This is a genomic window from Pseudomonas sp. HN8-3 (genome assembly GCF_020790195.1).
Lineage (GTDB): Bacteria > Pseudomonadota > Gammaproteobacteria > Pseudomonadales > Pseudomonadaceae > Aquipseudomonas > Aquipseudomonas synxantha_A.
Map to the genome: position 1 here is coordinate 2,568,803 of NZ_CP086206.1, position 115,343 is coordinate 2,684,145.

The window sequence follows — 115,343 nt, forward strand, 5'->3', positions numbered from 1 at the left end:
CATAGAAGTGTCCCGGGGTGTAGTTGTTCGGGTCGACGGTACTTTGACCCGATACGTTCAAGGGGCTGTTGGTGGTGCTGTTGACCTTGTACTCAAAACCGCCAGACCAAGTGGTGGAGAGGCCGAACACGCTGGTGTCATGACGCAGTTCAAACTGGTTGCCGTCCTGTTCGCCCTGATGCCGCACCTGATAGGCCGTGGAGCGGTTAACGGCGCTGTTGTCGGCGTTGTACTGGTAGGTCTCCAGGTTGCGGTAATCGCGCTGGCTGTCGAGGTGGTAGAGGGTATTTTTCAGCGTGGTGCTGTCGTTGATCCGATAGTCGATGATCGAGCGGGCCCAGATTGTACGCTGCTCATAACGTCCGTCGGCGACGTTGTAGTTGTTGAAGCGGTTGTGCTTGTCGATCTTCAGTTCGCCGGCCTTGGGATTGAGCACCGGTGTGCCCCAATACGGGCTGTCTTCATGCTCATCCTGATATTCCAGGGCCAGGGTGTGGGAAAGGTTGGGCGTGAGGTCGCTGAGGAGGGAAAACGCCACGCTCCAGGCATCCCGTTGAGCGCGGTCGATGTGGCTGTGGTTGGTGTTGCGGCTCACATCCAGTCGCGCGTAATGCTGCACATCGGCGCCGGGCTCGGTCAGCGCGTGATTAAGGCCGAAGGCCATACCGGCGGTGTCGTAGCTGCCGTAGGTCAGTTGGCCTTCTGCGGCCTGTTCTTCACGGGTGGCCAACTTGCTCACGTAATTGAGCGAGCCGCCCACGGAGCCGGCGCCGTTGATCAGGGAGGAGGGGCCGCCGACCAGTTCCACACGGTCGTAGATCCACGCATCCACCGGCCGCGCCAGGCCTGTGGCGACATTGATGCCGTTGAACATCTGGGTAATCTGGCTGCTGGTAAACCCGCGGTACGAGACAAAACCACCAAACCCGGGCGGCGCGCTGGCGTTGACGCCGGGCAGGGTATTGGCCGCCTCGCGAAAGGTCCTGGCGCCACGGCGCTCGATATCGTTGCGGTTGGCAATGGCCACCGAGGCCGGGGTTTCCCGCACGCTCAGGCCCAGGCGCGAGGCCATGCCGCTGGATTGATCCAGAGCCAGGCCGGGCTCAATGTTTTGATCACCTTCAATGGTGGTCGGCGCCAACTCAAGGGCGCAGGCGCAAACGGGCAGGCAGCCGAACAGGCCCGCCAACAGGGGTAGATGTTTCATGGTTGAATCCTGAAAACTTGGCTTGAAAACAACGCACAGCCACCGGTCCTTCCTCTCGGAAACGGTCGGCAATGCAGATCAGAAAGCGCAGGGATCAGGCGTAGGCAGGTGGCGCACGCGGGTTAGCCGTGGGCCAGGTGAAACGGGCCGGAATATCAGCGGCGAGCACCACCGCAGCAGGTGGCGCATGGGGTTGTGGCAGTACCGCCACATTCAGATGGGAGTTGAGCGCAGGCCCCATGCCGCCGGTAGAACACAGCGGGCAACCAAAGGCCTTCGACAGGGTTGGCAGACTTTCATCCGTGGAGTTGCTGGGCAGGGGCGCCTGGGTGCGCGGGTCCACCGTACAGAACTGGCCGCTGATGCCGTTGAGCTGCATCCCCACCATCTGCCCATGACCAATGCTGCAGGCGAATACATTGAACAGGACGCAGCAGTAGAGCATCCAGGCAATGAGCGAGCGGTCGGCACGGGCGAGTTTCATGGGGCGGCACTTTACCATCAGCCGCCGACGAAATGCCTGCAAAAAATCTCAGGGCGACTATCCTGATTCCCACATTTTTCGGGAGCGTCCGCCATGAGTTTTGTCATTGCGCGATGGATTGTCGGGGTTTTTACCTTTATCAGCATGGTGCATCTTTACTGGGCGGCTGGCGGCAAATTCGGCAGCCTGGCGGCGATTCCGCAACTGCCTGGTGAATTTGCCAGCGGGCCGCGACCGGCGTTCAAGCCGTCGGCGCTGGGCACCTTTCTGGTCGCGATGGGGCTGGTAGCGATTGCCTTGCTCGTTTGCCTGCGCGCCGGGCTGTATTTCTCGCCGGTGTCCCATGGCGCGTTGCAGTGGGGCATCAGTGTGATTGCGGTGCTGATGTTTGCCCGGGCGATTGGCGATTCGGAGCTGGTAGGTTTTTTCAAGAAGGTCGGCAACTCTCGGTTTGCGCGCCTGGATACGTACCTGTACTCGCCGTTGTGCCTTGTGTTGGGTGCCGGGTTGTTGGTGGTGGCCTGGACCTGATGGTCTCGGCGCCATACCTGTGGCTAGGGAGCTTGCTCTCGTGACGGTCGGACAGCCAGCACATATCTACCTGACAAATCGAGATCCAAATGTGGGAGGGGGCTTGCTCCCGATGGCGGCCTCAGGGCCGACCAGGATGCTGGATCAGACCGAGTACATATCCGTTATTCAGGTAACGGCTGCTATTGGTTCCGCCCTTACGGCGGCTCACTTTTGAAAAGCGCAAAAGTAAGCAAAACGCTCTTGCCCCACCACTCGGCACCTCGCTTAGGCTCGGTGTGCCCGTAATCCGCCATGGATTTGGGGGGGCGCCGCCACGCGCCATCCATGGCGCGGGGCGGCTAAACCGGCATCCCTGCCGGTTTACCCCCCAAATCCCTGTCGGATTACGGCCAGCGTGGTTTGACGGGGCGCCTAAGATCAAAAGCAGATCAAGATCAAGAGCGGCTCGCTTCGCATCGTGGTTAGCCACATCAAAGTGGCTATAGCGCCGGTAGCGCTTGACCTGCGCATCCAATCCCCACTCAAAACACCCTCCAGACAAAAACACACCCTCCCGGTTTTATAGCGCTTGACCTTCCCAATGTGGCAAGCCCGATAAAAACCTCCAGTGTCGATTTGTCTTGAAAATTCCAAGGAGGGTGAACGATGTACGCCAAACCAATAAGCCTGATCACCGGGGCAATGGCCGTGGTGTTGACGCTGGGCGGATGCACAGACAACGCGCCGCCGGCCGCTGCCGCCAAGCCGCCCAGCGTGCCGGTGGCCGAAGTGGTGGCGCGAGCGGTGACGCCGTTTGTCGAGTACACCGGTTCGTTGACCGCCATTGAGCAGGTCGAACTGCGCCCGCGTGTCAGTGGTTATCTGCAAAGTGTCAGCGTGCCCGAAGGCCAGTTCGTCACCAAGGGCAGCCCGTTGTTTGTGATTGACCCGCGGGGATTTCAGGCCGCGTTGAACGCTGCCAAGGCGCGTTTGCGCGAGGCCGAGGCCAATGCGTTGCTGGCCCAGGCCGAGCATGGCCGAGCCGAGCAACTGTTCGCCAAGAAGGTGGTGGCGCGTGATCGCCTCGACACCGCCATTGCCTCCTTGAATGCCGGCAGGGCCCAGGTCGAGGCGGCGAAGGCGGCATTGGATACGGCACAGCTGGACCTGAGCTACACACGCGTCACCGCGCCCATCAGCGGCCGCATCGATCGTGCCCTCGTCACCGAAGGCAACTATGTCACCCGAGGGGAGACGCCGTTGACGACGATCGTTTCGGTCGATCCGTTGCATGTGTACTTCGATGTCGACGAGCGCACCTATCTGCACTCGTTGGCAGCGACCCGTGAACACGCCGGATCGAAGGGGGACAAAGCTGCCAAGGTAATGGTGGCGATGCTCAATGATGCGACCTATGCGCGGGCCGGGCTGGTGGACTTTCTGGCCAACGCAGCCGACCGCAAGACCGGCACCGTGCGCGTGCGTGCGGTGGTCGAAAACCCGGACGGGCGCCTGACCCCCGGGCTGTTCGCCAAGGTCAAGCTGGACACCGGCGCGGCACAAACGCGGGTGTTGATTGCCGACCATTCCATCGGCACCGACCAGGGCCGGCGCTATGTGCTGGTGGTCGGTGACGGCGACAAGACCCAATACCGCCCGGTCGAATTGGGCCCGATGGCTGACGGCCTGCGGGTGATTGAACAGGGCCTGCAACCGGGCGAGCGCATTGTCGTCAAAGGGCTGGTGCGCCCGGGCATGACGGTGACGCCGCTGGCCGCCAGCATCGAGGGCAAGCCGCTTGAGGCACCGCTGACTGTGGGAGGCGTGCAATGAGCTTTCCACGGTTCTTTATTGATCGGCCCATCTTCGCCATCGTCCTGTCGGTGTTGATGATGATCGGCGGCCTTGTCGCCTTCTTCCACCTGCCGCTGAGCGAATACCCCGCGGTCACGCCACCCACTGTGCAAGTCACCGCGAATTATCCTGGGGCCAACCCGCAAGTGATTGCCGAGACGGTGGCGGCGCCACTGGAACAGGTGATCACCGGCGTTGAGGGCATGCTCTACATGACCTCGCAGTCGGCCACCGATGGCCGCATGATCCTGACGGCGACCTTCGCCCAGGGCACCAATGCCGACATGGCGCAGATCCAGGTGCAAAACCGCGTCTCGCGTGCGTTGCCGCGTTTGCCCGAAGAGGTGCAGCGTCTCGGTGTGGTCACGCAGAAGACCTCGCCGGACATCCTCATGGTGGTCCACCTGCTGTCTCCCGACCAACGTTATGACCCGCTGTACATCTCCAACTACGCCTACTTGCAGGTGCGCGATGAGCTGTCGCGCATACCGGGGATCAACGACGTGCTGGTGTGGGGCGCCGGTGAATACAGCATGAGGCTGTGGCTCGACCCGGACCTGATCGCTGCCCGTGGCTTGACCGCCGGTGATGTGATCGGCGCCGTACGCGAGCAGAACGTGCAAGTGGCAGCCGGCTCGGTCGGCCAGTCACCTGATTCCAATGCGGCTTTCCAAGTCACGGTCAACACCCTCGGGCGCCTGACGGACGAAGCGCAGTTCGGCGACATCATCATCCGCACCGGCGATAACGGCCAGGTCACGCGCCTGCGCGATGTGGCCCGTATCGAGATGGGCGCCGATGCCTATGCGCTGCGCAGCCTGTTGGATGGCGAGCCGGCCGTGGCTTTGCAGATCATCCAGAGCCCAGGGGCCAATGCGCTCGATGTAGCGCAGGCGGTGCGTGACACCATGCAGCGCCTGCAGGCCAACTTCCCCGAAGGGCTGGTGTCGCGGATAGCCTACGACCCGACCGTGTTTGTGCGCGCTTCGCTGGAGTCAGTCGCCATCACGCTGATGGAAGCGATCCTGCTGGTGGTCATCGTGGTGGTGGTGTTCCTGCGTAACTGGCGCGCATCGCTGATCCCGTTGATGGCTGTGCCGGTATCGATCATTGGCACCTTCGCGGTCATGCATCTGATGGGGTTTTCCCTCAATACCTTGTCGTTGTTCGGGCTGGTGTTGTCGATCGGCATCGTGGTCGACGATGCCATCGTGGTGGTCGAGAACGTCGAGCGGCATATCGAGAACGGCGAGGAGCCCACCGAGGCAGCGCGCAAGGCAATGGGGGAGGTCACCGGCCCGATCATCGCCATTACCTCGGTGCTGGCGGCGGTGTTTATTCCCACAGCGTTTCTCAGTGGTCTGCAGGGTGAGTTCTACCGGCAATTTGCGCTGACCATCGCGATTTCCACGATCCTCTCGGCGGTCAACTCGTTGACCCTGAGTCCGGCGCTGGCCGGCCTGTTGCTGCGCCCGCGCAGCGCCGCCGTGGCGCACGACCCGCGCAGCCTGCGCGGTCGTGCTGCGCATTGGGTGCAGGTGCTGAGCCGACCGTTCCAGCGGGCGCCGCAGGCGTATGGCAACTCGGTGCGCAAGGTCGTCGGCCGCCGCGGGGTGGCGCTGGTCGCCTACAGCGCATTACTGGCGCTGACCTGGTTCGGCTTCAACGCTGTACCGGCGGGCTTTGTGCCGATGCAAGACAAGTACTATCTGGTGGGTATCGCCCAATTGCCCAATTCGGCCTCGCTGGACCGTACCGATGCGGTGGTGCGGCAGATGTCGAAGATCGCCCTGGATGAACCGGGCGTCGAAAGCGTCGTGGCGTTCCCGGGGTTATCGGTCAACGGCTTCGTCAATGTGCCGAATGCTGCGGTGATGTTTGTCATGCTCGATCCATTCAAGGAACGAACCTCGCCCGATATGACCGCGGTCGCCATCGCCGGGCGCCTGCAAGCCAAGTTCGCGAGCATCCCTGACGGATTCCTCGGCGTATTCCCGCCGCCGCCGGTGCCCGGCCTTGGAGTGACCGGTGGCTTTAAGTTACAGGTCGAGGACCGTGGCGGGGTTGGGCTTGAGGCATTGGTGCAGCAGACCCAGGTATTGATGACCAAAGCCACTGAGTCGGGCCAGGTCGCCGGATTGATGACCAGCCTGGACGTCAACGCACCGCAGTTGAACGTCGACATCGATCGCACCCAGGTCAAGAGCCAGGGCGTGCGTCTGGCGGATGTGTTCGAGTCTTTGCAGGTCTATCTCGGGTCGCTGTATGTCAACGACTTCAACCGTTTCGGCCGGACCTACAAGGTGACCGCCCAGGCTGATGCCGATCATCGTATGCAGGCCGAAGCCATCGGCCGCCTGCAAGTGCGCAATGCGGCCGGGAACATGTTGCCGTTGTCGGCGTTTGTCACCGTCACACCGGGTTCCGGCCCGGACCGGGTGATTCACTACAACGGCTACCCTTCGGCGGATATCTCCGGTGGGGCGATGCCTGGGGTCAGCTCGGGGCAAGCTGTTGCGCTGATGGAGCGGCTGGCGCAGGAGGTACTGCCCGAAGGCGTGACCTATGAATGGACGGATTTGACCTACCAGCAAAAACTCGCCGGATCATCGGCGCTGTTTATTTTCCCGCTGTGTGTGTTGCTGGCGTACCTGATCCTCGCCGCGCAGTACAACAGTTGGCTGTTGCCTCTGGCGGTCTTGCTGATCGTGCCCATGTGCTTGCTCAGCGCGATCATCGGCGTGTGGCTGGTGGACGGTGACAACAACGTGTTCGTGCAGATCGGGTTGGTGGTGCTGGTGGGGCTTGCGGCGAAGAACGCCATTCTGATCGTCGAGTTTGCCCGCAGCCTCGAAGCCGAAGGTGCGAGCCCGTTGGAGGCGGTTGTCCACGCGTGCCAACTGCGCTTGCGGCCGATCCTGATGACGTCGCTTGCATTCATCGCCGGCGTGGTACCGCTGGTATTGGCCAGTGGCGCCGGGGCAGAAATGCGTCATGCCATGGGGGTTGCAGTGTTTGCTGGGATGTTGGGGGTGACGCTGTTCGGACTGTTCCTCACGCCGGTGTTCTACGTGGTGATGCGCAGCCTGGCGCTGCGCTTGCAGCGTCAGGGTTCGAGTCCGAAGTTGCAGCTGGAGGAGCGCGCATCATGAAACGGTCTTTTCCACTCTTTATGTTGCCGTTGCTGCTGGTGGCCGGCTGCGCTGCGGTAGGGCCTGACTATTCCGCGCCGGTGCTGCCCGCCCCGCACAGGCCGGCAAGCTTCGGTGCGCCCGTTGCAGGTCTGGGCAGCGGTGAGGTCGAGGTGCAGTGGTGGCAAGTGTTCGACGAGCCGGCACTCAGCCAATTGATTCAGCAGGCGCTGGCGGCCAACCACGACATCGGCATCGCCGCCGTACGCCTGGATGAAGCCAAGGCGATGCTGCGCGAGAGCCGCCAAGGGTTTCTGCCCAGTGGCGGTGCCGCCCTCGGTTATGAGCACCGACGGCGCAGTGAAGTCGAGACGCCGCTGGGCCAGGAACGCTCAATCGAAACCACCCGCGCGGCGCTGGATGCGGCCTGGGAAATCGACCTGTTTGGGCGCGTCCGCCGCTCGGTAGAGGCAGCGCAAGCGCAGGCGGGGTCGCGCCAGGCATTGCTGCGCAGTGTGCAGGCGAGCGTCGCCGCCACCGTCGCGGCCACCTGGTTCGAACTGCAAGGGATCGAAGCTGAACATGCGGTGGTCGCGGATATCAGCCAGAGCCAGCGCGACAGCCTGGGCCTGGTGGAACATCTGGTCAGCGTCGGCGCCGCCACCGAGTTCGACCGGCTGCGCGCCGAGGCCTTGCTGCGCAATGTCGAGGCGGTAGCGCCCGACCTTGAGCGGCGACGCGCAACCTCCAACAACGCGTTGGCGGTGCTGCTGGGGCAGGCGCCGCAGGGGTTCAATCCGCCTGCGGCCAAGCCCGGCCGTGAGGCCTTGAGCCTGCGTACCCTGCAAGTCGGCGACCCGGCCGGCTTGTTGGCCCGGCGCGCCGATATCGCTGCGGCCGAGCGCACGCTGGCAGCCGAGACTGCACAAATAGGCGTGGAAACCGCTGGTTTGTATCCGGATATCCAGGTGCAGGGCTCCATCGGGCTACTGGCCGGAAGCCTCGGTTCGCTGGGGGACGCCGGTATGCAGTCGAACTTTATCGCCCCGGTGATTCGCTGGTCGCTGCTGGACACCGGGCGTGTACGCGCACGGATCGCCGCCAGCGAGGCGCGTACCCAAGCGGCCTTGATCGCCTATGACCAGACCGTATTGCGTGCCCTGCAGGAAACCGACGATGCGTTCCAGGCCAACAGTGCCGCGGGCAGCACCTTGGGCCTGCGGCTGCTGGAGGCGGCGGCCAATCGCGAGGCGGCCAGGTTTGCGCGCACGCGATTTGCCGAAGGCGAGGGCATGTATCTGGATGTGCTTGAGGCCGAACGTGCCGACTTCACCAGCCGCCGTGCGTTAACGGCGGCGCGCACCCAGCAGCGCTTGGCGGTGGTGGGGATCTACAAGGCGCTGGGCGGTGGCTGGCAGATTTGTGAACAGGCGGGGCAGGCTTGCAGTGGGGCTGCGGCGCTGCGTTAGCCACAGCCGAGCAAAAACACAGCACGGCAGTGCAAATGTGGGAGGGGGCTTGCTCCCGATGGCGGCGGGTCAGTCAGTACATCTGGCACTGACCCACTGCCATCGGGAGCAAGCCCCCTCCCACATTTTGCTCTCCACACGCCAGGTAAATGTCCATTGGGAAAAGAAATTTCCTACAGGTATTGACCTTGCCACTAGAGGAACCTTTAGCCTTTTCTTCGAGTACGCCAAATCACAAAAACAAGAATCGAGGGGTTATCAATGGATACTGCTGCCCTGTTACAACGCTCGGATTCCGACCTGTTCACCACGGCCTCGACACTGATGGCCAGTGCCCTGGAACCCGGCGCCCACTACGCCCAGGTCACTCGCGCGCTGGAAGCCCTGCTTGCGCTGACCCGGCAAGGCCTGTCGGGAGATGCCGACGCCTACGCCCATTACCAGTCAGCTCTGCTGCAACTGCACATCCCGGGCGAGCCGCGCACTGAGCCGACCCGCCGCTGGATGGCCAGCGAGGTCTACCGCGTCGAAGACGAGTTCGCCGCCGACCTGCCGGGCTTCACCGCGTTGCCGGTGGATGAGTTCCGCCAGTTGGTCGACGCTGAAATCGCCGCGCGCAGCCGGGTCAACCACCCCATGTCGGTGCACCTGTTCCAGGGTACGCCGCCTGTGCAAGATGTGCGGTTCTTCCTGGCGCATCACTGGACCCGCTCCTACAACTTTTACAGCCTGCTGGCCGAACTGGCCTTTCGCTTTGAAGCGATCGAAGACGCCTCGGTGTTCTACCGCAACCTTTACGGTGAAGCGGGTGCCGAGACGCCGGAGCATTCGCACCCGGCGATGCTGGCCCATCTGATGGAATATTTCGATATTGCGCTGGCGATCGATTTTCCTGCGCTGCATCCGTTGGAAAAGGCCTACCTCAATAATCGCATTCGCTGCGTGCGCCACACCGATGTCGCCTGGGGCCTTGCACTGCTCTATGCGGTGGAGTCAGTCAGTTGCGTCAACCATCGGCGCATCTACGAGCTGTTGCAACGCCTGGATGTTCCACAGCAACCCAGTGAATTCCATCGCCTGCATGGCACCCAGGATGAGATCGATACCGAGGAGATGTGGGCACTGATTGCCAAGTTCGCCGGCGATGAAGGCTTCCAGCGCACGTTCATGCGCGCGTTGAAACGTCACTTCGAAATCAACAAGGCCTACTTCGACAGTTTGTGGCAGCAGATGCAGGCACTGCGCCTGTCTGCCTGAGCCCTGTGATCGCAGAACAACAATAATGGAGCACATGATGAGCCCACGTAATTTCTCGCAGCCGCAGTTGCAGAATATCCACACCGCCGAAGCCCGCTTGTTGGCCGAAGCGCTGAAGCCCGAGGCAACGTTCAATCGCATCGAAATTGCCGCCAATATGCTGAGCGGCCTGTGCGAGTCGGGCTTGCAGGGCGACGCCGCAAACGCGGCGCAGTGCCAGCAATTGCTGTATATCCTTTCGCTCAGCGATGACGTTGCCAGCGCCTCGACCCGTCGCTGGCTGGCCAATGCCATCTATCGCGTGCAAGAGCGCTTCATGCCGTCGGTGGATCTGGCATCGCCCTTGTCCGAAACCGGCTTCCAGCAACGCCTGGAAGAACAAATTGCCGCGCAATCGCGAGAGCATCACCCGATGTCGCAGTATGTGTTTGAGGGCAAGGCTTCCCGCGAACAACTGCAGGTATTTCTGCGCCATCAATGGTTCCGCACCTACCGCCTGTACCGTGATGCCGCCGACCTGTTGGTCAACCTGACCGACGTCGACGAGGCCGCCGCACTCGGCCGTTATCTGTACGGCGAACTGGGCGAAGAGGACGAGCAGCGCTCCCACCCTCGGTTGTTGGCCAAGCTCCTCGCCGCCATTGGCCTGACCGCCGATTTCGAAGCCATCTCGACCATGCCCGAAGAAATCGCCTACCTGAACAACCGCGCGCGGTGTTTCCGTAACCCCGATGTCGGCTGGGGCCTGGCGGTGTTCTATATCACCGAGCTGGTGGTGCCCGGCAATCACGGCAAGCTGTACAACGCTTTGCGCAACGCGGGCTTGAGCCAGGACGACGCGCAGTACTACGAAGTGCATATCAGCCTGGTGCCGCCACGAGCCAAGCGTGAATGGGCGCTGATTTCACGCCGTATTCCGGACCTCGGGTTCCAGAACGCGTTTCTGACGTCGCTGGCCGAGCACTTCCGGCTGGAGCGGGCTTATTACGATGCGGTCTGGGAAGAAATGCAGCGCGTGAAATAGCCCTCCCTGGACAACGCGAGTACCCCGACATGCCAAGTCATATAACTGAATCCCGTATCCACGGGGGCGCTTACTCGTCCCCGGAATTTGCCGCGATCTTCTCTGATGCCAATCAGGTGCAGAAGTGGCTCGATGTTGAAACAGCACTGGCGGCGACCCAGGCGCAGATGGGCATCATCCCCCCTGAGGCCGCGCGGGAAATCGCCCGGATCGCCAGTGTGGAACTGCTGGACCTTGATGCCCTGGGGCGCCAGAGCATGGAAACCGGGCATATCCTGGTGCCGACCCTTCGCGCACTGGAGGCCCTGTGCGCCGATGGCCTGGGTGAATACGTGCACTACGGCGTGACCACCCAGGACATCCTCGACACCGGCCTTATGTTGCAGGTCCGCGATGCCTGGGGCCTGGTGTTGCAGCGTTTGCGCGCTATCCGTGGGCATTTGCTCAAGCTTGCGCTGCGACACAAACACACGGCGATGGTCGCCAGGACCCACGGGCAACAAGCGCTGCCCACCACGTTCGGCTACAAGGTGGCAGTGTGGGTCGATGAGATTGATCGACACCTTGAGCGTTTTGACGAAGCCTATGCCCGGGTCATGGTGGGCAATCTCACCGGCGCCGTGGGCACCCTGGCCGGTCTTGGCCCGCAGGGCCTGGAGGTGCAGCGCCGGACTCTGGAAAGCCTCGGCCTGGCGGCACCGTTGAGCAGTTGGCACAGCGCCCGCGACCGCATTCTGGAGGCGGCGTGGTTGCTGGTGCAGGCATCGGCAACCCTGGGTCGGGTTGCCAATGAGATCTACCACCTGCAACGCACCGAGATTGATGAGGTGCGCGAAGGGCGACGGGCAGGGCAGGTGGGGAGCAGCACCATGCCCCACAAGCAAAACCCGTCGACGGTGGATTTGATCAGCGCGCTGTCGCGCCTGGTGCGTGCGCAGATGCTTGCGCTCACCGACGCGGCATTCCAGCTGCATGAACGAGACGGCACCACCTGGCGGATTGAGTGGGCTGCCTTGCCGGAGCTGTTCATCTATGCCGGGGCCTTGCTCGCCCGTATGGAAGGCGTACTGCTGGCCGGCCTGGACGTGCGCGAAGCACGGATGCGCAGCAACCTGGATATGCTCGGCGGGCTGATCCTGTCGGAACGCATCATGCTCGCGCTGGCGCCGCGTCTGGGCAAGCAGACGGCCCATCACCTGATCCACGACATCGCCCTGCAGGCTCAAGGTTCGGGCGGTTCTTTTCGCGAAGCCTTGCTCAGCGATCAACGTCTGCACGGCTGTTTCACCCGCCAGGCACTCGACGACCTGCTTGACCCGGCCGCCTACACCGGGTTGGCGGCGGAGATGGTCGAGCAGGTGGCCAATAAAACAATCCCCCGCTGTTCAAGCGATGACCTTGAAGCGGTGATGGCAACCCAAGGCAATACCAGTCAGTCCCAGTACGCTATGGAGGGTATGTAATGGATGCGCAAACGTTGGAAACGGTAGCCCGTGCGTCTTGCACCGCACGCACCGAACACCTGGGCCTCGATCATGAAGGCGAGCAATGCCGGCATGAACACAGCCACATTCTCGACTCGAAAACCCACGGTTCAGGCTATGCCGGCCCGCAGAGCCGCAAGATCTTCTGCAGTCACTGTCGCTTGCAACGCTGGCTGGATGTGGAAGCCGCGCTGGCCATGGCTCAGGCCGATGTGAATATCATCCCCCGCGAGGCCGCCCTTGAAATCGAGAAAGCCGCCTTGCTATCGGGCATCAATGTGCGTCAGTTGGCCGACGGCGTGGCTGCCACCGGCCATTCGCTGATGCCGTTGCTGAGCGCCCTGCAAAAAAATTGCAGCCCAAGCGCCCGCGAGTACGTTCACTACGGCGCCACCACCCAGGATATCCAGGACACCGCCCAGTCCCTGGAAATGCGCGACGTCCTCGACGCGATGGACCAGGCTCTGGAGACCTTGCTCGGCAAGTTGTCGACCCTGGCCGATGCGCACCGTGACTCGCTTATGGTGGCCAGGACTCACTCGATCCCGGCATTGCCGACCACCTTCGGGCTGAAGGTCGCCGGCTGGATCGATGAACTGTTGCGGCATCGCCAGCGCCTGGCCGAAGCGCGTCAGCGTGTGCTGGTAGTGCAGCTGTTCGGCGGGGTTGGCACCATGGCGGCGTTCGGCCCGGAAGCGATACCGATGCTGGAACGCTTCGCGCAGCGCCTGTCGCTGCAAGTGCCGCTGACGGGGTGGCACGTGTCCCGTGACCGCGTCGCGGAGTTTGTCAGCACCCTGGCCATGGTCACGGCCTCCTTGGCCCGTGTGGCCGATGAGATCCGCACGCTCAATCGCTGGGAAATCGCTGAAGTGGAAGTGGGCTGGAGCGACCAGCAGATCGGCAGCAGCACCATGCCGCACAAACGCAACCCCGAAGGCTGCGAGCAAGTGGTGGTGTTGGCGCGGCTGGCCAAGGCCCAGGTCATGCTGGCCCTGGACGCGATGATCCTCGAACACGAGCGCGATTATCGCGGCACACGCCTGGAATGGTGTGCGGTGGCGGACGTTTCTCACTATGCGCTGATGGCGCTGTCGATCCTGACCGACACCATCGATGGGCTCACCGTTAACGTCAAAAAGATGGAGGGCACTGCCCATGCCTACGGCGATGCGATCTGCACCGAAGCCGTGGTGTTCGAAATGGCGCGCAAGTTGGGCAAGAGCAGCGCCTACCAGATCATCTTTGAAGTGTCCCAGGCCAGCCAGCGTGATCACGTGTCGATCCGCGCCGCAATCGAAGCCGACGCCCGGGTGCTTGCCGTCATGAATGCAGGCGCTTTGGCGCGACTGTTCGAGCCGAGAACTCACCTGGGCATGTCCGAACACATCGTCGATAACGTGCTGTCCAAACTGGCGGCGCGTTGATCACTGAACAGACTTACACAATCATCAAGGAGCGACAGATGTCCAAACTTATGGAAGTTGATCAAGCCAAGGTTCAACAGTTTTCGGCGCGCATCATGGAGGACTACGGCAACACGCTGCGCGGCGCCATGCTCTACATCGGCGACCAGTTGGGCTTGTTCAAGGCACTGGCCGACGGCGAGGCCGTCACCTTGGAACAATTGGCGCACAAGACCGGCTACAACGCCCGCTACTTGCGTGAATGGCTGGGCAGTATGGTCACCGGAAATTATGTGACCTATGACGCTCAAACTCGCCGCTACCGGATGCCCGCTGAATTTGTGCCGGTACTCGCCGATGAAGACTCGCCGTATTTCGCCGGTGGCATCATCCAGTTGAGCGTGCCGTTCGTAAGCATGGCGCCCAAAGTCATCGAAGCCTTCCGCCATGGCGGTGGCTGCGCCGAAGAAGCGTTCCCGCTGGAAACCTGGAAAGGCATGGAGCGCATGACCATGCCTTGGTACAAGCACTACCTGGTCCAGCACTGGATCCCGTCCCTGGACGGTGTCGAAGAGAAGCTCAAAACCGGCGGCAGTGTGCTGGATTTCGGCTGCGGCGCGGGCTTGGCGGCGATCACTATGGCCAAGGCTTACCCCGAGGCGCGCATCGTCGGCTGCGATTTCCACTTGCCTTCCATCGAGTTGGCCCGCGCCAACGCCGAGGCGGCTGGGGTGGGCGACCGGGTGCAGTTCGAGGTCAACGATTCGGATGCCCTGCGCGGCCAGCAGTTCGACTTCGTGACCACTTTCGTGGTGATCCACGACGCCACTGACCCCCAGCAAATGCTCAAGGATCTGCGCGCCGCCACGGCCAAAGACGGCACCTACCTGATGGTAGAACTCAACCTGTCCGAAGAGCTGCACGAGAACATGAACCTGTTCGGCCGCGTCATGTACCCGCAGAGCACCCTCTATTGCATGACTTGCTCGCTGTCCCATGGCGGGGAAGGGCTGGGAGCGTTCATGGGTGAGAAACGTGCGCGCCAGATGGCGCAGGCGGCCGGTTTCAGCCATTTCCGCAAAGTTCCCTCGGAGTGGCCGCCGATGCCCGCGCTATTCGAACTCAAGCCTTGATGTGAGCTTGCTGTGGCGAAGGCGCTTGCACCCTCGCCACGGTGCGCAGCGTTCCCGAAATATTGCGCAATAAGGCAATTTAATGGCCCCTTTGTAACAAAATCCTCGCCAAAATCACTTTTATTTTCAGGTGGTTAGGCGGGGATGCAAATGCGCACTGTTGGAATGATGCTGATTGCCTGCTCCCTGGCGGGGGGCGCGACCACCGTACAGGCTCGGGAGTTGCGTGAGGGTGACAAGTACATGTGCAGTTGGGGCGCGGGCACAGCTGCCAGGGCTCAGGAGTTGAAGTTGTCCGGAGTGTCGCTGTATGCCGCTCGGCAGAAGATCCAGACCATCAAGTTCAACAAATCCTGGATGCGCATGATGGCCATGGGGATTACCGAGCAAACCTATGACAGCCACTCAAGACTGAAGCCGGAGGCGATCCGCAAAAGTTTTTACCAGGATTGCCTGCGCTACAAAGTCGCACGTAAATAAGCCGAAGCCGTTTAACGACGCTTACAAATCCCCCACAAACCCTGTGTGAGTATTTGCATACAATTGCGCACTTCTTCATGGAGGCTTGTATGCGAGTGCTTATTCGAGCGGCGACAGCCGATGATGTCGATACGCTGTGCGCTATTCGCACCTCGGTGGTGCAAAACCATCTGAGCCTTGAGCAGATGGCCGAACGGGGGATCACGCCGCCGGTACTGGTCGACGCGATACGCCAAGCGCCTTGCGCCTGGGTCGCCGAAGTCAACGGCCAGGCCGCCGGATTTTCCATGGTTGATCTGGATGAAGGTGAAGTGTTCGCGATGTTCGTGTTGCCTACACACGAGAACCTGGGCCTGGGACGGCAACTGATGGCAGTGGCTGAAGCCGCTTTGTTTGAACGCCACAACAGGCTGTACCTGGTCACTGACGGGCGTGATGAAATCCGTGCCAACGGTTTCTATCAACGCCTGGGCTGGTCCAGCGTCGGCCCAGTTGATGGCGACGATGTTCGCTACGAAAAGAGCAGGGCACCCTAAGGTCATGAGTGCCCAAAAACCCCCATCCTCCAACGGCTTGCTGTATCTCGCCGTGGGGGTGCTGTGCCTCGCGGCGCTACTGGGGTTCTATTTCGTTCAACTCAACGCCCAGGTGGACCGCCAGCGTGAAGAGGCCGCTGAGCGCCTGGCGCTTTGTCGGCACATGGAGACCGTCGTGGAGGTGAGCGCTGCCAGGCGCGCTGAACTTCAACAGACGTGCAAGCAATTGAGTGAACAGTGATTGAACAGTGTGCCGTACCTAATCAATAACCCTTTTTTATAAATGGACTTATGGCACGGGTATAACCGTTACTTGCACCAAAAAGTGGCACTAACTGTTCCCGTTACCATAAAAAACATGTGGTTATTGAATGACTTACGGCGCTTTCAATCCGACGAAAGGATTAAAATAATCTTGTTACACGTTTTTACAGTCGCTACTATAGCCGGGCGTTCACCTCCCACGGTTTATGCATTTTTAAATCCCAAGTTTCCATCAGCTACTTGGGATTTTTTTTGCCTGGAATTAAGTACGGGCAATAACGGCAGCGATACGGCCTGTCATTCGAAACGCGCTCGTTGCCGGGCGAAATGAGGCATGGCTAACACTTTTGCATCAATCGTCCGGCCTGCGGCAAAACCTCATCTACGCTGTTTGGATCACAACCATCAGGTAGGCCCGTACAAGGGCGCTTGTCATGATCTCGATCGTCGAATTCAACCGCATCATGGCCTCGGGGTTCCAGCCTCTTTGCTGCGACTGCACCTTGAACAGCGATGGCTCGCTGCGCATCAGCATCTATGAGCCGCAGTCCGGTCGCGTCGATCTTCTGTTGACGTGCGTATCCCCTGAAGGCCTAAACAGCATCCGTTCCATCTCAAACCTGATTGGTGAGTTGCGTGCCGAGATCAAGGCCGGGCGCCGTGGGTTTGCGGCGGTAGGTTAGTGGTTGTGCGCGGCGTCAGAGGCGCCGCAGGAAGGATTTGACGATGTGACGGGTGGCGTCGGTGGTGTCCAGTTCGTCCAGGGCGCTGTAGGCGTACCACTGGCAGGCAACGATTTCGTTGCACGGCCGCGCCTCCTCGATATTCACCACCGAGGCCTCGAACACGTGGTGCAGCGTGTCGCGGGCCTTCAGCTCTTGCAAGTACAGCAAGCCATCGACGCTTAATCCGGTTTCTTCTTCCAGCTCGCGTTCGGCGGCGCCCACCGGGCGTTCGTCGCGTTCTACCTTGCCGCCCGGCAAGGCCCACTTTGATCTGGCCTTGCGCACGAAGAGAATATGCCCTTCATGTTCGCAAATGACGGTTGCCCTAATTTTCATCGTATGTGCCCCCGCGCCGGATGAATGTCACAAAAGTGTAATGCAAATGTCATGCTAAGTGGTTATGGCGTGCCGGGTTCTGTATGTGGATACTGCCCGATTGACGAAGACGAACGAGGGCATTCGATGAAGACCATACGCTGGGGCATGATCGGCTGTGGCAGTGTCACTGAGTTAAAGAGTGGACCCGCTTTCTACAAAGCGCCAGGTTCGGCATTGGTGGCCGTGATGGGGCGGCGTATCGAGGCGGTGCGCGATTATGCGGCGCGGCACGGTATCGCGCGTTTTCATACCGATGCCCAGGCACTGATCAATGACCCTGAGGTGGATGCGGTCTACATCGCCACACCGCCCGACAGTCACCTTGAATACAGCCTGATGGTGGCGGCGGCGGGCAAGCATTGCTGCGTCGAAAAACCCATGTCGCTGAATGCCGAGCAGAGCGCATTGATGCAACGCACCTTCGAGCGCGCCGGGCTGCACCTGTTTGTTTCCTACTATCGGCGCTCGTTGCCGCGCTTTCAGCAAGTGCGCAGCTGGTTGCAGGAAGGGCGTATCGGTGAGTTGCGGCACCTGACCTGGACCCTGTGCAAGCCTGCCGCTGCAACTGATAGCAACGCCGCCAATTGGCGCACCGATCCGGCCATTGCCGGTGGCGGCTATTTCGCCGACCTGGCCAGCCACGGGTTCGACCTGTTCCAGTACCTGGCCGGGGATATTGTCGAGGTCTCAGGCTTTTCCGCGCGTCAGGCCGGGCGCTACGCGGCAGAGGATGCCGTGACGGCCTGCTGGACCTTCGCCAATGGTGCCTTGGGCATGGGCTGCTGGAACTTCGTGGCGGACCGTCGCGAAGACCGTGTCGAATTGATCGGCAGCCGTGGCCGCATTCAGTTTTCAGTGTTCGAGGACCAGCCGTTGCGCCTGGAAGGCGAAACCAGCGAGGTGTTGGAAGTGCCGTGCCATGCACATATCCAGTGGCACCACGTACTGGGCATGAATGCGCATATTCGCGGGGACGCCGAACATCCGTCGCTGGCGATCGAGGCGTTGAAGACCGATATCATCCTGGACAAGGTGTTGCAACGTTACTCCAATCATCCCTAGCTGCCGCGATAGCGTAAGACTTCATTTTTTAAAGGAATACCGGGATGAAATACTGGATGGTGTTGTGGCTCCTGATCGCCACAGTTGCAACTGCGGCGCCGCGTGACCAAGGGCTGCCGGGGGAGTTTGACTTTTATGTGCTGTCGTTGTCGTGGTCACCGACCTTCTGCCTGACGCACCCAGGCAATGAACAGTGCACGGGCAAGGGCTATGGGTTTGTGTTACACGGCTTGTGGCCGCAATACGCGCGGGGAGGGTGGCCGGCCTCCTGTGCGCCACAGTCACGCTTGAATGACGAGGAAATGGACAAGGGTGCGGCAATGTTTCCAACCCGTGCGCTGCTCAAGCACGAGTGGGCCAAGCATGGCACCTGCAGCGGGCTCGAACCGCTGGAATATCTGGACAAGACCGACACGGCACTCGGCGCGGTGGTCATCCCGCCGCAACTGCAGCCATTCAATACACCACCGTCGCTACAGGCGCGTGAGATTGAGGACTTGTTTCGCGAGAGTAACCCGCGCATGGGCAATCACGGCTTGGCAGTGATCTGCAAGGGCAAGGTGCTGTCGGAGGTGCGCGTGTGCCTGACCAAGGAACTGGCATTCACCGGATGCCCGCGCAGTGTAAAAAGCCAATGCCGTAGCGGTGATATTCGCATTCCGACGCAGCGCTGAGCTCGATTGCGGCAGCCAGGTTGTTCTCGTGACGGCCTAAAAGCAACACTGATCTTGTGGGAGGGAGCTTGCTCCCGATGGCGGCCTCAGGGCCGACCACGAGGCTGGATCAGACCGAGTACATGTCCATTCCTGTGGTAACGGCCGCTATTGGTTCCGCTTTTACAGCGGGTCACTTTGGAAAAGAGGATGGCATGAAGGCTCCAGGACAAAGGCGAAACACGGGTTTTACCAGAAGGTCCGCGAGCGCAGGTATTAATACGACGGTCGTGACGGATGAAAGTGTTACAGCATTGAACAACACGGGTGCCGATTGTTAGGGTAGACGGCCAACAGGAGGGTAAGTACATGGATTTCACCGGCAAAACCGCGATCGTCACCGGCGGCGCACGCGGCTTGGGGCTCAGCTATGCACGAGGGTTGGCCCTGGCCGGCGCCCGTGTGGTCATCAGCGATATTGGTGCCGACAAGATGGGTGCAGGCACCGATGCGTCGGTGGTGCAACAGGCCGCCGACACCCTGCGTGACGAAGGGCTGACGGTGGTGGGCCATGGCGGTGACTTGTCCACGGACGAGGGGTGCCGGCAACTGATCGCGTTTGCCCTCGAAATGTTCGGCCGGCTCGACATCCTGATTCACAACGCCGGTTGGGTGGGTTACCAGCCCATCGCAGAACTGGACGCCAGCTTCCTTCAGCGCGCCATGGACATCAATCTCTACGCCCCGCTGTGGCTGTGCAAGCATGCTTGGCCGCACCTGCTGCGCTCTAGCGCGCCGCGCATCATCCTCACCACTTCCGACCGCGCCATGTATGCGCAATACGAGCAAACCGGGCTAGTGGCTTACAGCGCCGGCAAGATGGCACAGTTGGGCATCATGAACGCGCTGAGTCATGAAGGTGCCGAGGCCGGAATCCGCGTCAACGCGATCTCGCCGGTGGCCAAGACACGCATGTGGGGCGTGACCGACGAGCCGGACGAACTCAAGCCGGAGTGGGTGACGCCGGGGGTCTTGTTCCTTGCTTCGTCGCAGTGCACGGATACCGGCTACATACTGCGCGCCAGCAACGGCCAATTCACCGCGACGCGTTTCAGCGAAAATCCCGGTGTGGATTACCCGCGCAATCTCGCCCGTATAAAAGCGGGGAGTGCTGAAGATGTTGCTGCCGCATGGTCGCGCATCAAACAGCCGCCTACCCAGGCCGTCACCTGAATCTGTCTCCCTCTACCAAGGCTTGACCATGAACAATAGCCCCGTGCGCATCACTGGCGAAGAAACCCTTTCGGACAACTGGTACCTGTTGAAGAAATACAGCTTCGACCTGCGCCGTCGCGACGGTAGCTGGCAAGCCCAGACGCGTGAGGTCTACGACCGGGGCAACGGCGCAACGATCCTTTTGTACAACCGCGAGCGCCGCACGGTGCTGCTGATTCGCCAGTTCCGTATGCCGACGTTCGTCAACGATTACTCCGGCTACCTGATTGAAGCAGCGGCCGGCTTGCTCGACAACGCCAGCCCCGAAGAGCGTATACGCCTGGAAGCCGAAGAAGAGACCGGCTACCGCGTGGGGCATGTGGAGAAAATCTATGCAGCGTTTATGAGCCCGGGATCGGTGACTGAACGGATTCACTTTTTTATCGGTGAGTATCAGCCAGGCGATCGAGTTGGGGCGGGCGGTGGCCTGGAAGAAGAGGGCGAGGATATCGAGGTGTTGGAGCTGGGCTTCGAGCAGGCGCTGGCGATGGTGCAGAGTGGGGATATTGTGGATGGAAAAACGATTATGTTATTGCAGCATTTGGAGTTGCGGATACTGAGAGACGGGTGGTGATGGGACCAGGCGTGCAGGCAAAAAAATCCCGCCTGTAAAGACGGGATTGTTTGACCCGGGTTACCGAATCAGGAAGGGAACAGTTCGCTCAACTTCATCGCCAGCATCATGTCGCCTTCGGTGCGCAGCTTGCCGCCCATGAACGCCTGCATGCCGTCGGTGGAACCGTCGACGATGCCTTCCAGGGTCTCGCTGTCCATCACCAGGGTGACCTGGGCGTCAGGGTTTTCACCTTCCTGGAGTTCGCAGGTCTTGTCCTTGACCACCAGCGAAAAATTCTTGGTGTCGTCGATACGGAAACCGAACACCAGGTCCAAGCCTTCGGCAGCGCTTGGGTTGAATTTGGCTTTCATTGCTTCTACAGCTTTGGCTACGTCAGTCATGGTTTCGATCCTTTTATGGTGAGTCCAGTGACCTTGGGGTCACGGTTGGCCGCAGTTCATCGGAAAGTGATGAGCTGCGGCGCCTTCAACAGTTGCAGGTGGGCATGACTGTTGAAGGAAGCCAGTGCCACCTCGCGACCACGGAATTTCAGCTGGTTGAGCGAGGTGTTTACAATTTGCCAGTTCATTTCGAACGCCTGGGCTGCAGGCATTCGGGTAATCAGGTGGAGCAGGGCGGTGATGGTGCCGCCGGACGTGAACACCGCGATTTTGTCGGCGCTCCGGGCGGCCTCAAGGATGCGTTGCAAGCCACCCTGGACCCGCTCGACAAACCCCAGCCAGCTTTCCAGCCCAGGTGGGTCATAGGTGCCGGCCAGCCAGCGCTCGATGATCAGGGCGAAGATGCGCTGGAACTCGCTGCGGTTCTGCGGGCCATTGCGCAGGATATGCACGGCATCGGGCTCGCTGCCGAGTAAATCAGGCAGCAGGCCGCGGATGATGGCTTCGCCGTCGAACTCGTTGAAGGCGCTGTCGGTTTCGAGTATGGGGGCCGGCAGGCCGAGGGCGCGGTATTGATCGAACGTGGCGCTGGCGGTGTGTTGCTGGCGACGCAGGTCGCCGGCGATACAGCGGTCGAACACCAGGCCCAGGTCTGCCAGATGGCGACCGAGCACTTGCGCCTGTTCCACGCCGACGGGCGACAGGACGTCATAGTCGTCTGCACCGAAGGAGGCCTGGCCATGTCGAATCAGATAGATGCTGCCCACGTCCGTTTTCCCGGTACGTTGAAAGTCTGGCGAGGTTATGAGGATGCCTGCGAGCTGTCAATGAAAAAACATACGCTTGTTTTAAAAGCCCGTTGGAGCCCGCCTGCTGGCGGTTTGAGCACTGGCTCCAACGCAGTGGCGTCGGTATGCTGGGGCCATCCGCGCCTGGCGCAGTGCATTTTTTAAGGAGACATATGGATTTTCTGGCCGAATACGCGAGCTTTCTGGCGAAGACCGTCACCCTGGTGGTCGCTATTCTGGTGGTATTGATCAGCTTCGCAGCGCTGCGCAGCAAGGGTCGTCGCAAGTCCGCCGGCCAACTGCAGGTCAGCAAGCTGAATGATTTCTACAAGGGCCTGCGCGAGCGCCTGGAGTCGAGCCTGCTCGACAAAGACCAGCTCAAGGCGCTGCGCAAGTCCGAGAGCAAAGCCGAAAAGAAGAAAGACAAGAACAAGCCCCAGGCCAAGGCACGGGTGTTCGTGCTGGATTTCAATGGCGACATCAAGGCGTCGGCGACCGAAAGCCTGCGCCATGAAATCACCGCGCTGCTGAGCCTGGCCACACCCAAGGATGAAGTGGTGCTGCGCCTGGAAAGCGGCGGCGGCATGGTGCACAGCTATGGCCTGGCGTCGTCGCAACTGGCGCGCATCCGCCAGGCCGGCGTGCCGTTGACCGTGTGCATCGACAAGGTGGCGGCCAGCGGCGGCTACATGATGGCGTGCATCGGCGAGAAGATCATCAGCGCACCGTTCGCCATCCTCGGCTCCATCGGCGTGGTCGCGCAGTTGCCCAACGTCAACCGCCTGCTGAAAAAGCACGACATCGACTTCGAAGTGCTGACCGCCGGTGAATACAAACGCACCCTCACGGTGTTTGGCGAAAATACCGAGAAGGGCCGGGAGAAGTTCCAGGAAGACCTGGACATCACCCACCAGTTGTTCAAGAACTTTGTCTCGCGGTACCGCCCGCAATTGGCGATTGATGATGTAGCGACCGGTGAAGTGTGGTTGGGTGTGGCCGCCCTCGACAAACAGTTGGTCGACGAGCTGCAGACCAGCGATGAATACCTGGCCACCAAGGCCAAGACTGCCGAAGTGTTCCACCTGCACTATGCCGAGCGTAAAAGCCTGCAAGAGCGCGTGGGCCTGGCGGCCAGCGGTTCGGTCGACCGGGTATTGCTAACCTGGTGGAGCCGTTTGACCCAGCAGCGGTTCTGGTAAATCCTCAGGCTGTAGGCGGTCCCCTGTGGGAGGGGGCTTGCCCCCGATGGGCACGGACATCCACACAACCTATTAGCTGCCGACCGTAACCACGATGCGAAGCGAGCCGCTCTTGATCTTGCTTTTGATCTTGGGCGCCCCGTTAAACCACGCTGGCCGGAATTCGACAGGGATTTGGGGGGTAAACCGGCAGGGATGCCGGTTTAGCCGCCCCGCGCCATGGATGGCGCGTGGCGGCGGCCCCCCAAATCCCTGTCGGATTACGGGCACACCGAGCCTAGGCGAGGTGCCGAGTGGTGGGGCAAGAGCGCTTTGGTTACTTTCGCCTGGGCCGGCATTCCGGCTTTTCGAAAGTGACCCGCTGTAAGAGCGGAACCCATAGTGGCCGTCACCTAAATAACGGATATGTACTCGGTCTGATCCAGCATCCCGGTCGGCCCTGAGGCCGCCATCGGGAGCAAGCCCCCTCCCACATTCAGCTGTGTGTGGGTATCGGCTTGCGCATCAGGCTCCCCACCACCAGCGCGCCCAGCAACCCCAATAAACCCGCCACCCACAACACCCCGCTGAACCCACCCACAAACGCCTGCCGCGCCAGCGGTTGCACTGTTACTCGCGCTGCTTCGGGCACCAGGTCCAGCGCCGCGGGCATATCACCGGCTACCACCCGCGAAGCAATACCCGCCACCTGCGCCTGCCACTGCGGGTCGATACTCGCGCTTAGCAACTGTTCGCTGTGGCTGCTCAGCAATGCGCCATACACGCCGATGGCCAACATGATTGCGCTGAAGCGCATGGTGGTGCTCATGCCCGAGGCCATACCTGCGCGATCCCGCGGCACGCAGGCCATGATGTTTTTCTGCGTGTCGCCATTGAGTAACCCCGCGCCTGCACCGGTGACGGCGATCGCCAGGGCAAAGGGCAGATAGCCGCCGGCCTGCACGGCCCACGCGCTCAACAGATTGCCGCAGCCCACCAGGGTCAAGCCACTCGCCATCATGGTCGCCGGTGTGAAGCGTGCCGCCAGACGTACACCGACGCGCGGGCAGATCAGCATGGTCAAGGCAAACGGCAACATGCCCAGGCCCGAGGCAATCGCGGAGAAACCCAGGCCGTTCTGCAGGTAGAACGGCAGCAACGTCATCATCACCTGGGCGCAACCGGCGTAGGCAAACATGCCGAGCAAGGCGCCGATAAAGCGTGGGTGCCGAAACAGCTGCAAGTCCACCATCGATCGCTGCTGCAGGTGCTCGACCAGCACAAACACACCCATCAGCAGCCCACCGCCGAGCAGGCGAGCGTAGGTCAGCGGGCTATCCCAACCGATGCGATTGGCCTCGATCAGCCCCCAGATCAGGCACAGCAAGCTGCCACTGAACGCCAGGCTGCCCCAGGGATCCAGGCGCGCCGATCGGCTGTCGCGGGACTCGGGAATCGCCCGCAGCACCAAGGCCATCAGTACCAGCCCCACCGGCAGATTGAGATAGAAAATCCAGCGCCAGCCCAGGTACTCGGTAATCAAGCCGCCCAGGGTCGGTGCGGCGGTCATCGCCACGCCCATGCAAGCGCCCCAGAACGCCCAGGCCTTGGCGCGTTCTATTTCATCGTGGAAGGTATGCCCGATAGACGCCAGTGCCGAGGTCAGCAGCAGCGCTGCACCCACCCCCTTCACGGCCCGGGCGATGTCCAGCCACAGCGCGGTGGGTGCTGCGCCGCAGCCCAGGGAGGCGAGGATGAAAATACCCAGGCCCCAGACCAGGGTTTTCTTGCGGCCAAAGCGGTCGGCGATACTCCCGGCCGGCAACAACAAGGCGGCGAACGCCAGCATATAAGCGCTGACGACCCACTCGATATCGGCAAAGTTGGCGCCCAGGTCGCGGGCGATGCTCGGCAGCGTGACGGCAACGATGTTGGTATCCAGCACGATCAACGAGCAGACAGCGGAGGCGGTCACCAGCGTCAGGCGTGGACTGACCCGGCTCACAAGCAAATTACCTGGTAGGCAATACGGAAATCTCGGTTGACTTGCATCGCAAGGGCTCTCTAGTGTCCAGGTACTGCGAGCTTATCCCTGGCTAATCACATTTTTGTTAGGCACCAGGAAGTACTTCATTACCTTTGAGCTAATACTGCCATGGAAATCCGCCATTTTCGTTACTTCCTGGCCGTGGCCCGGCAGCGCAATTTCACCCGCGCCGCCGAGCAATTGGGCATTGCGCCGCCGACCCTGAGCCGGCAAATCCAGGACATGGAAACCAGCCTGGGCACGCGCTTGTTTGTCCGCCGGCAGCGCGAAGTCAGCCTCACCGAAGCAGGTGCCGCGCTGCTGAGCGAGGCCGAAGCCGCCGTGCGCCAATTCGAGTTCGCCCAGCGCAATGCCCAGCGCGCCGGGCGTGGCGAGATCGGGCATATTGAGTTGGGCTACGTGGCCTCGGCGCTGTACTGCGGGCTGTTGCAGCGCCAGGTACGGGGGTTCAGCCAGGCGTTTGCCGATGTGAACGTGAACCTGCGCGAATGGGCTATGGCTGCGCTACCGGGCGCGGTGGCAGATGGGCGCTGCGATATCGGTTATATCCGTTCGCCGATGACTCTGCCGGACGGCGTGGAGGCGGTGCGCCTGGACAGCGAAGGCTTTGTGCTGGCGCTGGCCCATGATTCCTGGCTGCTGGGGCTTAAGGCAATCACCTGCGAGCACCTGGAAAACGAGACGTTTATCTTGCCGGAACAAATCAGCGGCACCCTGCATGTCGCCGCCCAGGGCGGCTACGCACCGCGCCTCGGCGCGCAGCCGGGCGGGTTGGTGGCGGTGGTGGCCCTGGTGTCGTTGGGGCAGGGGGTTGCGGTAGTGCCGGCATCGATGGTCGGGCATGTGAGCCTGCCGGGCGTGGTGTATCGCAATATCCAGGGCAATGAGGCTTCGTCGTGGTTGTCGTTGATTTACCGGCGTTTTGAAAAAGCGCCGGCGGTGGCGCGGTATATCCAGCAGGTCAAGCAGTCAGTCGCGGCTGCACCGAGTCGGCCAGGCGCGTAAGAATCAGGCAGCACGACACCGCCCCGGCGTCCAGCACCCCGAGAGAGCGCTCGCCCAGGCGACTGGCGCGGCCGATCTTGGCCACCAGGTCCTTGGTCGAATCGCGCCCCTGGGAGGCGGCGGTTTTCATCGCCTCCAGCGCATCGTTGAAAGACGCCCCGGATGCATGTGCCTGTTCAAACGCCTCTACTGCAGGAATAAGGGTATCCATCAGGCACTTGTCGCCCACGCCCGCCTCGGTGATGTCCTGCAGTGAGGTCAGGCCGCCGCGCAACAGATGGGCGAAGGTCGCGGCGTCGATGTCTTCACAATTGCGCACTTCGTCGGCCATGCCAATAAACAGGCTGCCATACAGCGGGCCCATGGAGCCGCCGATGCCTTCCATCAGGCTCAGGGTCAGTTCATCCAGGGCTTGGGCCAGGCTCAGTTGGCGGCCCTCGATAGTGCGACCGCAGTGGGCGAAGCCCTTGGCCATGTTGATGCCGTGGTCGCCGTCGCCAATGGCGCCGTCGACTTCGCTGAGGTATTCGCGATTGGCCACGATGACGCTGACCAGGTCGGCAACGATGGCGCTGCCGTCACGGGTGGAAAAGTGCTGGCTCATGTTTACTCCGCCTGGGTCATGCCGATGGAACGGCAGGGTTGGTCGATCAGGGTTTTCAGCTCGGCGTCGAGGCCGAGCAGGGTCAGGGTCACACCCATCATTTCCAGGGAGGTGAAGTAGTTGCCGACGTAGCAACGGTGAATCTTCAAGCCCTTGGCCTTGAGTTGTTTTTCCACCTCGGCGTAGAAAATGTACAGCTCCATCACTGGCGTGGCGCCAAGGCCCGAGACCAGCACCACCACACTGTCGTCCTGGCTGAAGTCGCGGTCGGCCAGGATCGGCGCAAGCATGCGCTCGGCCATGGCCGCAGCCGGTTCAATCGGAATGACTTCGATGCCCGGCTCGCCATGATGGCCGATGCCCAGTTCCATCTGGCCGTCAGGGATCTGGAAGTTCGGCTTGCCGACGGCGGCGATGGTGCAGGGCGTGAGGCCGATACCGATCGAGCGGCAGTGGTCGACGGTCTTCTGCGCGACGCGAATCACCCCGTCGAGGTCGTAATGCTGGGCGGCGGCGGCACCGCCGATCTTCCACATGAAGATTTCCCCGGCCACTCCGCGACGCTTGGCGATATCGGCCTTGGGCGCCGAAGCCACGTCGTCGTTGGCCACCACGGTGCGGATGCGCATGTCTTTGCTGGCGGCCATTTTCATCGCCAGCTTGACGTTCATATTGTCGCCGGCGTAGTTGCCATACAGGCAGGCTACGCCCGCGCCATGGTCGGCGGCGCGGAAGGCGTCGAAAAAGCTCTTGGCGGTGGGCGAGGAGAAAATCTCGCCGACGGCCACGGCGTCTACCAGGCCCGGGCCGACATAGCCGAGGAACGCCGGCTCATGCCCGGAGCCGCCGCCGGTGACGATGCCGACCCGACCCTGACCGGAGGGCCGGGCCTTGACGATGACCCGTGGGTTGGTTTCGTACTGGCGTAGTTCGGGGTGCGCGACCAGGATGCCGCGCAGCATGTCTTCGACCACTTGGTCGGGATCGTTGATGACTCGATTCATAACGCGGGTTCCTGTGTTCTTGTTCTAAGGGGTGACACCCCTCCATTGTGGGAGCTGGCTTGCCTGCGATGGCGGTGTGTCAGTTGGGGAATCTTTATCTGATTCACCGCCATCGCAGGCAAGCCAGCTCCCACAGGGTTGTGCGTTGTTGCTGCAATCAGGGTTCGAGGACCACTTTGAGCGATTTATCGCCGCGCTCCATCACCGCAAACGCCTCCTTGAAATCCGCCAGTGCAAACTTGTGGGTCACCACATCGCGCATGTCGATCTTGCGGTTGCCGATAAAGTCGATGGCTCTCGGGTACATATAGGGCCCCAGGTGCGAGCCGAGGATGTCCAGCTCCTTGCGATCGCCAATGATCGACCAATCGACAGTGGCCTCGTCATTGAACACGCTGAACTCGACGAAGCGCCCCAGCTTGCGCAGCATCGCCAGGCCCTGGTTGACCGCCTTGTGGTGCCCGGTGGCTTCGATGTAGATGTCGCAACCGTAGCCGTCGGTGATCTCGCGGATTTTGGCCAGCACATCGACCTCTGCCGGGTTCCAGACTTCGTCGGCGCCCATGCGCAGGGCGAGGGCGGCGCGTTCGGGTTTCATGTCCAGCACGATGAGTTTTTTCGGGTTGCGCAATCGCACCGCGCCGATAATGCCCAGGCCCAAAGTGCCGGCGCCTGCGACCACTACGATGTCGTCATGGTCGACGTTGGCGCGCTCCGCCGCGTGCAGCGAGCAGGCCAGCGGCTCGATCAGGATCGCTTCGTCGGGCGCGATGGATTCCGGCACTTTGTGGATGATGCCTTCCTTGGTGAAAATCATGTACTGGGCCATGGCGCCCTGCACATTATTCTGGAAGCCATACAGGTCATGCTTCTGGCACATCCAGTACTGGCCGTGGTTGCAGAAGCGGCAACCCCAGCACGGCACGATCTGTTCGGAAATCACCCGGTCGCCGACCGCCACGCCGCGCTTTTCGGCGCCTGGGCCAAGGGCGACCACACGGCACACGAACTCATGCCCGGGAATCATCGGCGGTTTTACGTAGCGTGGTTGCTCGGCATCGCCCCAGAACGACGGCGCGCCGCGATAGGTCTTGATATCGCCCATGCAAATGCCGCACAGCTCGACCTTGGTCAGGATCTCGTCGGGGCCGGGGGTGGGTACGTCGACGGTTTCCAGGCGGTAGTCTTCCGGCCCATGGCAGACCACGGCCTGCATGGTTTTGGGGATGCTCGGGGCAAGTTGTTCGGGTGTGCGTTCGGTGACGGTGGACATGACAAGACCTCACGACATAAAGATGAATTACTGAATGCTGTAGCCGCCGTCGATCACCATGTTGGCGCCGGTGATCATCTGCGCGGCATCGCTGAGCAGGTATAGCGCCAGCCCGGCGATTTCTTCCGGCTGGGCAAAACGCCCCGCCGGGATCTGCAATTTGGCCCGCTCACCCACGTCGCCGGCCCAGGCTTTTTTGCCCAGGGCGGTTTCGACGATGGTGGGGGAGATGGCATTGACGTTCACCTGCGGCGCCCACTCCATGGCCAATACCTTGGTCATGCCGACGATGGCGGCTTTGCTGGCGCAGTAGGCGACGTGACGGTCCAGGCCAATCACAGCGGCCTGGGACGCCAGGTTGACGATGCGCCCGCTGCCTTGGGCGAGCATATGTCTGGCGCAGGCCTGGGCCACGAAGAAACTCGCCTTGAGGTTGATGTCCAGGGTAGTGTCCCAGGCGCTTTCGCTGACCTCGATGGCTTTGTCCAGCAACACCACGCCTGCGCTGTTGATCAGGTAATCCAGGCGTTGGAAATGTGTGAATACGCGGTCGATGGCGGGTTGTATCTGGCCGGTCTGGCCGAGGTCGACGGCAATGCCCAGGTGCCCGGCACCCAGGCTGGCGGCCACCTCGACCACGGCCGGGTCGCGGTCCAGCAGCGCCACCCTTGCGCCGCGTTCCGCCAGTAAGTTGGCGCAGGCCAGACCAATGCCGGCGGCGCCACCGGTGATGACAGCGCAACGGCCGCTGAGGTCGAAGGCTTGGTTCCAGAAACCAGACATGAATAACTCCCGTTACAGATCAAAAGGTAGAACGCGGTCCAATGTGGGAGCTGGCTTGCCTGCGATTGCATCGACCCGGTCTACCTGATGCACCCAGGTGCCTGCATCGCAGGCAAGCCAGCTCCCACAGTTGACTGTGTTTCCAGCCACTGACTACTTGCCGCCGCTGACTTGCTTGTACAGCGCATCCGCATTGGCATTGGTCACCGGCACCCACGGCAGGATGTAGTTCCTGGCCGTGCCGTCATCCCATTTCACGTCCTTGGCGTAGCGCTTCCAGATCACCGATTGCGGCTTGTAGTCCTCACCGGCCAGGGCGCGCAGGGCCACGTCCAGTGCGCCTTGGGATTGGGCCTGGGCGTCCTGGAGGAATGTGGTGACTTCGTCTTTTTTTGCCGCCTGGATCGCATCCGGCATACCGTCGATGGAGGTCACGGGTACCTCTTTGGAGGTCAGTCCGTGGGACTTCAGGGCCTGCACAGCGCCGAGGGCCATGTCGTCGTTCTGGGCGATCACGCCGTTGATACCCTTGGGGTGGGCGTTGAGCCAGTCTTCGGTGAGGGTCATGGCCTGGGCGCGGTCCCAGTTGGCGGTTTTCTTCTCGATGATCTTGATATCAGGGTGTTTGCCCAACACTTCCAGCTCGCCTTTTTCCCGGTCGATCTGCGCCGACTGGCCAATCGGGCCCTGGATGATCACCACGTTGCCCTTGCCGTTGAGCTTGTCGACCATGGCCTGGGCTTGCAGGCGACCACCTTCCACGTCGTCGTTACCGACATACGGCACGTTGGCATCGGCTACTTTCGTATTGGAGGCGATGACCACCACGTCGTTGCTCATGGCCGCCTTGACTGTGCCGACGCCGGCCTTGGTATCAATGGGCACGAACAGAATCGCGTCGTAGCGTTGGGTCACCATGTTTTCGATCTGGTTGTTCTGGGTCAGGGCGTCGTAGTTGCCGTCGAATACGGTCAACTGCACGGTGCCATCCTTGACGGCCGGATGTTCCTTGAGCTCACGCACCCAGTTCTGCATGAACTGGCCCTTGAGGCCGTAGACGGCTGCGCCGATCTTGTAGGTCTTGCCATCGGCTGCCATGGCGACACTGCTGGCGAGCAGGGAGAGGGCCGCCGCGGCGGCCAGGGTAGTACCCAGTTTCATAAGTCGAACTCCAGTTATTGTTATCGGTCGTTCTTCAGCGTTTTTTCTTGCGCCACACGTCGATCAGTACTGCGAACACGATGATCAGGCCCTTGGCGACCTGCTGGTAATAGGAGGACACGCCGAGCAGGTTCAGGCCGTTGTTGATCACACCGATCAGCAGCGCCCCGAACAAGGTGCCGACAATGCTACCGGTACCGCCCGACAGGCTGGTGCCGCCGATCACCACCGCGGCAATCGCGTCCAGCTCATAGGAAACCCCGGCCTGGGGCAGGGCAGAGGTGGTACGTGCCGACAACACCACGCCGGCCAATCCGGCGAGCAGGCCCGAAACCACGTACACCGAAAACATCACCTTGCGCACGCCGATGCCGGAGGTGCGTGCGCTTTTTTCATTGCCGCCTACCGCGTACACGTAGCGGCCGTAGGTGGTGTAGCGCAGCACCATCCAGAAGATCAGCGCGACCACAGCGAAGATAATGATCGGCACGCCCACTGGGCCGATCTTGCCGATACCCAGCGCCAGGTAGGCGTCGGGCAGGTCGGTGATCGGGCTGCCGTCGTTGAGGATAAAGGTCATGCCGCGGGCGATGCTGAGCATACCCAGGGTGGCCACGAACGGCGGGATCGACAGGTTGGCGACCATAAAACCGTTGACCACGCCAAGCATCGCCCCGGCAAACATCCCGGCGCTGACTGCCGCCAACAGGCCATAGCCCTGGGTGGCGACCATCGCGCTGCACAATCCGGCAAAGGCCAGGATCGAACCTACCGACAAGTCGATGCCCTTGGTCAGGATCACATAGGTCATGCCCACGGCGAGGATGCCGTTGATGGAGGTCTGGCGCAGGATGTCCATCCAGTTACGCCAGGTCATGAAGTATTCGCTGGAAAACGCCATCACCACGCACAGCAGGATAAACACCAGCGGCAGGCCGAAGCGGTCCAGAGACAGGCGCAAGCGGTTGCGTGGCGCGGTGGTGACAGGGGCGGCAAGGGTTTTGGCATTCATGAGGCAAGACTCAACAAGGCTTCCTGGGAAAGGGCAGTGTCGGTGCTGATGGTCACCAGCCGGCCGCCCTTGAATACGGCAATGCGATCACTCAAGTGCAGCAGTTCCGGAGCTTCGGACGACACCACAATGGCGGCGCCGCCGGCCCGTACGAACTGGTCGAGCAGGTGGTAGATCTCCTGCTTGGCGCCTTCATCGATGCCGCGGGTGGGTTCGTCGCAAAGCAGGCACACCGGCTCGGTGGACAGGCATTTGGCGAGCACGACTTTTTGTTGGTTGCCGCCGCTCATGGACGCCACCGGCAGGTCCAGAGAGCTGGTCTTGATCTGCAGGCGCTTGACCATGTCTTCGGCCAGTTGGGCTTCCTTGCGCGCATTGATCAGCGACCAACTCGACAAACGCTTGTAGGCCGACAGCGCGATGTTCGAGAGGATGCTGCCGGTCAGCACCAGGCCACTGTCCTTGCGGTCTTCGGTGACCAGCGACATACCGGCGTTGATGGTGGCCTTGGGCAGTCCGATGGGCATGGGCTTGCCTTGCAGGGTGACGCTGCCGGAATCGGCTACGGTCAGGCCGTAGATGCAGTTGAGAAACTCACTGCGCCCGGAGCCCATCAGCCCGTAAATGCCAAGAATTTCGCCACGGCGCAATTGCAGGCTGATGTCGTGGAACTCGCCGTTGCGGCTCAGGTTGTCGACTTGCAGGCAGGTGTCGGCGGCGCATTCACGGCCGACCTTGTGGTCGATGCGCGTCAGTTCCTGGCCGACAATACCGCGCACCAGGTGGTCGCGGTCGATATCGGCCATGCGCCCGCTTTCCACAAAGGCACCATCGCGAAAGATGCTGTAGTCATCGGCGATCTGCGCCAGTTCGCTCAAGCGATGGGACACATACACGATACCGGCACCCCGTGCAGTGAGGCGGCGAATGGCCTTGAACAGGGTTTCTGCCTCGCGCTCGCCGATGGCCGAGGTGGGCTCGTCCATGATCATCACCTGGCAGTCATGGCTGAACGCCTTGGCGATTTCCACCAGTTGAATTTGCGCCACGCTCAAGCGGTGCATGGGGCTGGTGGCGTCGACGTCGAACTCCAGGCTTTCCAGCAGCTCGCGGGTGCGGCGATTCAGGGCCTTGCTGTCGACAATGCAACCGGCGCGGCGCGGCTCGCGGCCCAGCCAGATGTTTTCGGCGACGGTCATGTAGGGGATGGGTTCGAGCTCCTGGGTGATCATCGCGATCCCCGAGGCCAAGGCTTCACTCGGGCGATTGAACTGCACCGGTGCGCCGTTGAGCAGAATGCTGCCGGCGTCACGCTGGGTGATGCCCATCAGGATGCCCAGGAAGGTCGACTTGCCGGCACCGTTGCCGCCGCACAGGGCGTGGACGCTGCCGGCGCGTAGAGAGAGGCGTCCGTCACGCAGGGCTGGCACCCCGGCGTAAGCCTTGGCGACGTGTTCAGCCTGGAGCAGTAATGGCTTGGCCATCGGCGTGTCCTCGTGCTGTGAATTCTTATTAGGTCGCACAGTCATGTTTCGCTGTGATCATATGTGTATCAAATGAAATTCTGATCAGTCAATCTCTTTCATTAAAAAGCGTTGATTCTCATCTGGAGTGACTATATCGGCTGTTTAGCCCGCTTTGACTGCAAGGTCAGTTAAATCTCGCTTGACATGAAGGGCATAATGATCGCGAAATGACTGAGCGAAATTTCATTGAGTGATCATATGATCAGTCTTAATCTAGATCAGGGCAGCGGAGCCAGACGCCATGAACACACCTTTTCCGGTGGCTATCGGATGCGATGAAGCGGGTTTTGAGCTTAAAGAGCTGTTGAAGCGCCATATCGAGGCGCTGGGTTACCCGGTCACTGACTTCGGTACCCATTCCATCGCGCCGGTGCTCTATCCGGACATCGCGCTGGCTGTGGCCAACGCTATCAGCGCCGGGCAGCAGCGCCTCGGTGTGCTGGTGTGCGGCACCGGCATCGGCATGGCCATCTCGGCCAACAAGGTGTTGGGTATCCGCGCGGCTCAGGCCCATGACACCTATTCGGCGGAGCGGGCGCGCAAGAGCAACGATGCGCAGATTCTGTCCATCGGTGCGCGGGTGATCGGCGCCGAACTGGCCAAGAGCATTGTCACGGCGTTCCTGGCCTCGGAGTTCGAGGTGGCGCGTTCCGGGGCCAAGGTCGAGCGCATCAACGCAATCGAGCGCGATGGGCATCAGTAGTGGACGGCACGGGGCAAGAGTCGGGAGAATGCGCCTTTGACGCCGAAACGGAAGCCCGTCCCCATGAGTGACAGTACCCAGCGCATGGCCAGCGATATCGATCAAATGACCGAAGTGGCGATGCTCTATTACCTTGAGAACGTCACTCAGGAAGCCATTGCCAAGCGCTTTGACCTGTCGCGGGCCAAAGTCAGCCGCCTGCTCAAGCGTGCGCGAGATGAAGGCATTGTCGAGGTGCGCGTGTTGCAGCACCCGGCGATGAACAACGAACTGGAACGCGCGTTGGTGGAGCGCTTCAAGCTCGACCGCGCCTTGATCGCCGTTGACCATAGCGACCCCGACACCCAGCGCTCGGCAGTCGCTAGCCTGGTCGCCAACTACCTGAACAAAACCTTGGGCGATGGCATGATCGTCGCCGTGGGCATGGGCCGTAACGTCGGCGCGGTGGCCGATAACGTGTTCCTGCCGGTGACGCGCAACTGCACGTTCGTATGTGCTATCGGTGGTTCGCTCAAGGCCGGCGAGTACATGAACCCCGACCATATCTGCCGGCGCCTTGCACTGCGCTTTGGCGGCGAGAGCGAAAGCCTGTACGCCCCGGCGCTGGTGGCCAACCCGGAACTGCGCGGTGTGTTGATCAATAACGACACGGTACGCTCCACCCTCGACCGCGCCCGGCGTGCCGACATTGCCCTGATCGGCATTGGTGATATGAGCGAAAACAGCAACATGGTGCGCATGGGCTGGTTCTCGCCCCAGGAAATCGCCCAGGCGCGGTTGTCCGGCACGGTGGGCGATATGATGGGCTATGACTTTATCGATATTCACGGCCAGCCGGCGGTCAACGCCATTCAAGGCCGAGTGATCGGGTTGACGGTGCAGGAGCTGTTCCGCATCCCGGATGTGGTGGCGATTGCCAGTGAAAACACCAAGGCCGCGGCGACGCTGGGGGCGTTGCGGTCGGGGGTGATCAATACGCTGGCGACGACCGTCACCAATGCCCACACCATCCTGGCGCTGGATGATGCCACCCGAAAGTCTTGATACCACACCGTTCCAAATGTGGAATGGGGGGCTTGTGTGGGAGGGGGCTTGCTCCCGATAGCGGTGTGTCAGCCAGCTTATATATTGACTGACACACCGCCATCGGGAGCAAGCCCCCTCCCACATTGGTTTTGCATCGGCTGGAAGACAGGTTTTGTAATAGTTTTGCTATGTGGGAATTGTGTATTTGGGCTGTAGGATTCAAGTCCTTTTGTTATTTCAGGACTTGCATGAACACCCTCTCGGAGCCTCCCAGTCGTCTTTCCCCAAGACACTTACTGTCGCTGTTCCCCCTGAAGCACCCCGTATTCCGACTGCTAACCTTGTCCCGGTCCACTGACCGCGCATTGCCGTGTCCGGCATTCTGAAAACTTTGAATACAGAGACTCTATAAATGGAATGGTTAGCGGATCCAACGGCCTGGCTGGGCCTGGCGACCTTGATTGTGCTGGAACTGGTGCTGGGTATCGACAACCTGGTGTTTATCGCGATCCTGGCAGACAAGTTGCCGCCGGAGCAGCGTGACCGTGCACGTTTGATCGGTTTGTCCCTGGCGTTGCTGATGCGTCTGGGCCTGTTGGCGAGTATTTCCTGGTTGGTGACCCTCACCCAGCCGTTGTTCGAGGTGTTCGACAAGAGCTTTTCCGGCCGTGACCTGATCATGCTGTTCGGTGGTGTGTTCCTGTTGTTCAAGGCCACCATGGAGCTGCACGAACGCCTGGAAGGCCACGTGGCCCAGCACAAGGGCAATGTGGCTTATGCGATGTTCTGGCCGATCGTGGCGCAGATCGTGGTGCTCGACGCAGTGTTCTCCCTCGATGCGGTGATTACCGCAGTGGGCATGGTCGATGAGTTGGCGGTGATGATGATCGCGGTGATCGTGTCCATCGGTTTGATGATCGTGGCGAGCAAGCCGCTGACCCGTTTCGTCAACGCCCACCCTACGGTCATCATGCTGTGCCTGGGCTTCTTGATGATGATCGGTTTCGCCCTGACCGCCGAAGGCTTGGGCTTCCATATTCCCAAGGGCTACCTGTACGCGGCCATTGGTTTCTCGATTCTGATCGAGGTGTTCAACCAGATTGCCCGCTCGCGTCGCAAGAAATCGGCACAAGGTGTGCTGCCGGTGCGTGAGCGTACGGCCCATGCAGTGATGCGTTTATTGGGTGGCCGCAGCCTGGCGGTGGAAGAGGTGGGTGAAGATGTCGCTGACTTGCTGGGCGAGCCGGATACGGCGCAGGGCCCGCTGTTTGATCGGCGTGAGCGGGTGATGATCAGCGGTGTGCTGCAACTGGCCGAACGGCCGATTCGTACCCTGATGACACCACGGGCCAAGGTTGACTGCATCGACCTGGCGGACGATCCCGACACGATCCGCCTGAAGCTGATGCATTCGTCCTACTCGCGTTTGCCGCTGATCCGCAACGGTGCGGTGGATGAACCCTTGGGCTTTGTGCACAAGAAGGAACTGCTCAAGGAGTACCTGGCCGGTAACGAGCCGAACCTGGAGCACCTGGCGCGCCGGGCGATCAACCTGCTGGAGAGCTTTTCGATCCTCAATGCCCTGGAGCAGATGCGCCAGGAGTCCACCCACATCGCCTTCGTGATCAACGAATTCGGGGACTTCATGGGCGTGTTGAGCATGACCGATATTCTGGAGTCCATCGCCGGTGAATTGCCCGATGCCAGCGAAATCGAAGGGCCGGACATCGTCGAGCAGAACGACGGCTTTCGTGCCAACGGTGCCTTGAACCTCAATCTGGTGCGTCAGCGCACGGGCTTCAAGGCTGCGGCGACCGAGGATTATCAAACCCTGGCGGGGTTGGTGATGAGCCTGCTCGACCGTTTGCCGGTGGTGGGCGATAGCCTGGAACATGAGGGTTGGCGTTTGACGGTAGCTGAAGTGGAGGAGCGTCGAGTGACGCAAGTGCACTTGCGCCCTTGCTCAGGTCATAACGGTTGAAGATGTCTGTTACGCACTGCTCTTGCTCTTCAAGTGGGCCGAAGCCCTTGAGTTTTTCTACCACGATTCCCTCCTGGTAGATCAGTAGCGTCGGGGTGCCTGTCACATCAGGGTGCCTCGGCGTATGGGCGCAATCGAGTACCAAACTGACTAGCCAGGGATGCTTCCAAGCGGCCTGTTCGAATAAGGAGCCTGCTTGCGCACAGGCAGGGCAGTGCTCGGAAACAAACAGAATGAACACCGGGCGCGGGGTGTTCAGTACCTGATTGAACTCTTTGGCGCTGGAAATTCTGCGCGTGGCGACTCCCATGTCGATCCCCTTCCGGCTGTGTTGGTTTTTGCCAACGCTAAGCCGGTGGGGTACCACCGTCTACTGTCAACCTTCACAGGTGTGCGTCGATCCGAGGCGGTCAGTATGGGGGCGCAGTAACACCGTTGTGGGGCGTTGCGTAGCAACACCCGATGCTGGCGGCGCAAAGCCGTTAAGCGCTTCAATACCTATCTTACTGAACCCTAAAGAGTTTCCCGACCGCATATTTTTCCTCCCGTGGCTGTGGCACACTTTCTGCTGTCTATTCCGTTGTTACATACCAAGTTCCGGTATAACGGAATACACAACCCCTGGAGTGCTTGTCATGCATCACCGACCTTCCGTATTCAAAGCGTGTGTTTTTCTTGTTGCCGCATCGGCTTCCTTCACAAGCATGGTGCAGGCGGCGGACAGCAAGCTGGATGATGTGCTCAAGCGCGGGCATCTGATCGTGGGTACAGGCAGTACCAATGCGCCGTGGCACTTCCAGGGAGCGGATGGCAAATTGCAGGGGTTTGATATCGACATCGGCCGCATGGTGGCCAAGGGTTTGTTCAATGACCCGAGCAAGGTCGAGTTTGTGGTGCAGTCATCCGATGCGCGCATTCCCAACCTGCTGACGGACAAGGTTGACATGAGCTGCCAGTTCATCACCGTCACCGCCAGCCGTGCGCAGCAGGTGGCTTTTACTTTGCCGTACTACCGCGAAGGTGTCGGCCTGCTGTTGCCCAACAACAGCAAGTACAAGGAAATCGAAGACCTTCAAGCCGCAGGCGATGACGTGACCGTGGCCGTGCTGCAAAACGTGTACGCCGAAGAGCTGGTGCACCAGGCACTGCCCAAAGCCAAGGTCGACCAGTACGACAGTGTCGACCTGATGTACCAGGCCGTGAACTCCGGTCGCGCCGACGCGGCTGCCACCGATCAGTCCTCGGTCAAATACCTGATGGTGCAGAACCCCGGTCGCTACCGCAGCCCCACTTACGCCTGGAGCCCGCAAACCTACGCGTGTGCGGTCAAGCGTGGCGACCAGGATTGGCTGAATTTCGTCAACACCGCGCTGCATGAAGCCATGACCGGTGTGGAATTTCCCACCTACAAAGCTTCTTTCAAGCAGTGGTTCGGCGTTGACCTGCCAGAACCGGCCATCGGTTTTCCCGTGGAATTCAAATGATCCGGAACAGCCGGGGCGTGCTTGAGCACGCCTCACTCAGGTATTGCCGACCATGAACTATCAGTTGAATTTTGCCGCCGTCTGGCGTGACTTCGACACCTTGCTGGCGGGGCTCGGCCTGGGCCTGCAGTTGGCCCTGCTGTCGATTGCCATCGGCTGCGTGATCGGCCTGCTGATGGCGTTCGCCATGCTGTCCCGGCACCGCGCGTTGCGCATCCTCGCTTCGGTGTACGTGACGGTGGTGCGCAATACGCCGATCCTGGTGTTGATCCTGTTGATCTATTTCGCCTTGCCGTCCCTGGGGATTCGCCTGGACAAAATCCCTTCGTTCATCGTCACCCTGTCGCTGTACGCCGGTGCCTACCTGACCGAAGTATTCCGCGCCGGGCTGTTGAATATTCCCAAGGGCTTGCGTGAAGCGGGGTTGGCGATCGGCCTTGGCGAATGGCGGATTCGCGCCTATATCACCGTGCCGGTGATGCTGCGCAACGTGCTGCCGGCGCTGTCGAACAACTTTATCTCGCTGTTCAAGGACACGTCCCTGGCCGCCGCGATCGCGGTGCCGGAGCTGACCTATTACGCCCGCAAGATCAACGTTGAAAGCTACCGGGTGATTGAAACCTGGCTGGTTACGACCGCGCTCTATGTGGCTGCCTGTTACCTGATTGCCATGCTGCTCCGTTACCTGGAGCAGCGTCTGGCGATCCGTCGTTAAGGAAGGGTTTGCATGTACGAATCCCCCAGTTGGCTGCATGAATTGTGGATCGCCCGCGAGACCCTGTGGGCCGGCTTCCAGGCCAGTGTGTCGGTCTCGGCACTGGCGATTATCTTCGGCACCCTGATCGGTATCGTCGCCGGGTTGATCCTGACCTACGGCAAGTTCTGGATGCGTGCACCGTTTCGTCTGTACGTCGATCTGATCCGAGGCACCCCGGTGTTCGTGCTGGTGTTGGCGTGTTTCTACATGCTCCCGGCCCTGGGCTGGAAAATCAGTGCATTCCAGGCCGGTGCGGTCGGGTTGACCCTGTTCTGTGGCTCCCACGTGTCGGAAATCGTGCGCGGTGCACTGCAAGCCATTCCCCGTGGGCAACTGGAAGCGGGCAAGGCCATTGGCCTGACGTTTTACCAGTCGTTGGGCTATGTGTTGTTGCCCCAGGCCCTGCGTCAGATCCTGCCGACCTGGGTCAATTCCTCTACCGAAATCGTCAAGGCGTCCACTTTGCTGTCGGTGATCGGCGTGGCCGAATTGCTGCTCAGCACCCAGCAGGTGATCGCCCGCACCTTCATGACCCTGGAGTTCTACCTGTTCGCCGGTTTCATGTTCTTTGTCATCAACTACGCCATCGAATTATTCGGGCGCTACATTGAAAAGCGGGTGGCCTTGCCATGAACCAAGCTCAAACCAAACCAGCGCTGCTGGACATTCGTGGCCTGCGTAAACAGTACGGCCAGGTGGAAGTGCTCAAGGGTGTCGATCTGTCGATGCAGCGCGGCAATGTGGTGACGTTGATCGGCTCCAGCGGCTCGGGCAAGACCACCTTGCTGCGTTGCGTGAACTTGCTTGAGGAGTTCCAGGGCGGGCAGATCACCCTGGACGGCGAGTCCATTGGCTACAGCGAGGTCGGCGGCAAGCGCGTACGGCACCCGGAGCGGGTGATTGCCCAACACCGCGCCATGACCGGCATGGCGTTCCAGCAATTCAACCTGTTCCCGCATCTGACCGCGCTGCAAAACGTCACCCTTGGCTTGCTCAAGGTCAAGAAGATGGGCAAGGATGAAGCCGTGGCCCTGGCCGAAAAGTGGCTGGACCGCGTCGGCCTGCTGGAGCGGCGCAACCACTTTCCCGGCCAATTGTCTGGTGGTCAGCAACAGCGCGTGGCGATTGCCCGCGCCATTGCCATGAACCCCAGTCTGATGCTGTTCGACGAGGTCACATCGGCCCTCGATCCGGAGCTGGTAGGCGAAGTGCTCAGCGTGATCAAGGGGCTGGCGGAGGAGGGCATGACCATGTTGCTGGTCACCCACGAAATGCGCTTTGCCTATGAAGTTTCCGACCAGATCGTCTTCATGAACCAGGGCCGCATTGAAGAGCAGGGCACTGCGAAGGACATCTTCGAGCGGCCGCAGTCGCCGCGACTGGCGGAATTTTTAAAGAACATTCGTTTTTAACAAGGAGCAACTTTTATGAGCATTACTCGTTACGGTACCGGCAGCACCGCAGGTGGCGGCCAGCCACGCCCGTTCGCACGTGCGGTGGAGGCCGATGGCTGGCTGTATGTGTCGGGCCAGGTGCCGGCGGTGGATGGCGAAATCATCAGTGGCGGCATCGTCGAGCAAACCCGGCAGACCATGCGCAACGTGGTGGCGATCCTCGAAGAAGCCGGCTATGAGCTCAAGGATGTTGTGCGCGTGGGCGTGTGGCTGGAAGATCCACGGGACTTCTGGAGTTTCAACAAGGTCTTCGGCGAATACTTCACCCCCGAGCACGCCCCGGCGCGGGCTTGTGTGCAGGCCAATATGATGGTTGATTGCAAGGTTGAGATCGACTGCGTGGCCTACAAGAAAAAGGGCTGAATGCCCCCACTCTTGAGATCACTGAAGATCAATGTGGGAGCTGGCTTGCCTGCGATGACGTAGTGCCAGATAACACCTTTGTCACTGACCCACCGTCATCGCGGGCAAGCCCGCTCCCACAGGGGATCACCGTGCAGCAAACACCTTTGACCGGACCCATCACTGCCATGACCGAAGACACCATCAAACGCCGCGCCAAAGGCCTGGACCGTGCGTTCGATATCCTTGATTTTCTCAAGGAGATCGGCCAACCCCTGCGCCCGAATGACATTGCCAGCGGCATCGGCAGCCCCAAGTCCACGGTCTACGAATTGGTCGCGTCGCTGCTGGAGCGGCGCATTCTGGAAACCGTGGGCAAGGACGGTCACGTGTATCTGGGGCGCCAGTTGTATTTCCTCGGCCAGGCGCACCTGCGGCACTTCGACCTAACCCGCGAGGCCGATCACGCCCTGCAGGAAATCGTCAGCCAGACCCACGAAACCGCGCAGATGTGCCTGCTCAACGGGCGCAAGTACACGGTGGCGCTGATGCGCGAAGGCCAGCGGCATTTTCGTATTTCTTCGGATATCGGTGAAAACGCGCCGATCCCGTGGACCGCTTCCGGGCGTTTGTTGCTGGGGCATTTGAGCGACCAGCAGATCATCGAGCTGATCGACCCCGACGATTTCATCCTGCCGGACGGCCTGCGCCTGCCGCTCGATACCTTCCTGGCGCAGATCCGCCAGGCCACCGTCGATGGGTTCTTTTCCTTCGACAGTGTGGCCGACACCTTCACCCATTGCTTCGCCGCCCCGGTGCGGGACGCCCAGGGCATCAGCATTGCGACCCTGTGCATCGTTGCCCCGCGAGCCGATGCCAGCAAGCACTACCACGACTATCGCCGGGTGCTGATCGACAGCGCCAACAGCCTGGCCCGGCGCATCAACGAATAGGAGTTTTCCATGTCTGCCCTCAATGCCGTTGAAAAAGGTGCCGCCGCCGTCGGTGCCCATTTGGTCCGCGATGTCAGCCTGCCGGCGCTGGTGCTGCACCGTGACGCCCTGGAGCACAATATTCGCTGGATGCAGGACTTTGTCAGCCACAGCGGCGCCGAGCTGGCGCCCCACGGCAAGACCAGCATGATGCCTGCGCTGTTCGAGCGCCAGATCACCGCCGGTGCCTGGGGGATCACCCTGGCCAACGCCGTACAAACCCGCGCCGCCTATGCCGGTGGCGTGCGTCGTGTGCTGATGGCCAACCAATTGGTGGGTGCGCCGAACATGGCGCTGATCGCCGACCTGCTGGCCGATCAGGATTTCGACTTCCATTGCATGGTTGATCACCCGGACAACGTCGCGGATCTGGGCCTGTTCTTCGCCGCGCGCGGCCTGCGTCTGAACGTGATGATCGAATACGGCGTGGTCGGCGGCCGGTGTGGCTGTCGCAGCGAGCAGGAAGTGCGTGAACTGGCCCGGGCAATCAAGGCCCAACCGGCATTGGCGTTGACCGGCATCGAAGGCTACGAAGGGGTGATCCACGGCGAGCACGCCATCAGCGGCATCCGTGACTTCGCTGCCAGCCTGGTGCGCCTGGCGGTGGACCTGCAAGACAGCGGCCTGTTCGACCTGCCCAAACCTATCATCACGGCGTCGGGCTCGGCCTGGTACGACCTGATCGCCGAGTCGTTCGAGGCGCAGAACGCTGCCGGTCGTTTCCTCAGTGTGTTGCGCCCAGGCAGCTACGTGGCCCACGACCATGGCATCTACAAAGACGCGCAATGCTGCGTGCTCGACCGACGCAGCGACCTCAACGAGGGCCTGCGCCCGGCGATGGAAGTCTGGGCGCATGTGCAGTCGCTGCCGGAGCCGGGGTTTGCGGTGGTTGCCCTGGGTAAGCGTGACGTGGCCTATGACGCCGGCTTGCCGGTGCCGCTCAAGCGCTACAAGGCCGGGATCGTCCCGGCGCACGGTGATGATGTGAGCGCGTGCAAGGTCACCGCGGTGATGGACCAACATGCGTTCATGACCGTAGCGCCGGGTGTTGAGTTGCGCATTGGCGACATCATTTCGTTTGGCACGTCCCACCCCTGCCTGACCTTCGACAAATGGCAGGTGGGTTGCCTGGTGGATGAGCAGTTGCAGGTGGTCGAGTCGCTGCGTACCTGTTTCTAGACCGCGTCGCACCTATCGGGGGCAAGCCCCCTCCCACATTTGGAATGCATTCCCCTGTGGGAGGGGGCTTGCCCCCGATGAGGCCATCAGCCCCACCGAGACAGCAGCCATGACCACCCAACCCCGCATCGCCCTTATCGGCGAATGCATGATCGAACTGCAACACCGCGCCGACGGCAGCCTGCACCAGAGCTTCGGCGGCGACACCCTGAACACGGCGGTGTACCTGCGCCGTGAGCTGGGCGAGTGCGCCAGCGTCGACTACGTCACCGCCTTGGGCGATGACAGTTTCAGCGACGCCATGTGCCAGCAGTGGCAAACCGAGGGCCTTGGCCTGAGCATGGTCCAGCGCCTGCCCGGGCGTCTGCCGGGTTTGTACTGCATCCAGACCGACGCCAGTGGCGAGCGCAAGTTTCTTTACTGGCGCAACGAAGCGGCCGTGCGTGACTGCTTTACCACGGCTGCGGCCGAGCCGATCCTGGCAGCGTTGCCGGACTATGACGTGGTGTATTTCAGCGGCATTACCCTGGCGGTGCTGGGCGAGGTTGGGCGCGAGCGCTTGCTGCACACCCTGGTCGAAACCCGCCGCCGAGGTGGCAAGGTGGTGTTCGATAACAATTACCGGCCACGGCTATGGGCTGATGTGCAAGCGGCCCGTGCGGCTTATCGCAAGGTGTTGGCCGAAGTGGATATAGCCTTGTTGACCGAGGATGACGAGCACGCGTTGTTTGGCTATGAGGACAGCGAGCAGGTGTTTGCGGCCTATCCATCGATTGCAGAAGTGGTGCTCAAGCGTGGCGCGGATGCGTGTTTGATTCGCTGTGCGGGAGAGCGTTTTGCGGTGCCGGCGTTGAAGGTGGAAAAGGTGGTGGACACTACGGCGGCGGGAGATTCGTTCAGTGCGGCGTATCTGGCCGGGCGGCTCAAAGGTGGCTCGCCGCAAGAGGCTGCATTGGCTGGGCATCGGCTGGCGAGTCGGGTGATTCAGCTGCCGGGGGCGCTGATACCGAGGTGAATGGCCGCCTGCGGCGGATCGGGAGCAAGCCCCCTCCCACATTAGACTGCATTCCTTCAGTTGGAACAGGGTCAACTGCGGGAGGGGGCTAAAGGCAATCCCATCAATCCCGGTAAAACACCTGCACCAGGTGATAGCCAAACTTGCTCTTGATCGGCCCGTGCACCACCTTCACCGGCTTCTTGAAGATCACCGCATCAATCGCGCCCACCATCTGCCCGGGCCGCACTTCGCCCAGATCGCCGCCACGCTTGCCCGACGGGCAGGTGGAGTACTTCTTGGCCAGCACGTCAAAGGCTTCACCCTTGGCAATGCGCTGCTTGAGTTGTTCGGCTTCTTCGCTGGTTTTCACCAGGATATGACGGGCTTGGGCTTTCATTGATCTCTACCAGGTGTGCGACGGCGCGCGATTATGCCTGAACTCAGGCCTCGCCGCCGATCATGCTGCGGATTTTGGTGGCCAGCAGGTCGATCGAAAAGGGCTTGGCGACCATGTCCATGCCGTCTTCCAAAAAGCCCTGGCGCTCAGCGGCTTTCTCGGCATAACCGGTCATGAACAACACCCGCAGGCCGGGGCGATGCTGGCGCGCGATTTCCGCCAGTTGCCGGCCGTTCATGCCCGGCAGGCCGACGTCGGTCACCAGCAAATCCACGCGCAAATCCGACTCCAGCAGCGGCAGCGCGGCACGGGCGTCGGCCGCCTGGTGCGCGGTATAGCCCAGTTCATCGAGGACGTTGACCACCAACATGCGCACCGCCGGGTCGTCCTCGACCACCACCACGGCTTCACCGGCCAGGGCCACCGGGGCTTCGGTGAGGCTGACGGGCAGGTCGCTTTCCAGTGCGGTGCCGTACAGGCGCGGCAGGTACAGGCGCACGCAGGTGCCCTGGCCCGGTTCGCTCTGGATCGTTACATGGCCGCCGGACTGCTGGGCAAAGCCGTAAATCATCGACAGCCCAAGGCCGGTGCCTTGGCCGATAGGCTTGGTGGTGAAGAACGGGTCGAATGCCTTGGCGAGGATTTTCGGCGCCATGCCGCTGCCGTTGTCGCTCACGCCGAGCATCACGTAGTCGCCGGCCTTGACCGGCTCCAGGGTGGTGATGTCGGTGCCGTCCAGGTAGCTGTTGGCGGTTTCGATCAGCAACTCGCCGCCGTCGGGCATGGCGTCGCGGGCGTTGATCACCAGGTTGAGCAGGGCGTTTTCCAATTGGCTGGCGTCGGTGTTCACCGGCCAGATGTCCTTGCCCAGTTGCACCTTGAGCGCGATATGCGCGCCCTTGGTGCGCTGGAACAGATCTTCCAGGGATGCCACCAGCTGGTTGGGATCGGTGGGGCGGCGGTCCAGCGACTGGCGCCGCGAAAACGCCAGCAGGCGGTGGGTGAGGGCGGCGGCGCGATGGGCCGAGGATACGGCGGCATCGGCAAAGCGGCCAATCTCATCGCTGCGCCCGGCGGCAATATAGCGCTGCATCAGGTCCAGGCTGCCGATGATGCCGGTGAGCATATTGTTGAAGTCATGGGCGATACCGCCGGTGAGCTGGCCCACCGCTTCCATCTTCTGCGCATGGCGCAGGGCGTCTTCGGCGCGTTCACGCTCGAACATCTCGTTCTGCAGGCGCTGGTTGGCCTCGGCCAGCGCCTGGGTACGCTGGGCCACACGCTCTTCGAGGTTCTCGTTGAGATGACGCAGGGCTTCCTCGGTGAGTTTGCGTTCGGTCTCGTCGATCACAAAAATGTAGAAGCCGTTCACCGAACCGTCATTGCTGAAGCGCGGCAGGTATTTCATCAACGCGTGGCGCGGGCGGCCGTCGCGATGGGGCGTGAGGGTCATGAAGCTGCACGCCTTGCCGTTCAGGGCCGCTTCGATCTTGTCTATTCGTCCGGCATACACCTCATCACCGAGCACTTCGCGGATGGTCTTGCCGTACAGCTCCTGGGGCGTCTTGCCGTACCAGTCGAGGTAGGCGCTGTTGTTCAGGCGAAAGCGCTGCTCATGGTCCACGTAGCCGATCAACACCGGCATGGCGTTGATGATCAGTTGCAGCTCGGTCTGGCTCTGGCGCAGCGCCTGTTCGGTGTGCTTGCGCTCGGTGAGGTCCAGCGCGGCGCCGAGGAAGCGTGCGGGTCGGCCTTGTTGGTCCTTGTAGCAGCGGCCACGGGCAAACACCCAGCGCACCTGGCCGTCGGCTTGCAGCAGGCGGTACTCCTCGGCGTATTCAGTGCCGAAGGTGATGCAATGCTTGATGCTGCGCGTGACCATGCCACGGTCTTCGGGATGCACGCCGAGCAGATAGGTGCTGATGGGCAGCAGGCCGGCGTCACTCGGGTCGACACCGTGCAGGTAGGCGAAATGTGCATCGGCGATAAAGTGATCTTCACCGATGTCCCAGTCCCAGGTGCCCACGGCATCGGTCGCCGCCAGTGCCAGTTGCAGGCGCTGCTCGGTGTTGTGCTGGGCCTTGAGGCTCGCTTCGGAACGCTGCTGCAGTTCCAGGGTTTTGCTGCGCCGTTCATTGGTTTCGATGGCGGTGACCAGGATGCCTGCCACCTGGCCACTTTCGTCGCGCACCGGGCTGTAGGTCAGGTCGAGCCAGATTTCGGTGTCGCGACATTCGCGTTGCAAGACAAAACGCTGCTCGCTGAAGGTGCGCACCTGGCCGCCGAGCACTGCGTCGTACACCGGTGCGGCGAAGCTTTGCAGCTCCGGCCAGGTCTGGTGCGCAGGTTGGCCCAGGGCGCCGGGGTGCTTGTTGCCCACCAGTTGGGCGAAGCCATCGTTATAAAGTTGTATGAGTTGCGGGCCCCACAGCAGCACCATCGGCATCGGCGAATGCACGACGATATCGACGGCGGTGCGCAGGCTCTGCGGCCAATCAGTGGCCTCACCGAGGGGGCTTTGCGCCCAGTCCAGCCGCTTGATCAATGCAGCGGCTTCGCTACCGGTGGATGTTCCATTCATGAAAAAAAGCCCTGAACACGACGCTTTGAAAAATGACCACATCCATTGTCCCAAGGATCATCAATGGATGACTACCCCGGAAAAATAGCACGCATTGACGGCTTTTCTTCAAAACAGCGGTTCAGCGCTGAAACCTTTCATCTAAAAATCCAGTTCAGGGCGTCGGCGAAACTGCTCCAGTGCTTCGGGATTGGCGAGGGCATCGGTGTTCTTTACCGGCTCCCCATGTACCACGTTGCGCACCGCCAACTCTACGATCTTGCCGCTGATGGTGCGAGGGATATCCGTGACAGCGAGGATCTTGGCCGGTACGTGGCGCGGCGTGGTGTTGGCACGGATCACCTGGCGGATCTGCTGTTGCAGCGCTTCATCCAGCTCGACGCCGTCATCGAGGCGTACAAACAGCACCACACGCACATCGTCCTGCCAGCGCTGGCCGATGGCGAGGCTTTCCAGCACCTGTGGGATTTTTTCCACTTGGCGGTATATCTCGGCGGTGCCGATGCGTACGCCGCCAGGGTTGAGCACCGCGTCTGAGCGCCCATGAATCAGCAGGCTGCCATTGGCCCGCTGCTCAGCATAATCACCCTGGGCCCATACGCCGGGGAACTGGCTGAAATAGGAGGCGCGCAGCTTGTGCTGGTGCGGGTCGTTCCACAGCCCAATGGGCATGGCCGGAAAGTGCCGGGTGCAGACCAGCTCGCCTTTTTCCCCGATCAGCGGCCGGCTCTGGTCGTCCCACACCTCGATGGCCATGGCCAGGCTCTTGCATTGCATCTCACCGCGCCGCACCGGCAGCACCGGGTTGCCGATCACGAAGCAGGAGACGATATCGGTGCCACCGGACATCGACGACAGGCACAGCTCGTTCTTGATCTCGCGGTACACATAGTCGTAGCTCTGGGGTGACAGTGGCGAGCCGGTGGAAATCAGGCCCTTGAGGCTGCTCAGGTCGTGGCTCAGGCGTGGCCGCAACCCGGCTTTCTCCAGGGTAGCGAGGAATTTCGGGCTGGTGCCGAATACACTGATTTTTTCCGCATCGATCAAGTCGATCAAACGCTCGGGGCCGGGGTGGAACGGTGAGCCGTCATACAGCACCGCCGTGGCGCCTATCGCCAGCACCGACACCAGCCAGTTCCACATCATCCAGCCGCAGGTGGTGTAGTAGAACAGGCAGTCCTCGCGGCTCAGGTCGGCGTGCAGGCCGTGTTCCTTGAGGTGGGTGAGCAGCACGCCGCCGGTGCCATGGATAATGCATTTGGGGATGCCGGTGGTGCCGCTGGAATAGAGGATATACAGCGGATGTTCGAACGGCACTGCGACAAATTCGGGCACGCCGCCGGCCTGATAGAAGTCGTCCCACAGCGTGACACGGGCTTGGCTCAGATAATCGTCGACCTGTGCCTGAGGCCGGGCGTACGGCACGATGATCAGCTGTTGTAGGGAGGGCAGGCGCGCGAGGATTTCATTGAGCTTGGCGCTCTGGTCGATGTTTTTGCCTGCATAGCGGTAGCCGGCGCAGGTAATTAGCACTTTGGGTTCGATCTGGCCGAATCGATCGATGACGCCCTGGGTGCCGAAATCCGGCGAAGAGCATGACCAGATCGCGCCGAGGCTGGTGGTGGCAAGCATACCCACCAGGGTTTGCCAGGTGTTGGGCATGCACGCGGCCACTCGGTCACCCATGCCCACGCCTGCCGCGCGCAGGCTGCTTTGCAGGCCTGCGACGTGGGCGGCCAGCTCGGCGTAGGTCAGTTGTTCACGCAGTCCGTCTTCGCTGATAGCGACTACGGCAGGGTGATCGTCGCGGCGGCGCAACAAGTGTTCGGCAAAGTTCAGGGTGGCGCCGGGAAACCATTGGGCGCTGGGCATCTCGATGTCTTCGATCAGTGTGACGCTGGGCGGGCTGCGAAACTGCACGTCGAAGAACGCCACAATCGCCTGCCAGAAGTCCGGGCGCTGGTCGATGCTCCATTGGTGCAGGGCAGGGTAGTCGTGGAGGTGCAGGTCGTGGCGTTGGTTGATGAAGCGACGGAACTGGTCCATCCGTGTGTTGGCGATGCGTTCGGGCGAGGGTTGCCAGAGGATGTCGGACATAGCGAAATCTCTTGTTCTAGTATCGGTCTTCCAAACAATAGCGTTCCAATGTGGGAGGGGGCTTGCTCCCGATAGCGGTGGTTCAGTTACAAATGTCTACCCTGACACACTGCTATCGGGAGCAAGCCCCCTCCCACATTTTGATCTCCGGTGTCTGGGGGGTTATTGGGCCAGCCAGCCACCGTCGATATTCCACGCCGCACCGCGCACTTGGGCGCCAGCTTCGCTGCACAAAAACAGCACCAGCTCACCCAGCTGCGACGGCGTCACAAACTCCAGGGACGGCTGCTTTTCAGCCAGCAAATCCTGCTGCGCCTGTTGCGGGTCGATCCCACTGGCCACGCGATCATCAATCTGCTTCTGCACCAGCGGCGTCAGCACCCAGCCCGGGCAGATCGCATTGCAGGTCACATTGCTGGTGGCGGTTTCCAGGCCCACCACCTTGGTCAGGCCGATCACCCCATGCTTGGCCGCCACGTAGGCAGCCTTGCCCATTGAGCCGACCTGGCCGTGCACCGAGGCGATATTGACGATACGCCCCCAGCCCTTGGCCTTCATGCCCGGCAGGCTCAAACGTGTACTGTGGAACACGGAGGACAGGTTGATCGCGATAATCGAATCCCAGCGCTCCACCGGGAAGTCTTCCACCGCCGCCACATGCTGGATGCCGGCATTGTTGACCAGAATATCCACGCCACCGAACTCGCGCTCGGCGTAGGCGAGCATGTCGGCGATCTGCGCCGGGTCGCTGACATCCGCCGGGTGATGCCCGACCTTGCCACCAAACGCCTGCACCTGGGCGATCACCGCGCTGGCGTCGCCAAAGCCGTTGAGAATCAGGTTGGCGCCGGCCTTGGCCAGGCTCAGTGCTATCCCTAAGCCGATGCCGCTGGTGGAGCCGGTGACCAGGGCGGTTTTGCCATTCAAATTCGTCATGAAAACCTCACACAATACCGGTGGCATAGAAAGTACCGATCACCACGAACACCGCGAGGGTCTTGATAATCGTGATGCCGAAAATGTCCTTGTAGGCTTCGCGGTGGGTCAAGCCGGTGACCGCCAGCAGCGTGATCACCGCGCCGTTGTGGGGCAGGGTGTCCATGCCGCCGCTGGCCATGGCCGCGACCCGGTGCAGCACTTCAAGAGGGATATTGGCCGCATGGGCCGCTGAAATAAAGCTCTCGGACATCGCCGCCAGGGCAATGCTCATGCCGCCGGAAGCCGAGCCGGTGATGCCCGCCAGCAGGGTCACGGTAATTGCTTCGTTGACCAGCGGGTTGGGGATGCCCTTGAGCCAGTCTGCCAGTACCAGAAAGCCTGGCAGCGAGGCGATTACTGCGCCAAAGCCGTATTCCGAGGCGGTGTTCATTGCCGCCAGCAGCGCGCCGCTGACCGCACTTTTACTGCCTTCGGCCAGCTTGCTTTTGATCGCGGAGAAGCCGAACACCAGTACCACGATAATCCCCACCAGCAACGCCGCCTGCACCGCCCAGATCGCGGTGAGCTTGGCGATTTCGGTGGTCACCGGTGCGCTCATGCCTGGCAGGCTGAGGCTGTGGGTCTTGCCGTACCACTGCGGGATCCAGTGGGTAAACAGCAGGTTCATTACCCCGACCAGAATCAACGGCGACAGCGCGATCCAGGGATTGGGCAGGCTGAGGTTCTCGGCGGTTTCCGGCTCGTTACGCAACTCGGTGCCATAACCTTCCCCGGCCCGCTGGGCCTTGTTGCGCTGGCGGGCCAGGTAGAGCATACCGGTGCAAAACACGAAGATCGTGCCGATCAGCCCCAGCCACGGCGCCGCCCAGGCAGTGGTGTTGAAGAAGGTACTGGGGATGATGTTCTGGATCTGCGGCGTGCCGGGCAGGGCGTCCATGGTGAACGAGAACGCGCCGAGGGCGATGGTTGCCGGGATCAGGCGCTTGGGGATATTGCTCTGGCGAAACATCTCCGCCGCGAACGGGTACACGGCAAACACCACCACGAACAGCGACACGCCGCCGTAAGTGAGCAGGGCGCAGACCAGCACGATAACCAGCATCGCCTGGCGTGCGCCCAGCAAGCGGATCGCAGCCGCCACGATCGAGCGCGAGAAACCCGACAACTCGATCAGCTTGCCGAACACTGCACCGAGCAGGAACACCGGGAAATACAGCTTGATAAAACCGACCATCTTTTCCATGAACACCCCGGTAAAGGCAGGGGCGACGGCGGAGGGGTCGGTGAGCAGCACCGCGCCGAGGGCGGCAATGGGGGCGAACAGGATAACGCTATAGCCACGGTACGCAGCCAGCATCAGCAGCGCGAGCGCGGCCAGGGCAATGATCACACTCATGGTGTGTCTCCATCGGATTGTTATTGTTGTGGGGTGAAGCGGTGGGAGGGCTATAGCTAGATGTGTGCCATGTTATTAACTATTTGAAAAACAACGATATTTTCAGAATTTTCAACAGCGCTTTGAAGTTTTATCTCTATTTTGAGACAAACAAATACCTAATGTGGGAGGGGGCTTGCTCCCGATAGCAGTGGGTCAGGTACAGATGCTCAGCCTGACACACTGCCATCGGGAGCAAGCCCCTCTCACAATGGATTGTCTTTGTATTGAGAATTGGGTCTCAATATGGAGACTGAGTTAGCCCCAGCGCCACCATTTTCTTGTACAGCGTCGACCGGCCAAGCCCCAACTGCCTGGCGGCCTCTACCACATTCCCGGTACACGCCTGCAACGCCGCACCAATCACCTGCCGATCAAACCGCTCCCGCGCCGCCGCAAAGGTTTCACCCTCGATCGCGCCCACCGGGCCACGGACTACTGGGCTGAACGTACCAATCGCTGCACGAACCTGCGCGGCATTCAACATCAGGTCATCACTGAGCAACGCCGCCCGCTCCAGCACATTGCGCAGTTCACGGATATTGCCCGGCCATGCATGTTGTGCGAGCAACACCAGCGCCTCAGGGTCCAGTTCGTGCTGGCTGCGCAGCTCTTCGAGGATCGCCTCGCTCAGCGCCGGAATATCCTCCAGCCGTTCACGCAACGGCGGTACCTGGATCGGCAGTACGTTGAGGCGGTAATACAAATCCGCACGAAACTCGCCACGTTTGATCGCTGCCTCCAGGTCCATGGATGTCGCGGCAATCACCCGCACATCGCTGTGCAGCATCTCGTTGGAGCCCACCGGTTCGAATTCCTTTTCCTGCAACACCCGCAGCAATTTGCTTTGCAGCGGCAGCGGCATGTCGCCAATTTCATCGAGAAACAGCGTGCCGCCCTGGGCGATCTGGAACTTGCCGGGGCGACCCTTGCGGTCGGCGCCGGTAAACGCGCCGGGGGCGGTGCCGAAGAACTCCGCTTCGAGCAGGTCATGGGGAATCGCGGCGCTGTTGATGCTCACGAAGGCTTTGTGCGCCCGCGGTGACGCACCGTGGATAGCCTGGGCCAGCAGTTCCTTGCCGGTGCCGGTTTCCCCCAGCAGCAACACCGGCGACTCGGCACTCGCACTGCGCCGCGCCCGGCGCTTGACCTCCAGGCTGGCGGCGCTGGTGCCGATAAAATGCGCGAAGTTGTATTTGCTTTGCCGCGAGCGCAGCAGCGAGCGCGTCGAGGCCAGCTCTTGCTGCATGCTCAGGTAGCGCTCGATCAGCGGTGACAGGTTGCGCAACTCATCGAACAGCGCAAAGCCAATCGCGCCGATCACCGCTCCGGCATCATCGTGGATTGGCAGGCGCATCACCACCAGCGGGCCCTTGGGGGTGTCCTGGATATCCAGCAGTATCGGCCGGTCGTTGTGCACCACCTGGCGCAACAGGCTGTTGGAAATCACCTGCTCGCAGGGCTGGCCGATGGCCTCATCGGCGCTGTGCAGGCCGAAACGCCTAGCGTAGCGCTCGTTCATCCACACGATGTTCGCGTCGCGGTCGACGATGACCGTGCCTTCGCTGGACTGCTCGATGATCTCGAACAACGACTGAATGGCCAGGCCGCGAACGTGTTGATAATCCTTGAGGCTGGTACTCATGGAGGCAGAATCCTGTTGATCATCACAAAGGGATGTGCGCTGCAGCCAGCAGTTCTTTGGTATAGGGGTGCTGGGGCGAATCAAACACATCATGACTGGCACCGCGCTCCACTACCTTGCCATCCTTGACCACGATCATGTCATGGGCCATGGCGCGCACCACGGCCAGGTCATGGCTGATAAACAGGTAAGTCAGGCCATATTTGTCCTGCAGTTCACGCAGCAACGCCACCACTTGTTTCTGCACCGTACGGTCCAGGGCCGAAGTGGGTTCGTCGAGCAGCATCAGCGCCGGTTTGAGCACCAGGGCGCGGGCGATGGCGATGCGTTGGCGCTGGCCACCGGAAAACTCATGGGGGTAGCGATGCCGGCTGGCGGGGTCGAGGCCCACGTCCTTGAGCACCTGGATCACCTGGGCATCGCGCTCGGCCAGGCTGCATGGCGCATGCACTTCCAGGCCTTCGCTGATGATCTGCTCGACCGACATGCGCGGGCTGAGGCTGCCATAGGGGTCCTGGAACACCACCTGCATCTGCTTGCGCCACGGGCGCATCTGCTGATGGTTGAGCGGGTCGAGGGCCTCGCCCTGGAAGCGGATGCTGCCGGTGGAGTCAAGCAAACGCAGGATCGCCTGGCCCAACGTCGATTTGCCTGAGCCGGACTCACCGACAATCCCCAGGGTCTTGCCGCGCTGCACGCTGAGGCTGATGCCGTCGACCGCACGCAGCCAGGTCTTGCGCCGAAACAACCCGCCGCCCAAGGGGAAATCGACGTTGAGGTTGTCTACTTGCAACACCGTCTCGCGCGCATCGCTGCACAGCGCATCGCCCGTGGGCTCGGCGTCCAGCAGCAGGCGGCTGTAAGGGTGCTGTGGGGCCGTGAACAAGGTCTGGCAGTCAGCCTGCTCGACAATTTCCCCGGCGCGCATCACGCAGACCCGCTGGGCGATACTGCGCACCAGGTTAAGGTCATGGCTGATCAGCAGCAGCGACATGCCCAGGCGTTGCTGCAAAGACTTGAGCAGCAGCAGGATCTTGCGCTGCACGGTCACGTCCAGCGCGGTGGTGGGCTCGTCGGCAATCAGCAACTCCGGCTCGCAGGCCAGGGCCATGGCGATCATCACCCGCTGGCGCTGGCCGCCGGACAACTGATGCGGGTAGGCCTTGAGCCGTTCCTGGGGTTTCTGGATACCCACCAGCTCCAGCAGTTCGAGAATCCGCGCCCGCGCCTGCTTGCCGCCCAGGCCCTTGTGCAGCAGCAGGGTTTCGCCGATTTGCTTTTCGATGCTGTGCAACGGGTTCAGGGACGTCATCGGCTCCTGGAAGATCATCGCAATTCGGTTACCGCGCAGTTTTTGCAGGGTAGACGGCGCTGCACCGATCAACTCCTGGCCACGATACTTGATCGAGCCCGTGGTTTCGGTACCGGCTTGCGGCAGCAGTTGCAGGATTGAATGGGCGGTCACTGACTTGCCCGAGCCCGACTCACCCACCAGCGCCAGGCACTCGCCGGGGCGCACATCCAGGCTCAGATTGCGTACCACGGTCTGGCCGCTGAACGCGACGCACAGGTCGCGGATTTCGATCAGGTTCATAGGCAATTACTCATGAGCGAGGGTCGAAGGCGTCACGCAACGCCTCGCCGATAAACACCAGCAACGACAGGATCAGCGCCAAGGTGAAAAACGCGGTCAGGCCCAGCCAGGGGGCTTGCAGGTTCTGCTTGCCCTGGGCGATCAGCTCACCCAGGGAGGCGCTGCCAGCCGGCATACCGAAGCCGAGGAAATCCAGGGCGCTCAAGGTCGATATCGCCCCGGTCAAGATAAACGGCAGATAGCTCAGCGTCGCGGTCATGGCATTGGGCAGGATATGCCGGCGAATGATCTTGGCGTCGCCCAGGCCCAGGGCGCGCGCGGCCTTGACGTACTCCAGGTTGCGCCCGCGCAGGAACTCGGCGCGCACCACATCCACCAGCGCCAGCCAGGAAAACAGCGCCATGATCCCCAGCAACCACCAGAAATTCGGCTCGACGAACCCCGACAGGATAATCAGCAAGTACAGCACCGGCAGGCCGGACCACACCTCCAGAATGCGCTGCCCGAGCAAATCCACCCAGCCGCCGTAGTAACCCTGCAACGCCCCGGCGGCAATGCCGATGGCGGCGCTGATGGCGGTCAAGGCCAGGGCAAACAGGATCGACACCCTTGCGCCGAAGATCACCCGCGCCAGTACATCGCGGGACTGGTCATCGGTGCCCAGCCAGTTCACCGCCGACGGTGGGCTCGGGGCAGGGCGGGTCAGCTCATAATTGGGGGTGTCGTCGCTGAAGGGAATCGGCGGGAACAGCATCCAGCCGCCGTCCTGCTTGATCAGCTTTTGCACATAGTCACTGCGGTAATCCGCCTGGAACGGCAGCTGCCCGCCGAACTGCTGTTCGGTGTAGCGCTTGAACACCGGGAAATACAGTTCGTTCTTGAAGCTGAGCACCAAGGGTTTGTCATTGGCGATCAGCTCGCCGCCCAGCGTCAGGATAAACAGGCCGATAAACAACCACAGCGACCACCAGCCACGCCGGTTTTTCTTGAAGCGTTCGAAACGCCGACGCGCAACGGGAGACAGGTCAAGCATCAGGCGTTCCTCGCAGCAAAGTCGATACGCGGGTCCACCAGGGTGTAGCAGAGGTCACCGATGAGTTTTATCAAAAGGCCGAACAGGGTGAAGATAAACAGCGAGCCGAATACCACCGGGTAGTCACGGGACACTGCCGCCTCGTAGCTCATGCGGCCCAGGCCGTCGAGGGAGAAGATCACTTCGATCAGCAGTGAGCCGGCAAAAAATACGCTGATAAACGCTTGGGGAATCCCCGAGATCACCAGCAGCATGGCATTGCGAAACACATGGCCATACAGCACCCGGCGTTCGCTCAGGCCCTTGGCACGGGCGGTCACCACGTACTGGCGGGTAATCTCATTGAGGAAAGAGTTCTTGGTGAGGATGGTCAAGGTGGCAAACCCGCCGATCACCAGCGCCGTCACCGGCAAAACCAGGTGCCAGAAATAGTCGGCAACCTTGCCCACGGTGCTCAGTTCGGCAAAGTTTTCCGACACCAGCCCGCGCACCGGGAACCAGTTCAGCGACGTACCGCCGGCGAATACCACAATCAGAAACATCGCAAACAGGAACGCCGGCATCGCGTAACCGATCACGATGGCCGTGCTGCTCCACATGTCAAAGCTGCTGCCATGGCGCACGGCCTTGCGTATCCCCAAGGGTATCGACACCAGGTAGGTGATCAGCGTCGCCCACAGGCCAAGGGAAATGGTAACTGGCATCTTTTCCAGGATCAGGTCGGTCACCGTCGCGCCGCGAAAGAAACTGTTGCCGAAGTCCAGCTGGGCGTAGTTCTTGAGCATCAGCCACAGGCGTTCCGGTGCGGACTTATCGAAGCCGTATTGTTTTTCGATGTCCTTGATCAGCTTCGGGTCCAGGCCACGACTGGCCCGGGAGCCGCTGATACCTTCGCCGGATGCGCCCGCTACACCGCCGCCGCCAATGCCTTGCAGATGGGCAATGGCCTGTTCCACCGGCCCGCCGGGCGCGGCCTGCACGATCACGAAGTTCACCAGCAGGATGATCACCAGCGTCGGGATGATCAGCAGCAGGCGCCGTACGATATAGGCAAACATCAACGGGCTCCTCCGCGTTTTTTCAGCTCGGCCTGCATTTGCTCGTTAGTCAGTGGCGTGGGGCTGACTTCCCACCAGGTTTCCAGGGCTTCGTCATTCTTCGCCTCGATCGCCGGGCGGCCGAAACGGTTCCACCACGCGGCGGAGGTGCCCGGGGGGTAATAGTTGGGGATCCACAGGTAATTCCATTGCAGCACACGGTCCAGGGCGTGGGCGTAGGTGAGCATCTGCGCCTGGGTGTCGGCCTTCACCAAACCGTTGATCAGCGTATCGACGGCCGGATCCTTGAGTGCGATGTAGTTGTTGGCGCCCGGATCGAACGCAGCGGCGGAGCCGAAGTAGTTGTACAGCTCCATGCCGGGCGAGGTGGTGACCGGAAAACCGGTGACGATCATGTCGTAGTCACGGGCCATCAGGCGGTTCACGTACTGCGACGAGTCGATGCGGCGGATATTGAGGGTGATGCCGATCTGCGCCAGGTTGCGCTTGTAGGGCAGCAACAGGCGCTCAAGCCCGTTCTGGACGTTGAGGAAGGTGAACTCCAGCGGCTCGCCCTGGGCGTTGACGAGTTTGTCACCCACCGGTTTCCAGCCAGCGTCCTCAAGCAGTGCCAGGGCTTGCAGTTGTTTATCGCGGATCATGCCGCTGCCGTCGGTGACCGGGGCCTTGAATACCTGGGTAAACACTTCATCCGGGATTTGCCCGCGCAACGGTTCCAGGATCGCCAGTTCTTCCTGGGTCGGCAATTGGCTGGCCGCCAGCGGGCTGTTGGAAAAGTAGCTTTGCTGGCGGATGTACAGGTTGCGCATCATTTGCCGGTTGGCCCATTCGAAATCCCACAGCATCGCCAAGGCCTGGCGCACGCGGCGATCTTTGAAAATCGGCTTCTGCACGTTGAACACATAGCCTTGGGCCGGTTGCGGCATCTCTTTGGCCAGGTGTGCGCGCTGCAGGCGACCATCGTCCAGCGCCGGGCCGTTGTAGCCGATGGAATAGCCGGTGGCGGAGAATTCACGGTTGAAGTCGTAGGCGCCGCCGCGCAGCACCTGGCGCGCCACTTCGGTGTCGCCGAAGTATTCCAGGCTCAGGTGATCGAAGTTGTACAGGCCACGGCTGACCGGCAAATCCTTGCCCCACCAATCCGGATCGCGGGTAAAGGTGATGGTGCTGCCGGAGTCGATCTTGCTGACCTTGTACGGGCCGCTGCCCAGCGGGGCTTCGTAGCCGCCGCCATTGGCAAAGTCGCGGGTCTTCCACCAATGCTCCGGGAACACCGGCAAGGTGGCGATATCCAGGGGCAGGGTGCGGTTGTCGTTGCTGGAGAAGTCGAAGCGTACCTGACGCTCGCCTTCGACTTCGACGTGCTTGACGTCGGCAAACAACGTGCGAAAGCGCAGGCTGCCTTGGGTCATCAGCAGATCGAAGCTGTAGCGCACGTCTTCGGCTGTAATCGGGGTACCGTCGGCGAAACGCGCCTTGGGATTGAGGTAGAAACGTAGCGACAGGCCGTCGTCGGCGCGCTCCATTTTTTCTGCCACCAGGCCATAAACGGTGTAGGGCTCATCCAGCGAGCGCAGCGCCAGGGGCGCATACACCCAGCCGTCGACCTGAGACACGCCAATACCTTTGTCGATATACGGCAGCACATGATCAAACCGCCCGACCTCCAGCGCCGAGCGCCGCAGGCTGCCGCCCTTGGGCGCGTTGGGGTTTGCATAGTCGAAGTGGCTGAAACCGGCGGGGTACTTGGCGGGCTCGCCGTAAACCGTCAGGTAGGTTTGCGGGGCCGCGATCGCCGCAGTGCTGGCCATCAGCAGGGCCAGGGTGGAGCAGAGCAGAGATGAAAAAGCCAATCGCATTATCAGCCTTGAACGCCGGGTTAAGAAGAATAGGGATTTGTACGCTAACGGCCTGGGCATCGCCAGTCATCACATGCACAACGGCCCGCCAAAGGGCGGGCCGTTGTTTATCGCATCTGCGCCGATTGAATCAATCCTGGCGGCTGGTGACTTCCAGCAGGTGATAACCGAACTGGGTTTTCACCGGGCCCTGCACTGTATTGACCGGGGCGCTGAATACGACAGTGTCGAATTCCTTGACCATTTGGCCTGGGCCGAACGAACCCAGGTCACCGCCCTGGCGGCTGGATGGGCAGGACGAATTGGCTTTGGCGATTTCTGCGAAATCAGCGCCGCCTTCGATTTGGGCCTTGAGTTCGTTGCACTTGTCTTCAGTGGAAACGAGGATGTGACGGGCGGTGGCTTTGGCCATGGGGAATAACTCCTAGAGTAAAAAAACGGTGAGCGTACCGGATTCAGGCGGTTATTTCCTGGCAAAGTTCCGCTGTTGTTCAGTCCTGCCTTTTTCAGCGTGGCGGTTCAAGGCAACACGATGTAGTCGTTGCGCTGCACGATCGGTTGGTGCGGCCCCTGCACCAGGTGGATATAACGGCCGTCCACCAAGTCGATCGGCAGGCAGTCGTCAATATCCAGCACGCCGTCGGTGTGGGCCTGGGACCAGTGGCGCAGCATCTGCTGCTTGCCCTGGCTCATGGCCTGCTGTTTGTTACGAGCGACTACCAGCAGGTAGTGATGGGCCTCGCCGAAGCTATGGGCTTCATAGCCCCCGAGGTTGATGAAGTACAGGCGGGGCGCGTCGCCATGAGGCGCCAGATGGCTCAGTTCAACTTTCCAGCCGTCGACGCCGTCGACCGCCATCCATGAGTCGATGTGCACACCCTTGGGGCTGCCAAACCAGGCGTCGCGCAATTGCGGGTAGCTGGCCTGCAACGTATCCGCCATGGCGAACACTACATCGTGTACTTCGATTTTTGCCCGTGGATGCTTGCCCCCGAGCATGACGACAAACAGCATTACCGGTGATTCCTGGCGACTGGCGAAAGGGCAACCATACTGCGATTGAACCCTTTTGTCCGCTCAATGCCACATTGTTAATCAGCACACTCACCAGGAGGTTGTCATGCGTACCATTGATCTGGCCGGTGTTCCCGTCCCTGTCATCGGCCAGGGGACCTGGCGCATGGGCGAAGACCCAAGCCGGCGCCGCGCCGAAGTTGCTGCGCTGCAACTGGGTATCGATGAGGGCCTGACGCTCATCGATACCGCCGAGATGTATGGCGACGGCGGTGCCGAAGAGGTGGTCGCAGAGGCGATTCGTGGCAAGCGCGACCAGGTATTTCTGGTCAGCAAGGTCTATCCGCATAACGCCAGCCAAAAGGGGGTGCCTCGCGCCTGCGAAGCCAGCCTTCAGCGCCTTGGCACCGATTACATTGATTTGTATCTGTTGCACTGGCGCGGCCAGTACCCACTTGAAGAAACTGTCGAAGCGTTCGAGCGTTTGCGCGAGGCCGGCAAAATCGGCCGCTGGGGTGTTTCCAACTTTGATGTGGCAGACCTGCAGGAGCTCGCATCCCCTGCATGTGCGACCAATCAAGTGCTCTACAACATTGAAGAGCGCGGGATCGAGTTCGACCTGTTGCCATGGTGGCAACAGCATCATTTGCCACTGATGGCTTATTGTCCCATCGCCCAGGGTGGTGAGCTGCTGTCGAGCCCGACCCTCAAGCAGATCGCACGTCGCCATGAGGTCACACCGGCCCAGGTATCGCTGGCGTGGGTCCTGCGCCAGGAGGGTGTCATCGCAATCCCCAAGGCGGTCACACCTGAACACATCCGACTCAACGCCGCAGCTGCGAAGCTGGTGTTGGATGAACATGACCTGGACGCTATCGATCGTGTGTTCGCAGCGCCCAAGCGTAAGCACCCATTGGCGATGGTGTAACCGGCCAGCAGGAACGGCGCCTTCCCTGGCAGCTGTTCCCGCTCTAGCCGTGGTTAGCCGGCCACTGGGCTGCGCCAGTCGTCCGAGCCGGAAGTTCCGGCCACTTCGTGAGTCCAGATGATCTTGCGATAGGTGAAGTGCACATCCTCCAGATGAGTGAAGTGGGCGTTGTCGGGGTCCTGGCAGTTGGGCATGCGTGACTGGATGTCCACGATAGTCGCACCCTCCAGTTCAATGGTGAAGTAGTGCTCCTGGGTTCCGGCGGACGAGGTGCGCAGCCATTCGAGGCGGCAGGAGACTTCTTCACCGCTGGTCAGGGCGCTGAACAGCAACGGTGACGATTTATCGAAAACCTTGCTGATCATCAGCGGCTTGTGCACGCGCTGACCTGTCGGCTGGCCCGATTGCGGATCGCGAGGAATGATCACCTGATGGGCAAATGCCTGGACCAGTATCTGATCCTCATGACCTTCCTGATAAATGTTGCCTACCGAGTCCTGAGTAAATGTGCCTGCCGTGATCAAACCTTGTTTGACTCCGGTGATGGAGAGGTACGCGGGTGTTGGCATGATTGGTTTCCTTGCCGGGTTGAGTAGGTTTTGCCGAACAGCGAAATGGCTGAACGGGTAGGTGCCTATAACCTATAACAAGAAGCGTGCCTGAAAGTGTGAAGTTCAATGAAATAAGGGTGAGCACTGTTTGGTGCGCTGCGTATTGGGTTTTTATTCCGGGCTATGGGCTGTTTTTAGTTATAAAAGTTGCGCATCGATGCGCACTTAGTTGCTCACGTGTTTTTACGGTGAAGTATACGGCTGGCCGAGCTAACAGAGTTGTTGTTACTCGAATGTGTGCGCAAATAGCTGCGCAGGCCAAGATTATAGCGGCGCGTAGGATGTTTCTTAAGTTTTGGTCCGTCGCTTGCTCATTGCTTTATGCATGGCTAAGGTTCTTGTGTCTCGATATGTTTGAACGGAACTTAAGGGCTCTCTGATACGTACTTTAATGGCGTTAAGTTTGCCTATTTTGCCTTGGATGGTTGTGTGCGGCCGAAAATGAGTCATTCAAAAGAACTGTATGCCGATTATTTGCTACTTGCACGAGCAGCCTGTTCGCCAGGTAGTTTCGTGGGCATTGATATGCGCTTTTCCAACGAGTTCGAAGCGCTGGAAGGCGAACTTGGCAAAGCGCAGTCGGTTCATGGCAATGGGCTGCCGGATTGGCAGCGGGTCAGCGAAATCAGCGAATGCCTGCTGCGTGAGCACTCCAAGGATCTGCGTGTCGCCTGCTGGTTGACCTGGGCCTTGTATCAGCGTGATTCATTGGCTGGATTGCTGGCCGGCCTCGGTGTGCTGCGTGAGCTCTGCGAGCACCATTGGGTGCACGTCTACCCTGGCAAACTGCGTACCCGCGTTGCAGCGTTTGGCTGGTTGGTGTCGCGTCTTGAGCAAGCGTTTGCAAAAAAAATCTCGCTCAATGATCAACAGCCTTTATTTCAAGCGTTGCTGGAACACCTCGAACATCTGGACCAACTATGGGCCCAACATCTGGGGAGTGATGCTCCCGTGCTGCTGCCGATTCGACGGCAATTGGCGGAGCGCCTGGCCGATGCCGCGCAAGGGGCGCCAGAAGCTGATGGGGGCGCGGGTGCTATTCCCGGCGTGAGGCAAGCGGCGGTCCAGTTGCCCACCCCCGAGCAATCGGTCAACAGCGAAAAAGAGGCGCACAAATTACTGCGCTCATTACAGGAACAGGCCCGGCCTTTATGCGCCTGGTGGTTGCGCCAGAACGCCACCGACCTGCGGGCTTTGCGCCTGGGCCGAACCTTGGCATGGCTGATGCTCGTCAACTACCCCGACGCCAACAGTGAACGCATAACCGCGCTGCGCCCATTGGCCGCCGACAAGCTCAAGCGTTATCAGGAGCGCTTGAGCCAAGGCCATTACGCCGATGTGCTGTTCGAACTGGAAGTCAGTCTGGCCGGTGCGTTGTTCTGGTTCGATGGTTTGCGCATGGCCTGGGAGTGTCTGGACGGCTTGCACGCGGACCTGGCCATGGCCGAACTGGAGATACATTTCGCGCTGCTGCTGCAGCGCCTGCCAAACCTGACGGAGTACCGCTTCGACGACGGCACCCCCTTTGCCGACACTGCGACAGCCGAGTGGATTGCGCTGCACGTGATGCGCCATGTGCGCAAGCCTGCGCCCAGTGAAGTCGTGACCGACCTGACGACCCAGCCCTGGGACGCGGCGTTGGAAGCGGTAATGCCTTGTCTGCGCAAGGACGGGCTCAAAGCCGCGGTGGGTGTGATCAAGCAAGGCTTGCAGGGCGCGGTCAGTGATCGCTGCCGTTTTCATTGGCGCCTGGCGCTGGCCAGGCTGTGCATGGCGGCCGGCAAACACGAGCTGGCCAGGATCCAGCTGGAGCAACTCGATCTTCAATTACAGCGCACGGGCCTGGAAAGTTGGGAGCCGGCGTTGGCCCTGCAAGTCGCTCAGCTCCTGTACCGCTGCTACGACCTGCTACCTCAAAGCCAAGCCATACGCGACGGCAAGGATGCCCTGCATCGCCGGTTGTGTCATTTCGACCTGGAAGCAGTACTTCAATAGCGCCTCATCAAATAAAAGGAAAAGCACCATGGCCAAAGACGGTTCGGTAGCCCCCAAGGAACGTATCAATATTACCTTCAAACCCGCGCTCGGCGGTGCCCAGGAAGAGGTCGAGCTACCGTTGAAGCTGCTGGTGCTGGGGGATTTTTCCAAACGTGCGGACCTGCGCAAGCTGGAAGATCGCAAGCCCATCGGTATCGACAAGCACACCCTCGACGAGGTGTTGGCCAAGCAAGCAGTGAGCCTGACGCTGAACGTACCCAATCGCCTCCAGGATCAAGCCGACGTGGAAGAACTGGCGATCCAGGTTCGCATCAACGCGATGAAAGACTTCAATCCCGCGAATCTTGTCGAGCAGATCCCGGAGTTGCAAAAGCTGATGGCACTGCGTGAAGCACTGGTGGCGCTCAAGGGACCATTGGGCAACACCCCAAGCTTTCGCAAGGCGATCGAGCAGGCATTGACCCATAGTGATTCCCGCGCACGAGTTCTGGCCGAGCTTGGGCTGCCCAGCCCAGACGCCTGACATTTTCAGTAAAAGGACACTGATACCATGACCACGATTCAACACGAGCTGCAATCGGTACAGACTATCCACACCTGCAGCATCCTCGACAACATCACCGCCCAGACATTGCTGAGCGCCGACGACGAGGCTTACGGCATCGCCAAGCGCGGCGTATCGGCGTTTATCGCGGAGCTGCTCAAGCCACACAACCGTGACGAACCGGTAAAGAAACGCCTGGTCGACCGGATGATCGCCGAAATCGATACCAAGCTCAGCCAGCAAATGGATGAGATCCTGCACCATCCCGACTTCCAGGCGCTGGAAGCTTCCTGGCGGGGGTTGCAGTTGCTGGTCGACCGCACCAATTTTCGCGAGAACATCAAGATCGAGCTGTTGAATGTCTCACGCGAAGACCTGCTGGATGATTTCGAGGATTCCTCGGAAATCACTCAGTCCGGGCTTTACAAGCATGTTTACAGCGCTGAATACGGTCAGTTCGGTGGGCAGCCGGTGGGTGCGATCATTGCCAATTATTTTCTCTCGCCCAGTGCGCCCGATGTAAAGCTGATGCAATACGCCTCCAGCGTCGCCAGCATGGCTCACGCCCCCTTTATTGCTGCGGCGGGGCCGAGTTTCTTTGGCTTGGAAAGCTTCACCGGGCTGCCCGACCTGAAAGACCTGCGGGATCACTTCGAAGGGCCGCAGTTTGCCAAATGGCAAAGCTTTCGCCAGAGCGAAGACGCCCGTTACATTGGCCTTACCGTCCCGCGCTTTCTGTTGCGCACCCCGTATGACCCCCTTGAGTGCCCAGTCAAAACCTTTGCGTATCAGGAAAACGTGGTTAACAGCCACGAGCATTACCTGTGGGGCAATACCGCCTATGCCTTTGCCACGCGCCTGACAGACAGTTTCGCTCGCTTTCGCTGGTGCCCGAATATCATCGGGCCGCAAAGCGGCGGGGCCGTCGAGGACCTCCCACTGCATCACTTCCAGAGCATGGGCGAGATTGAAACCAAGATCCCTACCGAAGTGCTGGTATCGGATCGGCGCGAATACGAGCTGGCCCAAGAAGGGTTCATCGCCTTGACCATGCGCAAGGGCAGCGACAATGCAGCGTTCTTTTCCGCCAGCTCCGTGCAAAAGCCCAAATCCTTTGGCATCAGTGAAGAAGGCAGGGCGGCAGAACTGAATTACCGCTTGGGCACCCAATTGCCCTACATGATGGTGGTCAACCGCCTGGCCCATTACCTCAAGGTTCTGCAACGCGAACAGTTGGGCGCTTGGAAAGAGCGCACGGACCTTGAGCAGGAACTCAACAAGTGGGTTCGCCAATATGTGGCGGATCAGGAAAACCCCAGCGCCGAAGTGCGTGGACGGCGCCCACTGCGTGCCGCGCGCATCGTCGTAAGTGATGTCGAGGGCGAGCCAGGCTGGTACCGCGTCAACGTGACAGTGCGCCCGCATTTCAAGTACATGGGGGCAGACTTCACCTTGTCCCTGGTTGGCAAGCTCGATAAAGAATGAGCAGAGGCCAGGGCATGGTTCAGCACAACAGCCTTTTCGAGCGTCTTGAATACGGTGCATCGACGCGAGGGTGTCCTGTGGCGTCCATCGCCGCACATCTGGGGAAAATGCTCAGCACACGTGCGGGCAGTGTCCAGACACTGGCTGATTATGGTTTGCCTGATCTCAACGACATGCGACTGAGCCTGCATGAATCATTGACTCAGTCGCGGCTGCATATCGAGCGTTTTATCCAGGCCTACGAACCGCGACTGGCGAATGTGCATGTCAGGCTGTTGCCCGATGTGCGTGGGTCCCTGGTCCTGGCATTTGCAATTGAAGCTGAGCGAGTTATCGACGGCGTCCTGCAACCGGTCGTGTTTCAGGCCCGTCTTGCGCAAGCCGGGCGGGTAGAGGTTTTCGTCCATGACGTTTAACCGCTACTTTCAAAGTGAACTCAGCGGCCTGCGCCAACAAGGGCGGCGTTTTTCCGAGCGCAATCCAGCTCTGGCGCCGTTTCTTGCTGAGGCCGGCCAGGACCCGGATGTCGAGCGTTTACTGGAGGGGTTTGCATTTCTGACCGCTCGCCTGCGACAAAAGCTGGATGACGAACTGCCGGAGCTGACGCATTCGTTGATGCACTTGTTATGGCCCCATTACATGCGGCCAACACCGGCCTTCAGCATCCTGCAATTCGACCCCTTGAAACGTGCCGGCCCCAGTGTTCGAGTGGCCCGGGACACCGCCGTGGAAAGCGCTCCCATCAAGGGTGAGCGTTGTCGGTTCCGCACATGCTATGCCACCGACATCATGCCCCTGCAACTCAGTGGCCTGGAATACCGCTGCCAGGGCGAGGGAGCCTGGCTGGAGTTGCAACTGACCATGAGTACCCAAGGTAACTTCAGTGAGTTGGCATTTGATTCGCTGAGGCTGCACTTGGCTGGCGACCACTACATCAGTCAGGGCCTGTACCTCAGCCTGTTGCGCCATGTCGACAGTATCTGCCTGTCGCTGCTGGATCACGAGGGTGTACCGGTGAGGACCCGCGACGGGCTACCTGTAACGCTGCGCCTCAGTGCCGGCCAGGTTCAGCCAGTGGGGTTTTCCCCGGAGCAGGCGCTGATTCCTTATCCGCAGAACACCTTTGATGGTTATCGGCATCTGCAGGAGTACTTCGCTTTTCCCGAGAAATACCTGTTTGTCGACGTCGAAGGGCTGAACGTGGTGCACACGCTGCCTGACGAGCTGCTACGGGAGACGCATGGCATGGTGATGCGCTTCGAACTTCACACCCAGGGCCGTGATCCCCTGCGTCCAACCCTGGACAACGTGAAGCTGTATTGCACGCCCATCGTCAACCTGTTCAAACAGGATGCGATCCCCATTCGCCTGGACGGTAAACAGGATGAGTACCTGTTGGTACCTGGGGAATATACGCCGGGCAATGCCAGTGTGTTTTCCGTGGACCAGGTCACCGGGTGGCGCCCCGGCGGGTTGGGCTACCAGACCTATGTGCCGTTCGAGTCGTTTGAACATGACTGCGATCACGAGGCTTCGGCGGCACCCTCCAGTTACAGCATTCGCCAGCGTTCGTCGGTACAGCATGGCGGGCTTGATACCTGGATGGGATTCCCCAGCCGCCGCGAACAGGGCCAGGAAACCCTGTCGGTCGAACTGACCTGTACCAATTGCAACCTGCCGCGCCAACTTCGTGCAGGCGAAATCACCCTGCCCGGGGAACAGACCCCGGAGTCATTGGGGTTTTGCAACATCACCACACCCACAGCGAGCTTTGCGCCGCCACTGGACCAGGATTTTTTGTGGAAGCTCATCAGCAATATGTCGGTCAACTATCTGTCGTTGACCGATATCAATGCCTTGAAAGTGATACTCCAAACCTACGACTTGCCGCGCTATCACGATCGACAGGCGCTGAAGGTCAGTCAGAAAAGGTTGAGCGCTTTGCGCTCCATTCGCCATGAGGCAGTGGACCGTCTGCACCGCGGTCTGCCTGTTCGAGGCTTGCAGGTCGAGCTGACGGTTGATTCCCAGGGCTTTGTCGGTCAGGGCGATCTGTTTGTATTCGCCTCTGTTCTCAATCAGTTCTTTGCGCTCTATGCAAGCCTCAATTCGTATCACGAGTTGCGGGTCATCAGCACACAAGGAGACGTGTACCTATGGCCATCCCGGATGGGGCAGCAACCGCTGTTTTGACTCAACTTTGCCGTGTGATTCGTGAGTACACGCTATTTCAGGCGATTGTGCAGGTCATCGAACGACTGCGCGAGGCTCATCCGCTGCTGGATGACGAGGCGCTGTATGACCAATTGGAGTTCCAGGCCAACCCCGGTTTTGGGTTTGCCGCGCACGATATCGACCGTGTGGAGTTTTTCAGCGAGCACGGGGCCTTGCGCGCTCGCTTGCGTCTCAACGTATTGGGGTTATTCGGTGCTGGCTCGCCGCTACCTGCGTTTTACGCCGAGCAAGCGTTTGCCGAGCGTTCGGGCGGCAACCCGACTCGAGATTTGCTTGATCTGTTCCATCATCGCCTGCAGCGCTTGATGTTGCCGATCTGGCGCAAATACCGTTATCGGGCGTGTTTCCGGGCAGGTGCTAACGACAGGTTTTCCGAGCAGATGTTTGCCTTGATGGGGCTGGGCGACAGCGCAATTCGCAGTGCTTCGCAGCTTGATTGCAAGCGCCTGCTGCCTTATCTGGGCCTGCTGAGTTTGCGAGTGCACTCGGCTGCGCTGATCGAGGCTGTCCTGCGTTACTACTTCAAGCACGACGCGTTGTTTATCGAGCAATGGGTGGAGCGCACGGTCGAGGTCAGCCAGTTGCAATGCAATCATCTGGGGCGGGCCAACAGTGCCCTTGGTCAGGACCTTGTCCTGGGGCATCGCATCGCTGACCGCAGCGGTAAGTTCAGGGTGCATCTTCTGGCGCTGGGTTGGCAGCGTTTCCATGATTTTCTGCCTATCGCTGAGGCGTACCAGCGGCTGTGCGCGCTGGTGCGACTGACCCTGCGCGACCCTCTGGAATACGACCTGCGCCTGACGTTGGCGCCGGGCGAGGTCAGGCCGTTGCACATCGGCGAAAACACGCTTTGCCGCCTGGGCTGGACCACCTGGCTGGCGCATGAACAGGCCGACGGCGTGGTTACGCTTGCCAGCAATTTTCACAGGGGTTGATGATCATGATGAATGTGGACCTGCCAGGCGAATTGTCCGACCCACTGGTATACGCCAATGCGCTGGCCGCCTGCTTTACACGCCTGGCGTTGTACCGTGATGAACAGGCGCTGCCTGACGCGCTCGTCGCCGGTGTGGCACAACTGAGCCAGTGCGAACTCAGCCAGTTTTACCTGCTCAATGAAGTGACCGGTCGCCTTGAACTGATTGCCCAACATTTGTCCGAGGCGGCATCGATGGTCGTCGCGGTCGCAGATTCTGATCTGCACCATCCACCCCTGTTGAACCATACCTTGAGCCAAGGTGCTGTCCTGAGCCTGGAAGATGTGCAGAGCAGTTGCCATGACGTTAATTTCCTGCCCGTACCGGTGAAGCCCTGGCGGGCGCTGTTGAGCGTGCCGTTGCTCAATCGTGGTGAGCGGGTCGCCGGTGTACTGCTGTGCGCTCGGCAACAGCCGGGCCAGTTGCAAGGCTACGCCACCTCCCTGGCGCAGTTGGGCAGCTTCGCCGTGAACCAGCTGCTGGTACTGCGCAGTATGCAGCCCAACGTTGATTCAAGGCTCAGGTGCAACAAGCCATTGGCCAGGGAGTACGGATTGATTGGCTCCAGTGCGGCGATGAAACAGACGTGCCATTTGATCAGTAAAGTCCTGCATACCCCGTATACCGTACTGCTGTGCGGCGAGACCGGTACCGGCAAGGAAGTGGTAGCTCGGGCCATTCACGCGGCCGGCCCGCGCCGGGAGAAAGCCTTCGTCGTGCAGAACTGCGCAGCGTTCCCTGAAGGGCTGCTTGAGAGCGAGCTCTTCGGTTATCGCAAAGGTGCGTTCACGGGGGCCGAGCGCAATCATGCGGGTCTGTTTGATGCCGCGCACGGCGGTACGTTGCTGCTGGATGAAATCGGCGACATGCCGCTGGCACTGCAAGCCAAATTGCTGCGGGCCTTGCAGGAGGGCGAGGTTCGGCCGCTGGGTGCCAGCGCGGCGCATAAGGTCGACGTGCGGATCATTGCGGCCACTCATCGCGACCTCGCTGCGATGGTCGCCGAGGGGCGCTTTCGCGAAGACCTCTATTACCGGCTCGTGCAGTTTCCGATCACGTTACCGGCCCTGCGCGAGCGAGACGGCGACCTGCTGCAACTGGCGCGCTATTTCACTGACGAGGCGTGCGCGGCGCTGGAGAGGTCACCCGTGGGTTGGTCCACCCTGGCCCTTGATCAACTGTCCGGCCACGCCTTTCCCGGCAACGTACGCGAGCTTAAATGCATGGTTGAGCGTGCCGTGTTGTTGTGTGACGCCGGCGTGATCTTGCCGGAGCACCTGGCGCTGCCACCGACTGCGGCGCCGGCCGCGAGCGACGATGTGACGCTGCGCCAGCGCATGGAACGAGTAGAGCGAGTGTTCCTGCTCGATTGCTTGCACAAGAACCATGGCAATCGCACCCGTACCGCGCGGGAGCTAGGGGTTGCCCGACGCACGCTGCTTTACCGTCTTGCACGCTTGAATATCCCCGTCGGCGATGCCAGGGAGAAATGCTAATGGTGCACTTGATTTTTACTGTGGGAGAAACCTGATGCCTGACCGTCCATGGCACGCCGTGTTGCTTGTGTTGTGTTTGCTGGGTGGCTGTAACGCCAACTACGTGTTCGATGATGCCGAGTACCGTCCTCTGGGTGACCCACAGGCAATTACTCGTGGCCGATGAATAGAGGGATCATGACGATGCAGCTTGTGTTTGAGGTCTGTACGGTCGACAGCGCCAGCGCCGAACCCTCGGCCCATAAGGTATTTGACGCAGTGGGCGGCGTGATTGGCCGCGGCCCCGGATGTGACTGGGTGATACCCGACCCCAGCCGCGTGCTCTCCAGTCACCATGGATTAGTCGGTTACCGTGAGGGCCGCTATTTCCTAACTGATATCAGCCGCAACGGTATTGGCGTGGCAGGCAGTGCTGAACGCCTGCGCAAGGGGCAGGCGCGATTGATCAATGATGGGGATGTATTCGAACTTGGGGCGTTGGCGCTACGTGCGCGTTTGTTGCAACCCGCACGACCTTGCGGCGAGCTGCGTACCAGTGCGGCAGTACCGATTCCCGATGATGCCTTCCTGTCCCTGGACCCTCTGCACGCGCTGGACCTGGAGCACCAGCAGCAGGCCATCTCGGATGACCTGGCAGCATTGAGCGAGGCTGTTGATGAGCAAGGGGTGTGGGCCGAACGCCACGGGACCGATAGGGAGCATGTGACATTCCCGCGCCGGGCAGAACCCGGGGTAGAGGTTGCTGCGGTGCACGTTAGTGCAATGGCACCCTCGACTGATGAAGTGTTCTGGTCAAAGTTCGCGGCGGCCTTGGGCGTGGGGCTCGACGCACTCGACCCAGCGGCCAGGGAGGTGCTGGCGATCAAGGTCGCGGGCTTGTTTCGCTTGACGATCCAGGGGCTGCAACAAGCCCTGCGCACGCGTGAAGAGTTGCATCACGAATGGGGGAGGTCGTCGTTCGACAGTCAGGGCGCAGCCCGGAACCCTTTGAAAATGTTCAGCGACACCAACGCGGCGTTATCCGCACTGCTGGATACAGGGGCTTTGGGCCAAATGCCCGCCTCGCGGGCCATTGGTCTGGCTCATCGGGAGCTGCAGGTACATCAGGTCGCGCTGCAGGCTGCCTGTCGCAGCACCGTGAACAAGGTGTACACGGCCTTCGAGCCGAACCATTTGGCCTGGTGCTTTGAATCTCAGGGCAAGCCGCCACGATTTTTCACCGATGGCGCGCGTTGGCGTGCTTACCAGCGTCACTACCAGCGTTTGGTGGCGCAAGGGCCGTTGAACGATCGCCCGTTGAACGGCGATTTCGCCACGGCCTATGAAGAACAGGTGCGCCTGATCTCCTCCCTGCACATTGATTTTTCAGGATGATATTCATGTATCGAGCTACCCGTGCTTTGGTGTTGCTTTTGTTTGGTTTCTTGGCGGGTTGCAGCGCCGTATCGCCTTTTTCCACGCTGACCAAGCTGGACGTTGTGTTGACCGCCAACGAGCACGTCAACCCTGACCTGCACGGTCGCCCCTCTCCCGTGGTGGTGCAGTTGATCGAACTGCGCCATGGCGTAGCCTTCGAACATGCCGACTTCTTCAGCCTGTATGACAAGGCGCAGCAATTGCTGGCAAAGGACTGGGTAAGCAGTGAAGAAGTCGAGCTGCGTCCAGGTGACCACCTGGCGCTCAAACTCCGTATCGGTCCCGACAGTCGTTTTGTAGGGGTGTTGGCGGCTTACCGAGACTTGCCGCACGTTCAATGGCGGCAGTTGATCCCCGTGACTATGCACCAGCGCAACCGTGCCGATCTGGTGCTGGACCAGGACGGTATACGCGTCGTCGACTCGCTCGCCGGGATGGAGGTGCGCTGAGATGCCTGTTCATAAAGTGATCTGGCAAGAAGGCATGTTGCTGCGGCCACAGCACTTGCAGCACAACGACCGCTATTACCAGCAGCAACTCAACCAGACGCGCCTGTTGGGCAGTGATGCCTGGGGCTTCCTTACGCTGGAATTGAATGAGCAATACCTAAAGCTGGGCAAGCTGGTGGTCAACCAGGCGAGTGGCGTCTTGCCGGACGGTAGCTTGTTTGATTTGAGTGCCGCTATGGAACCGCTGGTGTTGCAGGTGCCAACTGATGCGGGCAGGCAGGGCATTTACCTGGCACTGCCCCTGGCCAGCGGCAATCACCTTGAGGTCCGCCAGCCTGAACAGAGCGATGTTCTGGCGCGTTACCTGCGATGCGAAGTGGAAGTGGGAGACTCCAACCTGGGTGTAGATGCGCGTTGCCGAATCAGCTGCGCACGGCCCGACTTACGCCTTGTATTGGGCGAGCAGGCGGGTGATCAGAGCTTCGTCAAACTCAAGGTTGCCCAGGTACTGGACGTCAGCGGTGAAGGGGGCGTGAGCCTGGATACCGCGTTCATCCCGACCTTCATTTTCGTGCAGGAGCATGGCTACTTGGCGTCGTGCCTTAACGAAGTCGTCGGTCTGCTTGCCAGCCGCGGCGATGCCATCGCGGCGCGCATTCGTGGCGAGAGCACGGCTGCAAGCACACAACTCGGTGATTTCCTGATGCTGCAGGTGATCAATCGTACCGAACTTGCGCTGCGGCACTGCCTGAGCCAGGCCCAGGTTCGACCCGAAGCGCTGTTCCGCCTGTTGGTGTCGATGCTCGGCGAGCTATCAACGTTCGCCTGTGACAGTAAACGCGCGCAGCTGGACGTGCATTATCGACACAGCGACCAGGGCGCCAGTTTTCGTGGGTTGATGGAGCGCCTACGCGCCGTCCTGTCGGTGGTGCTTGAGCAACATGCGATCGAATTGACATTGCAACCACGCCAGTACGGCGTTCTGGTCTGCCCGGTCAACGAGTTGAAATTGCTCGGCACGGCCACGTTCATCCTGGCAGCCACCGCGCAGTGTGAGGCAGAGGAACTGCGCCAGCGCCTGCCGGCACACCTGAAAGTCGGGCCGGTAGAGCGCATACGTGAGTTGGTCAACCTGCACCTGGCCGGTATCAAGGTCAAGCCGCTGCCAGTGGCGCCGCGGCAGATTCCGTTTCATGCCGGCAAGACCTACTTCATCCTCGATATGAGTGCCCCCGAGATCGCGCAATTGCAGCAGTCGGGCGGTTTCGCGTTCCACGTAGGCGGTGACTTCGCCGGGCTTGAACTCAACTTTTGGGCCATCAGGAATTGAATGCCATGGACAGTGAGTACACACAGGATGAAAGAACCGTCCTGCTCGACCGCGAGGGTCATGGGCCTGCACAGGGGGCATTGACGGACTTCCCATCGCCGCCACGCTATGAGCAGCTGGAAGATCGCATGATCTATGCCGGCCGTATGCTCGATGCGTCGAGCTTCAAGGCTGGGCTCAACCCGCTGGTGGCTGCGGCTTGGGCGGTGTTGTCCGAGATCGTGGCGCTCAGGGTCTGCTCTGGTCGCGAAGACCTGGGCACGCTCAACGACCGATTGTCATTGACGGTGACTCAATTCGAAACCCGCGCCTTGCAGGGCGGTGTTGAAAGCAGCCAAGTCATGTCGGCGCGTTATGTGTTGTGCAGTGTGATCGATGAGGCGGTTGTTACTACGGCGTGGGGGGCACAGAGTGAATGGTCGAAGGTTAGCCTGTTGAGCCGCTTTCATAACGAAACCTTCGGGGGCGAAAAAGTTTTCCAACTGCTGGAGCGTCTATCACGCGACCCGGTGAAGAACCTGCCGATGCTGGAGCTGCTTTACCTGTGCCTATCCCTGGGGTTCGAGGGCAAATACCGAGTGATGGAGCGCGGCATGTCGCAACTGGAGGGTGTTCGCGATGCCTTGTATCGCCAGATCCGGCACGTACGCGGGGAGCCGTCGCCGGCGCCACCCGTACCCGCGATGCACGGGGCGAGCCGGCGTACGGGGTTGTGCGTTGTTCCCGTTACCTGGTTGGTCATCTTCACCCTGGTTTGCTTGCTGGCAATGTACACAGGATTTGCCTGGGTGCTGAGCAAGGAGCGCGCGAACGCGCTGCAACCGCTTCAATTTTCGGCGTCGGATTTGATCCGCACGTCCTTGTAAACGCAGGGAGCAAAGAATGAGCGCATTCTTCAAGGGTGTGGGCGCCGTGCTGGGCCGGATTTGGGTTTGGAGCCTGTTGCTGGCGCTTTCGTGTGCGGCAGTGGTGTGGTTTTGGGGGCCGCTGCTGGCGGTGAATGATCAGCCTGTTTGGCAGGGCGCGACGGCTCGCCTGGTCACCATCAGTGTCGTGTTTCTGCTTTGGGGGTTGGTGATGGTCCTTGCCGGCGGTGGTCGTGCCGCCCGGCGTCCACGGTCTGAGCGCCAGCCCCGCCAGCAGCCGTCGACACGTGTGGAGAACGAATACCGCTGCGTACGCACTCGGTTCAAGGATGCGGTTCACCTGCTGAAAACCTCCAGCCGTTATGGAGAGCGCAGCGCGCGTTGGCGCCATGAGTTGCCCTGGTACCTGTTGATGGGTGAGCCGGGCAGTGGCAAGACGCAGCTGCTGGCGGCAGCCGGCTTGCAGTTATCGCCTGAACACGCTGACAGGCGACCGACGAGCAGCAGTGCTCATTGCGAGTGGTATTTCGCCGACGAAGGCGTACTCGTCGACACCCCGGGGCGCTATCTGACCCAACCTGACAGTGCAGTGGATGCCGCAGGCTGGGCCACCCTGCTGAATCTCCTCAGGTGGCGCCGCCGGGTGCGCCCGCTCAACGGCGTGGTGGTGGCGCTGTCGGTAGACACGTTGCTCAACACCAGCGAGTACGACCTGGATCACCATGCCCGTCGTGTGCACGCGCGCTTGCAGGAGATCCGGCAAACGCTACATGTGGATGTGCCGATCTATCTGGTGTTGACCCAGGCCGATCGATTGCCGGGATTCGCTGAGTTCTTTGATTCACCCCATGGGGAAAGTGCCGACAGTCTGCTGGGGCAGCCACTGGACGTCGGCAGCGGCATGGCTGAAATTACTCAGGTGCACGAGGCCGTCGAGGGATTGTTGCAGCGTTTGAACGGTGAGCTGATTGCGCGACTGCACCAGGAGGGCAACGTTGAACGTCGTGGTCAGATCCTGGAGTTTCCCCAACAGGCGGCACGCGTCGGTGAGCGTGTAAGCCTGTTCGCTGAAATGGCCTTTTCTGCTCATCGCTACCAACCCATCAATGGTTTGCGAGGGTTCTTCCTGACCTGTGCCGATGACAGGCATGCACGTTTTGTGAGGGGGCTGTTCAGCCAGGTGATCTTTGCCGAAGCCGGTCTTGCCAGCCTGCAAGCCCAGGAGCAGCAGCGCATCCGTCAGCGCCAGGGCCTGCAAGCGATGACAGTCGCGCTGATTCTTGGCGGTGTCGGTGGCCTGTGGATGTACAGCTACAGCGTCAACCAGCTACGCCTGGTCCAACTGGCGGCATTGGTCGCCCAGACGATGCCGGCCACAGGGGCTCAAAACGATGAAAGCCCGGCGTTGTTGGGGCTGTTGGATGCGCGGTTGGCGGCGACCCGGGTGTTTCCGGCGGCGCAGGATGTGCGCTTGGTCGAGCGCCTCGGCCTGTATCAGGGCGAGGTGAGTCGTGCCTGGGTAGACCAGGCTTATGAGCAGGCGCTGCAACAGCAACTGCTGGTCTGGATAACCGCGCAGCTTGAAGAACAGATAGACGCAAGCCTGGGGGATCGCGAACGGTTATTGGATAACCTGCGTGCGTATTTGATGCTCAATCTGCGCGAGCGCCGTGACGCCACCTGGCTGGCACAGCATGTGACAGGCCTTTGGTCGGTGCGTTTTGCCGGGGATATGCCCACGCAGAAGCGTCTGGGAGAGCACTTGGCACGGCTGCTTGAACGGCCGTTTGTCACACCGCTCAACGATGAACGAGTGGCCCAGGCCCGCGAAGTGCTGAGAGGGGAATCTTTGGCCGATGGCGTGTATCGAGTATTGCGCGAACAAGCGCGCAACCTGGAACCGTTGCGCCTGGCCGAGGGTAAGGTATTTGCCACGATCGACCCGCCTGTTCCCGGTTTCTATACAAAAAGATATGTGCAGTACTTTGAGGCGCAGGGCCCGAGGCTGGTCAATGCCATCGCTCAGGATAATTGGGTGCTGGGGCAGGGCACCGACCTGGGGCCACAGGATCTGCGGCGGTTGATGGCAGAACTGCAGCAACGCTACTTCAGTGAGTATGCCGATGCCTGGAGCGACGTACTCGGACGAGTCAGGCTGCAACAGACCGACAGCCTGCGCCAGGATGCCGACCAGCTCATGAGCCTGACCTCGGCACAGTCCCCGTTGATTCGGCTATTGCAGCAGTTGCGGGAAAACACTCGTTTGCTGCCAGGCCATGTGCTGCTGGATAAGGTGTCCCAGCATTCGGGAGAGCTGGCAGGGCTGGCCAAGGCGACGTTGACGGATGGGCAGTCGGTTTTTGACGATGCGCCACGGCGGGCATTGCAGCAGCGGTTTGAACCCTTGCATCAGTTGCTCGATGAGCAGCACAACCCCGGCGCAGAGCTGGCCCAGGCGTTGCGTTTGCTCGGTGAGCTGCACCTGCAACTCACGGCATTGAACCGTGACAGTGCGCCAGAACAGGCGGCCTTCCTGCGGGCTCGACAGCGTATGGAGGGGCAGCAGGATGTACTGGGCAATTTGCGTGATGCTGCTGCGCGTCTGCCGCTGCCGCTTGCCGGTTGGTTCGAGGGCGTGGCCGACGACAGTTGGCGGCATTTGCTGGAGCAGGCGTATGTGCATGTCAATCAACGGTATCAAAGCGACGTACATAGCCTTTATGCCAAGGCCCTTCGCCGACGTTATCCATTCAATGCCCATGCAAGCAGTGATGTTGCGCTGCATGATTTTCAGGAGTTCTTCAAGCCGCAGGGGGTAATGGCACGTTTTTATGAGGGATATCTTCGGCCTTTCATCAGCGCCGATGGCAGCCGCTACAGGTTGCGTGGGTTGGATGGCCAGAGTTTGCCGGTTTCGCGCTCGCTGCTGGACCAACTGACGAAAACCCAGGTAATCCGCCGCGGCTTTTTCAGCGAGGACTCGGGGGAGTTATCTGTGCGATTTACCTTGGCGCCCTACAGCCTGGACCAATCGGTCAGCCGAGCCGTACTGCGGTTTGGCGACCAGCAGTTGGAATATCGGCACGGCCCGATCACACCCATGCCGTTTCATTGGCCCACCGAGGCAGAGAATGGGCGCAGCAGCCTTGTGCTGGACAGAGGTACGGAGCAGCGCCCGTTGGGGATCGAGAAAAACGCAGGGGCCTGGTCGCTGTTCCGGTTTTTCGATCTGCTGCAGAAAGAACCCGCAAGTGGTGCAAATATGCAGATTTTCAAGGCAGACCTCGCCGGTCTGCGCGCCAATTACCTGCTGACCAGCCAGCGCACGCCAGGGCCGTTTGATATGGACACATGGCGCACCTTTCGATTGCCGGAGCAACTGTGAGCCAGGCCGGCGCCCATTGGCGCAGTGCCGGGCGCACCCAGCGAGGGCAGGCGCGACTGCGTAATGAAGATGCGTTTCTGGACAACCCGCATGGCGGTTGCTGGGCTGTGGCGGACGGAATGGGCGGCTATCGGCACGGTGATGTCGCCAGTCGTTGGGTGGTCAGCCACCTGGCTTCAGTGCCGGCTCATGGCAACCTCCATCAACGGATCAATGCCGTTCGGGAAAGTTTGCAAGGCGTTAACCAGCGATTGCGGCGCGCGTGGACAGAGCCCGACACAAATGATGGCGCGACGATGGGCAGTACCGTGGTTGCCTTGCTGTTGGAGAACGGGCGGGCGGCCTGTGTCTGGGCTGGAGACAGTCGCTGCTATCTATGGCGGGGCCAGAACTTGTACCAGTTGTCCAAGGATCACTCGCTGCTGCGGCGCCTCATGGACGAGCGTCATATCAGCGTGGCGCAAGCCCAGGCGCACCCCGATGCCAGGGCCTTGACCCGCGCCGTTGGTGCGCGCTCGCGTTTGGACCTTGAGGTATTGGAGCTCAGTACTCGCCCTGGGGATGTATTCCTGCTGTGCAGCGATGGCCTGTATCAGACCCTCAGCCATGTCGAGGTGGGACGGGCGTTGAGCAGGAGAACGCCCCGGCAGGCGGTGGAACAATTATTCGCCGGGGCGTTGCGCAGGCCGGTGCGAGATGACCTGACCGCAGTTGTGGTGCAACCTTGAACCTGGCGGTCGCACCATCCCGTCTGCTGGCAGGGCGTTATCACCTTGAGCACGTCCTGGGCAGCGGCGGCATGGGTGTGGTGTACCGCGCGCGCGATCTGTTGCATGAGCAATTGGGCCAGCCTTGCTCCAGGGTGGCACTTAAGCTGCTGGGCGAGTCCATTTCCCAGTGCCCCGACGCGCATGTGCTGTTGTACGGCGAGTTTGCGTTGGCTCGCAGCCTGCGACATGACCGTGTGGTACGGGTGTTTTCCTTTGAGGTCGACACCCACAGCAAAATTGCGTTTTTCACCATGGAGCTGCTGCAAGGGGTGACCCTCGACCGGCTGCTGCTGGAGTGCCCCTATGGTTTGCCCTGGCAGGAACTGCAACCCATCGCGCTGCAGTTGCTGGATGCTTTGGCCTACATCCACCAGAAGAACGTCCTGCATGGCGATGTGAAACCCGCCAACGTCATGGTGGGAGAGGAGGGCGTATGTTTGTTCGATTTTGGCCTGGGGCATGCTCAGACGCAGGAGGCGATGGGTTTGCCAAGTGTCAGCCGTACTCGTTTCAATGCCTGGACACCCGCCTACGCGGCCCCGGAGTTACTGGACGGCGGTGCGCTGAGCGGCGCTGCGGACGTATACGGCATGGCTTGCATTGTGTATGAGCTGGCTAGTGGCCAGCGCATCGGCGCACGCTCTTTCACTGACCGGCTGGCCCGGCCCGCGCAATTACCCAGGCACTGCTGGCCGGCATTACATTCGGCGTTGGCGATAGATCCGCAGCGTCGAACCGTAACAGTCGCCGAATTGCGCCAAGTGATGGCCTGTAGCCGGCCACGCTGGTACTTGTAGGGTAAAGGTCAGACCGCCAGGCCATGCAGCTGGCAATACTCCACCCAGTCCATACCGGCCATCTGTGCGACTTCTTTATGCACTTCGCGGCGCTGGGCCTCGAAGGTTTCGGTGGAGTCGGCCGTCAGTTTAAGGGTCAGTTCCCAGGCGAACAGGTGTTGCTGCTCCGCGTGGGCTTCGAACGCTTCGTGCAAGCGCTCGGCGCGATACTGCGCCAGGGTTTCCCCCCTGGCCTGGGCGGCCAACGGGTTGAGGTTGTCCAGCTCAGCGGCGATGTGTGGCTGATCGCGCAAAAACCTGTCCAAGGCGAGCTGGTAAGTATCGCTGGGTGCTGACAAGGATGTGCCCTTAGTGCGAAGGACGGGACTTGGAATCGCCTGAGTGCGCGCTGGGGTGAAGGCGCGCACGTTTGCGGGCTCTGCGTCGCATCCAGTTCTGCAACGGCGCCAGCAAGAAGAACATCAGGTAAGCGACTAGCACCAGTGCCAGGTCAACCCAGGTTTCAGCGACAGGCCCGGTGAACAGCTCAATGACATTCTTGATTACAAACAGCAGCACCACACTGCACAACCACAGCAAAATGGTGACAAATAGGGGACGCATGTTGCTTGACCGCTTGTCTTGCATAGTGAAGCTCTCTCCTTTGTGCCTGTTGTCGTTCCAGGCCTGATTCCCTGACTGCGTACCTGCTGGTTTGCAAGTTGTAACATCCTTTAACACGCAGACAGACGCGGATGATACCGACTCAGATAGCCTTAGGGGTTGCTTCAAGTCAGAAAGTTCGATAATTCGGTGGGAAATAAGTGCAGCTATCGTGCGTTTTATCCCAAGAAGCGCGGTGCGGCTTGGCAAAAGTCTTTTGCTCCTGCACTCAGGGCGTGTAGCGTTAGCGTGTGTTTCCAGCCCTGGCTTCCAGCGGCAATAGGTGACGGGCAGAGGACGGCTCATGGCGCAAACGCTGTTCAAACTTTTCCTTACCCAGCGCCTGGCGGTCTTGGCCAGCACCGAGTCGTTGCGTGCGATTCGCGAGGGGTTGTTGTGGATACTGCCGTGTTTGTTGGTATCCGCCGGATTCCTGATCCTGTCCGAGTGCGCCCAGGCGTTGGGGTTCGCCCCTCAGGTAGTGAGTTTCCTGGCGGGGTTGCACAACCAGATCAGCTCGGTGATTCCCTTGCTGGTTGCGGCCTCCATCGGTTACATGTTGGCGATCCAGCATCGCCTGCCACAGCTGCCGGTCGCCTTCCTGTGCCTGGCCCACGTGGTGGTTGCCACGTTCGTATTGCGCGAGTATCCCCGGGCGTCGGCCACCTTCCTGCTGTTTATTGCCATCGCTTCGCCCTTGATCAATGTGCCGGCCATTGCCTGGCTGCACCGTTTTCGCTGGACACGTCTGGTCAACGAAGACCTGGTTGGGCATAACCTCAAGGGCACCATCAACATGGTGATCCCTGGCGCGATCACGGCGTTGTCACTGGTGATGATACTGACGTTGCTGTTGCTGATTCCCTACGTGGCGCAATTGCAGGGGCCTCAGGTGCTCGATGCGTTGCAATCGCCTTACAGCACTGGGTTGTTTGTAACGCTGATGAATTCGCTGCTGTGGTTCTTCGGCATTCACGGCGTCTATGCCATGCAGCCGTTGTTCGATGTACTGGACCAGGCCGTGGTGCTCAACGGTGCGGCGCTGGCGGCGGGACAGCCGGTCCAATACCTGCTCAATAACGGCCTGCTCGGCAGTTTTGCGTTTATCGGCGGATCGGGCGCGACCTTGTGCCTGCTGCTGGCGATCCTGGTGTTTTCCCGCAGCCACTCCATGCGGTTACTGGCGATCGCCAGCTTGCCGTTGTCGTTATTCAACGTCAGCGAGGTGCTGTTGTTTGGCTTGCCGATCATTCTCAACCCGCGTTTGTTCATACCGTTTCTACTGGTGCCGGCGTTCAACGCGATGGTGGCTTTGACGGTGGTGCAATTGGGCTGGGTCTCGCCGGCGGTGGCCAGCGTGCCGTTTACCGCGCCGGTGCTGCTCAATGCCTACCTCAGCACCCATGGCGACGTGGCGGCTGTGGCCCTGCAAGTGTTGCTGTTGGGCATGGGCACGCTGGTGTATGCGCCCTACGTGCGGGCCATTCATCGTCAGTCCATCGACGGTGGCACGGTTTACCTCAAGTCTCTGGACATGACCTTTCGCGGACTCGAAGAAAAAGGCCGCCTGCTGGAGTTCGATCCGGTAATGGCCTCCCACCGGACCCTGGCGCGGCAGGCCGTTGAATTGAGCCGGATCCAGCAGATCAGCGATTACGAGTTCTACCTTGAATTCCAACCCCAGGTGTCTACCCGTACCGGCTTGTGCACCGGGTGCGAGGCATTGATGCGCGCCCGGGACAGCCACGGCACGGTGCATTCACCCTGGGAGTTCCTGCAATGGCTGGCACAAGCCAGGCTGATGCCGGACGTGGACGTGTGGGTGGCGTCCCAGGCCGTGCGCCAGTATCAGAAGTGGCGCAAGATCGGCTTTGAACTGCCCATGACCATCAACATTTCCAGTGCCACCTTGAAGGACGCTGCCTATGGTGATCGCCTGGTGGAAATTCTTGCCCAGGCGGATGGCCGGGTGTCGGTGGAAATCACCGAAGATGCGCTGGTCAGCGATATTCCCGCCGCCCGCCAAACCATCCATAAACTGCAGGCCACCGGAGCAAAAGTGTATCTCGATGATTTTGGCACCGGGTTTTCCGCGTTGAGTTACCTGCACCAGTTTCCTGTGGACTTTATTAAGATCGACCGCAGTTTTGTGGTGGCCCAGCGCGACCCCAAGGGCGCCCAGGTGCTGACCGGCATGTTGCGGTTTTGTGAGGCGTTGAACCTGGGCGTGGTAGTGGAGGGGGTGGAGACTGCCGAGCAACTGGCGTTCTTGAGTACGGGACCTGAGTTGTTTATCCAGGGGTGGTATTTCAGCAAGGCATTGCCGGGTGATCAGTTGCCGCGCTTTGTGCGCGAGCGGGCGGCGGTGGTTTGATCCGGCGGTGGGGACGACCGGATAGCCAGACGCTCTTGCCCCACCACTCGGCGATTGGCTAGCGGCAGGTCTGGTCCGTCATGGTCTCACGAGGCGCCAACGTCGTTTTCGTCGATGACCGTTTTTTCGTCACGTTGGGGCAATGCACAGGTCGGGCTGGGCGTGGGCAGACTGGACATGATGATCAGCGGGAGCAGTACCAGCAGGTGCTTGAGTGTTGACATGAAGAGTGAGTCTAGGCCTGGAATCACGCCTTTACAGAATCACCACAAATGTTCACCAAGGGGCATTTTGTTCAATATCCGCAGTGTCTGAGCCTTTACCGTGAAGTCACCTGTGTTTGACTTAACAAGAAGGGACTGCAATGAGCTTGATCATTTCCATGGCTGCTTTCGCCCTGGCCACCTCCATTACCCCTGGCCCGGTCAACGTGGTTGCCCTGAGCAGCGGTGCACGCTTTGGCTTTGCCGCCAGCCAGAAACATGTGTTCGGCGCGGCAGTCGGCTTCACTTTACTGCTGGTGCTGATCGGCCTGGGGCTGCATGAAGTGCTGGTGCGCTGGCCGATACTGACTCAGGTGATCCAGTGGGGCGGGGTGGCTTTCCTGTTGTATATGGCTTGGAAACTGGCGATGGATGACGGTCGACTTGACGCTGAAGGCGCCGCTACCGCGCCATCGATGCTGTACGGCGCGATCATGCAATGGCTCAACCCCAAAGCCTGGCTGGCCTGCGTGGCCGGGATGGGGCTGTTCGTGGCCGATGGCGATGCGGGGCAGGTATGGCTGTTTGCGGCGCTTTACCTGGTGATTTGCTACCTGTCGGTAGCGTGCTGGGCGTATGCCGGGACGTTTTTGCGTCGCTACCTGAACAACCCGCAGGGCGTGCGCCTGTTCAACCGCTCAATGGCCGCGTTGCTGGTGGCCAGTGTGGGTTATTTGCTGATGGCTTGAGGTTCTCGCGGTACTGCCCGGGCGTGGCGGCAAAGTGCTGTTTGAACGTGCGCTGGAAGTGCGCCTGGTCGGCAAAGCCTGCGGCCAGGGCGACATCGGCAATCAGTTCGCCGTCGCGCAATCGAGCGCGGGCGAACTGGATACGGCGATTGACCAGGAAGGCATGGGGTGTCAGCCCGTAATACTGCTTGAAGGCGCGAATCAGGTACGACGGCGACAGCTCGGCTGCCAGGCAAATGTCCTCCAGCTTCAACGCCTCGGTGCAGTGTTCACGGATGAAGTCCGCTGCACGCTCCAGCTTGTGATTGACCTCCCGTATCGGCGTAAGCGAGGGGTTCAAACGCTGCTGGACTTCGCTGAAGTAACCCACCAGCGCGCTCTGTTTGTGCAGCAGTTCGGCCTGCTCATCCACCAACAGTCGGTACAACGCCAATAAGCCGTTATACAGCGAGACGTCTAGGGTGTAGGGGGTGCTGAACGGGCGGTAACCCTGGTCGGTGCTGAAACCCAACTGGTGCTGCAGGTCGGTCAGCCAGGGTGTGTCCAGGTAGAGCATATGGTAGGACCAATGCTCATTCTGGATAGGGTTACAGGCGTGCACGTCGCCGGGGTTCATCAGCACCACGGTGCCTGCGCTGATCTCGAACGTCTGTGTGTCGTAGTGGTAATAGCTGCGCCCGGCGGTGATCGCGCCGATGGAAAAGTGCTCATGGGCGTGCCGGGTATAGGTGACTTTGCGCCCGTCGGCAATGGTGCGCGCCTCGATAAACGGCAAGCGTTCGTCGCGCCAGAAACAAGGCGCCTGAGCGGGGCGGGCAGTGGTGTTCAGCGACATGGCGGTGGCTCCATCCCTTGAGAGATCGAGGGCTGATCTTTACACACACCGCCAGTGGCGTCAGCCTTGATGTGATGTCAGGCAGGTACCAAAAAGGCGGCCTTGAGCAATTGGCGGGTGTAGGCATGTTGTGGGTCGGCAAAAATCGCCTTGGCATCGCCTTGCTCCACCACCTGGCCTTGCTTGACCACCATCAGTTGGTGGCTGAGCGCCTTCACCACCGCCAGGTCATGGCTGATAAACAGGTACGTCAAGTTGTACTTGGCCTGCAAGCCGCGCAGCAACTCAACCACCTGGCGTTGTACCGTGCGGTCCAGGGCCGAGGTGGGCTCGTCCAGCAAAATCAGGCGCGGCTTGAGCACCAGGGCGCGGGCGATGGCGATACGTTGGCGTTGGCCACCGGAGAATTCGTGGGGGTAGCGATGACGGGATTCGGGGTCCAGGCCCACTTCCCTGAGCGCTGCGATAATCGCTGCTTCCTGCTCGTCAGGCGTGCCCATCTTGTGGATGCGCAAGCCCTCGCCGACGATTTCGCTGACGCACATGCGCGGGCTCAGGCTGCCGAATGGGTCCTGGAACACCACCTGCATTTCCCGGCGCAACGGGCGCACCTGTTGCTGGGTAAGCGTGTCCAGTTGCTGGCCTTCGAAGCGTATCCCGCCCTTGCTGCCGATCAGGCGCAAAATCGCCAGGCCCAGGGTGGACTTGCCCGAGCCACTTTCACCGACGATGCCCAGGGTTTGCCCCTGGGGCAGGCTGAAATTGATGCCGTCCACCGCCTTGACGTAATCCACGGTGTTGCGCAAAAAGCCTTTCTTGATCGGGAACCAGACTTTCAGGTCGTCTACTTCCAGCAACGGTGGGCCGACCTCATTGCCGGCCGGCCCGCCGCTGGGCTCTGCTGCCAATAATTCCTGGGTATAGGGGTGCTGGGGCGACCGGAACAATGTCTCGCACTCGGCCTGCTCCACGATGCAACCTTGCTGCATCACGCACACGCGATGGGCGATGCGTCGCACCAGGTTGAGGTCGTGGCTGATCAGCAACAGCGCCATGCCCAGCCGCGCCTGCAACTCCTTGAGCAACTCCAGGATCTTCAACTGCACGGTGACATCCAGGGCCGTGGTCGGCTCATCGGCGATCAGCAGCTCCGGCTCATTGGCCAACGCCATGGCGATCATCACCCGCTGGCGCTGGCCGCCGGACAATTCGTGGGGCAGCGCCTTGAGGCGTTTGTGCGGTTCGGGGATGCCCACCAGCTCCAGCAATTCCAGGGTGCGCCGGGTGGCGGCCTTGCCCGTCAGGCCCTTGTGCAGGCCGAGTACTTCGTTGATTTGCTTCTCGATGGAGTGCAGCGGGTTCAACGAGGTCATCGGCTCCTGGAAGATCATTGCAATGCGGTTGCCGCGAATATGCCGCAGGGTCTTTTCTTTAAGGGTCAGCAGGTCTTGCCCGGCGTATTCGATAGTGCCGCTCGGGTGTCGCGCCAACGGGTAGGGCAGCAGCCGCAGGATCGAGTGGGCCGTTACCGACTTTCCGGAGCCGCTTTCGCCGACCAGTGCCAGGGTCTCACCCCGTTTGATGTCGAAACTCACCTGGTTGACCACGCGGTGGTGATGTTCACCGGTGACAAACTCGACACTGAGGTCACGGATTTCAATCAGATTGTCCGGATTCATCTCATTTCCTCGGGTCGAACGCATCGCGAGCGGACTCGCCGATAAACACCAGCAGGCTCAACATGATCGCCAGTACGGCAAAGGCACTCATGCCCAGCCACGGCGCTTGCAGGTTGGATTTACCCTGGGCCACCAGTTCACCCAGCGACGGCGAACCCGCCGGCAGGCCGAAGCCAAGGAAATCCAGGGCGGTGAGGGTGCCGATGGCGCCGGTAAGGATGAATGGCAAAAAGGTCATGGTCGAGACCATCGCATTGGGCAGGATATGGCGGAACATGATCGCGCCGTTCTGCATGCCCAGCGCCCGTGCTGCGCGCACGTACTCAAGGTTGCGCCCGCGCAGGAACTCGGCGCGCACCACATCCACCAGGCTCATCCAGGAAAACAGCAGCATGATCCCCAGCAGCCACCAGAAGTTGGGTTGCACGAAGCTGGCGAGGATGATCAGCAGGTAGAGCACCGGCAGCCCCGACCAGATCTCCAGAAAGCGCTGCCCGGCCAGGTCGACCCAGCCGCCATAGAACCCCTGCAACGCGCCGGCAATCACGCCGATGATCGAGCTGAGCACGGTCAGGGTCAGAGCAAACAGCACCGATACGCGAAAGCCGTAGATCACCCGCGCCAGCACGTCACGCCCCTGGTCATCGGTACCCAGCAGGTTGACGCTTGAAGGGGGGGCAGGGGCGGGGACCTTCAGGTCGTAGTTGATGCTCTGGTAGCTGAACGGGATCGGTGCCCACAAGGTCCAGGCATCCTTGGCCTTGAGCAGCTCCTGGATATACGGGCTCTTGTAGTTGGCTTCCAGGGGGAATTCGCCGCCGAAGGTGGTCTCGGGGTAGCGCTTGAGCGCCGGGAAATACCAGTCGCCGTCGTAATGTACGGCCAGGGGTTTGTCGTTGGCGATCAGCTCGGCGCCCAGGCTCAGCCCGAACAGGATCAGGAACAGCCACAGCGACCACCAGCCACGTTTGTTGGCCTTGAACCGCTCGAACCGGCGGCGATTGAGGGGGGACAGGTTCATCTCAATGCTCCCGGCTGGCGAAGTCGATACGCGGATCGACCAGGGTATAGGTGAGGTCACCGATCAGTTTCACGACCAGCCCCAGCAGGGTGAAGATAAACAGCGTGCCGAATACCACCGGATAGTCGCGGTTGATTGCCGCTTCAAAGCTCATCAGGCCCAGGCCGTCGAGGGAGAAGATCACCTCCACCAGCAGCGAGCCGGTAAAGAAGATGCCGATGAACGCCGAGGGGAAGCCGGCGATCACCAGCAGCATCGCATTACGGAACACGTGGCCGTAGAGCACGCGGTGGTTGGTCAGCCCTTTGGCCTTGGCAGTGACCACGTATTGCTTGTTGATCTCGTCGAGAAAGCTGTTCTTGGTCAGCAGGGTCATGGTCGCGAAGTTGCCGATCACCAGTGCGGTGACGGGCAAGGCCAAGTGCCAGAAGTAATCGAGGATCTTGCCGCCAACGCTCAACTCGTCGAAGTTGTTGGAGGTCAGCCCGCGCAAGGGGAACCAGTCGAAATAACTGCCGCCGGCAAACACCACGATCAGCAAGATCGCAAACAGGAACGCCGGAATCGCATAACCCACGATGATGGCCGAGCTGGTCCACACATCGAAGTGGCTGCCGTGTCGCGTGGCCTTGGCGATCCCCAGCGGAATCGACACCAGGTACATGATCAGGGTGCTCCATAACCCGAGAGAGATGGACACCGGCATCTTTTCCTTGATCAGGTCGATGACCTTGGCGTCACGAAAAAAACTGTCGCCAAAATCCAGCCGGGCGTAGTTCTTGACCATGATCCACAAGCGTTCCGGCGCCGACTTGTCGAAGCCGTACATCTTTTCGATTTCCTTGATCAGCGCCGGGTCCAGGCCCTGGGCGCCACGGTAGCTGGAGCCGGCCACCGCAACTTCGGCCCCGCCCCCGGCAATACGGCTGGTGGCGCCGTCGAAGCCTTCCAGCTTGGCGATCATCTGCTCCACCGGCCCGCCGGGGGCGGCCTGGATGATGACGAAATTGATCAGCAAAATCCCGAACAGCGTGGGAATGATCAGCAACAGGCGGCGAACAATATAGGCCAGCATTCAATCGCCTCCGCTCGCCGCATCGGCGTTTTGTGTGGTGTCCAGGGAGACCGCCGGTTTGACATCGGGTTTGGCCCACCAGGTGGCCGTGCCCACGTCGTAGCGTGGCGAGACCTTGGGATGACCCAAGTGGTCCCAGTACGCCACGCGGAAGGTCTTGATGTGCCAGTTGGGCACCACGTAGTAACCAAACTGGAGTACGCGGTCGAGCGCCCTGGCGTGGGCAATCAGGCTTTGGCGCGAGCCGGCATCGATCAGCTCTTCGACCAGTTGGTCAACGGCCGGATCCTTGAGGCCCATGTAGTTACGGCTGCCGGGTTTGTCGGCGCTGGACGACTTCCAGAATTCGCGCTGCTCGTTACCGGGCGAGGTGGACTGTGGGAAGCTGCCCACCAGCATGTCGAAATCCCGTGAGCGCAGGCGGTTGACGAACTGCGAGACATCCACTCGGCGAATCACCAGGTCGATGCCCAGGTCGGCCAGGTTGCGCTTGAACGGCAGCAGGATGCGTTCGAATTCGGTCTGGGCCAGCAGGAATTCAATAGTCACCGGTTTGCCGGTGCTGTCGACCATCTTGTCATCGACAATCTTCCAGCCGGCAGCTTGCAACAGCTGGTAAGCCTCGCGCTGCTGGGTGCGGATCATGCCGCTGCCATCGGTTTTGGAAGGTTCGAAGGCCTGAGTGAAGACTTCGGGCGGGATCTTGTCGCGCAAAGGCTCAAGGATCGCCAGTTCATCCGGGCCAGGTAAACCGGTGGCGGCCATTTCCGAGTTTTCGAAATAGCTGCGGGTTCGGGTGTACGCGCCGTTGAACAGCTGCTTGTTGCTCCATTCGAAATCCAGTAGCAGGCTGATCGCCTTGCGCACCCGCACATCCTGAAACATCGGCTTGCGCATATTGAACACAAAGCCCTGCATGCCGGTGGGGTTGCCGTTGGGGATTTCTTCCTTGATCAGTCGGCCCTGGGTCACCGCTGGAATGTTGTAGGCGTTGGCCCAGTTCTTTGCGCTGAACTCCAGCCAGTAATCGAATTGCCCGGCCTTCAAGGCTTCCAGGGACACGGTGCTGTCACGGTAGTAATCAGTGATGCGGGTGTCGAAATTGTAGAAGCCCTTGTTGACCGGCAGGTCCTTGGCCCAGTAGTCCTTGACCCGCTCGTAGCGAATCATGCGTCCGGGCTTGACCTCCGCCACCTGGTAAGGCCCGCTGCCCAGAGGAGCTTCCAGGTTGCCCTTGGAAAAGTCGCGGCTCGCCCACCAGTGCTTGGGCAGCACTGGCAACTGCCCGAGTATCAGCGGCAATTCGCGGTTGTTGGTGCGCTTGAACTTGAACAGCACACGCAACGGGTCTTCGGCCACGACTTCGTCGACATCGGCGTAGTAGTTGCGGTAAAGCGGGTTACCGTCCTTGATCAGGGTCTGGAAGGTAAACACCACGTCCTCGGCGCGCATCGGATGTCCATCGTGGAAGCGCGCTTCGGGGCGCAGGTAGAAACGCACCCAACTGTTGTCCGGGGCTTTTTCGATCTTGCCCGCCACCAGCCCGTATTCGGTAATGGGCTCGTCCAGGCTTTGCATGGCCAGGGTGTCGTAGATCAACGGCAGGTTATCCGCCGGCACGCCCTTGCTGATGTAGGGGTTGAGGCTGTCGAAGCCGCCCATGGCCGATTCGCGGAAGGTGCCGCCTTTGGGGGCGTCGGGGTTGACGTAGTCGAAATGCTTGAAGTCGGCGGGGTACTTGGGGGGCTCGTTGTAGAGGGTCAGCGCGTGTTGCGGGGCGGCTTGGGCCGAGGTGCACAGCAACAGGCTGGCGAGCAGGGTAGTACGCAAAGACATCATTGGGCTTTCTCCGAAGCTTTCAGCCACCACGCACTCAGGCCCAGGCTATAGGGCGGTGTGGTAACGAAGGCGAACCGGTTGCGGTACGCCAGGCGATGATAGTTGAGGTACCAGTTGGGAATGCTGTAGTGCTGCCACAGCAGCACGCGGTCCAGGGCGCGGCCGGCCGCCAGTTGTTCTTCTCGGGTCTGCGCCGCCAGCAGTTGATCCAACAGATGGTCGACCACCGGGTTGGCGATGCCGGCGTAGTTCTTGCTGCCTTTGATCGTGGCCTGGCTGGAGTGAAAGTACTGCCACTGCTCCAGACCCGGGCTTAGGGTCTGGTTGAGAGTCATCAGAATCATGTCGAAATCGAATTGATCGAGGCGCTGTTTGTACTGTGCCCGGTCGACGGTGCGCAACCGGGCGTCGATGCCGATGCGGGTCAGATTTTCGACATAAGGTTGCAGGATGCGCTCAAGGTTCGGGTTGACCAACAGGATCTCCAGGCGTAGCGGTTGCCCATCCTTGTTGAGCAGGCGTTGGCCCGACAGTTTCCAGCCGGCTTCGCCGAGCAGTGCCAGGGCGCGACGCAGCGTGTCGCGGGGGATACCGCGACCGTCGGTCTGCGGCAGGCTGAACGGCTGGGTAAACAGTGCGGCCGGCAGTTGGTCGCGATAGGGCGAGAGCATCAGCCACTCATGGCCCACGGGCAGGCCGGTGGCCGAGAATTCGCTGTTGGGGTAATAGCTCACCGAACGCTTGTAGGCGCTGCTGAACAGGGTGCGGTTGGTCCACTCGAAGTCGAACATCAACCCCAGGGCTTCGCGGACCTTGGCCTGGCTGAAGGCGGGCCGCCGGGTATTCATGAACAGGCCCTGGCTCTGGGTGGGGATCTGGTGGGCAATCTGCGCCTTGATCACATCGCCACGATTGACCGCCGGGAAGTTGTAGCCCGTGGCCCAGTTCTTGGCCTGATGCTCGATATAAATGTCGAATTCACCAGCCTTGAAGGCTTCAAAAGCCACGTCGCTGTCGCGATAGAACTCCACCTCGACCTTGTCGTAGTTGTAGAAGCCTCGGTTGACCGGCAGGTCCTTGCCCCAGTAATTCTTGACCCGTTCAAACACCAACTGCCGCCCAGGGGCGACCTTGGTGATGCGGTATGGCCCGCTGCCCAGCGGCGGCTCGAAGGTGGTGGCCTTGAAATCGCGGTTCTTCCAGTAGTGCAGGGGCAGCACCGGCAATTCGCCCAGGCGCAGGATCAGCAACGGGTTGCCCGCACGCTTGAATACAAAACGGATGCGGTGGCGGTTGAGAATATCGACCCGGGCCACTTCCTGCAGGCTCGTACGGTATTGCGGATGGCCTTCGGTCAACAGCGTGCGATAGGAAAACGCCACGTCTGCGGCGGTGATCGGCTTGCCGTCGTGAAAGCGCGCTTCGGGGCGCAGGTTGAACACCACCCAACTGCGGTCCTCGCTGTATTCCACCGACTGGGCAATCAGGCCATAGCTGGAAGTGGGCTCGTCGCCCGACGGCGCGTACTGGCCGGTGCCGACCATCAAGGGTTCGTTCAGCTCATTGACGCCGTATTGCAGGAAATTGCCGGTGGAAACCGGGCTGGTGCCCTTGAAGGTATAGGGGTTGAGCGTGTCGAACGTGCCAAAGGCCATAACCCGCAGCGTGCCGCCTTTGGGCGCTGCAGGGTTTACCCAATCGTAATGGGTGAATTTGGCCGGGTACTTGAGTGAGCCGAACTGCGCGTAACCGTGGCTCTCGGTAATCGTCGCGTTCGCAGCAAAGCTCAAGGCCAGACTTGTTAGTAGAAGGAGAGGACGCTTCAAGTCAGAGATCCGATCCAGGCGGCTTGGGCTTTATGATCGGTACAGTAACAGCTTGTTCCGGTTGGAAAAAGCCAGTTAGGGCGATGGCGATCCAATGTGGGAGGGGGCTTGCTCCCGATAGCGGCATGTCAGCCAATACATAGGCTGACTGACCCACTGCTATCGGGAGCAAGCCCCCTCCCACATTAGCCTCCGGTGTTCTTGAGGGCTTTATCTTGGCCCGGAAACCACCAGCATCTGCCCTGGCTTTAACGCCTGGCCGGTGCGCGGGTTCCAACGCTTGAGATGTTGCATCTCAACGTTGAAGCGCTTGGCGACCATGTACAACGAGTCGCCTTTCTTGACCTTGTACTGCACCGGTTTTTTCGCGACGGCCTTGCGGGTGTCCTGCATCACCAGGGTCTGGCCGACCTTGAGTGCCTGGCCGTTGAGCTTGTTCCAGCGTTGCAGGTCATGCACGTCGACCTTGTTGGCCTTGGCGATCAAGGTAAGGTTATCGCCACTGCGCACCTTGTAGCTGCGGGTACGCCCGGCCACCGACTTGGTCTCGACTTCGTCGAACACCGGCTTCTTGGGGCGCATGCTCAGCAATTCTTCCGGCTTCATCGTCGAAAGGGTGCTGGTGAGCAGCTGCGCCTTGGAGGTCGGCACCAGCAAATGCTGGGGGCCGTCCAGGGTGGTGCGTTGTTTCAGGGCCGGGTTGAGCTGGAACAGTTCGTCTTCGTCGATTTCGGCCAACGCGGCAACCCGTGACAGGTCCATGCTTTGCTTGACTTCAACCACTTCAAAATACGGCGTGTTGGCAATCGGGTTCAGGTTGACGCCGTAGGCCTCTGGCGCCAGAACCACCTGGGACAGGGCCAGGAACTTGGGCACATAGTCCTTGGTTTCCTGGGGCAGGGGCAGGTTCCAGTAATCGGTAGGCAGGCCGAGCTTTTCGTTGCGCTCGATCGCCCGGCTGACCGTACCTTCGCCGGCGTTATAAGCCGCCAATGCCAGCAGCCAGTCGCCGTTGAACATGTCATGCAGACGTGTCAGATAGTCCAGGGCGGCGGTGGTGGAGGCGGTAATGTCGCGGCGGCCGTCGTAGGCACGGGTCTGGCGCAGGTTGAAGTAGCGCCCGGTGGAGGGAATGAACTGCCACAAGCCGACCGCATCGCTGCGCGAATAAGCCATCGGGTTGTAGGCACTTTCAATCACTGGCAGCAGGGCCAGCTCCAGAGGCATGTTGCGTTCTTCAAGGCGTTCGACGATGTAATGAATGTAGAGGCTGCCGCGTTCACCGGCGTTCTCCAGAAAGGACGGGTTGCTGGCGAACCACAGACGCTGTTGCTCGATGCGTGGGTTGACGCCGACACCGTCCTGCAATTGAAAGCCCCGACGCATGCGTTCCCAGACATCCTGGGGTACTTCGGGGCTGGGCTTCTCTGATAGCCAAATAGGTTTTTGCTTGATCTTGGCAGCAAGATTGGGTTTGGGTTGCACGGTGGATTGTGCAGCGTAATTGGTCGATTGGCAGCCCGCCAGAGTTGCGGAAACGGCCACCGCCACGGCTTGAGCCAGGCGGGTCAATGCGTCTGAAGAAATGGATTTACGAATAGATGACGACATTGGCTGGAAGTAAGTTCCGGGCAAAAATGTCGGGCGATTCTAGAAAGCGCTTTGGTTCCGGTCAACCATTCAGAAATTACGTATCAGATTGCATCCTCTTAGAACTTATCTTTCCAAGCCCTCAAGCTAGCAAACACCTCGGCCCCAGAGCGGTTGTCGCGGCCATTCCGTTCGTCCGCTTTTTGTTTAACGGATGTTTCAGCGGTGCGCAAAAAGGGATTCGTGAGTTTTTCCAGCGCCAGGCTCGAAGGCAGCGTGATCTCGCCACGGGCGCGGAGTTGGGCAACATTTTCCACCCGTTCGGCGATATCGGTGTTGTCCGGTTCAACGGCCTGGGCAAACTTGAGGTTGCTTTGTGTGTATTCATGGGTGCAGTACACAAGTGTATCGGCAGGCAGGGCGGCCAGGCGCTGCAGGGAGGCATGCATCTGCTCCGGCGTCCCCTCGAACAGGCGGCCGCAACCGGCAGCGAACAGCGTATCGCCACACAACAACACGCCCTGGTGGTAAAAGGCGATATGCCCCAGCGTGTGCCCCGGCACGGCGTACACGTCGAAGTCCCAGCCCAGCACGTTGATGCGGTCATTGTCGTGCAGGGCTACATCCCGCGCCGGAATCTTTTCATTGGCCGGGCCGTAGACCTTGGCGCCGGTAATATTTTTCAGTTGCTCGACACCGCCCACATGATCATGGTGATGGTGGGTGACCAGAATGTCGCTGAGGGTCCACTCGGTGTTCTGCTTGAGCCAGGCCAGCACCGGCGCGGCATCGCCGGGGTCGACCACGGCGCAGCGCAGGGTGGAAGGGTCTTGTAACAACCAGATGTAGTTGTCGGTGAAGGCGGGTAGGGCACTGATCTGTATCATTCTTCGATTCGCCAAGCTGAACACATTGGTGCATCTTAGAACGTCTAGGCGAGTTGGAGAATGCAATGACTGATAAAGCGTTCGCCCAGGCCGATCCTGAGTGGCTGGCCCTGATCAGCGCGGCCCGCGAATGGTTGTCCGGGCCGATTGGACAATTTCTGCTGGACGAAGAGCGGCGTATGCTCGACGACGAGCTGGGCCGGTTCTTTGGCGGCTATCTGGTGCATTACGGCCCCTCTGCCCAGACGCCGCCTTCGGCGCCCCAGGTGCAACGCAATGTTCGCCTGGGCGCGCCGCTGCCGGGGGTGGAAATCGTCTGTGAGGAACAGGCCTGGCCCTTGAGCGAGCACGCCGCTGATGTGGTGGTGCTGCAGCATGGCCTGGATTTCTGCCTGTCGCCCCATGGGTTGCTGCGCGAAGCCGCGAGCAGCGTGCGCCCAGGTGGCCATTTGCTGATTGTCGGTATCAACCCCTGGAGCAGTTGGGGCTTGCGCCGTGTGTTCGCCCGTGATGGCCTGCGTCAGGCGCGCTGCATCTCGCCATCGCGGGTGGGAGACTGGCTGAACCTGCTGGGCTTTGCGCTGGAGAAACGTCGCTTCGGGTGCTATCGTCCGCCGCTTGCGACAGCCAAGTGGCAGGGCCGCCTGGCGGGCTGGGAACGCCGTGCGGGTGCCTGGCAATTATCCGGCGGCGGCTTCTATCTACTGGTAGCGCGCAAGATCGTGGTCGGGTTGCGGCCGGTGCGTCAGGTTGCGCGCCAGCCCATTGGCAAGCTCGTGCCGATGCCGATGGCCAAGGTCAACCGCAAGCAAAGCGAACGCTGAACCCTTTTTTGATTTCAGGCCGGTTTGTCCGGCCTCGGGATACTGTCGGTCGATTACCGCCAGCCCGTTTTGATGGATACAACCGATGACCGATAGCGTAGAACTCTTCACCGATGGCGCCTGCAAGGGCAATCCCGGCCCTGGCGGTTGGGGCGCCTTGCTGGTGTGCAAGGGCGTGGAGAAGGAACTGTGGGGCGGTGAAGCCAACACCACCAATAACCGCATGGAGCTGATGGGCGCTATTCGTGGCCTGGAAGAGCTCAAGCGGCGCTGCAACGTCTTGCTGGTGACCGACTCGCAATACGTGATGAAGGGCATCAACGAGTGGATGGTCAACTGGAAGAAGCGCGGTTGGAAGACGGCGGCCAAGGAGCCGGTCAAGAATGCTGACTTGTGGCAGTTGCTCGACGAGCAATGCAACCGTCACGACATCACCTGGAAATGGGTGCGTGGGCACATCGGCCACCCTGGCAACGAACGCGCCGACCAGTTGGCCAATCGTGGCGTGGATGAAGTGCGCGGCTACAAGCAGAGCTGAATCAGCTCACGTGTTAACATCGCGCCCTTTGATTCACCACATCACATTGCACACCACACCGTTGAGAGCTGAACCCTGATGGCCATCCGATCTGTTGTACTCGATACCGAAACCACCGGCATGCCGGTGACCGATGGTCACCGGATCATCGAAATCGGTTGCGTCGAACTGATGGGGCGCCGGCTGACCGGCCGCCACTTCCACGTTTACCTGCAACCGGACCGTGACAGTGACGAAGGCGCGATCGGCGTCCACGGCATCACCGATGAATTCCTCAAGGGCAAGCCACGCTTTGCCGAAGTCGCTGATGAGTTCTTCGAGTTCATCAACGGCGCCCAGTTGATCATCCATAACGCGGCGTTCGACATCGGCTTCATCAACAACGAATTTGCCCTGATGGGGCAGACGGACCGTGCGGACATTTCCCAGCACTGCACGATCCTCGATACCTTGATGATGGCCCGTGAGCGTCACCCGGGCCAACGCAACAGCCTCGATGCCTTGTGCAAGCGTTATGGTGTCGATAACTCCGGCCGTGAACTGCACGGCGCCTTGCTCGACTCCGAGATCCTGGCCGACGTTTACCTGACCATGACCGGCGGGCAAACCAGCCTGTCCCTGGCTGGTAATGCCTCTGATGGCAGCGGCTCGGCAGAAGGCTCCGGCAATCGCCCTTCGGAAATCCGCCGCCTGCCGGCCGATCGCAAGCCTACGCCGATCATCCGCGCCAGCGAGCAGGACCTGGCCGAGCACGTGGCGCGGCTGGAAGCGATTGCCAAGGCGGCGGGTGCGCCGGCGTTGTGGACTCAATTGACACAACAATAAGCACGGGGCAGTGCAGTTGATCTTGATGGGCTGCCAAATCTTCATTCGCCACATTCGCTTCCAGCTTCTACCCTGAGTGCAAAGCCCTCCGGAGTAAGAGCGCTCATGTACAAAGACCTCAAGTTCCCTATTCTTATCGTGCACCGTGACATCAAGGCCGACACCGTTGCCGGTGACCGGGTTCGAGGCATCGCCAGGGAGTTGGAACAAGAGGGCTTCAGTATATTTTCTGCGGTGGACTACGCCGAAGGGCGGTTGGTGGCTTCCACCCATCACGGTTTGGCGTGCATGTTGATCGCAGCAGAAGGCGCCGGGGAAAATACCCACCTGCTGCAAAACATGGTCGAGCTGATCCGCCTGGCGCGGGTGAGGGCACCCAACCTGCCGATCTTTGCCCTGGGTGAGCAAGTCACCCTGGAAAACGCGCCGGCCGATGCGATGAGCGAGCTTAACCAGCTACGCGGCATTCTTTATCTGTTCGAAGACACCGTACCGTTCCTGGCGCGCCAGGTCGCCCGCTCTGCACGCACTTACCTGGACGGCCTGTTACCGCCGTTCTTCAAGGCCTTGGTGCAGCACACCGCCGATTCCAATTATTCCTGGCACACCCCTGGCCATGGCGGTGGCGTGGCGTATCGTAAAAGCCCGGTGGGGCAGGCGTTTCACCAGTTCTTCGGGGAGAACACCCTGCGCTCGGACTTGTCTGTTTCTGTCCCTGAACTGGGCTCGCTGCTCGATCATACTGGGCCCCTGGCCGAAGCCGAGGCCCGCGCCGCGCGCAACTTTGGCGCCGACCATACGTTCTTCGTCATCAATGGCACCTCCACCGCCAACAAGATCGTCTGGCATTCCATGGTCGGTCGCGACGACCTGGTGTTGGTGGACCGCAACTGCCACAAATCGGTGTTGCACTCGATCATCATGACCGGCGCTATCCCGCTGTACCTGTGCCCGGAGCGCAACGAACTGGGGATCATCGGCCCGATCCCCCTGAGCGAATTCAGCCCCGAGTCAATCCGCGCCAAGATCGACGCCAGCCCGTTGGCATATGGCCGGCCACCCAAGGTGAAGCTGGCGGTGGTGACCAATTCCACCTACGACGGCCTGTGCTACAACGCCGAACTGATCAAGCAGCAATTGGGTAATAGCGTAGAGGTGCTGCACTTCGATGAAGCCTGGTATGCCTATGCGGCATTTCACGAGTTTTTCGCCGGGCGCTATGGCATGGGCACCTCGCGCACACCGGACAGCCCGCTGGTATTTACCACCCACTCCACCCACAAACTGCTGGCCGCATTCAGCCAGGCATCGATGATTCATGTGCAGGATGGCGGCGCACGGCAGCTGGACCGTGACCGTTTCAACGAAGCCTTCATGATGCACATCTCGACTTCACCGCAATACAGCATCATCGCTTCGCTGGATGTCGCTTCGGCGATGATGGAAGGCCCCGCCGGGCGCTCGCTGTTGCAGGAAATGTTCGACGAGGCCCTGAGTTTCCGCCGCGCGCTGGCCAATCTGCGCCAGCATATTGCTGCCGAGGATTGGTGGTTTTCGATCTGGCAGCCACAATCGGTGGCGGGTATCGACCGCGTTGCCACGGCGGACTGGCTATTGCATCCCCAGGATGATTGGCACGGCTTTGGCGATGTGGCTGAAGATTATGTCTTGCTGGACCCGATCAAAGTCACCCTGGTGATGCCTGGCCTCAATGCAGGTGGCGCCTTGAGCGATTGTGGGATTCCCGCCGCGGTGGTCAGCAAGTTTCTCTGGGAGCGCGGCCTGGTGGTGGAAAAAACCGGGCTTTATTCGTTCCTCGTGTTGTTTTCCATGGGGATCACCAAAGGCAAGTGGAGCACCTTGCTCACCGAGTTGCTGGAGTTCAAGCGCAGTTACGATGCCAACGTCAGCCTGGCCAGTTGTTTGCCCTCGGTGTACGCCCAGGGGCCGGTACGTTATCAGGGCTTGGGCCTGCGCGATCTTTGCGACCAGTTGCACAGCTGTTACCGTAGCAACGCCACCGCCAAGCATCTCAAGCGCATGTACACGGTATTGCCGCAGATAGCGATGAAACCCGCCGATGCCTACGACCAACTGGTCAGAGGCGAAGTTGAAGCGGTATCCATCGATGCCTTGCCAGGACGCGTCGCAGCCGTAATGCTGGTGCCTTATCCACCGGGCATTCCATTGATAATGCCCGGCGAGCGCTTTACTGAATCAACGCGGTCAATCATCGACTACCTGGCATTTGCCCGCACGTTCGATAGCAGTTTCCCCGGTTTTGTCGCCGATGTTCATGGGCTGCAACACGAAGATGACGGCAGTGGCCGTCGTTACACCGTCGATTGCATCAAGGGTTAAGAATGTTTATGCAGCAAGCTGTGATGAACCCGAAGTACCCAGGGCTCAGTGTGCGCGTCGCCGACGAAGGCTTCGACGCATACGTATGGGGCAATGACTTCAGCTTCGAGGTCAGCGCCTATGGCATACCGCAGATGGGCCAGCGCGTCGAGCAATGGCCGGTTGAGCGCGTCCTGACGTATCGCAAATGCTATGGCATCGACCCGGAAGAGTTCGCCAGCTTTCGCGATGCCGCCGACAGTGCGATCTTCATGGCCTACCTGGATGACCGTGCGGTAGGGCACATTGTGGTCAGCACCAACTGGAACGGTTTTGCGCATGTTGATGAGTTGGCCGTGGTGTTGCCGGCGCGACGCCATGGCGTGGCCAAGGCGCTGCTGGATGTGGCGCAGTTCTGGGCGCGCAAGAAAAACCTACCGGGCATGATGCTGGAAACCCAGAACAATAATCTGGGTGCCTGCCGCCTGTATGAGCGCTGCGGGTACGTGATGGGCGGGATAGACCAACTGCGTTATCGCGGGATTGATCCACAAACACGCGAGGTGGCGATTTTCTGGTATCGGTTGTTCAAGACCGAGGTGGAAGCAGTCTGAACTCGCTTCTACAAGGGTTTGGTGTCGTTGCAAGCCAGGCTTTCGGCTTTCTGGGTGACTATTTCCAGCAGCGCATTCAAGGCTGGTGATGTCGCACCGTCCTTCAGGGTCAGTGCATAGAGGCTGACCAGTATGGGGGGCGACACCGGGCATACATCCAGCCCGGCCTCCCTTGCACCAAAGGCGGTAAAGGGGTCGACAATCGCCAAGCCTTCTCCGGCCTCGACCATGCTGCGCATCATCTGGTACGTCTGCACCCGCGTTTGCACCACCGGCAGCGGGCGCAGGGCTTGCAGCTTGGCATCCAGCAGGCGGCTGAGCGGGTCATGCCCCTCAAGTCCGATCAGCGACTGCCCGGCCAGGTCTTGCAGCGCAATGTACTTCTGCCTGGGTTTGAGCCAGCCATGGGGCGCGAGCAATTGCAGCTTGCCCTGGGCCAGCACCGTGCTTTGGATTTGCGCATGTTCCGGGTCATGCAGGCTCAGGCCCACATCCGCTTCGTGCAGCAGCAGGCTCCTGACGATATCCCGGGTCGGCTGGCTCGACAGATTGCACGGCGTATCCTGGAAACGTCTGCGCAGCACGGCGATGCTGTGCGGCAACAGCTGGTTGGCCAGGGGCGGGGTGCAAAGGGCACGCAGGGTTGGAGCGTGATGGTGTTTCAAACGGCTGGCCAATCGCTGTACTGGCTCAAAGGCTTCGTACAGTTGGGCAATGTGCGTCTGCAACTCCAGCGTTTCCCGTGTTGCCTGGAGCCGACCGCGCACGCTGGCAAACAGCATGAACCCCAGCTGCAACTCGGCGTCCTTCAGGATTGCGTCTACTTCACCCACAGAGAGTTGCAACCATTCGGCGGCCGTGCCCAGGTGTCCGGTTTGCAAGATGGCCTGAATCACTTCGATATGACGTAAACGCATGGCCGGAGTCTATGTGCAGCGCGATGGGTATTCAATGGTGCAAGCCCTCAGGCGCAAAAAAGACTGCGCGGGTCGCCCCGGCCTATGGCGCTCGGCCATGACCTCATTAGAATGGTGCGTCTGATCAGCAACGACCAATGCCGGCTTGCCGGTACTTACAACAAAAAACAGGTCTGGTCTCAAATGCCTCTACCCTCGACGTTCTTCGGGGTGACGGCCAAGCAACTCGTGGTTCTTGTGACCGTGGGATGCGTGGCGGCTTACCTCTTCAACGACCCCACGGAACACCCATCCGAAGGCCTTGCACTTGAAACGTTCATCCGTTCCCAGGAAAAAGTGAACGAGCAGGTCGGCACTGTGTTGGCGGTTACCTTGATCAAGCAAGTGGAGGCGTACCCCGCGTCCAACCGGTCGGGCTACAAGCGCTCGATGTACGCGGTGGAGGGGGAGAGAGGGCAACTGGTGGTGACGCTCAAACAAAGTGAGCAGGGCATCGAAGTGACGCAGATCCGCAGTCCTTGATGGCCCCGGCCCAGTCAACGCCATCGATGGCCAGGACTGAGCGGGTGTACAAACGGGGACCCTTATGATGCCAGGGTAGTTTTCGATTCGCGGACGAGAATGGTCCCCGACTGGATCAGTTTGAATTCATCGCCTTCCAGTTTCTCTACACGGTCGCCAATGGCCAGCTTGTAGGTGGTGGTGGGCGTCGAGCCAGCCAGGTCGCCTTGCGCCGGGTTGGATTCCTGGAACTCATGCACCGAATATACGCGGCCTTCCGCGTCTCTGGCATGGAACTGTCCGACTAGTACTGCTGCCATCTGTTTAGAACCTCTGGAGATAAACGCTCGATTTGCGGTTCTGTAGACCGTCAGGGAGCGGGGTAGTTTACCTATAAGAAAAAAATACTATTCGCTGATATTTTCAGACACTTCCTACGCAGGTTACTGCAAGGAAAACGCCCCGGTAATCATCGAAACCCTCTGGTGAACACGCCGCTAAGCCTTTATAACTACAAGCTCCTTTATTCAGAAGTCGGGAAACCTCAATGAGCAAGGTCTACACGATTGCCGTCCTGGTGGGCAGCTTGAGAAAAGCGTCGATCAACCGCAAGGTCGCCCTGGCCTTGGCCGAGCTGGCGCCTGCCAATCTCAAGTTGAACATTGTTGAAATCGGCGACTTGCCGCTCTACAACGAGGACATCGACGGTGCAACACCGCCCGCAGCCTACAGTACTTTCCGCCAACAGGTGAGTTCATCCGACGCGGTGCTGTTCGTGACCCCGGAATACAACCGCTCCGTACCGGCAGCGTTGAAGAACGCTATCGACGTAGGTTCTCGTCCATATGGGCAAAGCGCCTGGAGCGGCAAGCCTGGTGCGATCATCAGTGTGTCGCCGGGTGCCATTGGTGGTTTCGGCGCCAATCATCACCTGCGCCAGTCACTGGTGTTCCTGGATGTGTGGTGCATGCAGCAGCCGGAAGCTTACCTGGGTGGGGCGGGCAGTGTGTTCGATGAGGCGGGCAAGGTCTCGGAAAAGACCAAACCATTCTTGCAAGCATTTATCGATGCCTACGGCAAATGGGTGGAAAAACAGAAGGCTTGATCGGGCAATGCGCTCAGGTGTGGGAGGAGCAAGCCCCTCCCACCTTTTCGTTTAACGCAGCCAGTTGGTCCGGGCCAGTTCAATCACCTCATCCCCGCGCCCACTCATCACCGCTTTGAGCATATACAAGCTGAACCCTTTGGCCTGTTCCAGCTTGATACTTGGCGGCATCACCAGTTCCTGAGTGGCGGTCACCACGTCTACCAGCACCGGGCCATCATGGGCCAATGCGCGGCGCAAAGCCGGCTCGAGGTCTTCGGATTGCTCCACGCGAATCCCCAGGATGCCCATGGCATTGGACATGGCCGCGAAGTCCGGGTTTTTCAGCTCGGTGCCAGTGTCCAGGTACCCGGCAGCCTTCATTTCCATGGCCACAAACCCCAGGGACGAGTTATTGAACACAATGAGTTTGACCGGCAGATTCAACTGCGCCAGTGAAATGAAATCCCCCATCAACATGGTAAACCCGCCATCGCCCGACATTGAAATCACCTGGCGCCCAGGGAATGCCGCCTGGGCGCCGATGGCCTGAGGCATGGCGTTGGCCATCGAGCCATGATTGAACGAGCCGATCAGCCGGCGTTTGCCATTCATCTTCAAATAACGCGCCGCCCACACCGTGGGTGAGCCGACGTCGGCGGTGAAGATCGCATCATCGTCGGCCAGCTCGCTGAGCAAGCGTGCGACGTACTGGGGGTGGATCGGTCGATTCGCCTTGGAGGGTTGCGCCAAGTCATCCAGCCCCTGACGGGCCTTCTCGTAGTGCTTCAACGAGGTCTCAAGAAAGCTGCGATCGGTCTTGCGGGTCAGGCGCGGCAGCAGGGCATCGATGGTCTCCCTGACATCGGCTGCGATGCCCAGATCCAGCGTGGCGCGTCGTCCCAGGGCTTGCGGGTCGCGATCAACCTGAATGATCTTGGCATCGGTGGGGTAGAACTGGCGGTAGGGGAAGTCGGTGCCGAGCATGATCAAAGTGTCGCAGTCGAGCATGGCGTGGTAACCGGAACTGAAACCGATCAGGCCGGTCATGCCCACGTCAAACGGGTTATCCCACTCCACATGTTCCTTGCCGCGCAACGCGTGCACCACCGGCGCGCCGAGCGCATCGGCCAGCGCTACGACTTGGTCGTGGGCACCGGCACAGCCGCTGCCGCACAGCAGGGTGACCTTTTCACTGCCCTGAAGGATCTCGCTGAGGCGTTGCAGGTCCTGCTCAGCCGGTAAGGTGCGCGGTGCGTGCAGAGCTGGCCAGGGCTTGAGTTTATCTTCCACTTCAAGCAACGACACATCCCCCGGAATCACCACCACCGCTACGCCGCGGTTGAGGATTGCCGAGCGCATGGCACGGTGCAGTACCTGGGGCATCTGCTCGGGGTTGCTCACCAGCTCGATGAAATGGCTGCACTCCTTGAACAGTTCCTGGGGATGGGTTTCCTGGAAATAGTTGAGGCCGATCTCTGACGACGGAATTTGCGCAGCAATCGCCAGCACCGGCACATGGTTGCGATGGCAGTCGAACAAACCATTGATCAAATGCAGGTTGCCCGGCCCGCAACTGCCGGCACACACCGTCAACTCCCCCGTGGCGGCGGCTTCGGCACCGGCGGCAAAGGCGGCGACTTCTTCGTGGCGCACATGCATCCACTCGATACTGTCCATGCTGCGCAGTGCGTCGGTCAGGCCATTGAGACTGTCACCGGTCAGGCCCCAGATGCGCTTGATACCCGCCTGTTCAAGGGTGGTCGCCAGTTGCTGGGCCAGGTTGATTTTCGCCATAAGGAACTCCAGTCGTCAGTGAGGTTAAAAACTGCTGATCAGTAGAGGACAGTTCGATTACAGCGAATGCTCACCCTATAGTGTGAAGATTGCTTCATGGCCACGCGGTATTGGCGGGGGCGCCGGGGGATGAACCACTGGTCACGTACCAGCGCAATGCACGGGGCGACGTTGGCCTTGGTCTGCCCACCTAAATTTGCAGAGCCAAGCAGGACCAAATGTGGGAGGGGGCTTGCTCCCGATAGCGGTGGATCAGGCAACGAATCTGTTGACTGGTACTCCGTCATCGGGGGCAAGCCCCCTCCCACATTTTGATACTCAGCGTCGACGGAACAGCGGCAGCGGCTCGTCAGTGGCCGCCTGATAGGTCACCGAAAAGTCCTTGAGGCTTTCCAGCGCTTCGTACGGGTCTTTGTCGGCGCGCAAGGCGAAGGCATCGAACCCGCAGCGGTGCAGGTAGAACAACTGGTCACGCAGCACATCGCCAATCGCCCGCAGTTCGCCCTTGTAGCCATAACGGTCACGTAGCAGGCGGGCGTTCGAGTAGTTGCGGCCATCGGTGAACGCCGGGAAGTTCAGGGCGATGACCTGGAAGTGTTCCACGTCGGCGCCGATTTCCTCGGCTTCTTCATCGGCGTCCAGCCACACGCCCAGGCCGCCATCGCGGGCCTTGAGGGCGTGGCCGTGTTCGCGCCACAGGGCCAGCGGCACGATCAGGTCGTCGCAGTTGGAGATGCCGTCGAAGCTCGCGTCCTTGGGCAGCAGGTGCCAGGTTTCGTCGACGACTTCGTTGTTCTTAATGATTCGCTGCATAGACGCGCTCCTTGAACAGGTCGATGCCGATGCGCTGGTAGGTGTCGATGAAACGTTCATCTTCGGTGCGCTGTTCGATGTAGACGTCGATCAGCTTGCCGATCACCTCGGGCATGGCTTCCTGGGCGAAGGATGGGCCGAGGATCTTGCCCAGGCTCGCATCGCGGCTGGCGCTGCCACCCAGGGACACTTGGTAGAATTCTTCGCCTTTCTTGTCCACGCCCAGGATGCCGATGTGGCCGACGTGGTGGTGACCACAGGCGTTCATGCAACCGGAGATGTTCAGGTCCAGCTCGCCGATGTCGAACAGGTAGTCCAGGTCGTCGAAACGGCGCTGGATGGATTCGGCAATCGGGATCGACTTGGCGTTGGCCAGGGAGCAGAAGTCGCCGCCCGGGCAGCAGATGATGTCGGTCAACAGGCCAATGTTCGGCGTGGCAAAACCGCCTTCGCGCAACTCGCCCCACAGGCTGAACAGCTGGCTTTGCTCGACGTCCGCAAGAATGATGTTCTGCTCGTGGGAGGTACGCAGTTGGCCAAAGCTGTAGCGCTCGGCCAGGTCGGCAACGGCGTCCAGCTGCTTGTCGGTGATATCGCCTGGGGCAACGCCGGTGGGCTTGAGCGACAGGGTCACCGCCACATAGCCTGGCTTCTTGTGCGCCAGGGTGTTGCGCGTGCGCCAGCGGGCGAAACCTGGGTGTTGCTGGTCAAGGGCGGCCAGTTCGGCGTCCTGGTTGCTCAGGGCTTTATATTCAGGATCGACAAAATGCTTGGCGACGCGGTGCACTTCGGCTTCGGTCAGGGTGGTCTGGCCGCCGCGCAGGTGTTCCATTTCGGCGTCGACTTTCTGGGCAAACACCTCAGGGGTCAGCGCTTTGACCAGGATCTTGATCCGGGCTTTGTACTTGTTGTCGCGACGGCCGTAGCGGTTGTAGACCCGCAGGATGGCGTCGAGGTAACTCAGCAGGTCCTGCCACGGCAGGAACTCGTTGATGAACGCGCCGACCACCGGGGTACGGCCCAATCCACCACCCACCAGCACGCGGAAACCCAGCTCACCGGCAGCGTTGTACACCGGCTCCAGGCCGATATCGTGCACTTCGATGGCGGCGCGGTCCGAGGTCGAGCCATTGATGGCGATCTTGAACTTGCGCGGCAGGTAGGCGAACTCAGGGTGGAAGGTAGTCCACTGGCGCACGATCTCGCACCACGGCCGTGGGTCGATCAACTCGTCGGCAGCCACGCCGGCAAACTGATCGGTGGTCACGTTGCGCAGGCAGTTACCGCTGGTCTGAATGGCGTGCATTTGCACAGTGGCCAGTTCAGCCAGGATGTCCGGCACGTCTTCCAGGGCCGGCCAGTTGAACTGCACATTCTGGCGGGTACTGATGTGGGCATAGCCTTTGTCGAAGTCGCGGGCAATCCTGGCCATCATTCGCGTCTGGCGCGAAGTCAGCTGGCCATAGGGCACGGCGACCCGCAGCATCGGCGCAAAGCGCTGAACATAAAGGCCATTTTGCAGGCGCAGAGGGCGGAACTCTTCTTCGCTCAGTTCACCTGCTAAGTAGCGTCGGGTCTGATCACGGAACTGCTTGACGCGGTCCTCGATGATGCGCTGATCGTATTCGTCGTATACGTACATATAGGTCCTGTTCTCGGCAAATCTGCGCGCACGGCCGCGCACTCCCAACGGAGCCGGCGCACGATACCAGTTTGCGTATATGCGCAAAAGTGATGTTTGGGTATATGTAAATAACCAAACTGACTAATGAGAACTGTTATCGCCATACCCACATTTGTCATAGGGGCAACTCTGGTCTTTACTGTGGTCGAGTCTTAGTGCCGTCACCTATAAAACTGACAAGAGGCGATGCAATGAGCAATTCCACCAAAGCCCGTAAACCTGACAGTACCGTGGATGCTTGGGCCATTCTGTTCCTGATCATCTTGGTGGTCGGGACGGCCGTGTTCTGGGTCAGCCACCAGTAAAAGAGCGTTGACTGAGCCTCGATTTGCTGTCGCATTGCCACTATTATGGCGATCAATATTCCAGGCTCGAAACAACCATGTTGAAGGTTCTGATTACGTGTATGTGGTTAGCAGGATCGACGTACGGGGCGATGGCCCGGGCGGCGTCGGTGGTTTTTCTTAACCCAGGCTCGTCCACGGAAACCTTTTGGGTCAGTTATGCGCAATTCATGCAGGCCGCCGCCAAGGACCTCGGCCTGGATTTGCGCGTGCGCTATTCCGAGCGGAATGCCGATAACACCCTGGCACAAGCCCGTGAGACGCTGCAAGGCAGTCAGCGGCCCGACTATCTGGTGCTGGTCAATGAGCAATATGTAGCCCCGCCGATCTTGCGCATGGCCCGGGGCAGTGGGGTCAAGCTACTGATTGTGAATAACGCACTGACCGGCGATCAGGTGCAATTGCTGGATGCCCATAAAGACGCTGAGTGGATCGGCAGCCTGGTGGCCGACGATGAGCAGGCCGGTTACCTGATGCTCATCGACCTGCTAGGCAACCATGCCCCGCTCGCGCCAGGGGCATCCCTTGAGCTGTTGGCGTTTTCCGGAGCCAAGAACACCCCGGCTGCGCAGTTGCGTGAAAAAGGTTTGCGCCGTGCGTTGGCCGAGCACCCCCAAGTGCGTCTGCGTCAGCTTGTCTACGGTGAGTGGAACCGCCAGCGTGCCTTTGAGCAGGCCACACTGTTATTCAAACGCTACCCGCAGGCCGCATTGGTGTGGTCGGCCAATGATGAAATGGCACTGGGTGCCATGCAGGCCCTGCAAGACAGCGGGCGGGTGCCGGGTAAAGACGTGTTGTTCAGTGCGCTCAATAGCTCGCCAGAAATCCTCAGGGCACGCTTGGATGGGCGCCTGAGTACCTTGGTGGCAGGGCACTTCACTTTGGGCGGATGGGCGATGGTGTTGATCAATGACCATGCCAAGGGTATCGATATCGGCGCGACCGGCACGCGCGACCGTCAACAAGCATTGTTCCAACTGATCGATGCCGACCAGGCGCGACAGTTGCAGGCGTCGACGCCGTCGGTGGATTTTCGCGCACTGTCGGCCGTAGGCAAACCGGCATCCTACCGGTACCCGTTCAGCCTGCAATTACTGCTGCGTTAAACCCCGGCCAAGTGCAGCACAAGCTTGACGATGCCGAACAACGTCAAGGCAAATACCGCCGTGAAAAGCAGGCCCAGGATCACAAAGTGGCTGGGCTTGCCGTGGGTAAAGTCACGGGTGCGGTTCTTGCCGCTCTGAACACCAAAGGCCGCTGCCAGGACGCTGTGGAGCATTTGCCAGAAGGTTGGCGGCTTGTTGTTGGCTGGATCGTTCATAAAACCCTCGTGCGCAAGGCTGTCTTACAGAGCATAGACAATTGGGCAGCACGCGGCTGGCTTGTATCAGCCCTCTGAACCCTGCTTCTTGATCGTTCCCACGAGTGGAAACGATCAAGAACGACCGTACACCTCCAGGTGCAGGAACAGCTTCTGATCAAGCGGCGCATCGATCCGTGCGTCATCCAGATAGATCACGACGCGGTTATTGGCCTTGTCCCGCTCCATCAGTTCTTTGCGCGTAAACAGGCGTTCTGCTGGGGTCTTCAGGTGGCCGTAATTAGGCGGTGAGACGGGAGAGTCGACGGAGGTGTAATGGAAGTGCGCGTACCACAGGTTAGCTTCCTCCCACTTTATTCCTGGTTTGATTTTACGTTTGTCACGTATGACATATTCGGTGAGAAAGTCACCGGCCTTCAGTGGAATACGTTTTTTTTTCTTCACCAGGTTGATATCAACAAAACCATGTGTGTGTAAATAATCGACCTTGTAGGCTTTGGGGCGCTGTAACAGATACCCTTCGGCGCACACCTTGTGAGCCTGTTTAGAGGCAGCTTTTGCCGCGTCATCGTAGCGCTTGCGCAGGGCAGCGGCTTCTTCGCCAGTCGCGCTCTCAAGCTCCTTGGCCAATGCTGAAAATTTTGCCGCATGTTGACTCAGCATCTCCTCCCAATCCCTGGGGTTGACTGTCTCGCGTTGACTGGGCTCCTGGAGTTTGCGCTGTTGGAAGCTAATACGTTCATTGATACTGGTTCGCTCGTTTTCGATGGTTTGTGCATCCGCTTTGATTCTTTTCAATGAGCGAACCACAGGCGCGGGCGTTTTTGCCGGCACACTCTCGGGCTTGACGATTTTCCAAACGCCTTCGCTGGGATGTTCGTGGTAAGAGGCGATGATTGCGCCGGTGAGTGGGTCGGCAATGTCGACATAATTGCCCGGTTCATTGGGCTGGTGCGTACGCATGTCGCCCACCAGACTCTTCTTGTCTGCGGTTTTGATCACCCGCCGGGTGGTGGATTTTTGTCGTTTGGTTTTGTCGAGAGCCGGCCTGGGGGCAATCTTTTCTTCAACGAGGATCAAGTTGGCCAGTTGCGCCTCAAGGCTTGAACGTGCCTCACCCAGGTGTTCCAGGTACGACACGCGATAAGCCTCCCGCACGAAACCGGAGTTCATTTCGTACAACGACTTAACGGCATTCTCCAGTTGCTCATAGCGCTCAAGGGCACCCTTGAGGACATTGATTTGCTCCACCGTCGAGTAGCCTGAGGTGGTGCGCATTTCTGTATGTGCGAGCACAATGCTGACGATTTGGGGGTCGTGGAGTACACGGATGAACGGAAACTCCATCACCCCCATTGGGCGATGGGTTCGATTGAACACCAAATCAGTGAACACTAGCAGTGCATGCTGTTTGATCGCCACTGAGGAGATGTTTTGATCGGAAGGGTCTCCTTCCAACAGTAATGGGCGCAGTGCAGGGTCGGCTTGCTTGAGGAAGGTCTCGATCTGTTCTGCCGGCTCGATCATTTGATTGAGGGCCGCTACTTGGCGCTTTTTGGTGTTGATGTACTCATCGTAGGCATGGGTGATGTTTTCCGGTAATTCTCGATTGGCGCGCTCACCGAGCTCGTCGGAGTTTTCGCCGTTGTCGCTTACCAGAGTGTCGGCCATTTTTTGCGCCAGACACGCAAAGACCGAACTCCAGTAGCTATAGATGATTCTTGTGGCCTTATCTCGTGTTTGCCTGCGTGTGGAATCTGTGCGGTCGGCTTGCATCAGTTCATCGGCCTTGGCTTCGATTCGCTGCATCACAGGGATCAATGTCCGGCCGTTTTGTTGGTAGTTGTCGAGTGCTGTTTCCCACTGGGCCCTGGCATGTGCTGTATCGACTCGCCTGGCCGCGTGGCGCCTGGCGACCTGGGCGTGAAGCTGCGGGATGCTGGCTGAGGTGCCGAGGAGTAGCCAGTCCTTTCTCAGAAGTGTCGCCTGGTCGGCCAGATTGGCGCGGGTCGTATTCAAGATGGACTCCAACACAGCGGTAGAGATCACTTCTGAATTCATCTCTATCAAGAGCGCGTCAAATTCTTGTTTTAACGTGCGAATACGCTGGTCACGCTTTGACTTCCACCCACTCAAGCTGTCCCTGGGCATGCCACCCTCCAGCCTGGCACGCCGGTCCAGCCGCCAATGCCCTTGGCCATCGCTGACCAGCTTGAAGCCGGGATGCTGGGGATGGTCCGGATGCACCAGATAGACCTCGTTGAAACCCGGCACCACGTTCGCCTGAAACAACAACCCGCCAATGCTGGCGTGCCACTTGCCGTCAATCCAGTACAGCCCTTTGAGAACACCGTGTGTTAGAGGGGAGGGTAGCGGAGTGGGCCACGGAACTTGCACATCGAGCAGCGCCTTGAGCAACTTCGCGCCGGCTTGAGGGCTGGCAATCGAGTGACCGAAGTCCAGGGCCGTGTGGCCGGTCGCCGGTGGTTCACCGGGCAGCGATACTGGGCCATGGCGCACTATGGGCGCTTCTTGCGCAGCGGGCAGTCCCGCCGAGCGGTGCCACGTTTCCAGGTGCAGGGCATGCTCCTGCGCGGAGGGCTCCGACAACGGCTGTCGAGACCGATCGGAACGGGCAGTGGCGTGCAGCAGCACCATGGCGGTGTTGAGCAAAAGATCGATCAGGGCCAGCTCACGGGTGGTGGGATCGTTGCTGTCCAGGCCGGCCAGATCCTGCTCCAGGCTGCTGACCAGCACCATGAACCAACCAGCCAGCATGGCCGGGCCCTGTACCAGCGGTAACAGTAGGGTATTGAACAGCAACCACGCGCCTTCCATCACGACGGCCCAGCGGCTTTCGTGGTTGGACACCGACTCGCGGTCCGCCAGGTCGACCAAGGCCCGTGCCGTGCTGCCGAACAGATGATTGAGCAGTTGACCGTTGACTTGCGATTGCAGCCATTCGCCCGCGCCTTCATCGACGGCGAGCGTCGCAGGTGCTGGCTTTTCAGGGATGCTGAATTCATCCCCGGGCAGGAAACGAATGATGTGCGGTTCCTTGATGCCGCCATGGTCATAGATGGGGCGGGCCGTGTCGCTCAGCCACGCCAGCACCGTGTCTTGCAACGCACCGGGCGCGGCCAGTGCGTCGAGCAAGGCCTGGCGGGTCGGGTATTCATGCAGGGCCTCGGCATACAGCGGCTGGTACAGCAGGTGCGGGCCGACACTCGTATCACGCGGCTCGATAATGAACGCGTTGTTGACTTCATCCGGTGCGGCCCCGGGCTTGCGGCACAGGGCCAATGGGCGCAGAACAATCTCCTGTTCGTCGACGATTCGGTCCGAGGGCATTTCACCCATCAACGCTTTGACGTAGCGATAACCGGTGACGGTGACGCCATGCTGCCCGCGAATCTTGTATTCCAGTGCCTGCATCGGCAGCTTGACCTTGAGTTCGCGGGTAAACAGGGTTTCCCGGCGGCGCGCGTCAACCGTGTCGGACAACAAGGTGTCTTTGATTGTTTGTGGATAGGTGGCGCCGATATCGACACGCTGGATCAGCCCGGTACTGCCCAGCAGGTAGTCTTCATTGAGCCAGCTTGGAAGGGGCGTTGCATTTTTGGAGGACAGCGTGAGTGTGCCTTTAGGTTTGCCGGCCAGGTTCTTCAGCGCCAACTCCGTCAGCGACATGCGCACATGCTCGATAATACCGGCGCCGCCTGGATAACCGGCGGCCACGGCAAAGTCCAGCACCACTTCGTCAGGGTCGCAGTCGCCATGATCGGCTTGCATCTGCTTGCGCAGCGCGGCGCGGCTGAAACCGTAGATGTTTTCAATGCCCTCGTTGAACGAGCGGCCCTGGTTGCGTTGCAGCACCTGCGCCATGTCCTGTACGTGGCGATGGTAGGCAAAACGGTCGGTGACGCTGGCCTGGGCGAGCCATGGCGGCAGTTGCTCATTGACCTTTTGCAAGGTCGGCTCAGCGGCTGTCGGCACCTGGGTAAACAGCAGCGCCGGATCGGTGAGTTTTCCCAGGCGTCGTTCAAGCGTTCTTTCGTCCTGGCCCTGAAATTTCAACGTCGCCAGATCTTCCAGTTGCTGATTGAGGATCAGGCCGGCCTGTTGCTCGAACACATTGCCGTCCGGTTCGTTGCGCCGCCACGTAAGGCTGTCGAACTGGAAGCGCGCCTGCATCCTGGCTCCCCAGGCAACACCGAAGTCATCGAGGCCGTCAAACGCCTGGATATCCCCGGCCACGCTGTACAGCAGCACCTGCTTGTCGCGCACCAGCAGCAGGTCGGGGGTTAGCAGGCTGACCTGTTCGCCGGCATGGGTGAATGTGTTCTCAATCAAATAAACATAGGTGGCGGGTGAGGATTGGGGCAGGCGCTCGGCTTGCACCGGCCAGGTAGCGACGACCCTGAGCATGTCCCGCTGGGTCGGGTTCAAGCTCGATTGGCTGGCGGCTATTGCCGTCATCCGGCCGTTGAGAAATTCGCCCAGCCACTGCCAGCGGCTGCTGCCATGGCTGTCGGTTTCGCTCCAGTAGTCGGCCAGCGCAGCCTGGAAATACAGGTGAATCGATTCGGGCAGTTCATCAATGATGCTTGCGATTGCCTGCATGTCGATCTGCGGCGCGGCATCAGGCTTGAGGATCGTGGGAATCTGTTGCGTCAGGTAGTACGCCATTCCGTGTTTGGGCCGTAGGTCGAGCAACTGTGGGTTGAGCACATGGGCGATGGCAACTTCCATCAACGACCGGTAGGTGTACACCCCATCGGGGTGCGGGATGGCCAGCTTGACGGTAGCCAAGTCCAGCTTGAGCGATGGATAGCGCTCCAGGATACGGTCGCGCAGGGCATTGAACACCACGGAATACAAGGCCGGGCGCGTAGCGAAATGCGCATGGATGGCCTGGGCGGGCAGTTGGCTCAGGGTCGTGGGGGTGCTCGGGGTGGGCATGATGAAATCCTTTTACCTGTTTGAGAGAAGCGACAGGAAATCGAATGTGGTGACCCCGCAGGCGGTACAGGAATACCACTGCCGGCGCCCCGCCCCGAACGCGCACGACGTCATATATGCACCGCCTGGCCTAGCGGGCGCCGTGATGTGCTGTCAGTCCATTTCAAAGGAGTGACACGATGGACTCTTCATCCCAGCTTTCTTCGCCGGGCGTGCCAACCAACGACGTACCTGAGCCGGTGAAAAAGCTCAACGCCACCCAAAGCCTGCACGGTGACTTCCTGGAGCGCAGCAGTCCTGATTGGCTGATCAGCGCGACGCCGGCCCGCAAGCAGGCGCTCAAGGACGCCAGCACGGTCATGCCAGCGTGGCTCGCGAACGCCACGCCTGAGCAACGCAATGAGGTGACCGGCCGTTTTCTTGCCAACCTCACCACCCAGACGCAACTGGACAAGACGATGGCCTCCTTCCAGGGCATCGACGACTTCGCCCGGCCCTTGCTGCTCACAGCCCTGAAGGATCAGTACCGACTGGACCTCGATGTCGACAAAACCCTGTTGTGCCTGCGCCGCCCGCTGGCGGTGGGGATTGCCGAAGTCGAGGCGGGGGATTTCGAGTTCTTGAAACTGCCCCTGCTGGAAGCGGCCTTGCACAACTTTGAGGCCTACGAGTGCAAGGAGGGCGCTTACCACAAGACCTCCGGGTTCATGCAAGCCACCGGCACCTCCGGCACCTACCACTCGGTGGCGATCAACCTGAAGGTCAGTGAGTTTTTGACGCTGTGTCGAAACCTCAATATCGGCGCCAAATACCAGGCCTACCTGCAATCATTTTTCTACCCCGAAGACGCCAGCGCGCAAGTCACCCTGCGTGACCAGTTCATCGCCAATCAGAAGGCCGCCGTCAGGGCCGCCGCCGAGCAGGCACTGTTGACCGGCGATATCGAGCCGGCCGATCACCGCATGCTGCTGTCGGTGATCGAGGGTGAAATTCATCCCTGGATGGGCGACAAGCAGGTCTGGTTCAGGACCCTGGGCCTGATGCGGCTGCGTATGACCGGCTGCATGGTGTTCTCGATCTGCAAGAAATACAGCTACCCGGACGAGCTGATCATCTATGTGCCCCAGGACCCTGAGCATCCGCTCAAGCGCTACCGCTGGCGGCAAATGCAGGCTGAATTCAAGCGCCTGTTCACCGCCCGCGACCCGGCCAAGGCCAATGATCCCTCGCCGACGCCGTACCAGCAGTTTTTCAGTCGCTTCGTGCCCTACGACAAGCGGCCCTACTACTTCAGCCAGTTCACCCAGAAAGCCGCCGACTCACCCACCGACATCTGGCGCTCACCGTGGAAGAAATTGCTAGATTTCACCACGCCGCACTTCATCACCGGCATCAAGGAGTTGCCGCCCGAGGCGCCTGCCAAGCTTGAACCCAACCCCGACCCTTTCCTTGATCCCTCAACGCGCACGCGGCGCGGTAAAGGGATCTGGGCGGCGAACATCGACCCTTGGCAGTACTTCTACGAGCAACACCGCGAGCAGGTAATCGCAGATGCACGGGCCCATGCCGTGCCCACCGCGGACGTGGATGCCAAGGCCCGTGACGCCAAACTGGCGCACCTGCTGGAAATCGGCATGCTGGGGTTGAACATGGTGTCGATGTTCGTACCGGTGCTGGGCGAGGTCATGATGGGGGTGATGGCCGGGCAGTTGCTCTATGAAACCCTGGAAGGTGCGATTGAATGGGGCGAAGGTGACCGCCAGGCGGCCAAGGCGCACTTGATTGACGTGGCCGAGAACCTGGCACAGATCGCCGTGATGGCCGGTGTGGGGGCGGGCGTCAGTCGCTGGCGAGCGGCCAAGGCCGAGCCGGTGATCGAGGCACTTAGCGAGGTTAAGCGGCCCGATGGCCAGGTACGCTTGTGGAAGCCGAGCCTGAGTGGTTATGAACACCCCGTGACCCTGGACCGCGCCGCCTACCCCAACGCCCAAGGGCAGTATGTGAAAGAGGGCAGGACCTATATCCGCCAAGGCCCTCAGGTTTACGAGCAATACTTTGACGAGTCAATTCAGAAGTGGCGGATCAAGCACCCCACCGACCCCCAGGCCTACCAACCGATGCTTGAGCACAACGGTCACGGCGCCTGGCGGCATACCCTGGAGCGCCCGCTGGAGTGGGATCGGTTGACGCTGTTGCGGCGCATGGGGCATCAAACCGAGGTATTCACTGACCAGGAGTTGCTCAAGGTCGCCGATGTCAGCGGCGTCATCGACAACACGCTGCGCAAGATGCATATGGACCATACGCTTGCGCCGCCCGAGCTGATTGATGCGCTGCGCCTGTTCAAGGCGGATGCAGATGTGTCGCGGGTGATCGAGCAACTAGAGGGTACCCGTGATATTGATGACCTGTACCTGTATGCGCTGCCGTTGATCGTTGAAATGCCCGGTTGGCCGCGAGGGCGCGTACTGGAAGTGTTCGAGGGGGCCGGTACCTTCGGCCGGTCGGTCAAGTATGGTGCTCACCGCTCGT

The 115,343-nt window shown here is 60.4% G+C and carries 101 protein-coding genes and 1 pseudogene (2 of these 102 running past the window's edge); 57 read left to right on the forward strand and 45 right to left on the reverse strand.

All coding sequences use genetic code 11. The annotated features are described in order from the left end of the window. Both LJX92_RS11360 and LJX92_RS11365 read right to left on the reverse strand, forming a co-directional pair. A protein-coding gene (locus tag LJX92_RS11360) for a TonB-dependent receptor (RefSeq protein WP_228309774.1) crosses the window boundary here: on the reverse strand, nt 1-1,207 show its 5' portion. 920 nt of this gene lie to the left of the window's left edge; the window shows 1,207 of its 2,127 coding nt (coding positions 1-1,207); the start codon lies at nt 1,205-1,207; its stop codon lies off the left edge, out of view. A gap of 94 nt (nt 1,208-1,301) precedes the next feature. After that, nucleotides 1,302-1,691, reverse strand: a complete 390-nt coding sequence (locus LJX92_RS11365; RefSeq protein ID WP_005787761.1) for a DUF2946 domain-containing protein — start codon at nt 1,689-1,691, stop codon at nt 1,302-1,304. A 93-nt stretch (nt 1,692-1,784) separates the two neighbouring features. Between LJX92_RS11365 and LJX92_RS11370 the strand changes: the two genes are divergently transcribed. The 13 genes from LJX92_RS11370 to LJX92_RS11430 all read left to right on the forward strand — a co-directional run bounded on the left by LJX92_RS11370 (nt 1,785) and on the right by LJX92_RS11430 (nt 16,925). Next, nucleotides 1,785-2,222, forward strand: a complete 438-nt coding sequence (locus LJX92_RS11370; RefSeq protein ID WP_032876152.1) for a DUF3995 domain-containing protein — start codon at nt 1,785-1,787, stop codon at nt 2,220-2,222. A gap of 648 nt (nt 2,223-2,870) precedes the next feature. Continuing rightward, nucleotides 2,871-4,037, forward strand: a complete 1,167-nt coding sequence (locus LJX92_RS11375) for an efflux RND transporter periplasmic adaptor subunit (protein ID WP_228309775.1) — start codon at nt 2,871-2,873, stop codon at nt 4,035-4,037. Continuing rightward, nucleotides 4,034-7,210 (forward strand): efflux RND transporter permease subunit, encoded by a 3,177-nt coding sequence (locus LJX92_RS11380; protein WP_032876146.1) that lies wholly within the window; start codon nt 4,034-4,036, stop codon nt 7,208-7,210. The genes LJX92_RS11375 and LJX92_RS11380 overlap by 4 nt, the downstream gene beginning before the upstream one ends. Then, entirely contained in the window at nt 7,207-8,658 is a 1,452-nt protein-coding gene (locus tag LJX92_RS11385; RefSeq protein ID WP_228309776.1) for an efflux transporter outer membrane subunit, read from the forward strand. Before LJX92_RS11380 ends, LJX92_RS11385 begins: the two co-directional genes overlap by 4 nt. Nucleotides 8,659-8,919: 261 nt before the next feature. After that, nucleotides 8,920-9,915: an HOASN domain-containing protein gene (locus LJX92_RS11390; RefSeq protein WP_228309777.1), complete on the forward strand. Its 996-nt coding sequence runs from the start codon at nt 8,920-8,922 to the stop codon at nt 9,913-9,915. Nucleotides 9,916-9,952: 37 nt separating this feature from the next. Next, nucleotides 9,953-10,939 (forward strand): HOASN domain-containing protein, encoded by a 987-nt coding sequence (locus tag LJX92_RS11395; RefSeq protein ID WP_005787772.1) that lies wholly within the window; start codon nt 9,953-9,955, stop codon nt 10,937-10,939. Nucleotides 10,940-10,968: 29 nt separating this feature from the next. Beyond that, nucleotides 10,969-12,402 (forward strand): adenylosuccinate lyase, encoded by a 1,434-nt coding sequence (purB, locus tag LJX92_RS11400; protein ID WP_228309778.1) that lies wholly within the window; start codon nt 10,969-10,971, stop codon nt 12,400-12,402. Further along, nucleotides 12,402-13,850: a class-II fumarase/aspartase family protein gene (locus tag LJX92_RS11405; protein WP_032876135.1), complete on the forward strand. Its 1,449-nt coding sequence runs from the start codon at nt 12,402-12,404 to the stop codon at nt 13,848-13,850. The genes purB and LJX92_RS11405 overlap by 1 nt, the downstream gene beginning before the upstream one ends. 38 nt (nt 13,851-13,888) lie before the next feature. Continuing rightward, nucleotides 13,889-14,962: a class I SAM-dependent methyltransferase gene (locus LJX92_RS11410; RefSeq protein WP_032876133.1), complete on the forward strand. Its 1,074-nt coding sequence runs from the start codon at nt 13,889-13,891 to the stop codon at nt 14,960-14,962. 150 nt (nt 14,963-15,112) lie between these two features. After that, entirely contained in the window at nt 15,113-15,442 is a 330-nt protein-coding gene (locus tag LJX92_RS11415) for a hypothetical protein (RefSeq protein ID WP_032803867.1), read from the forward strand. Between the two features lie 89 nt (nt 15,443-15,531). Further along, nucleotides 15,532-15,978: a GNAT family N-acetyltransferase gene (locus LJX92_RS11420; protein WP_103734371.1), complete on the forward strand. Its 447-nt coding sequence runs from the start codon at nt 15,532-15,534 to the stop codon at nt 15,976-15,978. Between the two features lie 4 nt (nt 15,979-15,982). Beyond that, nucleotides 15,983-16,219, forward strand: coding sequence for a hypothetical protein (locus tag LJX92_RS11425; RefSeq protein ID WP_078821158.1), 237 nt, complete (start codon nt 15,983-15,985; stop codon nt 16,217-16,219). Between the two features lie 457 nt (nt 16,220-16,676). Further along, complete coding sequence (locus LJX92_RS11430) at nt 16,677-16,925, forward strand: DUF1652 domain-containing protein (protein ID WP_032876124.1); 249 nt, start codon at nt 16,677-16,679, stop codon at nt 16,923-16,925. Between the two features lie 15 nt (nt 16,926-16,940). On the opposite strand, the gene LJX92_RS11435 is transcribed toward LJX92_RS11430, so the two are convergent. After that, nucleotides 16,941-17,303 (reverse strand): NUDIX hydrolase, encoded by a 363-nt coding sequence (locus LJX92_RS11435; protein ID WP_032876122.1) that lies wholly within the window; start codon nt 17,301-17,303, stop codon nt 16,941-16,943. Nucleotides 17,304-17,429: 126 nt separating this feature from the next. Here LJX92_RS11435 and LJX92_RS11440 point away from each other — a divergent pair, with 126 nt between their 5' ends. From LJX92_RS11440 to LJX92_RS11455, 4 genes are all read left to right on the forward strand, one after another. Further along, nucleotides 17,430-18,407: a Gfo/Idh/MocA family protein gene (locus tag LJX92_RS11440; RefSeq protein ID WP_032876119.1), complete on the forward strand. Its 978-nt coding sequence runs from the start codon at nt 17,430-17,432 to the stop codon at nt 18,405-18,407. A 44-nt stretch (nt 18,408-18,451) separates the two neighbouring features. Continuing rightward, nucleotides 18,452-19,081 carry a ribonuclease T2 family protein gene (locus LJX92_RS11445; protein WP_103734368.1) on the forward strand — a complete coding sequence of 210 codons (630 nt, stop codon included), beginning with the start codon at nt 18,452-18,454 and terminating at the stop codon, nt 19,079-19,081. A 348-nt stretch (nt 19,082-19,429) separates the two neighbouring features. After that, nucleotides 19,430-20,293: an SDR family NAD(P)-dependent oxidoreductase gene (locus LJX92_RS11450; RefSeq protein WP_103734367.1), complete on the forward strand. Its 864-nt coding sequence runs from the start codon at nt 19,430-19,432 to the stop codon at nt 20,291-20,293. Between the two features lie 28 nt (nt 20,294-20,321). Then, a complete protein-coding gene (locus LJX92_RS11455; RefSeq protein ID WP_005788870.1) occupies nt 20,322-20,909 on the forward strand; it encodes an NUDIX domain-containing protein in 588 nt (195 codons plus the stop codon). A 68-nt stretch (nt 20,910-20,977) separates the two neighbouring features. Here the strand turns inward: LJX92_RS11455 and LJX92_RS11460 are convergent, their stop codons facing one another. Further along, nucleotides 20,978-21,292, reverse strand: a complete 315-nt coding sequence (locus LJX92_RS11460) for an SCP2 sterol-binding domain-containing protein (protein WP_005788868.1) — start codon at nt 21,290-21,292, stop codon at nt 20,978-20,980. 56 nt (nt 21,293-21,348) lie between these two features. Then, complete coding sequence (locus LJX92_RS11465) at nt 21,349-22,059, reverse strand: histidine phosphatase family protein (protein ID WP_032876109.1); 711 nt, start codon at nt 22,057-22,059, stop codon at nt 21,349-21,351. Nucleotides 22,060-22,253: 194 nt separating this feature from the next. On the opposite strand from LJX92_RS11465, the gene sohB reads away from it, so the two are divergent. After that, entirely contained in the window at nt 22,254-23,279 is a 1,026-nt protein-coding gene (sohB, locus tag LJX92_RS11470; RefSeq protein ID WP_032876106.1) for a protease SohB, read from the forward strand. Nucleotides 23,280-23,754: 475 nt separating this feature from the next. Here sohB and LJX92_RS11475 read toward each other — a convergent pair whose 3' ends face one another. Further along, nucleotides 23,755-25,263, reverse strand: coding sequence for an MFS transporter (locus LJX92_RS11475; protein WP_228309779.1), 1,509 nt, complete (start codon nt 25,261-25,263; stop codon nt 23,755-23,757). A 150-nt stretch (nt 25,264-25,413) separates the two neighbouring features. Here LJX92_RS11475 and LJX92_RS11480 point away from each other — a divergent pair, with 150 nt between their 5' ends. Next, complete coding sequence (locus LJX92_RS11480; protein ID WP_078821554.1) at nt 25,414-26,310, forward strand: LysR family transcriptional regulator; 897 nt, start codon at nt 25,414-25,416, stop codon at nt 26,308-26,310. On the opposite strand, the gene dhaL is transcribed toward LJX92_RS11480, so the two are convergent. The 7 genes from dhaL to LJX92_RS11515 all read right to left on the reverse strand — a co-directional run bounded on the left by dhaL (nt 26,267) and on the right by LJX92_RS11515 (nt 33,631). After that, on the reverse strand, nt 26,267-26,914 hold the full coding sequence (gene dhaL, locus LJX92_RS11485; protein WP_005788858.1) for a dihydroxyacetone kinase subunit DhaL: 648 nt from the start codon (nt 26,912-26,914) through the stop codon (nt 26,267-26,269). The genes LJX92_RS11480 and dhaL overlap by 44 nt on opposite strands. Before the next feature lie 2 nt (nt 26,915-26,916). Continuing rightward, nucleotides 26,917-27,918, reverse strand: a complete 1,002-nt coding sequence (locus LJX92_RS11490) for a dihydroxyacetone kinase subunit DhaK (protein ID WP_032876100.1) — start codon at nt 27,916-27,918, stop codon at nt 26,917-26,919. A gap of 157 nt (nt 27,919-28,075) precedes the next feature. Beyond that, complete coding sequence (locus LJX92_RS11495; RefSeq protein WP_032876099.1) at nt 28,076-29,191, reverse strand: MDR/zinc-dependent alcohol dehydrogenase-like family protein; 1,116 nt, start codon at nt 29,189-29,191, stop codon at nt 28,076-28,078. A 27-nt stretch (nt 29,192-29,218) separates the two neighbouring features. Next, nucleotides 29,219-29,974, reverse strand: a complete 756-nt coding sequence (locus LJX92_RS11500; protein ID WP_032876097.1) for an SDR family oxidoreductase — start codon at nt 29,972-29,974, stop codon at nt 29,219-29,221. 153 nt (nt 29,975-30,127) lie between these two features. Beyond that, nucleotides 30,128-31,135 carry a substrate-binding domain-containing protein gene (locus LJX92_RS11505; RefSeq protein ID WP_228309780.1) on the reverse strand — a complete coding sequence of 336 codons (1,008 nt, stop codon included), beginning with the start codon at nt 31,133-31,135 and terminating at the stop codon, nt 30,128-30,130. A gap of 34 nt (nt 31,136-31,169) precedes the next feature. Further along, nucleotides 31,170-32,147 (reverse strand): ABC transporter permease, encoded by a 978-nt coding sequence (locus LJX92_RS11510; RefSeq protein ID WP_005788849.1) that lies wholly within the window; start codon nt 32,145-32,147, stop codon nt 31,170-31,172. Beyond that, nucleotides 32,144-33,631, reverse strand: a complete 1,488-nt coding sequence (locus LJX92_RS11515; protein ID WP_228309781.1) for a sugar ABC transporter ATP-binding protein — start codon at nt 33,629-33,631, stop codon at nt 32,144-32,146. The genes LJX92_RS11510 and LJX92_RS11515 overlap by 4 nt, the downstream gene beginning before the upstream one ends. A 283-nt stretch (nt 33,632-33,914) precedes the next feature. On the opposite strand from LJX92_RS11515, the gene rpiB reads away from it, so the two are divergent. The 3 genes from rpiB (at nt 33,915) to LJX92_RS11530 (ending at nt 37,383) form a co-directional block, all read left to right on the forward strand. Continuing rightward, complete coding sequence (gene rpiB, locus LJX92_RS11520) at nt 33,915-34,376, forward strand: ribose 5-phosphate isomerase B (RefSeq protein ID WP_032876090.1); 462 nt, start codon at nt 33,915-33,917, stop codon at nt 34,374-34,376. 63 nt (nt 34,377-34,439) lie between these two features. Next, entirely contained in the window at nt 34,440-35,420 is a 981-nt protein-coding gene (locus LJX92_RS11525; protein WP_005788844.1) for a sugar-binding transcriptional regulator, read from the forward strand. 394 nt (nt 35,421-35,814) lie between these two features. Then, nucleotides 35,815-37,383 (forward strand): TerC family protein, encoded by a 1,569-nt coding sequence (locus LJX92_RS11530; protein WP_228309782.1) that lies wholly within the window; start codon nt 35,815-35,817, stop codon nt 37,381-37,383. An 85-nt stretch (nt 37,384-37,468) separates the two neighbouring features. Here LJX92_RS11530 and LJX92_RS11535 read toward each other — a convergent pair. Further along, nucleotides 37,469-37,693 (reverse strand): annotated as a pseudogene (locus LJX92_RS11535) (thioredoxin); the annotation flags it as partial. Nucleotides 37,694-38,018: 325 nt separating this feature from the next. Between LJX92_RS11535 and LJX92_RS11540 the strand changes: the two are divergent. The 8 genes from LJX92_RS11540 to LJX92_RS11575 all read left to right on the forward strand — a co-directional run bounded on the left by LJX92_RS11540 (nt 38,019) and on the right by LJX92_RS11575 (nt 44,606). After that, nucleotides 38,019-38,867, forward strand: a complete 849-nt coding sequence (locus tag LJX92_RS11540; protein ID WP_005788838.1) for a transporter substrate-binding domain-containing protein — start codon at nt 38,019-38,021, stop codon at nt 38,865-38,867. A 52-nt stretch (nt 38,868-38,919) separates the two neighbouring features. Then, nucleotides 38,920-39,582, forward strand: coding sequence for an amino acid ABC transporter permease (locus LJX92_RS11545; RefSeq protein ID WP_005788836.1), 663 nt, complete (start codon nt 38,920-38,922; stop codon nt 39,580-39,582). Nucleotides 39,583-39,594: 12 nt separating this feature from the next. Further along, nucleotides 39,595-40,257 (forward strand): amino acid ABC transporter permease, encoded by a 663-nt coding sequence (locus LJX92_RS11550; protein ID WP_032876082.1) that lies wholly within the window; start codon nt 39,595-39,597, stop codon nt 40,255-40,257. Further along, complete coding sequence (locus LJX92_RS11555) at nt 40,254-41,036, forward strand: amino acid ABC transporter ATP-binding protein (protein WP_103734357.1); 783 nt, start codon at nt 40,254-40,256, stop codon at nt 41,034-41,036. The genes LJX92_RS11550 and LJX92_RS11555 overlap by 4 nt, the downstream gene beginning before the upstream one ends. 15 nt (nt 41,037-41,051) lie before the next feature. Beyond that, a complete protein-coding gene (locus LJX92_RS11560; protein ID WP_005788829.1) occupies nt 41,052-41,441 on the forward strand; it encodes a RidA family protein in 390 nt (129 codons plus the stop codon). Between the two features lie 167 nt (nt 41,442-41,608). Next, nucleotides 41,609-42,373, forward strand: a complete 765-nt coding sequence (locus LJX92_RS11565) for an IclR family transcriptional regulator (RefSeq protein ID WP_032876076.1) — start codon at nt 41,609-41,611, stop codon at nt 42,371-42,373. A 9-nt stretch (nt 42,374-42,382) separates the two neighbouring features. Further along, on the forward strand, nt 42,383-43,591 hold the full coding sequence (locus LJX92_RS11570) for an amino acid deaminase (protein WP_005788824.1): 1,209 nt from the start codon (nt 42,383-42,385) through the stop codon (nt 43,589-43,591). Nucleotides 43,592-43,700: 109 nt separating this feature from the next. Then, nucleotides 43,701-44,606 carry a sugar kinase gene (locus LJX92_RS11575; protein WP_216091568.1) on the forward strand — a complete coding sequence of 302 codons (906 nt, stop codon included), beginning with the start codon at nt 43,701-43,703 and terminating at the stop codon, nt 44,604-44,606. A 103-nt stretch (nt 44,607-44,709) separates the two neighbouring features. Here LJX92_RS11575 and LJX92_RS11580 read toward each other — a convergent pair whose 3' ends face one another. The 12 genes from LJX92_RS11580 to LJX92_RS11635 all read right to left on the reverse strand — a co-directional run bounded on the left by LJX92_RS11580 (nt 44,710) and on the right by LJX92_RS11635 (nt 60,240). After that, complete coding sequence (locus tag LJX92_RS11580) at nt 44,710-44,985, reverse strand: peptidylprolyl isomerase (RefSeq protein ID WP_003174397.1); 276 nt, start codon at nt 44,983-44,985, stop codon at nt 44,710-44,712. A gap of 43 nt (nt 44,986-45,028) precedes the next feature. Beyond that, complete coding sequence (locus LJX92_RS11585; RefSeq protein WP_228309784.1) at nt 45,029-47,566, reverse strand: PAS domain-containing protein; 2,538 nt, start codon at nt 47,564-47,566, stop codon at nt 45,029-45,031. A 141-nt stretch (nt 47,567-47,707) separates the two neighbouring features. Next, nucleotides 47,708-49,663, reverse strand: coding sequence for an acetoacetate--CoA ligase (locus tag LJX92_RS11590; protein WP_228309786.1), 1,956 nt, complete (start codon nt 49,661-49,663; stop codon nt 47,708-47,710). 162 nt (nt 49,664-49,825) lie between these two features. Continuing rightward, nucleotides 49,826-50,599, reverse strand: a complete 774-nt coding sequence (locus LJX92_RS11595) for a 3-hydroxybutyrate dehydrogenase (RefSeq protein ID WP_228309787.1) — start codon at nt 50,597-50,599, stop codon at nt 49,826-49,828. 7 nt (nt 50,600-50,606) lie between these two features. After that, a complete protein-coding gene (locus LJX92_RS11600; protein ID WP_228309788.1) occupies nt 50,607-51,998 on the reverse strand; it encodes a GntP family permease in 1,392 nt (463 codons plus the stop codon). 280 nt (nt 51,999-52,278) lie between these two features. After that, nucleotides 52,279-53,682 (reverse strand): sigma-54 interaction domain-containing protein, encoded by a 1,404-nt coding sequence (locus LJX92_RS11605; RefSeq protein ID WP_078821541.1) that lies wholly within the window; start codon nt 53,680-53,682, stop codon nt 52,279-52,281. A gap of 22 nt (nt 53,683-53,704) precedes the next feature. Next, nucleotides 53,705-55,276: an ABC transporter ATP-binding protein gene (locus tag LJX92_RS11610; protein ID WP_103734350.1), complete on the reverse strand. Its 1,572-nt coding sequence runs from the start codon at nt 55,274-55,276 to the stop codon at nt 53,705-53,707. 10 nt (nt 55,277-55,286) lie between these two features. Beyond that, the gene (locus tag LJX92_RS11615; RefSeq protein WP_005788807.1) at nt 55,287-56,309 is read right to left on the reverse strand and encodes an ABC transporter permease; all 1,023 of its coding nucleotides are present in this window, start codon (nt 56,307-56,309) and stop codon (nt 55,287-55,289) included. Then, a complete protein-coding gene (locus LJX92_RS11620; protein ID WP_032876053.1) occupies nt 56,309-57,367 on the reverse strand; it encodes a microcin C ABC transporter permease YejB in 1,059 nt (352 codons plus the stop codon). The genes LJX92_RS11615 and LJX92_RS11620 overlap by 1 nt, the downstream gene beginning before the upstream one ends. Beyond that, nucleotides 57,367-59,226: an extracellular solute-binding protein gene (locus LJX92_RS11625; RefSeq protein WP_032876050.1), complete on the reverse strand. Its 1,860-nt coding sequence runs from the start codon at nt 59,224-59,226 to the stop codon at nt 57,367-57,369. Before LJX92_RS11625 ends, LJX92_RS11620 begins: the two co-directional genes overlap by 1 nt. Before the next feature lie 130 nt (nt 59,227-59,356). Continuing rightward, nucleotides 59,357-59,638 (reverse strand): peptidylprolyl isomerase, encoded by a 282-nt coding sequence (locus LJX92_RS11630; RefSeq protein ID WP_005788801.1) that lies wholly within the window; start codon nt 59,636-59,638, stop codon nt 59,357-59,359. Nucleotides 59,639-59,745: 107 nt separating this feature from the next. Continuing rightward, entirely contained in the window at nt 59,746-60,240 is a 495-nt protein-coding gene (locus LJX92_RS11635) for a DUF1543 domain-containing protein (protein WP_228309789.1), read from the reverse strand. 106 nt (nt 60,241-60,346) lie between these two features. Here LJX92_RS11635 and LJX92_RS11640 point away from each other — a divergent pair, with 106 nt between their 5' ends. Continuing rightward, nucleotides 60,347-61,168, forward strand: a complete 822-nt coding sequence (locus LJX92_RS11640) for an aldo/keto reductase (protein ID WP_032876043.1) — start codon at nt 60,347-60,349, stop codon at nt 61,166-61,168. Nucleotides 61,169-61,221: 53 nt separating this feature from the next. Here the strand turns inward: LJX92_RS11640 and LJX92_RS11645 are convergent, their stop codons facing one another. Next, nucleotides 61,222-61,737 carry an Hcp family type VI secretion system effector gene (locus tag LJX92_RS11645; RefSeq protein ID WP_005788794.1) on the reverse strand — a complete coding sequence of 172 codons (516 nt, stop codon included), beginning with the start codon at nt 61,735-61,737 and terminating at the stop codon, nt 61,222-61,224. Nucleotides 61,738-62,220: 483 nt separating this feature from the next. Here LJX92_RS11645 and tssA point away from each other — a divergent pair, with 483 nt between their 5' ends. Genes tssA through LJX92_RS11720 form a run of 15 tightly spaced genes read left to right on the forward strand, consistent with a single transcriptional unit; the run spans nt 62,221 to nt 79,527 of the window. Next, nucleotides 62,221-63,774, forward strand: a complete 1,554-nt coding sequence (gene tssA, locus LJX92_RS11650; protein ID WP_228309790.1) for a type VI secretion system protein TssA — start codon at nt 62,221-62,223, stop codon at nt 63,772-63,774. 28 nt (nt 63,775-63,802) lie between these two features. Further along, a complete protein-coding gene (tssB, locus tag LJX92_RS11655; protein WP_228309791.1) occupies nt 63,803-64,300 on the forward strand; it encodes a type VI secretion system contractile sheath small subunit in 498 nt (165 codons plus the stop codon). 27 nt (nt 64,301-64,327) lie between these two features. Then, nucleotides 64,328-65,806, forward strand: coding sequence for a type VI secretion system contractile sheath large subunit (gene tssC / locus LJX92_RS11660; protein ID WP_005788785.1), 1,479 nt, complete (start codon nt 64,328-64,330; stop codon nt 65,804-65,806). A gap of 14 nt (nt 65,807-65,820) precedes the next feature. Then, nucleotides 65,821-66,222, forward strand: coding sequence for a type VI secretion system baseplate subunit TssE (gene tssE, locus LJX92_RS11665; RefSeq protein ID WP_228309792.1), 402 nt, complete (start codon nt 65,821-65,823; stop codon nt 66,220-66,222). After that, entirely contained in the window at nt 66,212-67,999 is a 1,788-nt protein-coding gene (tssF, locus tag LJX92_RS11670; protein WP_228309793.1) for a type VI secretion system baseplate subunit TssF, read from the forward strand. Before tssE ends, tssF begins: the two co-directional genes overlap by 11 nt. Then, nucleotides 67,963-68,976, forward strand: a complete 1,014-nt coding sequence (tssG, locus tag LJX92_RS11675; protein ID WP_228309794.1) for a type VI secretion system baseplate subunit TssG — start codon at nt 67,963-67,965, stop codon at nt 68,974-68,976. Before tssF ends, tssG begins: the two co-directional genes overlap by 37 nt. A gap of 8 nt (nt 68,977-68,984) precedes the next feature. Then, a complete protein-coding gene (locus LJX92_RS11680) occupies nt 68,985-70,514 on the forward strand; it encodes a sigma-54 interaction domain-containing protein (RefSeq protein ID WP_228309903.1) in 1,530 nt (509 codons plus the stop codon). Nucleotides 70,515-70,548: 34 nt separating this feature from the next. Next, the gene (locus LJX92_RS11685) at nt 70,549-70,680 is read left to right on the forward strand and encodes a type VI secretion protein (protein ID WP_223018579.1); all 132 of its coding nucleotides are present in this window, start codon (nt 70,549-70,551) and stop codon (nt 70,678-70,680) included. An 11-nt stretch (nt 70,681-70,691) separates the two neighbouring features. Then, on the forward strand, nt 70,692-71,888 hold the full coding sequence (gene tagH, locus LJX92_RS11690; RefSeq protein WP_228309795.1) for a type VI secretion system-associated FHA domain protein TagH: 1,197 nt from the start codon (nt 70,692-70,694) through the stop codon (nt 71,886-71,888). A gap of 5 nt (nt 71,889-71,893) precedes the next feature. Then, complete coding sequence (gene tssJ / locus LJX92_RS11695; protein ID WP_032876027.1) at nt 71,894-72,379, forward strand: type VI secretion system lipoprotein TssJ; 486 nt, start codon at nt 71,894-71,896, stop codon at nt 72,377-72,379. A 1-nt stretch (nt 72,380) separates the two neighbouring features. After that, nucleotides 72,381-73,709: a type VI secretion system baseplate subunit TssK gene (gene tssK, locus LJX92_RS11700; protein ID WP_078821531.1), complete on the forward strand. Its 1,329-nt coding sequence runs from the start codon at nt 72,381-72,383 to the stop codon at nt 73,707-73,709. Between the two features lie 5 nt (nt 73,710-73,714). Beyond that, a complete protein-coding gene (gene icmH, locus LJX92_RS11705; protein WP_228309796.1) occupies nt 73,715-74,575 on the forward strand; it encodes a type IVB secretion system protein IcmH/DotU in 861 nt (286 codons plus the stop codon). 16 nt (nt 74,576-74,591) lie between these two features. After that, on the forward strand, nt 74,592-77,960 hold the full coding sequence (tssM, locus tag LJX92_RS11710; protein WP_228309797.1) for a type VI secretion system membrane subunit TssM: 3,369 nt from the start codon (nt 74,592-74,594) through the stop codon (nt 77,958-77,960). After that, nucleotides 77,927-78,688: a PP2C family protein-serine/threonine phosphatase gene (locus tag LJX92_RS11715; RefSeq protein WP_050549295.1), complete on the forward strand. Its 762-nt coding sequence runs from the start codon at nt 77,927-77,929 to the stop codon at nt 78,686-78,688. The genes tssM and LJX92_RS11715 overlap by 34 nt, the downstream gene beginning before the upstream one ends. Next, a complete protein-coding gene (locus tag LJX92_RS11720) occupies nt 78,685-79,527 on the forward strand; it encodes a serine/threonine-protein kinase (RefSeq protein ID WP_032876012.1) in 843 nt (280 codons plus the stop codon). Before LJX92_RS11715 ends, LJX92_RS11720 begins: the two co-directional genes overlap by 4 nt. 8 nt (nt 79,528-79,535) lie before the next feature. On the opposite strand, the gene LJX92_RS11725 is transcribed toward LJX92_RS11720, so the two are convergent. Together LJX92_RS11725 and LJX92_RS11730 are read right to left on the reverse strand one after the other, a co-directional pair. After that, the gene (locus LJX92_RS11725; protein ID WP_032876009.1) at nt 79,536-79,865 is read right to left on the reverse strand and encodes a DUF6388 family protein; all 330 of its coding nucleotides are present in this window, start codon (nt 79,863-79,865) and stop codon (nt 79,536-79,538) included. Between the two features lie 10 nt (nt 79,866-79,875). Next, nucleotides 79,876-80,130, reverse strand: a complete 255-nt coding sequence (locus LJX92_RS11730) for a hypothetical protein (protein WP_228309798.1) — start codon at nt 80,128-80,130, stop codon at nt 79,876-79,878. 343 nt (nt 80,131-80,473) lie between these two features. Here LJX92_RS11730 and LJX92_RS11735 point away from each other — a divergent pair, with 343 nt between their 5' ends. Continuing rightward, nucleotides 80,474-82,543, forward strand: a complete 2,070-nt coding sequence (locus tag LJX92_RS11735; RefSeq protein ID WP_078821526.1) for a PTS sugar transporter subunit IIC/EAL domain-containing protein — start codon at nt 80,474-80,476, stop codon at nt 82,541-82,543. A gap of 86 nt (nt 82,544-82,629) precedes the next feature. On the opposite strand, the gene LJX92_RS11740 is transcribed toward LJX92_RS11735, so the two are convergent. Continuing rightward, nucleotides 82,630-82,767 carry a hypothetical protein gene (locus LJX92_RS11740; RefSeq protein ID WP_187432789.1) on the reverse strand — a complete coding sequence of 46 codons (138 nt, stop codon included), beginning with the start codon at nt 82,765-82,767 and terminating at the stop codon, nt 82,630-82,632. A 140-nt stretch (nt 82,768-82,907) separates the two neighbouring features. Here LJX92_RS11740 and LJX92_RS11745 point away from each other — a divergent pair, with 140 nt between their 5' ends. Beyond that, complete coding sequence (locus tag LJX92_RS11745; protein WP_032803577.1) at nt 82,908-83,495, forward strand: LysE family translocator; 588 nt, start codon at nt 82,908-82,910, stop codon at nt 83,493-83,495. On the opposite strand, the gene LJX92_RS11750 is transcribed toward LJX92_RS11745, so the two are convergent. From LJX92_RS11750 to gloB, 8 genes are all read right to left on the reverse strand, one after another. After that, on the reverse strand, nt 83,437-84,330 hold the full coding sequence (locus LJX92_RS11750) for an AraC family transcriptional regulator (protein ID WP_223018585.1): 894 nt from the start codon (nt 84,328-84,330) through the stop codon (nt 83,437-83,439). The two genes, LJX92_RS11745 and LJX92_RS11750, sit on opposite strands and share 59 nt — an antisense overlap. A 77-nt stretch (nt 84,331-84,407) precedes the next feature. Then, nucleotides 84,408-86,009: an ABC transporter ATP-binding protein gene (locus LJX92_RS11755; protein ID WP_032875996.1), complete on the reverse strand. Its 1,602-nt coding sequence runs from the start codon at nt 86,007-86,009 to the stop codon at nt 84,408-84,410. Nucleotide 86,010: 1 nt separating this feature from the next. Beyond that, complete coding sequence (locus tag LJX92_RS11760; protein ID WP_005788757.1) at nt 86,011-87,030, reverse strand: ABC transporter permease; 1,020 nt, start codon at nt 87,028-87,030, stop codon at nt 86,011-86,013. A 1-nt stretch (nt 87,031) separates the two neighbouring features. Beyond that, nucleotides 87,032-88,105 carry a microcin C ABC transporter permease YejB gene (locus LJX92_RS11765; RefSeq protein ID WP_005788756.1) on the reverse strand — a complete coding sequence of 358 codons (1,074 nt, stop codon included), beginning with the start codon at nt 88,103-88,105 and terminating at the stop codon, nt 87,032-87,034. Further along, entirely contained in the window at nt 88,106-89,944 is a 1,839-nt protein-coding gene (locus LJX92_RS11770; RefSeq protein WP_148853704.1) for an extracellular solute-binding protein, read from the reverse strand. Beyond that, entirely contained in the window at nt 89,941-91,770 is a 1,830-nt protein-coding gene (locus LJX92_RS11775; RefSeq protein ID WP_078821521.1) for an extracellular solute-binding protein, read from the reverse strand. The genes LJX92_RS11770 and LJX92_RS11775 overlap by 4 nt, the downstream gene beginning before the upstream one ends. Nucleotides 91,771-91,980: 210 nt before the next feature. Further along, nucleotides 91,981-93,381, reverse strand: coding sequence for a transglycosylase SLT domain-containing protein (locus tag LJX92_RS11780; protein WP_005788751.1), 1,401 nt, complete (start codon nt 93,379-93,381; stop codon nt 91,981-91,983). A gap of 98 nt (nt 93,382-93,479) precedes the next feature. Then, nucleotides 93,480-94,247 carry a hydroxyacylglutathione hydrolase gene (gloB, locus tag LJX92_RS11785; RefSeq protein WP_228309799.1) on the reverse strand — a complete coding sequence of 256 codons (768 nt, stop codon included), beginning with the start codon at nt 94,245-94,247 and terminating at the stop codon, nt 93,480-93,482. A 65-nt stretch (nt 94,248-94,312) separates the two neighbouring features. On the opposite strand from gloB, the gene LJX92_RS11790 reads away from it, so the two are divergent. The 5 genes from LJX92_RS11790 (at nt 94,313) to LJX92_RS11810 (ending at nt 99,388) form a co-directional block, all read left to right on the forward strand. Then, complete coding sequence (locus tag LJX92_RS11790; protein ID WP_032875979.1) at nt 94,313-95,071, forward strand: class I SAM-dependent methyltransferase; 759 nt, start codon at nt 94,313-94,315, stop codon at nt 95,069-95,071. A gap of 85 nt (nt 95,072-95,156) precedes the next feature. Continuing rightward, nucleotides 95,157-95,609, forward strand: a complete 453-nt coding sequence (rnhA, locus tag LJX92_RS11795; protein ID WP_003173571.1) for a ribonuclease HI — start codon at nt 95,157-95,159, stop codon at nt 95,607-95,609. Nucleotides 95,610-95,693: 84 nt separating this feature from the next. Further along, on the forward strand, nt 95,694-96,434 hold the full coding sequence (gene dnaQ / locus LJX92_RS11800) for a DNA polymerase III subunit epsilon (RefSeq protein WP_164699548.1): 741 nt from the start codon (nt 95,694-95,696) through the stop codon (nt 96,432-96,434). 105 nt (nt 96,435-96,539) lie between these two features. Then, nucleotides 96,540-98,795, forward strand: coding sequence for an Orn/Lys/Arg decarboxylase N-terminal domain-containing protein (locus tag LJX92_RS11805; protein ID WP_032875977.1), 2,256 nt, complete (start codon nt 96,540-96,542; stop codon nt 98,793-98,795). Between the two features lie 23 nt (nt 98,796-98,818). Continuing rightward, on the forward strand, nt 98,819-99,388 hold the full coding sequence (locus LJX92_RS11810; protein ID WP_032880978.1) for a GNAT family N-acetyltransferase: 570 nt from the start codon (nt 98,819-98,821) through the stop codon (nt 99,386-99,388). Between the two features lie 8 nt (nt 99,389-99,396). Here the strand turns inward: LJX92_RS11810 and LJX92_RS11815 are convergent, their stop codons facing one another. Beyond that, nucleotides 99,397-100,305 (reverse strand): LysR substrate-binding domain-containing protein, encoded by a 909-nt coding sequence (locus LJX92_RS11815; protein ID WP_032875974.1) that lies wholly within the window; start codon nt 100,303-100,305, stop codon nt 99,397-99,399. Between the two features lie 183 nt (nt 100,306-100,488). Between LJX92_RS11815 and LJX92_RS11820 the strand changes: the two genes are divergently transcribed. Beyond that, nucleotides 100,489-100,827, forward strand: a complete 339-nt coding sequence (locus LJX92_RS11820; RefSeq protein WP_032880976.1) for a hypothetical protein — start codon at nt 100,489-100,491, stop codon at nt 100,825-100,827. 62 nt (nt 100,828-100,889) lie between these two features. On the opposite strand, the gene LJX92_RS11825 is transcribed toward LJX92_RS11820, so the two are convergent. Continuing rightward, nucleotides 100,890-101,126: a hypothetical protein gene (locus tag LJX92_RS11825; protein ID WP_032875971.1), complete on the reverse strand. Its 237-nt coding sequence runs from the start codon at nt 101,124-101,126 to the stop codon at nt 100,890-100,892. A 227-nt stretch (nt 101,127-101,353) separates the two neighbouring features. Between LJX92_RS11825 and LJX92_RS11830 the strand changes: the two genes are divergently transcribed. Further along, complete coding sequence (locus LJX92_RS11830; protein ID WP_005788734.1) at nt 101,354-101,911, forward strand: NADPH-dependent FMN reductase; 558 nt, start codon at nt 101,354-101,356, stop codon at nt 101,909-101,911. 51 nt (nt 101,912-101,962) lie between these two features. Here the strand turns inward: LJX92_RS11830 and poxB are convergent, their stop codons facing one another. The 3 genes from poxB to LJX92_RS11845 form a co-directional block, all read right to left on the reverse strand. After that, nucleotides 101,963-103,687 (reverse strand): ubiquinone-dependent pyruvate dehydrogenase, encoded by a 1,725-nt coding sequence (gene poxB / locus LJX92_RS11835; protein WP_103734337.1) that lies wholly within the window; start codon nt 103,685-103,687, stop codon nt 101,963-101,965. 318 nt (nt 103,688-104,005) lie between these two features. Further along, nucleotides 104,006-104,500 (reverse strand): DUF934 domain-containing protein, encoded by a 495-nt coding sequence (locus LJX92_RS11840; RefSeq protein ID WP_103734335.1) that lies wholly within the window; start codon nt 104,498-104,500, stop codon nt 104,006-104,008. Further along, nucleotides 104,484-106,142, reverse strand: a complete 1,659-nt coding sequence (locus tag LJX92_RS11845; RefSeq protein ID WP_122734705.1) for a nitrite/sulfite reductase — start codon at nt 106,140-106,142, stop codon at nt 104,484-104,486. The genes LJX92_RS11840 and LJX92_RS11845 overlap by 17 nt, the downstream gene beginning before the upstream one ends. Nucleotides 106,143-106,566: 424 nt before the next feature. Here LJX92_RS11845 and LJX92_RS11850 point away from each other — a divergent pair, with 424 nt between their 5' ends. Continuing rightward, entirely contained in the window at nt 106,567-107,634 is a 1,068-nt protein-coding gene (locus LJX92_RS11850; RefSeq protein ID WP_032875962.1) for an ABC transporter substrate-binding protein, read from the forward strand. Here the strand turns inward: LJX92_RS11850 and LJX92_RS11855 are convergent. Both LJX92_RS11855 and LJX92_RS11860 read right to left on the reverse strand, forming a co-directional pair. Continuing rightward, nucleotides 107,631-107,849, reverse strand: a complete 219-nt coding sequence (locus LJX92_RS11855; RefSeq protein WP_032875959.1) for a DUF2970 domain-containing protein — start codon at nt 107,847-107,849, stop codon at nt 107,631-107,633. The two genes, LJX92_RS11850 and LJX92_RS11855, sit on opposite strands and share 4 nt — an antisense overlap. A gap of 114 nt (nt 107,850-107,963) precedes the next feature. Next, nucleotides 107,964-112,811: a dermonecrotic toxin domain-containing protein gene (locus tag LJX92_RS11860; RefSeq protein WP_228309800.1), complete on the reverse strand. Its 4,848-nt coding sequence runs from the start codon at nt 112,809-112,811 to the stop codon at nt 107,964-107,966. A gap of 179 nt (nt 112,812-112,990) precedes the next feature. On the opposite strand from LJX92_RS11860, the gene LJX92_RS11865 reads away from it, so the two are divergent. Further along, a protein-coding gene (locus tag LJX92_RS11865) for an NEL-type E3 ubiquitin ligase domain-containing protein (protein ID WP_228309801.1) crosses the window boundary here: on the forward strand, nt 112,991-115,343 show its 5' portion. It continues 4,889 nt past the right edge of the window; only the first 2,353 of its 7,242 coding nucleotides appear in the window; its start codon is at nt 112,991-112,993; its stop codon lies beyond the right edge, outside the window.

Coding starts and splice junctions, on each gene's coding strand:
- LJX92_RS11365 (WP_005787761.1), bottom strand. CDS start 1,691: ATGAAACTCGCCCGTGCCGACCGCTCGCTCATTGCCTGGATGCTCTAC.
- LJX92_RS11370 (WP_032876152.1), top strand. CDS start 1,785: ATGAGTTTTGTCATTGCGCGATGGATTGTCGGGGTTTTTACCTTTATC.
- LJX92_RS11375 (WP_228309775.1), top strand. CDS start 2,871: ATGTACGCCAAACCAATAAGCCTGATCACCGGGGCAATGGCCGTGGTG.
- LJX92_RS11380 (WP_032876146.1), top strand. CDS start 4,034: ATGAGCTTTCCACGGTTCTTTATTGATCGGCCCATCTTCGCCATCGTC.
- LJX92_RS11385 (WP_228309776.1), top strand. CDS start 7,207: ATGAAACGGTCTTTTCCACTCTTTATGTTGCCGTTGCTGCTGGTGGCC.
- LJX92_RS11390 (WP_228309777.1), top strand. CDS start 8,920: ATGGATACTGCTGCCCTGTTACAACGCTCGGATTCCGACCTGTTCACC.
- LJX92_RS11395 (WP_005787772.1), top strand. CDS start 9,953: ATGAGCCCACGTAATTTCTCGCAGCCGCAGTTGCAGAATATCCACACC.
- purB (WP_228309778.1), top strand. CDS start 10,969: ATGCCAAGTCATATAACTGAATCCCGTATCCACGGGGGCGCTTACTCG.
- LJX92_RS11405 (WP_032876135.1), top strand. CDS start 12,402: ATGGATGCGCAAACGTTGGAAACGGTAGCCCGTGCGTCTTGCACCGCA.
- LJX92_RS11410 (WP_032876133.1), top strand. CDS start 13,889: ATGTCCAAACTTATGGAAGTTGATCAAGCCAAGGTTCAACAGTTTTCG.
- LJX92_RS11415 (WP_032803867.1), top strand. CDS start 15,113: ATGCGCACTGTTGGAATGATGCTGATTGCCTGCTCCCTGGCGGGGGGC.
- LJX92_RS11420 (WP_103734371.1), top strand. CDS start 15,532: ATGCGAGTGCTTATTCGAGCGGCGACAGCCGATGATGTCGATACGCTG.
- LJX92_RS11425 (WP_078821158.1), top strand. CDS start 15,983: ATGAGTGCCCAAAAACCCCCATCCTCCAACGGCTTGCTGTATCTCGCC.
- LJX92_RS11430 (WP_032876124.1), top strand. CDS start 16,677: ATGATCTCGATCGTCGAATTCAACCGCATCATGGCCTCGGGGTTCCAG.
- LJX92_RS11435 (WP_032876122.1), bottom strand. CDS start 17,303: ATGAAAATTAGGGCAACCGTCATTTGCGAACATGAAGGGCATATTCTC.
- LJX92_RS11440 (WP_032876119.1), top strand. CDS start 17,430: ATGAAGACCATACGCTGGGGCATGATCGGCTGTGGCAGTGTCACTGAG.
- LJX92_RS11445 (WP_103734368.1), top strand. CDS start 18,452: ATGAAATACTGGATGGTGTTGTGGCTCCTGATCGCCACAGTTGCAACT.
- LJX92_RS11450 (WP_103734367.1), top strand. CDS start 19,430: ATGGATTTCACCGGCAAAACCGCGATCGTCACCGGCGGCGCACGCGGC.
- LJX92_RS11455 (WP_005788870.1), top strand. CDS start 20,322: ATGAACAATAGCCCCGTGCGCATCACTGGCGAAGAAACCCTTTCGGAC.
- LJX92_RS11460 (WP_005788868.1), bottom strand. CDS start 21,292: ATGACTGACGTAGCCAAAGCTGTAGAAGCAATGAAAGCCAAATTCAAC.
- sohB (WP_032876106.1), top strand. CDS start 22,254: ATGGATTTTCTGGCCGAATACGCGAGCTTTCTGGCGAAGACCGTCACC.
- LJX92_RS11480 (WP_078821554.1), top strand. CDS start 25,414: ATGGAAATCCGCCATTTTCGTTACTTCCTGGCCGTGGCCCGGCAGCGC.
- dhaL (WP_005788858.1), bottom strand. CDS start 26,914: ATGAGCCAGCACTTTTCCACCCGTGACGGCAGCGCCATCGTTGCCGAC.
- LJX92_RS11490 (WP_032876100.1), bottom strand. CDS start 27,918: ATGAATCGAGTCATCAACGATCCCGACCAAGTGGTCGAAGACATGCTG.
- LJX92_RS11495 (WP_032876099.1), bottom strand. CDS start 29,191: ATGTCCACCGTCACCGAACGCACACCCGAACAACTTGCCCCGAGCATC.
- LJX92_RS11500 (WP_032876097.1), bottom strand. CDS start 29,974: ATGTCTGGTTTCTGGAACCAAGCCTTCGACCTCAGCGGCCGTTGCGCT.
- LJX92_RS11505 (WP_228309780.1), bottom strand. CDS start 31,135: ATGAAACTGGGTACTACCCTGGCCGCCGCGGCGGCCCTCTCCCTGCTC.
- LJX92_RS11510 (WP_005788849.1), bottom strand. CDS start 32,147: ATGAATGCCAAAACCCTTGCCGCCCCTGTCACCACCGCGCCACGCAAC.
- LJX92_RS11515 (WP_228309781.1), bottom strand. CDS start 33,631: ATGGCCAAGCCATTACTGCTCCAGGCTGAACACGTCGCCAAGGCTTAC.
- rpiB (WP_032876090.1), top strand. CDS start 33,915: ATGAACACACCTTTTCCGGTGGCTATCGGATGCGATGAAGCGGGTTTT.
- LJX92_RS11525 (WP_005788844.1), top strand. CDS start 34,440: ATGAGTGACAGTACCCAGCGCATGGCCAGCGATATCGATCAAATGACC.
- LJX92_RS11530 (WP_228309782.1), top strand. CDS start 35,815: ATGGAATGGTTAGCGGATCCAACGGCCTGGCTGGGCCTGGCGACCTTG.
- LJX92_RS11540 (WP_005788838.1), top strand. CDS start 38,019: ATGCATCACCGACCTTCCGTATTCAAAGCGTGTGTTTTTCTTGTTGCC.
- LJX92_RS11545 (WP_005788836.1), top strand. CDS start 38,920: ATGAACTATCAGTTGAATTTTGCCGCCGTCTGGCGTGACTTCGACACC.
- LJX92_RS11550 (WP_032876082.1), top strand. CDS start 39,595: ATGTACGAATCCCCCAGTTGGCTGCATGAATTGTGGATCGCCCGCGAG.
- LJX92_RS11555 (WP_103734357.1), top strand. CDS start 40,254: ATGAACCAAGCTCAAACCAAACCAGCGCTGCTGGACATTCGTGGCCTG.
- LJX92_RS11560 (WP_005788829.1), top strand. CDS start 41,052: ATGAGCATTACTCGTTACGGTACCGGCAGCACCGCAGGTGGCGGCCAG.
- LJX92_RS11565 (WP_032876076.1), top strand. CDS start 41,609: ATGACCGAAGACACCATCAAACGCCGCGCCAAAGGCCTGGACCGTGCG.
- LJX92_RS11570 (WP_005788824.1), top strand. CDS start 42,383: ATGTCTGCCCTCAATGCCGTTGAAAAAGGTGCCGCCGCCGTCGGTGCC.
- LJX92_RS11575 (WP_216091568.1), top strand. CDS start 43,701: ATGACCACCCAACCCCGCATCGCCCTTATCGGCGAATGCATGATCGAA.
- LJX92_RS11580 (WP_003174397.1), bottom strand. CDS start 44,985: ATGAAAGCCCAAGCCCGTCATATCCTGGTGAAAACCAGCGAAGAAGCC.
- LJX92_RS11585 (WP_228309784.1), bottom strand. CDS start 47,566: ATGAATGGAACATCCACCGGTAGCGAAGCCGCTGCATTGATCAAGCGG.
- LJX92_RS11590 (WP_228309786.1), bottom strand. CDS start 49,663: ATGTCCGACATCCTCTGGCAACCCTCGCCCGAACGCATCGCCAACACA.
- LJX92_RS11595 (WP_228309787.1), bottom strand. CDS start 50,599: ATGACGAATTTGAATGGCAAAACCGCCCTGGTCACCGGCTCCACCAGC.
- LJX92_RS11600 (WP_228309788.1), bottom strand. CDS start 51,998: ATGAGTGTGATCATTGCCCTGGCCGCGCTCGCGCTGCTGATGCTGGCT.
- LJX92_RS11605 (WP_078821541.1), bottom strand. CDS start 53,682: ATGAGTACCAGCCTCAAGGATTATCAACACGTTCGCGGCCTGGCCATT.
- LJX92_RS11610 (WP_103734350.1), bottom strand. CDS start 55,276: ATGAACCTGATCGAAATCCGCGACCTGTGCGTCGCGTTCAGCGGCCAG.
- LJX92_RS11615 (WP_005788807.1), bottom strand. CDS start 56,309: ATGCTTGACCTGTCTCCCGTTGCGCGTCGGCGTTTCGAACGCTTCAAG.
- LJX92_RS11620 (WP_032876053.1), bottom strand. CDS start 57,367: ATGTTTGCCTATATCGTACGGCGCCTGCTGCTGATCATCCCGACGCTG.
- LJX92_RS11625 (WP_032876050.1), bottom strand. CDS start 59,226: ATGCGATTGGCTTTTTCATCTCTGCTCTGCTCCACCCTGGCCCTGCTG.
- LJX92_RS11630 (WP_005788801.1), bottom strand. CDS start 59,638: ATGGCCAAAGCCACCGCCCGTCACATCCTCGTTTCCACTGAAGACAAG.
- LJX92_RS11635 (WP_228309789.1), bottom strand. CDS start 60,240: ATGCTGTTTGTCGTCATGCTCGGGGGCAAGCATCCACGGGCAAAAATC.
- LJX92_RS11640 (WP_032876043.1), top strand. CDS start 60,347: ATGCGTACCATTGATCTGGCCGGTGTTCCCGTCCCTGTCATCGGCCAG.
- LJX92_RS11645 (WP_005788794.1), bottom strand. CDS start 61,737: ATGCCAACACCCGCGTACCTCTCCATCACCGGAGTCAAACAAGGTTTG.
- tssA (WP_228309790.1), top strand. CDS start 62,221: ATGAGTCATTCAAAAGAACTGTATGCCGATTATTTGCTACTTGCACGA.
- tssB (WP_228309791.1), top strand. CDS start 63,803: ATGGCCAAAGACGGTTCGGTAGCCCCCAAGGAACGTATCAATATTACC.
- tssC (WP_005788785.1), top strand. CDS start 64,328: ATGACCACGATTCAACACGAGCTGCAATCGGTACAGACTATCCACACC.
- tssE (WP_228309792.1), top strand. CDS start 65,821: ATGGTTCAGCACAACAGCCTTTTCGAGCGTCTTGAATACGGTGCATCG.
- tssF (WP_228309793.1), top strand. CDS start 66,212: ATGACGTTTAACCGCTACTTTCAAAGTGAACTCAGCGGCCTGCGCCAA.
- tssG (WP_228309794.1), top strand. CDS start 67,963: ATGGCCATCCCGGATGGGGCAGCAACCGCTGTTTTGACTCAACTTTGC.
- LJX92_RS11680 (WP_228309903.1), top strand. CDS start 68,985: ATGAATGTGGACCTGCCAGGCGAATTGTCCGACCCACTGGTATACGCC.
- LJX92_RS11685 (WP_223018579.1), top strand. CDS start 70,549: ATGCCTGACCGTCCATGGCACGCCGTGTTGCTTGTGTTGTGTTTGCTG.
- tagH (WP_228309795.1), top strand. CDS start 70,692: ATGACGATGCAGCTTGTGTTTGAGGTCTGTACGGTCGACAGCGCCAGC.
- tssJ (WP_032876027.1), top strand. CDS start 71,894: ATGTATCGAGCTACCCGTGCTTTGGTGTTGCTTTTGTTTGGTTTCTTG.
- tssK (WP_078821531.1), top strand. CDS start 72,381: ATGCCTGTTCATAAAGTGATCTGGCAAGAAGGCATGTTGCTGCGGCCA.
- icmH (WP_228309796.1), top strand. CDS start 73,715: ATGGACAGTGAGTACACACAGGATGAAAGAACCGTCCTGCTCGACCGC.
- tssM (WP_228309797.1), top strand. CDS start 74,592: ATGAGCGCATTCTTCAAGGGTGTGGGCGCCGTGCTGGGCCGGATTTGG.
- LJX92_RS11715 (WP_050549295.1), top strand. CDS start 77,927: ATGGCGCACCTTTCGATTGCCGGAGCAACTGTGAGCCAGGCCGGCGCC.
- LJX92_RS11730 (WP_228309798.1), bottom strand. CDS start 80,130: ATGCGTCCCCTATTTGTCACCATTTTGCTGTGGTTGTGCAGTGTGGTG.
- LJX92_RS11735 (WP_078821526.1), top strand. CDS start 80,474: ATGGCGCAAACGCTGTTCAAACTTTTCCTTACCCAGCGCCTGGCGGTC.
- LJX92_RS11740 (WP_187432789.1), bottom strand. CDS start 82,767: ATGTCAACACTCAAGCACCTGCTGGTACTGCTCCCGCTGATCATCATG.
- LJX92_RS11745 (WP_032803577.1), top strand. CDS start 82,908: ATGAGCTTGATCATTTCCATGGCTGCTTTCGCCCTGGCCACCTCCATT.
- LJX92_RS11750 (WP_223018585.1), bottom strand. CDS start 84,330: ATGTCGCTGAACACCACTGCCCGCCCCGCTCAGGCGCCTTGTTTCTGG.
- LJX92_RS11755 (WP_032875996.1), bottom strand. CDS start 86,009: ATGAATCCGGACAATCTGATTGAAATCCGTGACCTCAGTGTCGAGTTT.
- LJX92_RS11760 (WP_005788757.1), bottom strand. CDS start 87,030: ATGAACCTGTCCCCCCTCAATCGCCGCCGGTTCGAGCGGTTCAAGGCC.
- LJX92_RS11765 (WP_005788756.1), bottom strand. CDS start 88,105: ATGCTGGCCTATATTGTTCGCCGCCTGTTGCTGATCATTCCCACGCTG.
- LJX92_RS11770 (WP_148853704.1), bottom strand. CDS start 89,944: ATGATGTCTTTGCGTACTACCCTGCTCGCCAGCCTGTTGCTGTGCACC.
- LJX92_RS11780 (WP_005788751.1), bottom strand. CDS start 93,381: ATGTCGTCATCTATTCGTAAATCCATTTCTTCAGACGCATTGACCCGC.
- gloB (WP_228309799.1), bottom strand. CDS start 94,247: ATGATACAGATCAGTGCCCTACCCGCCTTCACCGACAACTACATCTGG.
- LJX92_RS11790 (WP_032875979.1), top strand. CDS start 94,313: ATGACTGATAAAGCGTTCGCCCAGGCCGATCCTGAGTGGCTGGCCCTG.
- rnhA (WP_003173571.1), top strand. CDS start 95,157: ATGACCGATAGCGTAGAACTCTTCACCGATGGCGCCTGCAAGGGCAAT.
- LJX92_RS11805 (WP_032875977.1), top strand. CDS start 96,540: ATGTACAAAGACCTCAAGTTCCCTATTCTTATCGTGCACCGTGACATC.
- LJX92_RS11810 (WP_032880978.1), top strand. CDS start 98,819: ATGAACCCGAAGTACCCAGGGCTCAGTGTGCGCGTCGCCGACGAAGGC.
- LJX92_RS11815 (WP_032875974.1), bottom strand. CDS start 100,305: ATGCGTTTACGTCATATCGAAGTGATTCAGGCCATCTTGCAAACCGGA.
- LJX92_RS11820 (WP_032880976.1), top strand. CDS start 100,489: ATGCCTCTACCCTCGACGTTCTTCGGGGTGACGGCCAAGCAACTCGTG.
- LJX92_RS11825 (WP_032875971.1), bottom strand. CDS start 101,126: ATGGCAGCAGTACTAGTCGGACAGTTCCATGCCAGAGACGCGGAAGGC.
- LJX92_RS11830 (WP_005788734.1), top strand. CDS start 101,354: ATGAGCAAGGTCTACACGATTGCCGTCCTGGTGGGCAGCTTGAGAAAA.
- poxB (WP_103734337.1), bottom strand. CDS start 103,687: ATGGCGAAAATCAACCTGGCCCAGCAACTGGCGACCACCCTTGAACAG.
- LJX92_RS11840 (WP_103734335.1), bottom strand. CDS start 104,500: ATGCAGCGAATCATTAAGAACAACGAAGTCGTCGACGAAACCTGGCAC.
- LJX92_RS11845 (WP_122734705.1), bottom strand. CDS start 106,142: ATGTACGTATACGACGAATACGATCAGCGCATCATCGAGGACCGCGTC.
- LJX92_RS11850 (WP_032875962.1), top strand. CDS start 106,567: ATGTTGAAGGTTCTGATTACGTGTATGTGGTTAGCAGGATCGACGTAC.
- LJX92_RS11855 (WP_032875959.1), bottom strand. CDS start 107,849: ATGAACGATCCAGCCAACAACAAGCCGCCAACCTTCTGGCAAATGCTC.
- LJX92_RS11860 (WP_228309800.1), bottom strand. CDS start 112,811: ATGCCCACCCCGAGCACCCCCACGACCCTGAGCCAACTGCCCGCCCAG.